Source organism: Mesorhizobium sp. B2-7-2 (assembly GCF_006440775.1).
GTDB lineage: Bacteria > Pseudomonadota > Alphaproteobacteria > Rhizobiales > Rhizobiaceae > Mesorhizobium.
This window is the reverse complement of record NZ_VFTZ01000006.1, coordinates 1-109,690: the sequence shown is the minus strand read 5'-3', so window position 1 is coordinate 109,690 and position 109,690 is coordinate 1. Positions and strand designations below refer to the sequence as shown.

Here is a 109,690-nt window from a genome sequence, read left to right as displayed (position 1 = left end):
ACGGTGCTTTCCGATGTCGATGGTGTGGGCGGGCACCTCACCATCCGCGGCCATTCGCTGATGGAACTGGCCGGCCGCCGGCGCTACGCGCAGGTGGTGCGGCTGCTGTTCGACGGCTTCTTCGACGACCTTCCGAGCGATGCCGAACTGGAGAAGACGATCGGCAAGGCGCGGGTGGAAGCGTTTGATCGCGTGCAGCCAATGCTTGCCCACTTGGCGCCGCTCGATATTTACAGCGGCATGCGGGCCGGCATGGCCATCCTGCCGGACGGCGACGGGCTTGCCGATGCGCTGCGTCTGGTCGCGGCGCCTGCGGTGCTGACGCCGGCCTTGCTGCGCCTTGGCCGGGGCGAGACGCCGGTCGCTCCCGACGAAAAAGCCGATCATGCCGGCGACATGCTGCGCATGCTCTCCGGCTCCGCCTCGCCGGCGCTCGCCAAGGCGCTCGACAGCTATCTGGTGACGGTCTGCGACCACGGGCTCAACGCCTCGACCTTCGCGACCCGCGTGGTGGCCTCGACGCAGGCCGGACTGACCTCGGCGGTCCTGGCCGGGCTCGGTGCGCTGAAAGGCCCGCTGCATGGCGGCGCGCCGGGGCCGGTGATCGAGATGCTGGACGCCATCGAGGCCAGCGGCGACGCCACGGCATGGCTGCGCAACGAGATCGCGCATGGCGAGCGCATCATGGGCTTTGGCCATCGCATCTACCGCGTGCGCGACCCGCGCGCCGACGCGCTGAAGACTGTCGTGCGGCAGCTCGGTTCGCGCAATAAGACGAGCGGCAAGGAGACGGGCAGCAGGTTGGCCTTCGCCGAAACGGTGGAGCAGGCGGCGCTCGAGGTGCTCAGCATCGCCAAGCCGCAGCGCTCGATCCAGACCAATGTCGAATTCTACACCGCGCTTCTGCTCGAAGCCGTCGGCTTCCCGAAAGAGGCCTTCTCCAACGTGTTCGCCGCCGGCCGCGTTGCCGGCTGGATTGCGCACGCGCGCGAGCAGCAGGCGACCGGACGGCTCATCCGGCCGCAGTCGCGCTATGTCGGGCCGGTGCCAGATCTGGTTGCCTAAGAGGTAGTTCCTCGCTCCACCTCGGCTACGGCACCTCCAAGCGGCTGGTCTTGGCGATAGCGTGCATGGCAGCTTGGCGCATGCATGGGCTAATGTAGCGCTGGTCGACCCCCACTCCGTCTCGGCTTCGCCGAGCCACCTCTCCCCCGATCGACGGGGTAGAGGAAGGCGCCAAGCTTTCTTTCCTCAACGCCCGTCCAGCAACGCTCCCTTCCTTTCCCTCCGGAGGGGGAAAGGTGGCGCTGCGAAGCAGCGACGGATTGGGGGAACCACGTGGCAATCAAGCTTCGGTCTGATCAGTCACGCCAGTCACAGCATGCTGTAGTCCACTTCGTGGGCGAGGAAATTCCATGATCACGCTTGTGTGTTCGTGTTCTTGCCTTGGTTCGCCCTTATATGCTGCGCTGCAACATAGGCTGACTGCGCCGTCTCCGTGCAAACAACGCTGCGGTAGGCCGGCGCATCGAGACAAGGAACGCCATGGCGAAGAACGGCAAGGCGGAGGAAAAGAAGAAGATCAACATCGCGCTCCAGGGCGGCGGTTCGCATGGCGCCTTTTCCTGGGGCGTGCTCGACCGGCTGCTGGAGGACGGGCGGCTGGAGATCGCGGCGGTGTCCGGCACCAGCGCCGGCGCCATGAATGCGGTGGCGCTGGCCGACGGCTTTGTCCGGGGCGGCGTGGAAGGCGCGCGCAAGAAGCTCGAGGATTTTTGGCGGGCGGTGGCCTCGAAGGGCCGTTTCAGCCCGGTGCAGCGCATGCCGTGGGACGTGGTCTGGGGCAATTGGTCGATCGAGAACACGCCCGGTTATGTCTTCTTCGACACGATGTCGCGGGTGTTCTCGCCCTATGTCGCCAATCCGCTCGGCCTCAACCCGCTGCGCGATGTGGTGGCGAAGGAGATCGACTTCGACAATGTGCGCGCCTGCAAGTCGATGGAGCTGTTCATCTCGGCGACCAATGTCGAAACCGGACAGCTGCGCGTCTTCTCCGACGGCGAGATCGACCTCGACACGGTGATGGCTTCGGCCTGCCTGCCGCAATTGTTCCGCGCCGTGGAGATCAAGGGCGTGCCCTATTGGGACGGCGGCTATGGCGGCAATCCGGCGCTCTATCCGTTCTTCAAGACGGCGGCGACCGAGGACGTGCTTCTGGTGCAGATCAATCCGGTGGTGCGCGAAGGTACGCCGAAGAGCGCCAATGAGATCCAGAACCGCATCGACGAGATCACTTTCAACGCCGGGCTCCTGCGTGAATTCCGCTCGATCGCCTTCGTCAAGGAGTTGATCGCGGCCGGGCGCCTGCCGCATGGCGAATATCGCGACATCCGCATGCACCGCATCGATGCCGACGAGGCTTTCAAGGACCTCTCCGCGTCGTCCAAGGTCAACGCCGAATGGGCTTTCATCGCCTATCTGCGCGACCTCGGCCGCAGTGCCGCCAGCGACTGGCTGGAAGAGAACTACGACGCCGTCGGCAGCCAAGCGACGCTCGACCTGTCGGGCGAGCTTGACGACGGCTTCAGGCCGATGCGCGGCCCGGCGCCGGGGCGGCGCGTCAAGGAGTTCCTCGCCGCACGCCTCAAGCCGGAATCCGCGCGGCGGCGGGCCTGATTGCAAGGTCTTGAACCTGCGAGGCCGAGACAGGGTGGACAGCTGCCGGTCCGTCCCTTGCGATCGCAGGGGACGGACCGTTGTCAGAAGGCGGCGCTATTTCAGTGGCAGAAAGAGCTCGACGACGATCTCGGGCACCGAGAGCTCCGAAAGGAAGGACAGTCGTCGCTGGCAATAGATCGGAAAATCGCGTGCTTCCTCGCCGCTGGCCGGAAGCCATTCGCGATAAAGGTAGAGTGCTGCCGGCTCCAGATTGTTGGTGTTGCCGGGATAGCGCAGCACGGCGCAGCGTCCGCCGGGGATCACGCCGGCCTTCATCTGCTTGTCGCCAGCGTCGATCGGTTGGTCGGTGCCGACGCAAATATCCATGCTGTAGTCGGCCGCGACAGCGGGACATCTCTCGGAACGGAAGACGTTGAAGGTCGGGCTCGTCTCGGGCGACAAGCCGGCTGCCTTGCGCCAGGCGATAAACCGCTGGATGGTGTCGCCGAGCGTCGCCCGATCCCCGCGATGTTCCATGATCGCCACCGGCGTGGGCGGCACGTCGCGGATCGTCACGTCTTCCGGTGTAAAGATTATCTGCATGAGCTTTCTCCTCGCGTTGTCGAGCGGCCCGAAGGCCATCAGCCACGACCCCCAATCGGGAGATCTCCGGAACGACGAAGGCGATTGCCCGCACCGCTGACGAAAGGCGCGGGCGAAGGCATCCGGTGCGTCGTAACCGGCATCCATCGCTATATCCGTGACGCTTTCGGCGTCCGCGTAGCCCAGCCGGAATGAAGCGCGCTTCATGCGGGCGAGCTGGATGTAGCGATGCACGGACAGCCCGAAGGTCGCCGTGAACTGCCGGTGGAAATGATATTTCGAGTAGGCCGCGACGCTGCTCAGCGCGTCCAGGTCCAGATCGTCGTCCAGATGCCGGTCTATATGATCCAGCACCCGCCGCATCCGGGCATGGTGATTTTGAACTGCCGCCTTCATCGTTTTATTCTCCGTGGCAGCATCAGCTAAGCCGCGCGGACATGACGCGCTCGACCGATCTTGCGGTTTTTGTCGTGAGCCGCGCCGTGGCCGAGGACCGTTAACGCATGCATGAACGGCGAAAAGGGCCGTTTGCGGACCGGTGGGGTTCCTATGTCGATGACGGGGACAAACGGCACTTTTGAGGCGCTTGGATCGGGACAATTGCTGGAGCTTTCCCCAACGGAACCGGGGCAATGCTGGATTCGGTTGTCGGGGCGATGTAATTTACCTGAACGTAAAGGGGAGGTCGCGATGCTGCAGGCCAGACAGAACGATCTCGGGGTCAGGTTCGAGGCGCAGTGCCGGGCTTTCGAGACGGAACCCTTCCCCGGCATCGAGGTGCGCAAGGATCGGCTGAAGCGCCTGCTGGCGCTCACTGAAAAGCACGAGGCCGAGATCTGCGCGGCGATCGGCAGCGATTTTTCCGCCCGCTCGGCTCAGGAGACGCGGCTTGCCGAACTGTTCGTCGTGCGCGCCGGCATCAGGCATGCGCTGTCGCATCTCGGCGCCTGGATGCGCGAGCGCCGCGTCGCCACCAGCTTGCCCTTCCTGCCCGGCCGCAACCGCCTCTTGCCGCAGCCGCTCGGCGTCGTCGGCATCGTCTCGCCCTGGAACTATCCTTTCCAGCTCGCCATCGCGCCGGCGACCGCCGCTCTGGCCGCCGGCAACCGCGTGCTGATCAAGCCTTCGGAGCTGACGCCGAAATTTTCGGACCTGCTCGCCAGCCTGGTCGAAAAATATTTCGCCGCCGACGAGGTCAGCGTGATGGTCGGCGATGCCGAGGTCGGCAAGGCGTTCGTGTCCTTGCCGTTCGACCACCTCCTGTTCACGGGCTCGACCGCCGTCGGCCGCCAGGTTGCGCTGGCCGCCGCGGCCAATCTGACGCCGGTGACGCTCGAGCTCGGCGGCAAGTCGCCGGCGATCTTCGATCCCTCCTGCGATCTCGACGCGGCGGTCGCCAGCGTCGCCTATGGCAAATTGCTCAATGCCGGCCAGACTTGCATCGCGCCCGACTATCTGATGGTCCCGCAAGGCCAGGGCGCGGCGGTCGCGGCCAAGTTCGCGGCGGCGATCGCAAAGCTCTATCCGCGCCTCGGCGACAATCCCGACTATACGGCGATCGTCAGCGAGCGGCATCACCGGCGGCTGAGCGACATGGTCGCCGAGGCGCGCGACAGCGGCGCCGACATCATCGAGGTCAATCCTGCGAACGAGAAGCTCGGCATCAGCGACCGCAAGATGGCGCCGGTGCTGGTGCGCAATGCCAGCGAGACTCTGCGGCTGATTCGCGAGGAGATTTTCGGACCGGTGCTGCCGATCGTCGAATATGGCAGCGTGGACGAGGCCATCGATCATGTGAACCGGGGCGAGCGGCCGCTGGCGCTTTACTGGTTCGGCCGCGACAGCGCCAATCGCCGGAGGGTCATGCGGGAAACCGTGGCCGGCGGCGTCACGGTCAATGACTGCATGATGCATCTGGCGCAGGAGCGGCAACCCTTCGGCGGCGTCGGCGACAGCGGCATGGGCGCCTATCACGGCGAGTGGGGTTTTCGCACCTTCAGCAAGGAAAAGCCGATCTTCATCCAGTCGAAGCTCAGCGCCGGCGGCCTGCTGCGCCCGCCCTATGGCAAGACATTCGAGCGTCTTTTCCGACTGCTGAAGCTCATCACTTGACAGCTTCAGCCCGGGAATGGCGGGGACGGAACAGCGGTCAACCCGGATGATCGGCGCCTCATAGGGGAGCTTTCCGCATCATCCTGACGGCTGCTGCCAGTACCCTTGGGGAAACCCATGGAAAGCCATCGGCGCGCCCGCAAAAGCGGCAGCTGCTGCCAGAAAAGCTTGGATTTGTCGAGGAACCACGTTCCACTTCGCAATGCTTCCGCAACTTTTCCGGCTATATTGCGCCGCAACTTTCAGGTAGAAGCTGCGCTTCGCCGATCACGGCAAATTGAACTAGGCCCCGCGCACACCCATATCGGCCGCGCGCCTGAAGTCGGAAGCGCCGACCTCGCCAGGTCCTGCAACGGAAAAAAATGACGATGCCGAAAATCAGGTTTCACAAGCTTGCAGCCATTGTGGTGCTCATCGGATTCGCGGCCTGGATGGGTACGGGTGAGTTTTCGTCCGTCGGTAGCGCCGCCGACAAGGCGGTCGCCACGGACAAGCACGCCGACGCCGGCAAGCCCGCTCAGCCGGAGGCCACCAAGCCGGACACGGCGCAAGCCGAGCCCCGAGCCGCGTTGCGCACGGTCGCGGTGGTGACGCCGCCGCGCAAGACCTATGCGCGCGCCATCCGCATCTCCGGCCTGACCGAGGCCGACAAGCGCGCCGTGCTGGCGACGCGCGTCGCCGGCGTCATCGAGAAGCTGCCGGTCAAGCAGGGCGACCACGTCAAGACCGGCGACCTCGTGCTGATGCTCGCGGCCGAGGAGAAGATCTCCAATGTCGACAATGCCAAGCAATTGCTGGCACAGCGCAAGGCCGAGCTCGATGCCGCCGAGCGGCTGGCCAAGACCGGCAATCTGCCGAAGCTGCAGCTCGACACCGCCCGCTCCAACCTGACGCTGGCGCAATCGCAGCTGGACACCGCGCAGGCGGAGCTCGACCGCAACGAGGTCAAGGCGCCGTTCGACGGCGTCATCGACCGCATCCCGGTGGAGCTCGGCAGCTCGGTGATGCAGGGCGGCGAGGTGGCGACGGTCCTGAAGCTCGATCCGGTCATCGCCCGCGGCGAAATCAGCGAGCGCGACCTGCGCTACGTCAAGATCGGCGACGAGGCCGATATCCGCCTCGTCAACGACCAGAAGGTCACCGGCACCGTGCGCTACATCAGTCGCGATGCCTCGGCCCAGACCCGCACCTTCCGCGTCGAGGTGGCGATACCCAATCCCGATGGCTCCATCCCCGCCGGCATGACGGCCGAGATCGCGCTCAGCGCCGAGCCGACCAATGCGGTCATGCTGCCACGTTCGGTGGTGACGCTGGGCGACAAGGGCGACCTCGGCATTCGCGCCGTGGGCAAGGACGACAAGGTGGCGTTCTTCCCGATCGACCTCGTCGACGACACGCCGCACGGCCTGGTGCTGGGCGGCATTCCGCAGGATGCGCGCATCATCGTCGCCGGCCAGGAGCTGGTGAAGGAGGGCGACCTGGTGAAGCCCGTCGAGGCCGACCAGGCGACCATCAACAAGCTGATCGGCGAAGCCACCGCCGGCACGCAGTAAGCAGGACGCGTCCGTCGCCGGACCAATCCGGCGATGGCAGTCCGCAGCCCCCGAAGCAATAACAGGCCGAAGTCATGGATATCGTCAGACTCGCCATCAATAACGCCCGCCTCACCATATCGGCGCTGATGTTCCTGATCATCGCGGGCTGGATCGCCTATCAGTCGACGCCGAAGGAAGCGGAGCCCGACGTTCCGATTCCGATGATGTATGTCAGCCTGATCTATCAGGGCATCTCGCCGGAGGATTCCGAGCGCCTGCTGCTGAGACCGATGGAAAGCAAGCTCAAGAGCCTCAAGGGGCTCAAGGAGATGCGCTCGGCCGCTTTCCAGGGGGGCGGCTATGTGCTGGTCGAATTCCAGCCGCAGACGGATCTCGCGACGGCGCTGCAGGATACGCGCAGCAAGGTGCAGGACGCCAAGGCCGACCTGCCGCAGGCGGCGGAGGAGCCGACCGTCAACGAGGTCAACGTCTCGGAATTCCCGGTTCTGGTCGTCACGCTTTCCGGCGATGTGCCGGAGCGCGTGCTGACGTCGGCCGCGCGCGAGTTGCGCGACCGCATCGAGGAGGTGCCCGGCGTGCTCGAAGGCTCGCTGCAGGGCGCTCGCGACGACCTCGTCGAGGTTGTCGTCGATCCGGTGAAGCTTTCCTCCTACGGACTGCAGCTCGACCAGGTGATCCAGGGCGTCGCCTCCTCCAACAGCCTGGTCGCGGCCGGCAATCTCGAAGGCTCGGAAGGCAAATACGCGGTCAAGGTGCCGTCGCTGATCGAGACGCCCGAGGATGTCGCCAACCTGCCGGTCGTCGCCACGCCGAACGCCGTGGTCCAGGCCAAGGACATCGCGACGATACGCTCGACCTTCAAGGACGCCGAGACGGTCACTCGTCTCAACGGCAAGCCTGCGATCGCCATCGAAGTCAAGAAGCGCATAGGCGCCAACCTGATCGACACGTTGAACCACGTCAGGGAAGTGTCCGACACCTTTATCAAGACCATGCCCGAGGGCATGCATGTCACTTACACGCAGGACAAGTCGGTCTTCGTCAACCAGCTGCTGGGCGACCTACAGAACCATGTGATGATCGCCGTCATCCTGGTGTTCATCGTCATCCTCTACGCGCTGTCGGGACGGGCCTCGCTGCTCATCGGGCTTGCCATCCCGTCATCGTTCCTGATGGGCATCCTGCTGCTTGCCATGATGGGCTACACGATCAACATGATCGTGCTGTTCAGCCTGATCCTGGCCGTCGGCATGCTGGTGGACGACGCCATCATCGTCACCGAATTCGCGGAACGACGCATGAGCGAGGGCATGCCGAAGGCGGACGCCTTCGCGCTGGCCGCCAAGCGCATGGCCGGCCCGGTCATCGCGGCGACGATGACGCGCATCGCCGCGTTCTCGCCGCTGCTGTTCTGGCCGGGCATCATCGGCGACTTCATGAAATATATGCCGATCACGCTGATCGTGACGCTGTCGGCCTCGATGCTCTACGCGCTGGTCTTCGCGCCGACTTTGGGCGCGATCTTCGCCAAGGCGCCGCAGCATCACGAGGAAGGCAACCGCGACGGCTGGTACATGGCCGTGGTCAAGCAGGCGGTGCGCTTCCCGATCACGGTGATCCTGCTTACCGTCGGACTTTTGGTCGGCGTCGGCTTCGCCTATTCGAAATATGGCGCCGGCGTCGAGTTCTTCCCCAGCGTCGAGCCGGATTACGGCCTGCTCTATGTGCATGCCCGCGGCAATCTCTCGCTGGCGGAAATGGACGCCGCGACGAAAACGGCGGAAAACCGTCTGCTCGGCTGGCCCGGCGTGAAGTCGGTCTATACCCGCGTCGGCAAGACGCAAGGCGGCGGCCAGGACATCCCGGAAGACGTGGTCGGCGTCATCCAGTACGAGTTCGTCGACTGGCGCGAGCGCAAGTCGGCCAATCAGATCCTCGCCGACCTGCGCGGCGTGATGGCCGGCATTCCCGGCGTCGATGTCGAAGTGCGCGTGCCGGAAGCCGGCCCGCCGACCGGCAAGCCGATCCAGATCCGGCTGTCGGCCGTCGACCCGGCCGGGCTCGACGACAAGGCGCGCGCGGTCGCTGCACGCATCGCCAAGATCCCCAATGTCATCGACATTTCGGACGGCCTGCCGCCGCCCGGCGTCGATTGGGCGATTGAGGTCGACCGCGCCAAGGCGGCGCAATACGGCATCAGCCCAACCTCGGTCGGAACCGTCGTGCAACTGGTGACGAACGGCCTGAAGCTCAGCGAGTACCGGCCGGCCGGCGCCGATAAGGCAGTCGATATCCGGCTGCGCCTGCCCGAGGATCGGCGCACGCTGTCGACTCTCGACGAGTTGAGGGTACAGACCTCGCAAGGGGCTGTGCCGATCTCCAATTTCGTCATCCGCAAGGCAAAGCCCAGCGTCGGCATCCTCAACCGCATCGACGGCGCGCGCACCGTGGTCGTCCAGGCCAATGTCAGCGCCGGCGCGCAGGTGGCGGCCGTGCAGGCGGAAGTCACCAAGGCGGTTGCCGATATGAACCTCGGCAGCGGCATCCGCTGGAAGCTTGCAGGCTCCAACGAGGACAGCGCGGAAGCGAGCGCCTTCCTCGGTAAGGCCTTTGGCGCGGCGATCTTCCTGATCTTCCTGGTGCTGCTTGCGCAATTCAACAAATTCACCAGCGTGTGGCTCGTCCTGTCCTGCGTGGTCATGGCGACGATCGGCGTGTTCCTCGGATTGCTTCTGACGGGCGAGGCCTTCGGCATCGTCATGTCGGGCATCGGCGTCATCGCGCTGGCCGGTGTGGTGGTGAACAACAACATCGTGCTCATCGATACTTACGACCGGTTGCGCGAGGAAGGCTGGGACAAGATGGACGCGGTGCTGCAGACCTGCCGCGAGCGCGCCCGTCCGGTGGTGCTGACGGCGGTGTCGGCCATCCTCGGCGTGCTGCCGATCGCCTTCGGCCTCGGTCTCGAAATCTTCCATCATGAGACGACGATCAACGCGCCGTCGACGCAATGGTGGATTTCGCTGTCCTCGGCGATCGTCTTCGGCCTGTCCTTCGCCACGCTGCTGACGCTCGTGGTGACGCCGTCGATGCTGATGGTGTTCACCCGCGCCAAGGTGAAGCCCGGCCAGCGGCGCAACTGGCTCAGCCGCCTGTTCCGGCGCGGCAAGGGCGAGATCGCGACCGACGAACCAGCCAAGGAGACCGGCGCCGAGCCGGAAGTCGCCTTCCCGAAAGCCGCGGAATAGAGCGCTTCACAACCCCAAGGACAAAAGCCGCCCGGGAACAACCGGGCGGCTTTTTGCATTGTGCCTTCAAGTTCAACCAGACGGCGAGGGTTTCTCATGACGATCGGCACAATTCTCGTAATAATCCTGATCCTGATTTTGATCGGCGCGGTGCCGGCATGGCCGCATTCGCGCTCCTGGGGCTACGGGCCGTCGGGGATCGTTGGCGTCATCCTGGTCGTGCTGTTGATACTCTTGTTGCTGGGCAGGATCTGATCAGGCGGCCTCGCGCGAACTCGCGACTGAAATGCCGATGTCCTGCATGGCCTCCTTCACCGCCTGGTCGAGCGGGGTGTGCGGGATTTCGCCGATGACCAGTTCCAGCCGCGTCGAGACGAGCCGGTGCGCTTCGAAGCGCAGATAGGACATCGAGACGATCTCGCGCCACATGGCCACGAACGGGCTGCCGGCGCGCAGCACCCACCAGGGCATGAAGGAGAGCTTCAGCTTGCGGCCCAGCGCCCTCTCGGCCGCGGCCTTCATGTCGAGATCGGTGATGGCGTGGCCGGGGAAATTGATGGCCTCGTAGAAGCCTGTTTTGTCGAGGTTCTTCGCCAGGCCGACGAAGCCGACGGCGAAGTCCGGCAGATAGGCCCATTCATGCACGAGGTCGGCCGGGCCGGGCGCGGTGTAGACGCCCTTCTCCATCTTGGCGGCGACGACGAGGTCGAACCAGGAGCCTGAGCCGGTGCCGCCGAAGAAATCGCCCGCGCGCAGGACAATGGTGCGCACGCGGCCGGCGTCGGCCTCGCTGCGGAACAGCGCTTCCATGGCGCAGCGGATGCGGCCCTTCTCGGTGGTCGGATGGAACGGCGTTGTTTCGTCGATCACCTGCGGCATAGGCGAGCCGTAATTATAGACCGTGCCCGGGAAGAGGTGCAGCGCGCCGTTTTCGCGGCAGGCGGCCATGACGTTCTCCGCCATCGGCATGCATTTGCCCCAGTCGGTGTAGATCGGGTTCAGGCCGTTGAAGACGATGTCGACGCGTTCCGTTGCACGGATCAGGGAGTCGCGGTCGAGCGCATCGCCGGCAACCGCCGTGGCGCCCGTCAGTTCCGCCGGCACCTTGCCGGTGCGGGTGACGGCGCGAACGTCGAAGCCGGCATCGATGAAAGCCTTGCCGACCACGCGGCCGAGCCGGCCATTGGCGCCGAGGATTGCGATCTTGGTCATTTGTTCTCTCCGTTGTTTTGCGTTTGCCCGACCAATCTGATGCCTTCGCCAGTGAATTGAAATTGACTGTGATTGGCGATCTGTTATTCAAAAATGAATGAAGGAATTCGACTGGAACCTGATCAAGAGTTTTGTCGCGGTCGCCGAGACCGGCAGTCTTTCGGGCGCGGCGCGCAGGCTCGCGGCCAGCCAGCCGACGCTCGGCCGTCACATCGCCGAGCTCGAGCAGGCGCTGGGCGTCACGCTGTTCCGGCGCGGGCGGCGCGGCTACGAGCTGACCGAGGCGGGCAGCACGCTCTGCGAGCGCGGCCGGGCGGTCAGCGAGCAGGCCAACGCGTTCTCGTTGCTGGCGCTGGGTTCGGTCGAAGCGATCGAGGGCACGGTGCGCGTCGCCGCCTCGGAGGTTGTCGCGGCCTTCGTGCTACCCAGCATGATGGCGCGTCTCGGCGAGGAGGAGCCGGGCATCGAGGTCGAGATCGTCGCCTCGAACCAGGTCGAGAACCTGTTGCGCCGCGATGCCGATATCGCCATCCGCATGGTCAGGCCGGCGCAAAACGAGTTGGTGGCGCGCAAAGTCACCGACATTCCACTGTGCCTATGTGCCGCCAGCTGCTATCTCGAGCGGCGCGGCCGCCCGGAAAACGCCGCCGACCTCGTGGATCACGCCTTGGTCGGCTTCGACCGCAGCGACGAGATCATTCGCGGTTTCACTGCGTCCGGCATCCCGGTCGGCCGCAGCCATTTCCGCTTCAGGACCGATAACCAGATCGTGTTGTGGGAAGCGGTGCGGACCGGCAACGGCATCGGCATCGGCCAGGAGCCGCTGGCCGACCGCGATCCGGACCTGGAAAAGCTGTTGCCCGACGTGCCTCTGCCGGTTCTGCCGGTCTGGCTTGCCATGCATCGAGACGTGCGCACCAGCATGCGCATCCGCCGCGTGGCGGACTTCCTGCATGAGGAGTTGAGGCGTTATTCGGCTGGGATCGGTTAGAGCATGATGCCGAAAAGTGTGAAGCGGTTTTCGGACGACATCATGCTCTATTTGTCTGATCTTAGAGCCGGATGACTTCAGGTCGATCCGACCTGAAGTCATCCGGCTCAGGCGCGAATTCGGCCCGGTGAGCGAGGCCGGCCATCAAGAGGACGATGACCAAGAATCCGGAAAGCGCGACGAAGATCGGACCGAAGCTCGAATGCTCGGCGACGAAGCCGATTGCCGACGGCGCCACCAATATGCCGGAATAGCCCATGGTGGTGACGACGCTCATGCCGGTGCCGGACGACATGCCTTCCTGGTTGCCGCCGGCCGAAAAGATGATCGGCACCATGTTGGCGATGCCGAAGCCGCAGAAAGCAAAGGCGGCGATGGCAAGGTAAGGCGAGGGCGAGAGGCCGGCGACCAGCATGCCGGCGGCGGCGACGAGCGCGGAGCCGCGCAAGGTCGCCACCGCGCCGAAGCGGTTGCGCACGCCGTCGCCCAGGAAACGCATCAGCGCCATGACCCCGGAGAAGGCGGCATAGGCCAGCCCGGCGACCGCGAGATCGGCGCCCAGTTCCTGATGCAGGAAGAGCGCCGCCCAGTCGAGCACCGCGCCCTCCGAGATCATGGTGAGCAGCGCCATCAGCCCGACCAGATAGACGGCCATGTGCCGCGGCAGCGTGAATCTCTGGTGCTCGACCGCCTGCGGCCGGTCCTCGGCAATGAGATGGCGAATGGCAAACGTGATGACGGCAAAGGCGATCATCGTCACCGCGACAGCATGGGCAAGATAGCCGCAATTCTGGATCGAGTAGCCGCCGAGCGCGCCGCCGGCGAAGCCGCCGAGGCTCCAGAAGCCGTGCGACGACGACATGATCGCGCGCGAAAGCCGCCTTTCCACCACGACGGCGTTGGAGTTCATGGCGACATCCATGCCGCCGATCGAGCCGCCGAAGACGAGCATGGCAATCGCCGCCAGCGGAACGTTGGGCGCGAGCGCCACGATCAGCAGGCCGAAGCTGCCGCAGACACCGAACCAGCGCGTCACGCTGCGCGAGCCGTGCCGGGAGATCAGATGGCCGCACCAGGTCATGGCGATGACGGCGCCGACGCCGAACAGGAGGATCAGCAGGCCGAGGGTGAATCGGGTGATGTCGAGCCGGGTAAGAAACACCGGGATCTGCGGCGCCCAGCTGCCGGTGAGAAAACCATTGGCGAGGAAAATACCGGCAACGGCCCAGCGGCCGCGCGTCGCGGCCTGCATCGTGGTTTGCACGCTCATGGTCTGAAATCCGCCATGCAAAGAGTTCGCGCGGCAAATTAGATCGATTCAATTCGTAGTCAAGGACCGCAGTGGGGAAGTGCTTGGACCAAGGGCGCGATCGGGGGTCGGCGTCGTTCGCGGCAGGCTGCTGCTTTGACGATTGCTGCGACGCCTCTCCGTTCGTCATCCACGGGCGGAGCAAGGAGCGAAGCGACGCGCGTAGACCCGAGGATCCATTCCGTGCCTTAGGAGCGTTGCAGCGGTGCAGAAGGTCCCCGAGCAGCGCCGTTGCGATGATATTTTGGACCGCAGCATTCTTCGGCAGGCGTCACGGAATGGATTCCAGGGTCTGCGCGCGTCGCTTCGCTCCTTGCTCCGCCCTAGAATGACGAAGCCGCAGGGACGAGCCATACAAGGCTGCTTAGTGATCCTTCGGCCGCCGCGCCTCGAACTCGGCCTTCTTGGCTTCCGATGCCTCAGTCTGGTTGAGCGCCTGCCATTCGGCATAAGGCATGCCGTAGATAATCTCGCGCGACTCGTCCTTCGACAACGCCACACCTTCGGCCTCGGCGGCTTCGCGATACCAGTTGGACAGGCAGTTGCGGCAGAAGCCGGCGAGGTTCATCAGGTCGATGTTCTGGACATCGCCGCGTTCGCGCAGATGCGTCACCAGCCGACGGAAGGCGGCTGCCTCGAAATCGCGTTTCTGGTCGTCGCTGAGTTCGGTCATTGGGGAACTCCCGGCCTATCGGTCTCGTCACACCGGTCCCGTGCGCGAACCGAACATCTTCACCTGATGTATATCGGGGCGCCGGTCGATGGCGTCAACGATCGGCGCCAGGCGTTCGGCCCAGGTCAAGGCGCCGGCGCGGTCGGCGATCAGGTCCTGACGGATCTCGATCAGCGCATGCGCATAGCCGTTGACGATGGCATGGCGGAACATGGTGTCGCCGCGCAGCGCGCCGTCATAGGGTTCGTTGTCGCCGACGACGAGGGACTTGTCCTCGGCCAGCATGTCGATCAGCGGCCGCGCCACGCGGTCGTCTCGGTCCCACAGGACGCCGACATGCCAGGGGCGGACAAAACCCTGCATCGCCGGCGTGAAGGAATGCACGGAGAGGATGAACGGCGCCTTGCCCGAAGCATGGGCGACGGAGGCAATCATCGCCCCGACGGCGTCGTGATAGGGCCGGTAGAAACGATCGAGCCGCCGCTCGCGCTCCTCCCGGGCAATCGGATAGTTTCCCGGCACCACGGTGCCGTCATAGAGCTGGCGGATCATGGTCGGGTCGTCCTCGCCCCGGTTGGGGTCGATCAGCAGCCGCGAGAAGCCGGCAAGCACCGCCGGCACGTCAAGCGCAGCGGCGAGCTCGCGCGTCACCGTCTCGACGCCGATGTCATAGGCGATGTGACGGTCGAATTCGGACGCCGGCAAGCCGAGACTGCCATATTCGTCGGGGAGATCGCGGCGGGCGTGGTCGGCGAGAAGCACGACGCCTTTCTTGCGGTCGCCCTCGACTATGTCGAACGGCATGAAAACTGTGGATCGGGTCATCGGCTGAAAAGGGGATGGCGGCTGCGATGTGTTATCGTCATTCCACGAAGAGGACGCCGGCGCAATGCCGTTGTTTGGCCAAGGTTTCCGCAAAAAATCCCCGACCGAGGGAGAATTTGCGCGACGGGCCCTTCTAAATCGATTGGAATTGAACAAAACGGCGCGTTGACATGCGCCCGGAGTTTGCTGAAAAGGGCTTCGAGAGATGCAAATGTGGTTCGCAAGGGGATCTGCGATGGGTTTTGCCGGCCGGTTGCGCAAGCGCCTGGCCGTGCCGTTGCTGATCGTCGGCGCGGGATTTTTCGCGATAGCCGCGACCTCGCCGGCCCGGGCCGACTTCCGCGTTTGCAACGCGACGCAAAATCTGGTGGGCGTCGGCATCGGCTATCGCGCCAAGGCCGGCTGGATCACCGAGGGCTGGTGGCACATCGAAGGATCGACCTGCAAGACGCTGATCGAGGGTCCGCTGTCATCAAGGTTTTACTATCTTTATGCAGAAGACGCCGAACGTGGCGGGCGCTGGGACGGCCCGATCAACATGTGCGTCGCCGAAAAAGAGTTCAAGATAGCCGGCGTGAATGATTGCGTCGCCCGGGGCTTCCAACGCGCCGGATTTCAGGAATATGACACGGGCGAGCAGGCCAGCTGGATGGTCCAGCTGACCGACGAGCCCGCAACGGGAGGCGCGCCAGCGACCCCCGCTCCGGGAACAAACAGTCAATGAGACGCAGCCGCAAGGTCAAGATCCTCGCCACCATCGGTCCGGCTTCCTCTTCCGAGGAGATGCTGAGAAAGCTCTTCGAAGCGGGCGCCGATGTCTTCCGCATCAATATGAGCCATACCGACCACGAGCTGATGCGCACGCTGGTCGGCCGCATCCGCGCCGTCGAAGCGGCCGTCGGCCGACCGATCGGCATCCTGGCCGACCTGCAGGGCCCGAAGCTCAGGGTCGGCAAGTTCGCCAACGTCAAGGAAGCGCTGGCTGTCGGCCAGACTTTCACGCTCGACGACAATCCCGAAGCCGGCACGTCGAAGCGGGTATATCTGCCGCATCCCGAAATCCTGAGCTCGGTCGAGGCCGGTCACCGTCTTTTGATCGACGACGGCAAGCTGGAGCTGAAGGCGCTGAAGAGCGACGGCAAGTCGATCACCTGCACGGTTGTCGCCGGCTCGGGCATTTCCGACAAGAAGGGCGTCAGCCTGCCCGACACCGACCTGCCGGTCGGCGCGCTGACTGAGAAGGACCGTGCCGATCTCGACGCGGTGCTTGCCACCGGCGTCGACTGGGTGGCGCTGTCCTTCGTGCAGCGGCCGGAGGACCTGGCTGAGGCCCGCAAGATCGCGCGCGGCCGCGCGCTGATCATGGCCAAGATCGAGAAGCCGCAGGCAGTGGCGCGGCTCCCCGAAATCATCGAGCTCTCCGACGCGCTGATGGTCGCCCGCGGCGATCTCGGCGTCGAGATGCCACTGGAAGCAGTGCCTGGCATCCAGAAGCAGATCACGCGAGCGGCGCGCCGCGCCGGCAAGCCGGTGGTGATCGCCACGCAGATGCTGGAATCGATGATCACCGCGCCCGTGCCTACCCGGGCCGAGGTTTCCGACGTGTCGATCGCTGTCTTCGAAGGCGCGGACGCGATCATGCTTTCGGCCGAATCGGCGGCCGGTGCCTATCCGGTCGAGGCGGTCGCCATGATGAACCGCATCGCCACCAAGGTCGAAACCGACCCGACCTATGCCGGCATCATCAATGCGCAGCGCTCGGAGCCGGAAGCCACCGGCGCCGACGCCATCTCGCTGGCCGCGCGCGAGATCGCCGAGACGCTGAAACTGTCGGCGATCATCTCCTACACCGCGTCGGGCACCACCGGCCTGCGCGCCGCGCGCGAGCGCCCGCAGGTGCCGATCGTGGCGCTGTCGCCGATCGTCAACACGGCGCGCCGGCTGTCGCTCTTGTGGGGCACGCATTGCGTCGTCTCGCCGGATGCTACCGACCTGGACGACATGGTCGACCGGGCCTGCCGCATCGCGCTGGAAGAAGGCTTCGGCAAGCCGGGCGACCGTGTCATCATCACGGCCGGCGTGCCGCTGCGGACGCCGGGCTCGACCAATATGCTGCGGATTGCCTATGTGGGGTCGGAGACCCATTAGGGCATAGTCGACTTCTCAGGAATCGCTCTATGAAGACGCGTCAACGCGCGCGGCAATCGCGCGCGCTTTGGCTGCGGCTTTGGGATGGTCCAAGCGCTGAAGAAACCGGAATACGCGTGGAACTGGGTCGTATAGATACTGATCCGGCCCCAGTATCTTCCGCCGGTTCAGTTCGACCGTGTCGAGCAGATCGAAATCGACCTTCGTGATCGTGCAATGCCAGCCGGGACTGTACGACGCCCAGCCTTTTTCGTGATGTTCGAGGAGCCGCCGACGGCAGGAATAGCCGTGATAGTCGAAAGCGATGACGCCGTTCGTCACGTAGATATGGTTGCCCGCAAAATCGTCGGCCGGGACAATGCGCTCGCCATAAAATCCCTCAAAGGGAGGGTTTTTCAGAAAAACCCCGGCCAGAATGGCACACGCGCCGTGACCGAAGAAGATACGGTCCGGCAGTCCCCATCGCTTTTCCGGATTTCTCTTTATGCCGTGTTTCAGGACGTACATGCCAGGTTGATCCCGGTGGCTCTGTGCGCCGGTCCGCTTGGATGACATCTGTCAGGTCGGCGCGAGTTCCGGTTGCGGCTGCTCGAGAGTGGGACATTTGCCCACGCCATGCGCGTCGCCGGCAATCCGCACTTCCACCATCCTGGCCATCGCTTGAAGATCGACATCCTTGCCCGCGACTTTCTGGATCGCGCCGACCACGAGATCGGGCGCGATCCAGTCCGGCTTGTGGCCGAGATTGTGGATCCAGACCAGCTCGGCGCCGGGAATGTCGCGTTCCAGGCCGATGGAATGGATTGTCGCATAGACCACCTTGTCGCGATCGCCCGAGATGACGACGGTCGGCGCCTTGATCTTGCGGTAAGCAGGCGCGGCGGCGCGGACATAGTCGTAGAGCTGGGCGACATCGCGGGCGTTGGCGCCGAAGGCGGACGGCCGCAGCACCAGCGGGATCGAGGCACTGTCGACATAGGAGTCCGGCACATCGTTTGGCGAAAAGACGCAAGACGTCGCGCCGCCGATCTGCAGCATGCCGGCCGGATAGGCGAGCGTTTCGGAAAACAGCCAGCCGATCGCCGGGGTGGCCGTGAGGTTGTAGTACCAGGCGGTCGCGCCGCCCGGCCAGGGATGCGTGGCGGGCGAAAGGAAGACGAGGCCAAGCGTTTTTCCCGGATGCTGACGGGCGAAGGCCGTGGTGATGGCGCCGCCGAAGGAATGGGCGACGATGACTGCGTCGCGGATTCCCAGCCGGTCCATCAGCGCGGCAATGGTATCCGCCTGCTTCGCCAACGTCTCATTGTCTCCGCGCACCGACCAGCCGAGCCCCGGGCGGTCGAGGAACAGCATTTCGGCGCGGCCCTCGAGCAGGGGCCTCAGCGGCAGCATCTGGTCCTTGAGATTGGCGCTGGCGCCATGGATGAAGACGACCGGCGGCAGCTCGGCGCCGGCGGGCGCCGGGATATGGACGTAATGGATGCGCGCGCCATCGATCTCGGCGAACGCGCCGATAGGCGGACTGCGTCGCTCGACCAGCCAGACACCGGCGCGGGTGACGCCAGCGAGGGCAAAGAGGAGAGCGACCAGGAAGAGGAGGGCGGCGCAGATGAGGTTCATGAGGGGAGTAGGGGAGTAGGGGAGTAGGCAATAGGCAGTAGGTTGCTCTCTTTCCTATTGCCTACTGCCTAAATTCCCTCGCCGGCCAGCTCTTCCGAGAGCGTCGAGACCTGGTTCTGGGCGCTGCGCATCATCGGGTAGATCGCCAGCACCTTTTGCCAGGCCTCCAGCGCCGACTGCTTGTGGCCGGTCTCGGCCATGATCTGGGCGAGGCCAGAGAGCGCGCCGAAATGGCGCGGCTCGAGCTCCAGGGTACGGTCGATGTCGGCCATCGACTTCCCGTAATTCTTCATCATGAAATGGACGGTGGCGCGGCGGTTCCAGCCTTCGGCATAGTCGGGCTGCAAGGTCACGACCTGGTCGAGGAAGTCGAGGGCGACGTCGAATTTCTGGTCTTCCGTCGCCTTTTGCGCCCATTGCATCATCAGGTCGATCGAGGCGCTGCCCGACTGGTTCCACTCGTTCCAGATGCGGCCGGCGATGCGCTCGGCAGCCTTTTCATTGCGCTCGCGCTTCAGCTCGGCGAAGAGCTGGTCGAGGCGGCCCTGCCTGGTCGGAGCGGCCGGCGGCGGCGTGGCGGCGGGCGGTGGCGCGGCATCTGGCGGCAGCGCGCCTGGCACCGTTTCCGCCCCTGCAGGCAAAGCCGTGCCGGAGAGCAAAAGGGCGGCGAGAAATACAAAACGAATCCGCATCGCCGGAATCTAGTCCCGGACGGCGGATCGTCAAAGTGATTTTAGCGTGAGAGCGCCGGCGAACCGGCAATCGACATCAGCGCGGCATAGACATCGCGCGCAGCAAGCGACAGCAAGCTGCGCTCAAGCCTCAGCCCTGGCGTGCCTTGTAGCGCGGAGCGGTCTTGTTGATGATGTAGATGCGTCCCTTGCGGCGAACCAGCTGGTTGTCGCGGTGACGCGCCTTGAGCGCCTTGAGCGAATTCTTGATCTTCATGGTCTTGCCTGTTCGGTCAGGGCCCGTCCCGGGCCGAATTTTAAAGGCGCGCCCGGAAAAAGCGCGCCTTTGAACTTGCGTGGCTCATAAACGAGGAGCCTTGCCCGTGTCAACCACGTGCGCGTGCCCCGAATGCCACAAGTGGGCCGGCATATCAAATATTCGCCATCCGGCAGCACGGCATTGCGCGACTCAAGGGCGGCTGGGATGGTGCGGTCTCGCCGAAACGACCGGAGATTGCACATGCGCCGCCTGCTTTTGCCTGCCTGTCTTGCCTTGCTCGCGACAGCCCCGGCAGCCTTTGCCGAGGACTGTGACCGCAATGACGACAGCCAGTCGATGCTGAATATTTGCGCCGATGCCGACTATCAGGCGGCCGATGCCAAGCTCAACGCTGCCTACAAGAACATCGTCGGCAGCAACGATCAGGCCTCGAACAAGCTCCTGCAGACGGCGCAACGCGCCTGGATCGCCTTTCGTGACGCCGAGTGCTCCTATTCGACCGCCGACAGCGAGGGCGGCTCCATCCATCCGATGGAGGTTTCGCAGTGCCTGACGACGCTGACCAATGAACGCATCAAGCAGTTGACATCCGACGCCAGCTGCAAGCTGAGCGATCCGAGCTGCGCCGGCCCAGAGGGGGACGACGACCAGGACATGCAGTAAGCGATGGTTATCCGGGCCTGATGATGCGTGTAAAATGACCCATCTTGCGGCCGGGGCGCGACTCGGCCTTGCCGTAGAGATGCAGCATCAGATCGGGTTCGTTAAGCAGCGCCGACACCTTCAGCATGTCGTCGCCGATCAGGTTTTCCATCACGCAGTCAAAATGCCGGGCGGGCGAACCCAGCGGCAGGCCGGCGACGGCGCGGATGTGCTGCTCGAACTGCGAGACGACGCAGGCGGCCTCGGTCCAGTGGCCGGAATTGTGCACGCGCGGCGCCAGCTCGTTGGCCAGAAGCGCGCCGTCGGCCAGCACGAAGAACTCGACGCCGATGACGCCGACATAGCCGAGCGCGGAAAGGATTTTCGAAGCGGCATCCTTGGCGGCGGCTGCCGTTTCCGGGCGGATGGCGGCCGGCAAAGTGGAGCTGCGCAATATGCCTTCGCGGTGGACATTCTCGGCCGGATCGAAGACGGCGACTGAGCCGTCGAGCCCACGCGCGGCGATCACCGAAATCTCGCGCTCGAAGGCGACCAGCGATTCCAGGATCAGCGGCACATTGCCCATCGCCTCGCAGGTGCCGGCAAAGCCGCCGGTCTGCATGTTGCGGAAGACGCGCTGGCCCTTGCCGTCATAGCCCATGCGGCGGGTTTTCAGCACGCCGCTGCCGTTGAACGTTTTGAGGGCCTCGGTCAGCTGATCGTCATTGTCGACCGGACAGAACTCCGCCGTCGGGATGCCGATGCCGTTGAGAAAGCTCTTTTCGGTGAGGCGGTCCTGCGCGACTTCGAGCGCGCGTGCCGGCGGATAGACCGGGACCTTTGCCGCCAGCGTTTCGGCGGCGACGACCGGGACGTTCTCGAATTCGTAGGTGACGATGGCGCTGGCGCCGGCGAGTTCGGCAAGCGCTGCCGGATCGTCATAGGCGGCGACGATCTGCCGGTTTGCGACTTGCGCGGCTGGGCAGTCGGGCTGGGGCTCCAACACGACGATGCGATAACCGAGGCGCGCCGCGGCCATCGCCAGCATGCGGCCAAGCTGGCCGCCGCCGATGATGCCGATGGTCGATCCCGGCGTCAGGCTCACGGCGTGTCCGTCGGCTCGGCGGCAACCTTGGCGGTCTGCGCCGAGCGCCAGGCGTCGAGCCGGGCGGCGAGCTTGTCGTCGTTGAGCGCCAGCACCGCCGCGGCGAGCAGGGCTGCATTGGCGGCGCCCGCCTTGCCGATCGCCAAAGTGCCGACCGGGATGCCGGCCGGCATCTGCACGATGGAGAGAAGCGAATCCTGGCCCGACAGCGCCTTTGATTCCACCGGAACGCCGAAGACGGGCAGCGGCGTCATCGCCGCCGTCATGCCGGGCAGATGCGCCGCGCCGCCGGCGCCGGCGATAATCACCTTGTAACCGGCCGCCTTGGCGCCCTTGGCGAACTCATAAAGGCGGTCGGGGGTGCGGTGCGCGGAGACGATCAGCCTTCTGTGCGGGATGCCTAGCGCCTCCAGCGTTTCCGCCGCCTGGCGCATGGTCGCCCAGTCGGACTGGCTGCCCATGATGATGGCGACGTCGGCACGCTGATCGGTCAAGGTGTGGCTCCGCGGCGGCAAAGGCGCGCCTTAGCGGAATTCGCCAAGGGCCGCAAGGATTGTCGCAATGGCCCCCGCTTCGCTGCCGGCGCGGTCCTCGTGGCCGCGACCCTGCATTCGGCTCTGGAGCGTTTCACCGTTTCACGGAAACGGCGAACCGCTCAATCGCTTTGTTTTGACGCAGTTCCAAACGAGAAGCTACGCGACGTCGCCGAGCGTAACCGCTCACGCTTTTCGGAATTGCCCTAAGCAATGATGTCGGGAATGATGCGGTCTTCCAGCGCCGACAGCCGGTCTTTCAGCATCAGCTTCTTCTTCTTCATGCGCTGGATCTGAAGCGGGTCGCAGCCGGTGGCGATCATCGCGTTGATGGCGGCGTCGAAATCGGCGTGTTCTTGTTTGAGCCGGGAATATTCGAGGCGTATTTCAGCCTGTTCCTGTTCGGACATTATCTACCGTCTGCGTATGCATCGCCCAATCGGGCTGTTTGGGCGGGGCCGTGACTTGCGGGTTTGTGACCGGCGGGCAGCCCTTACCACATTTCACTTTGTCGTGGAATGCTACCACGTGGCATTCGACATCGAGATCGGTTGGTGGCAAACTGTCATGGTGCCGTCACAGTCGCAACCTGCGGTGGAGGCCCCTGCGACGGCTGCAATCGAGGAAACCATGAAAGGGAGAACCATTCATGTCTCTTGCATCCCATCTTGATGAGTTGCAGCGGAAACACGGTGACATCGAGCGCGAGCTCACCGATGCGATGAACCATCCTTCGGTCGACGACCTGGAAATCGTGAATCTCAAGCGACGCAAGCTGGCAATCAAGGACGAGATTGAAAAGCTGAAGGCTGGCCCAACGACACACTGAAGCTCTTCCAGGCACCATCATCGCAACCCGCCGCGGTGAAACTTCCGGTGGCAAGAAATGCCACCGGCATGGTGTTTTTTAACTGAAATCGCCGGAGAACTCGGCCGCAAATCTTGCTGTCGGCCGGGCTGTTATTTTTCGCATGGCTCCAGCCGATTTGCAGGCTGGCACGCCGCTTGCCATTGACAAGCCATCTTTGCTCCGCCACCTCATGCCGAAACTCCCAGATGAAGGCGGCCGGCATGACCGGATATTTTTCTTCTCCCTTCCCGCGTCGCCGCTCGGTCGGCGTATCGGTCGGCGGCGTGATGGTCGGCGGCGGCGCACCGGTCGTCGTGCAATCGATGACCAACACCGACACCGCCGATGTCGACCAGACCGTCGCACAGGTCGCGGCGCTGCATCGTGCCGGCTCGGAGATCGTGCGCATCACGGTCGACCGCGACGAGAGCGCGGCGGCGGTTCCGCGCATCCATGAGCGGCTGTCGCGGCTCGGCATCGACGTGCCGCTGGTCGGCGACTTCCACTATATTGGGCACAAGCTGCTCGCCGATCATCCGGCCTGCGCCGAAGCGCTGGCCAAATACCGCATCAATCCCGGCAATGTCGGCTTCAAGGACAAGAAGGACCGCCAGTTCGCCGCGATCGTCGAGATGGCGATCAGATATGACAAGCCGGTACGCATCGGCGTCAATTGGGGATCGCTCGACCAGGAGCTTTTGACCCGGCTGATGGACGACAACCAGGCGAAGGGCTCGCCGCTCACCGCGCAGGAAGTCACGCGCGAGGCGATCGTGCAGTCGGCGATCCTGTCGGCCGAGATGGCGGAAGAGATCGGGCTTGGCCGCGAAAAGATCATCCTGTCGGCCAAGGTCAGCGGCGTGCAGGACCTGATCGCCGTCTACACCGAGCTTGCCACCCGCTCCGACCATGCGCTGCATCTGGGGCTGACCGAAGCCGGCATGGGCACCAAGGGCATCGTCGCCTCTTCCGCCGCGATGGGCATCCTCTTGCAGCAGGGCATCGGCGACACGATCCGCATCTCGCTGACGCCGGAGCCGAATGGCGACCGCACCCGCGAGGTGCAGGTATCGCAAGAGCTTCTGCAGACCATGGGCTTCCGGCAGTTCGTGCCGATCGTCGCGGCCTGCCCCGGATGCGGCCGTACCACATCCACCGTGTTCCAGGAACTTGCCCAGAGCATCCAGGCCGATATCCGCAAGAACATGCCGGTGTGGCGCGAGAAGTATCCCGGCGTCGAGAACCTCAAGGTCGCGGTGATGGGCTGCATCGTCAACGGCCCCGGCGAATCCAAGCACGCCGATATCGGCATATCGCTGCCCGGCACCGGCGAGACGCCGACGGCGCCTGTCTTCATCGACGGCAAGAAGGCTGCGACGCTGCGCGGCCCCTCGATCGCGCAGGATTTCGAGAAGATGGTCAGCGACTATATCGAGCAGCGGTACGGACACGGCAAAGCCGCCGCGGAATGAACCGATGCGGCGTTTCCTAAAGGCAACGCTGCTCTTGTTTTTCGTGCTGATCCCGGCGGCTCACGCATTCGCCGATCCGCCGCAGTCGAAGTCGGCCGCCAAGCGCCTGATTTCGCGCGTCTGCGATCTGATCGAGACCCAGGCCCAACAGAACGGCCTACCCAAGGATTTCTTCGCCCGGCTGATCTGGAAGGAGAGCCGCTTCGATCCGGGCGCGGTGAGCCCGGTCGGCGCCGAAGGCATCGCGCAATTCATGCCGGGCACCGCCAAGATGCGCGGGCTCGCCGATCCCTTCGACATCGGGCAGGCCATCCCGGCCTCGGCGAAATATCTTGCCGAGATGAAGGTCAGCTACGGCAATCTCGGGCTGGCGGCCGCGGCCTACAATGCCGGCGAGAACCGCGTGTCGCGCTGGCTGAGCTCGGGCGGCTTCCTGCCAATGGAGACGGAAAGCTATGTCTTCGACGTCATGGGCGAGCCGGTCGACAAGTTCTCGGACAAGTCCTATGCCGGCACCGTCCAGCCGCTCGACCCGAAGATGAGCTTCGCGGTTGCCTGCCGCAGGCTGCCGGTGATCATGTCGCGGACCGTCGCCATGGCTTCGATCAACGTGAAGCCGTGGGGCGTGCAGGTGGCGGGCAATTTCCGCCGCTCGGCGGCGATAGGCCAATGGCTGCGGGTCAGGGGCCGGTTCCCGGCCTTGCTCGCCAGCCGTGATCCGGTGGTGAGCCGGGTTCGCACGCCGATCGGCCGGCGCGGCATCTACGCGGTCAGAATCGGCGCCGACTCGCGCGGCGAGGCCAACGGTATCTGCGACAAGCTGCAAAGCGTCGGCGGCGCCTGCGTGGTGTTGCGCAACCGATGACTGGGTACCACGAAGTTGGACGTGCTGACGGGACAGCGCCCCCCCTCTGTCCTGCCGGACATCTCCCCCACAGGGGGGAGATTGGCAGCTTCGCCGACAGCACTCGTCCTGCAACGTTCGTGATTGGCGAAATCCGGCGCGGCATCCGATCTCCCCCCAAGTGGGGGAGATGCCCGGCAGGGCAGAGGGGGGCGCGAAGGAACTCGGCGGTGGCGGCCAGACGCTACCTGACGCTTAAGCCGTCTTCGCCGCCACCGTCTCGCTGAGCCAGGTGCCGATCTTGGCGCCGAGGCGGTCGGGCGAGACCGGTTTCGGCAGATAATCGTCCATGCCTGCCTCGATGCATTTTTCACGGTCGCCCTTGAGCGCATGCGCGGTGACGCCGATGATCGGCGTGTGATCGCCGTTCTGCACTTCGATGGCGCGGATGGCGCGGGTCGCCTCATAGCCGTTCATCTCCGGCATGGAGACGTCCATCAGCACCAAGCGCGGGCGCAGCGAGCGGTACATCTCAACAGCCGTTCGACCATTGCCGGCAATGCGGTAGCTGAGACCGAAACCGTTGAGGATCTGGCCGAAGACCAGCTGGTTCACGTCATTGTCCTCGGCGATCAGGATATCGATCGGGCCGCTCGGCGCGGCTGTCGATTCCGGCGCTGCCGGGACCGGAACGGCCGGGCCGCGGATGACGGTGAAGGCCGGCGGGGCCGCCTGGGCCGCGACCGGCTCACGCACGAAATGCGACTTGGCGCCTTGCGTGCGCGCCTTCTGGATGGCGGCGATCACGGTGCCCAGCAGCACCGCCGAACGCGCCGGCTTGGTGAGATGCGCGACGATGCCGAAATCGATCACCATTCTGCCGAAATCGACCTGGTCGACCGAGGTGAGCAGCACGACGGGGATGGAGGAGAGGCGGCTGTCGGCGGCGATGGCTCTGGCGACATCGGCGCCGTTCATGCCGGGCATCTGGTAATCAAGGATGATGCAGTCGACCGAGGCGCCGAGCTGGCAGGCGCGGTCGAGGAAAGCGAGGCCGACCGCGCCGCTTTCGGCGGCCGCGCAGTCGAAGCTCCAGCTTCTCAGCTGCTCCAGCAGGATCTCGCGGTTGACCGGATTGTCGTCGATGACCAGCACACGGGCGCCGGTGACGTCGACCGGCACCAGCTCGTCGCGCGCCTGCTGGTCATGCGCCGGCAGCGGCACGGCGAACCAGAACACGGAGCCGCGGCCGATCTCGCTTTCGACCCCGATCTTGCCGCCCATCAGGTCGACAAGCCGGGCGCCGATCGCGAGGCCAAGGCCGGTGCCTTCATGGCGGCGGGTCGAGGAGCCGTCGACCTGGGCGAATTTCTCGAACACGCTTTGCAGTTTTTCGGCCGGGATGCCGATGCCGGTGTCCTCGACGCGGACCTTGAGCTGGACCACACCGTCGACGACATCGCCGCCGACATCGATCAGGACATGGCCCTTCTCGGTGAACTTCACGGCGTTGCCGAGCAGGTTGGTGACGATCTGGCGGAAGCGCCCGGCATCGCCGACGACGAAGGCCGGCAGGCGCGGGTCGACGCGCACGATGAGCTCGAGGTTCTTTTCGGCAACGCGCGCCGACACCAGCGTCGCCACATCCTCGACCGCCTCCGCGAGGCGGAAGGGGGCGGGATCGAGCGTCAGCTGGCCGGCATTGATCTTCGAGAAATCGAGGATGTCGTTGATGATGGTGAGCAGCGCGTTGCCGGATTTGACGATGACGTCGGTGAAGGTCTTCTGGCGCGGCGTCAGCTCCGTCTTGGCAAGCAACTCGGCCATGCCGAGCACGCCGTTCATCGGCGTGCGGATCTCATGGCTCATATTGGCGAGGAATTCGGACTTGGCGCGGTCGGCGGCCTCGGCCTTGAACAAAGATGCGGCGGTCTCGGCGAAGGCGCGGCGGATCGCATTCTCCATCGGCCGGAAGATCAGAAACGCCGCGATTGCGAGCACGGCAAACAGCAGGCCGCTCGCCCACAGGAGGAGCCGGTCGCTGGAAGCATCGGCGAGGCGGCGCTCCTCGTCGAGTGCGGTGCGCACCTTCACCAGCATCGGCTGGGCGAAAAGGTCGTTCTGGTTGCGGATCTCGCGGTAGCTCCACTCGTCGACCTTCTGGGCGACCGCCATCAGGTTGAAGTTGCGCACCATGTCGCGCGCCGACCAGAACAGGTCGTCATTGACCGAAGCGGTGTCCAGCGCGTTGACGGTGTTGTTCGACAGGCGCGGCCTGATCGCGGCGAGTTGGGCGTTCAGGATCCCGATCTCGCCCATCAGGCGTTCGGAATGGCCGCGCGCGGCGGTCGCCAACGCATCGCGCGTCTCGCTGCGCCAGGCGGTGCCGGTGGTCTCGGCGAAATTGGTGGCGTTGCGCAGGTCGCGGGCGAAGATGACGAAATTGCCGCTGAGAGCATCGACCTCGTGGCGATATGAATTCACACGATTGAGCGCGAACATGACGGCGGCCGAAGCCAGCGCGAAGACAAGCAATCCCGAAATGTAGCGGATCCGGATCGACCGGAGGAAGGAAGAATATTCCGGCATGCGCAACCCCAACACATACGCACAATTTTAATGGTCGGGATTACGCTTGATTTACATTAAGATTTCGTTGGAGGGAGGCTGGCCTTGTCGCAGCTTCTGATACAAAGGCGATGTATCGCTGTCCGTGACAGACAGGGTAAGCGCGCTGGACTTCCGGACAGCGTCTCGAAACCGGACGGCAGATCGTCAATCCGATGTATCGGAGAGGATCCCGTTTCCCTTGCGCAGCGTGATCCGGCGTCGAGGATGCTCGTCTCTCGCGGCTTGAAAAATGGCGCGGGCAAGCTGGGCCGTAGCGGCGCGTGCGAGGACCCGTTCGATGATCTCATGGCTGTCGGCCCGCCAGAGTTCGATACGATAGGGCAGCGCTTCAGCCGAACGGGAAGAATTGGCGCTCCGTGTCATAGACAGGCCTCTGCCTAATTCGTCGGGCCGTTCCATCTCGAAACGAAATTGTTCTTGTGCCGCAAGGTGACGTAGCGATCCGGATGCTCACGCGTCGCTGCATAATAGGCAGCGTAGCCGATACTGGCATTTGCCGTGACGGCGAGGACTTGTTCGACACCATTCTTGGCGGCGTTCCACAACTCGACCCTATACGGGAGTTCGTCATGCTCGGCAGAGCCGGGTTCGCGGGAGACGGGATTTTCCTCGTCATCTCCAGGCTCGTTTTCCGGAGCAAAGCTGTACAGATGGCCCGGATTTCTGAGATTGGCTACGAGAGCGGATGAATATGTCGCCATTGGTCCAAGCTCGTTGCTATGCAGGATAGGCACGCTTATGTTGCGGACGTGTCACCGGACGAACTGCTTAATGCGAGCGTAACGCGGGTTCGACAATGCCACCGACCACAGCCGACGAGCAACACCTTTCCGACAGCCGCCGCCTCGAGCTCTTCATCGACGCTGTCGCCGACTACGCGATCTACACCCTCGATGCAGATGGCCTCATCACCAGCTGGAATGCCGGCGCCGAGAAGATAAAGGGCTACGCGGCTTCGGAAGTCCTGGGGCAGCATTTTTCCCGATTTTTCACAGTTGAAGATCAGGCGAATGGGGTCCCGAGCAGGATGCTTGCCGCGGCAAAGGCGGAGGGAAGATACGAGGCCGAAGGGTGGCGGGTGCGCAAGGACGGAACCAGGTTCTGGTCGAGCGGCCTTGTTCAACGGGTACTGGACCGCAACGGCGTTCTTTTGGGTTACGCGAAGATCACGCGAGACATCACGGAGCGCGTCGCCGCGCATGAGTCGCTGCTGCAGAGCGAGCGGCGCTTCCGCATCCTTGTCGACGGCGTGACCGACTATGCCATCTACATGCTCGATCCAAGCGGCATGGTCACCAATTGGAACGCCGGCGCCGAGCGGCTGAAAGGCTACGCTGCCGAGGAAATCGTGGGCCAGCATTTTTCCAAATTCTACACCCCTGAAGAACGCGCAAAAGGCACGCCGCTCCGTGTCCTCGAAGCAGCCGTGCAAAACGGGCGATATGAAGGCGAGGGTTGGCGCGTACGCAAGGATGGCAGCCGTTTCTGGGCATCGGTTGTCGTCACCCCGATCCATAACGACGCAGGCCAGCTCGAAGGATTCGCCAAGGTTACGCGCGACATCACCGAACGCCGTGCGGCGCACGAAGCCTTGCGTCAAAGCGAGCGCCAGTTCCGCCTTCTGGTGGGCGGCGTGACCGACTATGCGCTTTACATGCTTGATCCAAATGGGCTGGTGACCAGTTGGAATGCCGGTGCGGAGCGCATCAAGGGCTATGCGGCCGAGGAAATCATCGGTCAGCACTTCTCTCGGTTTTACACGGAGCACGACCGCGCCGCCGGTTTACCTGGCCGCGCGCTCTATACGGCAACACGGGATGGACGCTTCGAGACCGAGGGCCATCGCGTCCGTAAGGACGGGACGCTGTTCTGGGCGAATGTCGTGATCGATCCGATCCGCGACGAGCGAGGAGAGCTGATTGGTTTCGCCAAGATTACGCGCGACATCACCGATCGACGCGATGCGGAGATCGCACTCCGGCAGGCGCAAGCGCAACGCGTTCATACGCAGAAAATGGATGCGCTCGGCCAACTGACCGGCAGCATCGTACATGATTTCAACAATCTCCTGACGGTGGTCGAAAGCTATGTTCGCCTGGGCAAGAAAGTCGGCGCCGATCCCGAAATGAAGCGGGCGACCGAATCCGTGGAACTTGCGCTCCAGCGCGGCGCCGCATTGACACGCCAGTTGCTGGCCTTCTCGCGCAAGCAGGCTGCCCGCGCCGAGGTCGTCTCGCTGGCAGAGCGAGTGGAAGCCGTCCGCGCAATGATAGCGGGCTCCATGCGCAAATCGGTGAAATTGGTCGCCGCTGTCGGAGCCGAAACCTGGCCAGTCAAGGTCGACCCCGGCGAACTGGAGCTTGGTCTCGTCAACATTGCCTTCAACGCGCGGGACGCCATGCCAGACGGTGGCCTGGTAACGATAACGGCGGAGAACGTGCTGTTGTCGAGCGAGGACAACGCAGCCGGCCTGCAAGGTGAATTCGTCGCGTTGCGGGTGACCGACACAGGCATCGGCATTGCGGCAGACGTGCTTCCGCAGGTTTTCGAACCGTTCTTCACGACCAAAGGGCCCGAGAAGGGTACAGGTCTCGGCCTCGCCCAGGTCTACGGTTTGGCGCAGCAGTCCGGCGGCGCGGTCACGATTGACAGCGAAGTCGGCAAGGGCACGACGGTGACGATCTATCTGCCCCGGGCCGATATGGCAGTCGCCGCGCAGAGCGCCGAGCCGGAACAGCCGGCCAGCGCGAATGTGGTGCCGTTGAGGACAAAGGGCCGTTTTGCCGGGGATCAAGACTGATGACGTCGCCGCAGATGCTATGAGGTGACGACGAGAGAGCGGTATCGGGCGGCCACGACCGCAATGATCGCCAGGTGAAGCAGGATCGCGAGAGCTGCGCCGATCAATTGCGGGACAAGACCTTCCGTCCGGCCGATCATCCAGATCGTGACGACGCTCAGCGGCAAAAACAAAATGACGCTGGTGACGAGGCCGGGATTGTATTTGCCGAGCCGCGCCGATGTGACGAGGTGCGCGAGCGCGTTCACGATCATGACATAGGGGGCAACCAGGCCCCAGGCGGGTCCCCACAGGAATGCCGCATAAAGAGCCAGCAGGTTGATGCCCCAGACAAACGGCAGGTTGATGACGAGAACCGAGGCGACGGTAAGGGCGTCACGGCCGCCGAAGACATTTTCGTTCGCGAATTTGCGGAACCGGTCGCCGGCGTGCTCTTCGACCTGATGGACCATGTAAAACGGGCTGTGCAGGAAGATCAGGAACACCGGCAGCGGAAGCGATAAGACCGGCGCGGCCGCTATGAGCGATGCTGCCATGAACCCCGCACCGATGACCCAATAATCGGCCAGCCAGGCTTGCAGCTTAAGCATTGGTTCCCCGCCTCCTCAGTCAGCGATCCTGCACGAATGGACGCGCATCGCCAGAACTATTCAAGTGCGTGGACGCCGTGGCGCTACGTGACCATGTCGGATATTGACTGCCGCGACCGCTCCTGAGACAGTCAATGGAAGATGCGCGCCTCCAAAACTTGGCACCCCGCTGGCTCGGCCACCCGTTGCGGCGTCTGGCCTTTCGCCATTGATCAGAGGTAGAACGCGAGCATGAGAAGCGGCCGTGAGCGAACCTATACAGCGGATAGTTGAGACCAACGGCATCCGCCTCAACGTCGCGGAGCAGGGCGAAGGGCCGGTGGTGCTTTTGTGCCATGGCTTCCCTGAATCCTGGTATTCCTGGCGGCATCAGCTGGGCGCGCTCGCGGCGGCGGGCTTCCGCGCCATCGCCCCCGACATGCGAGGCTACGGCAAGAGCGATCGGCCGGAAGCGATCGACCAATACACGCTCTTTCATCTGGTCGGCGACATGGTGGGTCTTCTCGACGCCCTCGAGGCCCCCAGCTCCGTCATCGTCGGCCACGACTGGGGTGCGGTGGTGGCCTGGCATGCCGCGCTGCTACGGCCGGACCGCTTCCATGCCGTCGTCGGCCTCAGCGTGCCGTTCCGGTCGCGCGGCAATGCGCGTCCGACCAGCCTCATGCCGCGAACGGCGGAGTCCCAGTTCTACCAGCTCTATTTCCAGCAACCCGGCATTGCCGAGGCGGAGCTGGAACGGGACCCGCGGGCCTCGGTGCGCGCCATGCTTTATGCGGTGTCGGGAGACGCTTCGGACGGCGGCGCCAGAATTGCCATGGTCCCGCACGGCGGAGGCCTCCTGCAAGCCGCCGAGGTTCCTGCAAGTCTGCCGCACTGGCTCAGCGAAAGCGACAGCGATTTCTACGCCGGCGAGTTCCGGCGCACCGGCTTTGCCGGAGGTCTCAACTGGTACCGCAACATCGACCGCAACTGGGAACTGATGGCGCCCTTTGCCGGCGCGCGGATCAAGGTTCCCGCTCTCTACGCAGCGGGCGACCGTGACCTTGTGGTCGCCTTCCCCGGCATGGATCAACTGTTGGCCAATCTCAGGAACTTCGTCCCGCAAATCCGCGATACGCTGATGCTGCCCGGCTGCGGGCATTGGACCCAGCAGGAGCGCCCGGACGAGGTCAACGCCGCGATGATCGATTTCCTGCGGAGCTTGCCGAACCGGGGGCTGATCCAAGGGAAAGCGAGTATCGGCTCCGACACGGAAAGTTGGGCGTGCCGCTCGGCAAGCGACTCGCCCGGTTCAAGTCAGGCACTATCCTCGGCCCGGTAGGCGTCGGGAAGAATGAAGACCTCGTCGGCGCGGCCATAGCCTCCGTCGCGAACTTCCTCGATCAGCACCATGGTGTAGGGGCGTACAGCTTCGCCGAAATAGTCGACGAACATCTGCGTGGTCTTGTGGACGAGGTCTTCCTTCTGCGCTTTTGTGAGGGCGGCCTCGGGCATCTTGAAGTTGGCAAAGGGCATTCCAGGTTCCTTCCGGTGGATTTCACGGCTCTGGATGGAGGGCCGGTGAGGCGTCAGCGACCGGACCGATGATGTCCGTTCGTTGTCCTGGAGCGGATATAGACTGCTGCGGATGCCGGATAATCACCCGGCCATCGACAGCAGTATTCGAATATGGCGAACAATCGGAGCCGTTGTCGGCTTCGGCAATGGCCGCCGGCCTGCGCCACCGTTCAGTTGCTGCGCGTCGCCACGAAGGTCGCCGCTTGCTTGAGCAGCTCAGCCGCTTCGCCGTAGGGCTCGAGCAGCGCATGCGCCTGTTCGATCAGGCCGTGGAGCTGACCGCGCGCCCAGTCTGGTCCGTGCAGTGCTGCGAGCGTCGCCTTGCCGGCGGCCGCATCCTTGTTCGTCGCCTTGCCCATCTGCTTTGCGTCGGCGGTCAGGTCGAGCAGGTCGTCGGCGAGCTGGAAGGCAAGGCCGATCGCCGAGCCGAATTCCGCCAGCCGCTCGCGGTCGGCAGGAGGCGCGCCGGCGACGATCGCGCCGGCCTCGCAGGCGAAGCGGATCAGCGCGCCGGTCTTCATCGCCTGCAGCGTGATGATGCCCGCCTCGTCCGGCCGTTCGCGCTCGGCTTCCAGGTCCAGCATCTGGCCGCCGACCATGCCGCCGGCACCGGCCGCACGAGCAAGGGCGAGAACCAGGGTGGCGCGGCGCTCCGCCGACAGCGCGGTCGCTTCGTCGGCGACGAGGTCGAAGGCCAAGGTCAGCAACGCGTCGCCGGCGAGGATCGCGGTCGCCTCGTCGAAGGCCCTGTGCACCGTCGGCTGGCCGCGCCTCAAATCGTCGTCGTCCATGGAAGGCAGGTCGTCATGGATGAGCGAGTAGCAATGCACGCATTCCAGCGCCGCGGCGACGCGCAGCGCCGCCTCGCTCTCGGCCGAAAACAGCGCGGCACTTTCCATGACCAGAAAAGGCCGCAGCCGCTTGCCGCCATTGAGCACGCCATGGCGCATGGCCGCCATCAGGCGCTCCGGCCGCACGATCTCGCTGGTGAGCGGACGCGCGTCGAGGATCCGCCGCAGCTCGGTCTCGACCGCGGCGGCGCGCATGAAAAGCGCGGATTCGAAGGCGATCTGGTCGTCTTTGCCCATGGCCGGGAGCGGTAGCCGACACTCAGACATTGCGCAAGCAGGCTCGCGCCTTTATGCCGGAGGAGGCGAGGCACGGGTGGGACGGCTTGACGGAACCGATCGTCGAATATGAAAGCGAAGGGCTGGACATGGCGCGACGTCGGCGCCTGAACCGCGCCGGTCTCAAGCGGCTTGGCCGGCGTTGCCTGGTCGTGGCGCTCGTGCTGGCGGTCATACCGGTCGTGCTCACCTTCCTTTATCTGCCACCCTTCGTGCATCCGGTCTCGACGCTGATGCTGAAGGACCTCGTGACTTTTTCCGGCTACGACCGGCGCTGGGTGTCGATCGATGACGTGGCGCCGGTGCTCGCGCATTCGGTGATCATGTCGGAGGACGGGCAGTTCTGCTTTCATCGCGGCGTCGATCTGGGCGAGTTGCGCGGCGTGGTCGACGACGCGCTGGCCGGCGAGGCGACGCGCGGCGCCTCCACCATCACCATGCAGACGGTGAAGAACCTTTTTCTGTGGTCGCGGCCATTGGGCAGCGTGCGCAAGGTGGTCGAGCTGCCCCTGGCCGTCTATTTCGATGCTGTGATGTCGAAGCGGCGGATCATGGAAATCTATCTCAACATCGCCGAATGGGGGCCGGGCATCTACGGCATCGAGGCCGCCGCCCGGCATCATTTCGGCGTCTCTGCCAAGCAATTGTCGCGAAGGCAGGCGGCGCTGCTTGCCGTCAGCCTGCCCAACCCGATCGCGCGCAATCCCGCCAGGCCGGGACCGGGCCTGCGGCGGCTGGCCTCGTTGATCGAGCGGCGCGCCAGTCGGTCAGGTGCCTATGTCGGCTGCCTTGAGTAGGACGAAGCGGCGCCGGCTCAAAAAAATTCGCGCCGGCGCTGGCCAAAACGGCGCAAGGCGTGTATAGGCACCCGACTTTCTCAGATTATGGCCTCGATGCGGCCCTTTCGCGAGGGTTGCCGAGGCATTTTGACCATGTAGTGGAGCATATCCATGGCCGTTCCAAAAAGAAAAACCTCTCCGTCGAAGCGCGGCATGCGCCGCTCGGCCGACGCGCTCAAGGCCCCGACCTATGTCGAGGACAAAAATTCCGGCGAAATGCGCCGCCCGCATCACATCGACCTGAAGACCGGCATGTATCGCGGCCGCCAGGTTCTTGAGCCGAAGGAAAGCTGAGAAGCTTCCGCGGTTCGTGACGTTTCAAAAGACCGGCCTTTGGCCGGTCTTTTTGCGTGCGGCCCTTGGTTGATGGAGGCCTGGGCCTCGCAGGGTGCAGAAAAGCCGGACAACCGGCTGACATTGTTATTTCATTAGGTCTTAGAGCGTGTTCGCCGCCGCCGGCGAAAAGCCTTGACGGCGCGCCTGCCACGGATTTTACAAAAAGGGTGCCCCATTGGAGTCGCCCAGATGTTCGGTGCCATCCCGCTGCTGATCGTGCCTTTCGTCCTCTACAATCTCGGCCTGCTCGGATTGTTCGGCGGCGGCGACGATCCCTGGACGACCGAGATGTTCTCCTTCCGCATGATGTCGGGCGGCGTGTTCTCGATGACGCTCGGTGGCCTGATGGTGCTGATCGGGCTGATCTTCCTGTTCGTCGAGATCTCAAAATCGGTGCGCACCACCAACGCCTCGATCCTCGATCATCTTTTGTCGACGCTGGTCTTCATCGCCTTCCTGGTCGAATTCCTGCTGGTGAAAGGCGCGGCGCACTCCGTCTTCTTCACGCTGATGGTCATCGCGCTGTTCGACGTGCTGGCCGGCTTCTCGGTGTCGATGCGGTCGGCCAGCCGGGATATCAATTTGAATTAGGTCTTCCAATGTCGTCATTCCAGGGCGAAGCAGGAGCGTAGCTCCGTCGCGAAGACCCTGGAATCCATGCCGTTACCTTCGCCAAGGAGTGCAACGGAGCAGAATTCTGCGCGCAGCAACGCTTCGAAGTCACGGAATGGATGCGAGGAACGTTCCGGCTAATCTCCAAATCCCCGGTACGAAAGCGGTCAATCCACAGTAGCCTCAGCTTTTCGTGCGACCACTTCCTCGTAGGCAGCGCGCAGTTGCTGGCGCACGGTCGGCGTGCCCGGCGGGGTCTTGGGTGGCGCGCCCAGATGCTCGTGACGCAGTTCGTCCATGAATTGGTCCCATAGCGGCGGACCGCCCTTTTCGAGCAGCTCGGCTCGGATCGACAATTCTTCCGTAACCGGCAGCCAGACGCGTCCCCAGGCCCCGAGCTGCGCCATGATCGGCACCAGCGTGATCGCCATCTCCGTGAGGCTGTAGATCGCCTTCTGCTTGTGACTGGGGTCGTCGGCCTTGGTCAGCAGGCCGAGCTCCATCAGCCGCTTCAGCCGGTCGGCCAGGATGTTGGAGGCAATGCCTTCCAGCGAGCCGTTGAGCAACTCGCGAAAATGGCGCCTGCCGCCGAAGATCATGTCGCGCAGGATGATCAGGCTCCAGCGGTCGCCAAAGACCTCGAGCGACAGATTGATCGGGCAGCCGGATCGATGCTCGGCGGACATAACGATCTCCAAAAACCAGTTGCATTATGATATCGGTTTTATTATCGTGCAACCAATTGCAAAATGCAAGCGGAATGGAGGAGCAGATGACCACCGCAGCGCAGCGCCCCGACATCGTTTCGGAAAGCTTCGGCAGTCCGAAAGATCCAGCGATCCTTTTGATCATGGGCGCCATGGCTTCGATGCTGTGGTGGCCCGAACCCTTCTGCCGGCAGCTTGCCGGGCGTGGCCGCTTCGTTATCTGCTACGACAACCGCGACACAGGCCTATCGACCAAATATCCGCCGGGCGCGCCGCCCTACACATTCGAGGACATGGTGGGCGACGCCATGCGCGTGCTCGACGACCATGGCGTCGCCAAGGCGCATGTCGCCGGCATGTCGATGGGCGGCATGCTCGCGCAGAGCGTGGCGCTGAAATATCCCGAACGCGTCAGCGCGCTCACCGTGATCTCCTGTTCGCCGCTTGGCGTCGATACATCCGTCCTGCCCGGAACGACCGAAGCCTACAAGCAGCACTCTGCCGAAGGCGGCAATGTCGACTGGTCGAATCGGGAGCAGGTGATCGACTTCATGGTCAAGGACGCCCGTGCGATTGCCAGCACTCACCATCCGTTCGACGAGGGGCGGACGCGCAAGATGATCGAGGAGGATTACGACCGCTCCGGTGGGCTGGCCAGCGCGACCAATCATTTCCTGCTCAAGGGCGGCGGCCCGCAGCGGACGGTGCGGGATCTTCGCGTGCCGTTGCTCGTCATCCACGGCACCGCTGACCCGCTCTTCCCGATCGAGCATGGCCAAGCTCTGGTCGAGGCCGTTCCCGGCGCGAGGCTGGTCAAGGTCGAAGGCGGTGGCCACGAACTGCATCGCAACGACTGGCCACAGATCGTCGAAGCCATCGCCGCACACGGCTAGCGCCGGCAAGACGCCGGCTTAACCGTCATCGCCGACCCCGGCGATGAAGCTTCGCGCGGCCTTCCTGAAGGTGTCGCCGACCGGCAAGATGCCGGCGCTCATGACCCGCTCGGCGCAGCCCTGCAGACGGCGCCTTGAGGCCTCCGGCCAAAGCGCGTCAAAGACTATTCTCCCGGCGCCGTTTCCCAGAACTGATCGAGCCAGATGTTGAGCCTGAGGAAGCCGGCGCTGCTGACGGTATAGACGCGCCTCGTGCCTTCGGGCTTGGCGTTGACCAGGCCGGCGTCCAGCAGGACCTTCAGATGCTGGGAAACCGCTGGGCGTGAGACGGGCAATCCGGCGGCCAATTCGTTCACCGTCTTCGGGCCGCGCCGGAGTTCTTCCAAGAGATGGCGCCGGTTGGGATCGGCTATCGCCATAAAGGCGTCAGAAAACATCATGCCTTTATTTGTGAGGCAAAGTCTCGCGAATCTCAACTATCGGTTTCAACCTTTCTGCGCGGATCGAGCCGCGTGGCCTCGGGCGTGACCGCGCGGTCCGCGGGCTGCGTCTTGAAGGCATCGCGGTCTTCGATCGGCACCGGCGCGCGGGCGCGGATGCGCAGCAGCGTGTAGCCGGCGAGGCTGAGATGCGCGAGCGCGGTTGCCAGGAAAAGCCCCTCCGGACGCACCGAGCCCATCAATGCCGCGGCCAAAAGCGGGCCGATCATCGTGCCAAAGCCGTAGAGCAAGAGCAGACCGCCCGAGACCTTGACGAAGTCCTCGGAGCGGGCGTGGTCGTTGGCATGCGCGACGGCGATCGAATAGAGCGTATAGGCGAAGGCGCCATAGGCGGCGGTCATCACGATGATGAAGACGCCCGAACGCGGTGCGATCAGGAAGATCAGCATCGCGACCAGGGCTGCGCCGAAGGCCGCGCCGGCCAGCACGAAGCGCCGATCGGTTGTATCCGATAGGCGCCCGGCCGGTAGCTGCATGGCGGCACCGGAAATGACCACCAGGCTCATCATCAGCGCGATCTCGGCGGTCGATATGCCGACGCGCGCGCCATAGACGGCGCCCAGCGTGCCCCAGGCACCGTTGGCGATGCCGATCAGGAGGCAGGCCACCGCCGATACCGGCGAGTTGGCGTAAAGGCCTTTGACGTCGAGCTTGACGTCCTGCAGGGGCTTGGGATGCGACTGCGTCGACACGGCCGTCGGAATGAGCGACAGGCAAAACAGGATGCCGGTGATCATGAACAGCGAGGCTGACCGCACATCGCCGCCGGCGACGATCATCTGGCCGCCCATGATCGAGGCATAGGTGACCATCATATAGAGGCCGAAGACGGTGCCGCGGTTCTCGTTGGTGGCCTTCTCGTTAAGCCAGCTCTCGATCACCATGAAGGCGCCGGCCATGGTGAAGCCGGTGAAGGCGCGCAAAAGGATCCAGACATATTCGTCGATGATGAGGCCGGTGAGCAGCGCGACGATCGCGCCCGACGCGGCGAAGGCGCCGAAAGCCCTGACATGGCCGGCGCGGCGCACGAGACGCGGTGCGAAGAAGCAGCCGGCAACGAAGCCGCCGGCCCAGGCCGTGCCCATCAGGCCGAGCGATGCGGTCGAAAAGCCTTCCACCTGGCCGCGCAGCGGCAGGAGCAGACCGTGCAGGCCGGATGCGGCGAGCAGGAACGCGGTGCCGCGCAGCAGCGAGAGGATCGGTCTGTAGGTTGCAAACATCGCTTGATCCGGGTTCGAGACGCAGGGCCTGAAGACAGACGTATTCGGGCTTTTCGGCGGCGAGCGAGCACGCCGAACAATTTATCCGCGGCGGAACAGCGACTCGGCGGCGGATTTGGTGGCGCCCTTGGCGCTGCGCTCGGCTTCCAGCCTGGCGATCTCGTCGCGCAGCAATGCGATGCGCTCGGCCAATTCGTCGACGGACAGCAAAGACAGGTCCTGGCCGATCTCGTGCGGGCGCTGCTTTTTCCTGGGTTCGTCGTCGAAGATCGCCATCCGTCGCTCCTCTCTTGCTCGGCCATTTGCCTGATCTGGCAATCGGCATACATAGAGCAATTCCGGGAAAAGTGCGTAGCGGTTTTCCGTCCGGAATAGCGTAGGAACGAAGAGTTGGAGCAGGTCGGCGCTTCTTCAAGCGCCGAACTGCTCCAGGCAGGGGCGCCGATGCAAACGGGCGGCGATAGACCGGGACACAGGGAGAACACGATATCATGGCAAACGGACAGAAGATTCCGGCGACGATGACGGCCATCGCGATCTCGCAACCGGGTGGGCCAAGGGTGCTCAAGCCGGAAACGCGCGACGTGCCGGTGCCCGGCCCCGGCGAAGTGCTGATCCGGGTGCACGCGGCCGGAGTCAACCGGCCGGACGTCCAGCAGCGCAAGGGCGCCTATCCGCCGCCGCCCGGTGCATCCGACTTGCTCGGCCTCGAAGCGTCAGGCGAAATCGCGGCGCTCGGCGACGAGATATCGCGCTGGCGCATCGGCGACCGGGTCTGCGCGCTGACGCCGGGCGGCGGCTATGCCGAATATGTCAAGGTTCATGCCGGCAGCGTGCTGCCGCTGCCGGCGGGTTTCACGCATTCGGAGGCCGCCGCGGTTCCGGAAAACTACTTCACCGTCTGGCACAATGTATTCGAGCGCGGCGGCCTGAAGAAAGGCGAGACGCTGCTTGTCCATGGCGGTTCGTCCGGCATCGGCACCACCGCCATCCAGCTCGCCTCGGCCTTCGGCGCCACTGTGATCACCACTGCCGGCAGTAAGGAGAAATGCGACGCCTGCCTGAAGCTCGGTGCCGACCGGGCGGTCAACTACCGCGAGGAGGATTTCGTCGCCGCCGTGAAGGATGCGACCGGCGGCAAGGGCGCCGACGTCATCCTCGACATGGTCGGCGGCGATTACGTCGGGCGCAATTACGATGCCGCGGCCGTCGAGGGGCGCATCGTGCAGATCGCGGTGCAGGCCGGCGCCGTTGCCAGCGCGGACTTCTCCAAGGTCATGGTGAAGCGGCTGACCCACACCGGCTCGACGCTCCGCCCGCGTACCGTCGAGTTCAAGGCGGCGATCGCAGCCGCGCTCGAGGCCCAGGTGTGGCCGCTGCTCGGCACGCGCAAGGTGGCTCCCGTGATGGACATGATCTTTCCGCTGACCGAAGCCTGGCGGGCGCATGAGCGGATGGAAGAGGGCGAGCATATCGGCAAGATCGTCCTCGACGTAGAGTAGGATGGGTCGTTATTCAGGTGAGGCCGGCCTGCAAATGCCGGGCTTCTGCGCTTCCGGTGCTCACGTACTAAAGTACGCTCCGCTCCGGTTCTCGAAGTCCACCATTTTCGACTCGGCCTGACCTGAATCTCGACCCATCCTGGCGTCGGCGCGTGTCCCGGTTCCAAGCTGAACGAAACCTTAATGCTGCATTGCACAAAACGCATTGCGGCCATGCAAAAGCGTCCGTTCAATTTGTGGGCAGGAGTGCCTATTTACGCGGCATCAAACGATTTGACCAAACGACTAGAGAACCATCATGAACCCGATCAGTGCTTTCCGTAAGTGGCGCATGTACAACGAGACCGTGCGCGAGTTGAACAAGCTCAATGCCCGCCAGCTTAGCGACCTCGGCATCAACCGGGCCGACATCGAGCGTATCGCCCGCCAGGCGGTGTAATCAGACGCAGACCGGCCTCGCGGTCGGGCTGCGACATGCAAGCCAGAGCCGTCGAGACGCTTGCTTGTTTCCGGTTCCAAACCCGCTGGACCTCGTCCAGCGGGTTTTGTCTTTTTAGGGCCTTGATCAGCCCTTCCCAAAAACATTGCGAAAATTGGAGGGAGCGTTTATACAGGCCGCGAATTTCCCATTTTGGTGGCTCTAAAACCACCGCCCGCGCGGGAACGCGGGCGAACGAGAAGGATTTTTGATATGGCCAATTCGCTGCTGATGCCCAAGGCGACCGCCGTCTGGCTGGTCGACAACACCGCGCTCTCCTTCGAGCAGATCGCGCAGTTCTGCGGGCTGCATCCGCTGGAGGTCAAGGCGATCGCCGACGGCGAGTCGGCCCAAGGCATCAAGGGCATGGACCCGATCATCACCGGTCAGCTGACGCGCGACGAGATCGCGCGCGGCGAGAAGGACATCAACCACCGGCTGAAGCTGTCGGAGCCGAAGGTGCGGGTGCCGGAATCGAAGCGCAAGGGTCCGCGCTACACGCCTTTGTCGAAGCGCCAGGACCGGCCGAACGCCATCTTGTGGCTGGTGCGCAACCATCCCGAGCTCAAGGATGCGCAGATTGCCCGTCTCGTAGGCACCACCAAGTCGACGATCGAGCAGATCCGCGAGCGCAAGCACTGGAATTCGGCCAATCTGCAGCCGATGGATCCGGTGACGCTCGGCCTCACCTCGCAGATCGACCTGGACCTCGAAGTCAACCGCGCCTCGCGCGGCCGCGAGCCGGCGCAGCCCGTCGGCGACACGCTGCTGCCCGCCGCGCTCACCGAACGGCTGGTGCCGGCGCCGGAGAAGCCGAAGGATGAGGACCAGGAGCTCGACGCCAACGCCGTCTTCGCCAAGCTTTCGGCGCTCAAGTCGAAGGACAAGGACGAAGACGAAGAGTAAGGAGGGGTCGGCCTTGGTCGACTTGCCGCTCAATAAAAAAGTCCGCTTCGAGCGGGCTTTTTTATTGGACAATGGCTTGGGAGGAAGTCACGTCCGCGCGGCGCGGTCGGGCGCCATGCCGTAATCCTCTGAGCGCTCGACGGCGCGGTAGAAATCGGCGAGCTGCTTGCCCCGTTCCGGCTTGAAGATGCGGCCGGCAATGACGACCGAGGCGATGCGGTCGATGCGGAAGGCGCGGAAATCGTCGCGCATCTCGCACCAGGCGACCAGGGTCCAGACCTTGCCCCAGAACCACAGCCCCAACGGCCTGATGTCGCGCGCGGTACCGCGGCCGGCTTCGTCGGAATAGTCGATGGTCAGCACCTGGCGCTTCTCGATGGCGCGCTCGATCAGGTCGATCGCTTCCCGCGCGGCGTCGCTCACCACCCACATCGGCGTGTGGATCTCGGTGCGGGCGATGCGGTCCTTCTCGGTGTCGGGCAGCACGGCGCCGATCTTGACCAGCGCCTCGTCGGCGGCCCTCGCCATTGTGGCGCCGCCGAAGGCGCGCACCATGCGGGCGCCGGCAACCAGCGCCACGATCTCGTCACGTGTGAACATCAGCGGGGGAAGGTCGAATCCCTCCCTCATCATGTAGCCGACGCCCGCTTCGCCATCGATCGGCACGCCGGTCGACTGCAGGTCGGCTATGTCGCGGTAAATGGTGCGTTCGGAAACCTCGAGCCATGCGCCGAGCTTCTGCGCGGTGACCAGCCGGCCGCCCCGCAAATGCTGCACGATCTGGAAAAGCCTGTCAGCACGACGCATCGCTAGATCCCCCGAGGATATGACTTAGGCCCTTCGCGCGTGCGCTGCGCGACAACGAATTTCGCACCGAAGGACAATCTGCCCGCGGTCGGCACCAGCATCGACTGGCCCCGGACGACATCACCGACCGTGGGCAGCGACGGCTTGATGCCGTTTATGCCCGGCGTGCTCAGCCTGTCGTTCCAGCTTTTCACCATACGCGGATTACTCCGGATCGTTGGTTCATGTTTGTTGCTGTCAGGATCGAAGCCGCTCCAATTACCGCATGCCTCCTGACAACATACTGTCAGGAGGCTGCGGCGAAACTACCGGCGAACAAGGCTCTTTCCCTGAACTCAACATTACTGGCCGCATTACATCTGGGCGCGGCTGCGCTCCAATCCAAGTCGCGGCGCAAAATTTCAGTTTTCACGCACGCGGCCCTGGTAAAGGTCCGGCCAGCCGATGTCCTTGCGGATGTCCGCCGGCAAGGTGTTCAGGAAACGCTGGGTGCGAATCTCGTTGCGCACGGTGCGGATCCTGCCGACATAGTGCTGCACACTACGCAGAATTGTAAAACCGTTCATGACCTCACTCCTCTCTTTTTGATGAGAAGAGTATCTCACACCCCTCCTGACAGCAGTCTGTCAGGAGGTTGGCAGGGCGCGGAGGAAGACGGTGCGGTGCCGTTCGCAGCGTTCGAATAGGCCCTATTTCTGTCAGGAATGCTCTGCCCGAGGGTGCGCTCGAGAACAGCTTTGACAGGCGCCATCGATGCTGGTCAAAGGCGGCATGACGAAACTGTTTGCCCTTGTCATCTGCGGCATCATGCTGATCCAGGTCATCAAGCCGCTGGGCTGGCCGGGGCTGAGGCGGCGCGGCGATTTTTGGAAGCTGGCGCTGCTTGCGATGGCCGCTATCTCGCTGGCGGCGGTGCTTGGGCACTGGGCATAGGCCTGTCCATATTCGGGAAGGACGGCCCGCGAGTGGCGCGTCCTGCCGTTCATGCGCAGCAGTCCGGCCGGTCCTCGTCTTTGTCCCGATATTCGTCATGCAGGCGCACCCAGTCCATCAGGTTGTGATAGGGACCCGTCTCGCCGCGGCCCTTCGGCGTCATGTCGAGATAATGATAGGCGCCGATCAGCGCGTCGCCGCCGCGGGCGCGCGACATGAAGGTGAGGAAGATGTCGCCGCACTCGTTGCGATAGAAGATACTGGTGCCGGGCAGGTCTTTCGACCGTAACGGGCGCTTCTCGAAATTGTAGGTGGTTTCGCCCGCCGCGATCTGCCTGTCTGTGAACGAGACCTGCAGGTCGAAGTTGAAATCGGACGCATAGGACGACATCCAGTCGAACTTCCAGCCCATGCGTTGCTTGTAAGGCAGGATTTCGCCGAGCGGCGCACGCGAGACGACGACCAGCGAGACGTCATGATGCTTCAGGTGCCGGTTGGCGCCGTCGATATGGTCGGCGAGGAACGAGCAGCCTTCACAACGGTGGTCGGAGCCCGGCGCCATCATGAAATGATAGACGATGAGCTGGCTCTTGCCGGCGAACAGCTCGGCAAGATGCTTCGGCCCCGCTTCGCTCTCGAAAACATAATCCTTGCGCAGCTTGAACCAGGGCAGTTGCCGCCGCTCCGCGGCGATAAGCTCGCGGAATTTCGTCAGCTCCTTCTCGCGCTCGAGATGCTTCCTGTGCGCCTCGAACCAGTCTTCGCGCGAAACCACGGCATTGCGATGCATGACCATCTCCTGTCCTCTCCTGCCAAGGACGTTCGACATCGGCGCGATCCGACATGGTCGATAGCGGTCGGCGCCTGACAAGTGGGAACGCGGCTCGCAAAAAGCAAAAACCCGGGCTGCCAGCCCGGGTTTTATGCACTGCTCGGGGATGGTGTCAGGCGGCCTTTTCCAGCGCCGGTTGCCATTTTCCGAGCGCCGCCAGATGGTTCATATGGGCGCGGTGAGTGAAGGCGGCCTGGCCGGCGGCAACATTCGAGGCCTTGCCGCTCCATGCCTTCTGCGGCGCGGCCTGCAGCGCGCGGCCATAGGAGAAGGTCAGTTTCCAAGGATGCGGGCCGATGGCGTTGAGGGCATTGAGGTTGGCGGTCGCCTCCTCGTCGTCCTGGCCACCGGAGAGGAAGGCAATGCCGGGCACTGCCGACGGCACCACCTCGCGGAACAGCTTGATCGTCTTCTCGGCGATTTCCTCCGGGCTGTCGGTCTTGCCCGACTTCTTGCCGGAGATGACCATGTTCGGCTTCAGGATCGAGCCTTCCAGCACGACGCGGGCCGCGTAAAGCTCGTCGTAGAGCTTGATCAGCGTCGCCTTCGAGACGTCATAGCAGGTGTCGATCGAATGCGCCCCGTCCATCAGCACTTCCGGCTCGACGATCGGCACGATGCCGGCCTCCTGGCAGAGCGCGGCGTAGCGGGCCAAAGCGTGAGTGTTCGAGGCGATCGAGTTGGCGGACGGCACGCCCTTGCCGGTGTCGATGTCGATCACGGCGCGCCATTTGGCGAAGCGGGCGCCGAGCTTGTAATAGTCGGCAAGCCGCTCGCGCAGCCCATCCAGGCCCTCGGTGATGGTGTCGCCGGGAAAGCCGGCCAGCGGCTTGGCGCCGAGATCGACCTTGATGCCGGGAATGGCGCCGGCGGCCTTGATGATGTCGACGAGCGGCGTGCCGTCGGCGGCCTTCTGGCGGATGGTCTCGTCATAGAGGATGACGCCGGAGATGTATTTTGACATCGCGTCCCTGGACCGGAACATCATCTCGCGATAGTCGCGCCGGCTATCGGCGGTGGATTCAACGCCAATGACGTCAAAACGCTTCTTGATGGTGCCGGAGCTCTCATCGGCGGCCAAAAGGCCCTTGCCGCCGCTCACCATAGCGGCGGCGATATCTTCGAGACGTTCGCTCATGGGTGCTCTCCTACGCTGCGTTTATTCCGCGCCGGCAGAACACTACCGCCAAAGGAATGACGCCGGAAAGCTAGAATCGATTGAAAGCCGCGCGGGCTTTGCCTGGGCTCGGACTGTCTACCGCTTCAGCACCTCGACGCCGGGCAGCGGCTTGCCTTCCATCCATTCGAGGAACGCGCCGCCGGCGGTCGAGACATAGGTGAAGTCGTCGGCGACGCCGGCATGATTGAGCGCGGCCACCGTGTCGCCGCCGCCGGCCACCGACACCAGCTTGCCCGCCTTGGTGCGGGCCGCGGCATGCTTTGCCGCCGCCACCGTGGCGCGGTCGAAGGGCTCGATCTCGAAGGCGCCGAGCGGACCATTCCAGACCAGCGTCGCGGCGCGGTCGATCCAGTCGTTGACGCTCTGCACGGTCTTTGCACCGACATCGAGGATCATGCCGTCGGCCGGCACGTCCGAGATGGCGACGGTCTCGCTGGCGGCGCCCGCCTTGAATTCCTTGGCCACGACGCCGTCGGCGGGCAGGATGATGGCGCAGCCGGCTTCCGCCGCCTCGATCATGATCTGCTTGGCGGTGCCGGCGAGGTCATGCTCGCAGAGCGATTTGCCGACATCGGTGCCGCGCGCGGCAAGAAAGGTGTTGGCCATGCCGCCGCCGATCACGAGCGCGTCGACCTTCTTCACCAGGTTCATCAAAAGGTCGATCTTGGTCGAGACCTTGGCGCCGCCGACGACGGCCACCACCGGCCGTACCGGATCGCCGAGGCCCTTTTCCAGCGCGTCGAGCTCGGCCTGCATGGTGCGGCCGGCATAGGCCGGCAGAAGATGCGCGAGGCCTTCGGTCGAGGCATGCGCGCGGTGCGCGGCGGAAAAGGCGTCGTTGACATAGATGTCGCCATTGGCGGCGAGCTGTTCGGTGAAGGCCGGCTCGTTCTTCTCCTCGGCCTTGTGGAAGCGGGTGTTCTCGAGCAGCAGGACGTCGCCGTCTTTCATCGCCGCGACGGCTTCCGCGGCCTTGGCGCCGATGCAGTCGGCGGCGAAACCGACCGGGAGGCCGAGAACGTCAGCCGTGGCCCTGGCAATAGGCTCAAGCGAGAATTCGGCCGATGGGCCGTCCTTGGGGCGGCCGAAATGCGCAAGCAGGATGACCTTGGCGCCCTTTTTCGAGAGCTCGGCGATGGTCGGGGCGATGCGCTCGATGCGGGTGGCGTCGGTCACCTTGCCGCCGGCGACGGGAACGTTGAGGTCGACGCGCACCAGGACGCGCTTGCCGCTGACGGCGCCGATATCATCGAGTGTCTTGAAGCCGGCCATGGTCGTTCCTTCCTAGTGCCTTGACGCAATCCGGACGGAAACCCGCCCACACTTTTCCTGAAATTGCTCTAGCGAAAACGCGGCGACCTTACTCGGCGCGGAAGACGATGCAAGGGCCGCGTCGATGGCGCGCGCGCAAAAATGATGTCGCCGTGAGACATCAGCCTTCGCCGGTTGCCTTCTGCCCGTCCGCTGCGGGCGCCACCGTGTCAACCGGCACGTCGTCGGCTGCCTGCTTCGCCGCCGGTCTGCGCCGGCTGCGGATCAGCGCCGCGATGCGGTCGGCGATCTCGCCAGCGCTCATGAACACCGGCACGCGCGCGACCGGCGCGGTCGGCTCGAAAGACAGGCCAAGGCCGGTGATCCTGCCTTTCTCGTCGACATCGCGCACGATCAGCTCGATCGGGCCGATCATCACACGGTCGGCATATTCGGGATGGCCGCCGAGCCGTTCCGAAATCAGCGCTGCAACGGTGAGCTTCTGTTCCGCCTCGGTCAGGCCCGGTGCATAGGCTGCTTCCAGCTCGGCCGCGGGGCGGGCCGGATCGACGGCAAAGGCGCCGAAGAAGTCGGCATCCTCAGGATCGACCACGGCGCGGCTGGCGAAGAGCTTGTCGAGCAGGCGCGGATAGCGGTCCGGCACGAAGATGTAGACCTGATCGCCGGCCGCCAGCCGGCCCATGTCCTGAAAGCGCATCGAGCGGCCGTCGCGAAGCACCAGCGAGGGTCTCGCCCAGCGCGGGATGCGCTCGCCCCGCGCCACCGGGCTGCCGGGTGCTACGCGATAGGCGAGCAGCTCATGATGCGCCGAGCCCGGCAATTCGAGCTCCACCTTGTCCAGCGGCCCAAGACGGGGCGGCACGATCAGGCCGAGGCGCCGCGCCAGCGGACCGACCGTCCAGCCCTGCACCACCAGCGACACCAGCACGATGATGAAGGCGGCGTTGAAGATCAGCCGGCCGTGCTCGAGGCCGCCGAGCAGCGGCGTGATGGCGAGCAGGATCGAGACCGCGCCGCGCAGGCCGACCCAGGAGACGAAGGCGACCTCTGGCCGCGGCAGCCGGAACGGGATCAGGCAAAGCCAGACGGCGACCGGGCGGGCGACGAAGATCAGAAACAGGCCGAGCAGGATCGCAGGCACAAGAATTTCGGGGAATTGCGAGGGCGTGGCGAACAGGCCGAGGATCAGGAACATGATGATCTGCGCCAGCCACGACATGCCGTCCTGGAAACGCTTCAGGATGGTGACGGCGCGTATGTCGGAATTGCCGGCGACCAGTCCGGCAAGGTAGACGGCGAGGAAGCCCGAGCCGCCGACGGCGCCGGCCGCCGCGAACACCATCAGCGATAGCGTCAGCACGAAGATCGGCAGCAGGCCGTGATCGAGATTCAACCGCTCGACCAGACGCACGATGGCGAAACCGCCGAGCACGCCGATGACGGCGCCGAGCCCCATATTGGCGAGGAAGCCGAGCAAAAGGTTGGTGGCCAGCACATTGGCTTCCGGGTTGGCATGCGCGGCGATGATCTCGACCAAGGTGATGGTGAGGAAGATGGCGATCGGGTCGTTGGTGCCGGATTCCACTTCGAGCGTCGCGCGCACGCGCTCGCGCAAATGGATCTCGCCGGCGCGCAGCAGGAAGAACACTGCGGCCGCGTCGGTGGAGGCGACGGCGGCGCCAAGCAGGGAAGATTCTAGCCAGCTGAGCTTGAGCACGTAGGAAGCGGCGGCGCTGAAGATGGCTGTGGTCAGGATAACGCCGATCGTGGCTAGCGACAGCGCCGGCCCGGCTGCTTGCCTGAGCGCGTTGAGCGGCGTGCCGAAACCGGAATCGAACAGGATGACGGCCAATGCCAGTGAGCCGGCAAAATAAGCCAGCCGCGCATTGTCGAATTCGATGCCGAGGCCGTCGACGCCGGTGGCAAGGCCGATGCAGAGGAAGAGCAGCAGCAACGGAGCGCCGAAGCGGAAGGCGATCAGGCTCGAAAACGCGGCGGCGACAATGAGCGCCGTGCCGACCAGCGTCACGAGATAAATCGCATGCTCCATCCGCTATTGCCCCTCCAAATCCCTCTGTTTGTGGCTTTACGGGAGAGTGGGGCGAAGACATGACCGGTGCAAGGCAACAGCGTGGTTTTTTGGCCTGCGCTTCCAAACTTCGTCATTCCAGGGCGAAGCAGGAGCGAAGCTCCGTCGCAGATTCTGGAATGACGACGCGACTGGTGTTCCGGGTAGTCACCATGGTGCGCGGATCCGCCGAGACTTAAACGAAAACGCCCGGCCGAAGCCGGGCGTTTCAAATTGCCGATGACTTCCGGATCAGGCGATGGTCTTGCCGAAGGCGACGGCGGTGTCGCCCATGCGGTTCGAGAAGCCCCATTCGTTGTCGTACCAGGACAGCACCGAGACGAAGTTGCCGTCCATCACCTTGGTCTGGTCGAGCGCCACGATCGAGGAATGCGGGTCGTGGTTGAAGTCGATCGACACGTTCGGGTGATGAGTGACCGACAAAACGCCCTTCAGCTTGCCATTGGACGCGGCGATGACCGCTTCGTTGATCTCCTGCGCGGAGGTCGAGCGCTTGGCGATGAACTTGAAGTCGACAACCGAGACGTTCGGGGTCGGCACGCGGATCGAAATGCCGTCGAGCTTGCCCTTGAGCTCGGGCAGGACAAGGCCGATCGCCTTGGCCGCACCCGTCGAGGTCGGAATCTGCGACAGCGCCGCGGCGCGGGCGCGGTAAAGATCCTTGTGCATGGTGTCCAGCGTCGGCTGGTCGCCGGTATAGGAATGGATCGTCGTCATCATGCCCTTCTCGATGCCGACGGTCTCGTGCAGCACGGCCGCCAGCGGCGCCAGGCAGTTGGTGGTGCAGGACGCGTTCGAGATGACGATGTGGTCCTTGGTCAGCTTGTCGTGGTTGATGCCGTAGACGACGGTGAGGTCGGCGCCTTCGGCCGGGGCCGAAACGAGCACGCGCTTGGCGCCGGCGGTCAGGTGCGCGGCGGCCTTGTCGCGGGCGGTGAAGATGCCCGTGCATTCGAGCGCGATGTCGATGCCGAGCTCCTTCCAGGGCAGCTGGGTCGGATCCTTGATCGCGGTGACCTTGAACTTCTCCTTGCCGACCGAGATCTGGTCGCCGTCGACGGTCACCTCATGCGGGAAGCGGCCATGCACGCTGTCATAGCGCAACAGGTGCGCGTTGGTCTCGACCGGGCCGAGGTCGTTGACGGCGACCACGTCGATGTCCTTGCGGCCGGATTCATGGATGGCGCGCAGGATGTTGCGGCCGATGCGGCCAAATCCGTTGATGGCAACTCTGACGGTCATTGTTCTCTCCCTTGGGGCGGATGGGTCCGCAGTGTCATAACGGCGGAAGGCGCAAGAATCCAGCCGCAGAACGTCGCATTTAAATCGATTAGGTTGGTCCAGCCCGGCAAAGCGTCAATCGATGTTGCCGGGCTGAGCCAATTCTTAGTTGCCGCGCAGGCGGGCTTCGACCGCCTTGGCCGCGGCCTCGGCGGTGATGCCGAAATGCGGATAGAGCTGCTCGATCGAGCCGGAGGCGCCAAAACCGTGCATGCCGACGAAAATGCCGTCGGTGCCGATCAGGTGATCCCAGCCCTGGCGGATGCCGGCCTCGATCGCGACCTTCACCTTGGCGCTGCCGATGGTCTTCTTGCGGTAATCCTCGCTCTGCTGGTCGAACAGCTCGAAGCAGGGCACAGAGACGACGCGGGTCGGATGGCCGTGCTTTTCCAGCAGGTCGCGCGCGCCGAGCGCGATCTCGACCTCGGAGCCGGTGGCGAAGATCGTCACCACGGCCTCGCCGCCGGCGGCGGCCAGCTCATAGGCGCCCTGGCTGGAGAGGTTCGTTGCCGAGTGCTCCGTGCGCACGGTCGGCAGGTTCTGGCGGGTCAGCGCCAGCGTCGAGGGCGTCTTTTCGGATTCCAGCGCAATCTGCCAGCATTCGGCGGTTTCGACCGCGTCGGCCGGACGGAAGACATTGTGGTTGGGGATGGCGCGAAGTGCGGCCAGATGCTCGACCGGCTGGTGCGTCGGGCCGTCCTCGCCGAGGCCGATCGAGTCATGCGTCATGACGAAGATCGAGCGGATGCCCATCAGCGAGGCAAGGCGCATCGACGGGCGGGCATAATCGGAGAAGCACAGGAAGGTGCCGCCATAGGCGATCAGGCCTCCATGCAGCGTGAGACCATTGATCGCCGCCGCCATGCCGTGCTCGCGAATGCCGTAATGGACATAGCGCTGGCCATAATCTTCGGGCGTGATGTTCTTGGTCTGGCTGGTCTTGGTGTTGTTGGAGCCGGTAAGGTCGGCCGAGCCGCCGATGGTCTCCGGCACCGCGCCGTTGATGACTTCCAGCGCCATCTCCGACGACTTGCGGGTGGCGACCTTCGGCTTGTCAGCCGACAGCTTCTTCTTGTAGTCGGCGATGACGGCGTCGAAATTGGAGGGCAGCTTGCCGGCGACGCGGCGCTCGAACTCGGCCTTGAGCTTCGGCTCGGCCTTGGCCAGGCGGCCTTCCCAGTCGGCGCGGGCCTTGGCGCCACCCGTGCCGACGGCGCGCCAGGCATCGAGGATGTCGGCCGGAATCTCGAAGGGCGGCGAGTCCCAGTTGAAGAATTTGCGTGCGCCGGCGATTTCCTCGGCGCCGAGCGGCGAGCCATGCGCCTTGTTGGTGCCGGCCTTGGTCGGGGCGCCGAAGCCGATGGTGGTCTTGCAGGCGATCATCGTCGGCTTGTCGGAATGGCGCGCCGCCTCGATGGCATAGGCAATCGCTTCCGGATCGGTGCCGTCGATGTGGCTGGCGTTCCAACCGCACGCCTGGAAGCGGGCGACCTGGTCGGTGTTGTCGGCCAGCGAGACCGGACCGTCGATCGAGATGTTGTTGTTGTCCCAGAAGACGATCAGCTTATTGAGCTTCAGGTGCCCGGCCAGTGCGATGGCTTCGTGGGAGACGCCTTCCATCAGGCAGCCGTCGCCGGCCAGCACATAGGTGTAGTGGTTGACGAGGTCGTTGCCGAAGGCAGCGTTCATGATGCGCTCGCCGAGCGCGAAGCCGACCGAATTGGCGAGGCCCTGGCCGAGCGGGCCGGTGGTGGTCTCGATGCCGGCGGCATGGCCGTATTCGGGATGGCCGGCGGTCTTGGAGCCGAGCTGGCGGAAATTCTTGATCTGGTCGATCGTCATGTCCTCATAGCCCGTAAGGTAGAGGAGCGAATAGAGCAGCATCGAGCCGTGGCCGGCCGACAGAATGAAGCGGTCGCGGTCAGCCCAGTGCGGCGCCTTGGCGTCGAATTTCAGGAAACGGCTGAACAGAACCGTGGCGATGTCGGCGCAGCCCATGGGCAGGCCGGGGTGACCGGAATTCGCCTTCTCGACGGCGTCCATGGAAAGGAAACGGATCGCGTTGGCCATCCGATCATGTTGTTCACGCGAGGTCATGCTTCCTCCGGAAGTGAGTTGGAGCCTGGGGAGAACCCTTGGAAAAGGATGCCGCGACACATAGCAGGCGCGGTCTTTTAGTCAACAAATCGGGATGGATTTTGCCGGGCTTGTGATGGCACCCGGCGCCTACATTAGGGATAGCGGGGGACAGTCGCGAGAGCTTTGTTGACGCGCCCTTCACCCGGCGCCTAATCTTTCGCAGGTAACGCATTCTGAACGCGTGCGATTCGGTGATGGGCAGGGCATAGGACGAGGCCATGACCGGGGAAACGACCCTCAAGGAAGTCATCGCCAGGCTGGGCAAGGCCATGGAAGGGCTGGAAAACGCCGTGGCGGCGAAGCTCGAGCATGAGCGCGATTATTCGGAAGCCGAGGCCGAGGTGCAGCGCATGAACGCCGACCGTTCGCGCCTGGCGCAGGAGCTCGACAATTCCGAAGCGCGCGCCGAGCGGCTGGAGGACGCCAACAAGGAAGTGTCGCGGCGGCTGGTGACCGCCATGGAAACCATCCGCGCGGTCCTGGACAGGTAAGGCAATGGCACAGGTCACGGTTTCCATCGACGGCAAACAGTATCGCATGGCCTGCGACGAAGGCCAGGAAGAGCATCTGATCGACCTTGCCGAGCGCTTCGACCGCTATGTTTCGCACCTGAAGGATTCCTTCGGCGAGATCGGCGACCAGCGGCTCACCGTCATGGCCGGCATCATGGTGATGGACGAGCTCTCGGAGCTCACCAAGCGTGTCAAAGGCATGGAGAGCGAAGTGCTGACCTTGCGCAAGACGCGCGACGAGGCGCTGACCAAGGCCGACAAGAGCGACAGCGTGCTCACGACCGCGCTCGGCGCGCTCGCGCAGCGCATGGAAGACCTCACGGCGACGCTCGCGATAAGGAAAGCCTGAGCGGCCCCACCTCTCGCAAAAAGTGGAAGAATCCTGCCGAGGATCGCCGCGCCCGCGAAAAAAATTCGGCTGCAGCGGGCTTGGGTACGGTTCCCGGCGTTTGACCGATGCCGCGATGGTGGTAGCTTAGAATGCGTGCCGGCCGCGCCGGCCACCGTTTCAAAACAGGGTAGGGATAGGTCATGAGTCTTCGTATCAACGATGTCGCGCCGGATTTCACGGCCGAGACCACGCAGGGCACCATCAAGTTCCACGACTGGATCGGCGACGGCTGGGCGGTGCTGTTCAGCCATCCGAAGAATTTTACGCCGGTCTGCACCACCGAGCTCGGCACCATGGCCGGCCTCGAAGGCGACTTCAAAAAGCGCAATGTCAAGATTATCGGCATCTCGGTCGATCCGGTATCGAGCCACGAAAAGTGGCAGGCCGACATCAAGACCGCTACCGGCCAGACGGTGAACTATCCGCTGATCGGCGATAAGGACCTCCATGTCGCAAAGCTTTACGAGATGCTGCCGGCGGGTGCCGGCGAGAGCTCGGAGGGTCGCACGCCGGCCGACAACGCCACCGTGCGTTCGGTCTATGTCATCGGGCCGGACAAGAAGATCAAGCTGGCGCTGACCTACCCGATGACCACGGGCCGCAACTTCGACGAGATCCTGCGCGTCATCGATTCCATCCAGCTGACGGCCAAGCACCAGGTGGCGACGCCGGCCAACTGGAAGCAGGGCGACGACGTCATCATCACCGCCGCCGTCTCCAACGAAGACGCGATCAAGCGTTTTGGGGCGTATGAGACGGTTCTTCCTTACCTCAGGAAGACCAAGCAGCCGACGGCATGAGCCTTTTTTCCTTCTCCCCGTTCAACGGGGAGAAGATGCCCGAAGGGCGGATGAGGGGCGGCGCGGCGTTCGAAGATAAGCGCGCCGGCCCTTTGAAGCGATTGTTGCCCGGACGATGACCTTGCAGCCTCGGCGCTGCCCCTCATTGTCCTGCCGGACATTTCTCCCCGTATAGCGACGGGGAGAAAGGGCTGGTCCGCCGCTTTCGCCAAATAAAACGGCGGCGCCAGAATCTGGCGTCGCCGTTTTGTTGTTGCTCAGTGCGCGGGTGGCTTTACGCCGCCGGCTGCGCCTCGATGGTACGCAGCGCCTGGGTCTGGCGCTTGGCGGCCGCCTTGACCGCGTCCTGCACCTTCTCGAAGGCGCGCACCTCGATCTGGCGCACGCGCTCGCGGCTGATGTCGAACTCGGCCGACAGTTCTTCCAGCGTCAGCGGCTCCTCGGCCAGGCGACGCGCCTCGAAGATGCGCCGCTCGCGGTCGTTGAGGACCGACAGGGCGCCGGACAGCATGGAGCGCCGGTTTTCCAGCTCGTCCTGCTCGATCAGCATCTCTTCCTGGCTTTCGTGATCGTCGACCAGCCAGTCCTGCCATTCGCCGGATTCGCCTTCGCTGGCCCGGATCGGAGCGTTGAGCGAAGCGTCGCCCGACAGGCGGCGGTTCATCGACACCACTTCGGCCTCGGAAACGTTGAGGCGGGTGGCGATCTCGGCGATCTGGTCGGGCTTCAGGTCGCCATCGTCGAGCGCCTGGATCTTGCCCTTCACCTTGCGCAGGTTAAAGAACAGACGCTTCTGATTGGCGGTGGTGCCCATCTTGACTAGGCTCCACGAGCGCAGGATGTATTCCTGGATCGAGGCCTTGATCCACCACATGGCATAGGTGGCGAGCCGGAAACCACGCTCCGGCTCGAATTTCTTCACGGCCTGCATGAGGCCGACATTGCCTTCCGAGATCACCTCGCCGATCGGCAGGCCGTAGCCGCGATAGCCCATGGCGATCTTGGCGACGAGCCGCAAATGGCTGGTGACGAGCTTGTGGGCAGCCGTAGTGTCCTGATGCTCGGCATAACGCTTTGCGAGCATGTACTCTTCCTGCGGCTGAAGCATCGGAAAGCGACGGATTTCTTCCAGGTAACGGGCGAGACCGCCTTCACCGGAAACGATACTGGGTAATGATTGGGCCATGATAGCGCCCCTCTCTCTTTGGAGTGGATGCCCCCGAAACGCGGCGGGCATGCGTCACGGATGCCAAAGGCTCATCCGCGACAACCTGTGTATATAGGAACAAAACCAGAAAAGACAGGCATTTGTTCAACGCTAAACAGTCTGTCACGTTGAAGTGAACAACGCCGGTCAGGTTTTTGGCTGGTTTGCAGCTTGTTCGTGGCGGGTCGGTTCAGAGTTTCCGGAAGTCGCCGACGAGTTCCTCCATGTCTCCCGGTATCGGCGCTTCGAACCTCATCGTTAGATGGGTGGTCGGATGCCGGAATTCAAGGAGCCAGGCATGCAGGGCCTGCCGCGGAAAGGCGTTGACCTTGGCTTTCAAGGGTTCGGGCAGCCGATTGGCCTTGGTACGGAACGCCTGCCCGTAATCCGGGTCGCCGATCACGGGGTGGCCGATATGAGCCATGTGGACGCGGATCTGGTGGGTCCGGCCGGTCTCCAGCCGGCATTCGACCAGGCTTGCCGTGGCGAAAGCCTGCTGTCCTTCGCCAAAACGTTCGACGACGCTGAAATGTGTAACGGCATGGCGGGCGTCGTCGCGGCTTTCAGGCACCACCGCGCGGCGGACGCGGTCGGCGGCGCGGCCCAGGGCAGTCTCGATGGTGCCGGTCGGTCGCTGTGGAATGCCCCAGACCAGCGCCAGATAGGCGCGTTCGAGGTCGCCGGTGCGGCCGTGATCGGCAAAGGCTTCCGACAGCGCCTTGTGGGCGCGATCGGTCTTGGCCACGACCATGACGCCGCTGGTTTCCTTGTCGAGGCGATGGACGATGCCAGGACGCCTAACGCCGCCGATGCCGGACAGGCTGTCGCCGCAGTGATGGATTAGCGCGTTGACCAGCGTGCCGGTCCAGTTGCCGGCGCCGGGATGGACGACCAGTCCCGCCGGCTTGTTGATGACGATCAGCTCGTCGTCCTCGTAAAGAATGTCGAGGGGAATGTCCTCGCCCTGCGGCTCTGCCGGCTCCGGCGCGGGCACCAGGATCTCGATCGTCTCACCGACCGTCAGCTTGCGCTTGGCTTCCAGCACCTTCCTGCCGGCGATGGAGACCGCGCCTTGCTTGATCAGCGCCTGCACCCGGCTGCGCGAGAGCTCCGGACCGAGCTTGGCGGCAAGCCACTGGTCGAGGCGCTGGCCGGCGGCATCGGCGCCGGCTTCCAGCACGGTGGCTTCGCCTGCGGCCAACTCATCGTCCGTCAGTTCCTCCCCTATCAATGTCGAACTCTCTTCGTTATGAGCGCTCATCGAAACCCGTTGCGGATTGTTTAGCCATGGCCCGGCCGATCGCCGAAGAAGATGAGGAAAAGCCGCTCGACCCCGCGGCCGAGAACGTGCGCCGCAAGCTCGTCCGCTTCATGATCGTCAATCTCGGCCTTCTGTTCCTCGCCCTTATGGTGGTGATCGGGGCGCTTGTCTACAAAGCCCGCAACGCGCCGGTGACCGGATCGGCGCCCGCGGGCGATGTCCAGGCTCCGGCCGGTGCGCCGCTCGCGGGCGACATCGTGCTTCCCGTCGGCGCCAAGGTGATCAGCCAGTCGCTCTCCGGCAACCGCCTGTCGATCGACGCCGAGCTTGCCGATGGCGGCCGTTCGATCTTCGTCTACGACATCGCCGAGCACCGCATCATCGGCCAATTCGCGGTTCGCAACAAATGAGCGGCTTTGCCGAGCAGCGCAGCATTGCGACCGTCGCGCTCGTCGTTGCCAATTACGACGAGGCGATCGCCTGGTATGTCGAGCGGCTCGGTTTCCTGCTCATCGAGGATGTCGATCTCGGCGGCGGCAAGCGCTGGGTCACCGTCGCGCCGGCGAAGGGCAAGGGAGCGCGCTTGCTTCTGGCAGAAGCTTCCGGCGAAGAGCAGGCAAGCCGCATCGGCAATCAGACCGGCGGCCGGGTCTTTCTCTTCCTCGAGACCGACGATTTTTCCCGCGATCACCAGGCGATGCTCGCCAAGGGCGTCGAGTTCCGCGAAGCGCCGCGCTTCGAGGTCTATGGCACGGTGGCGGTCTTTGCCGATCTCTACGGCAATCTCTGGGACCTGATCGAGCCGAAACGGCAGGGCTGACCCGTGACGTCCGGCAAAGCGCGCGAAGCGGTCGAAACCCCAAGCGGAGCACTCGTTTGGCAAACCAATGAATGCTCCGCTTAGGCTTCTTGTTTTGTCGGAATTCTTGTCGGAAAACCGTACGACACTTTTCCGGAATCTGCTCGGTTGCTTTTTCGCGGCCGCCAGCCTATGTAGCCGGTTCTTGAGCGCGCCCATCGTCTAGCGGTCAGGACACCGCCCTCTCACGGCGGGAACAGGGGTTCGATTCCCCTTGGGCGTACCAAGCTTTTAAGCGTTTAGCTGTTTAATAACGGTCTAATAAAGACCATTGCCGCCCTCATTTTCGGAGAGCCACAAGGCGCGCACAACCCTGTCTGCACCTGACCGGCCGAATTGCGCAAAGTTCTATAGCGTCGGATGTTGCCCCCTAGTTAAGCGCCCAGACGCTCCTCCGTATAATTATTGTCATCATTCTTTGTCTCGGTGGTGATTTTGGAGCGAACGGGCTTGCCGTGACTAAGGGGAATTTCGGCGTATGTTCCATCAGGGAATTCAGCTACGATTTTCATGTCGCCGCCAAGCCCTCGCACGTAGCGTTCCATAGTCTTGATCTGGACCGATGCGGGAGACTTCTCGATACGCGACACCTCGGCTTGCTTCAGACCTGTTCTAGCAGCTACGGTCATTTGCGTTACGGACATAGCCTTTCGAAGCTCGGAAAGATGTACAGCCCTTAGGATTTCGGCAGCGCCCTTTTCGATCTTGGCCCGACGCTCTGCTGGTAGAGCGTCAATGCGTTCGCGAACGGGGCGAAAATCTGATCGCTTTGCCATTAGTCTACTCCTTTTCTGCCTCAAGCCATTCATCAAACCGTTCGTCTGCGGTCGCGATGAGCTTCTTGTAAAACTTGCGCTGCGCCTTGCCTTCCTTGTTTCCACCACACAGGACAACGGCTTGACGGTCTTCGTCGAACGCGAAAGCAAAGCGCCAAACACCGCTCGCATTGAATCGGATTTCTTTCATTTTCTTGTGCTTGGACCCATTCAGCGTATCAACGAGAGGGCGCCCGAGATTGGGACCAACTTCCTCCAGAGCCAGCATCACTTCATCGAGCTTGTCCGAGACCTCATCATTGAGGTCTTCACGCTCCCGGACAAAGTCCGGATGTTCGAGAACCGTCCAAGCCATTGGCGGAATATAGGTTTAAACTGATATAGCGTCAATCTGATAATTTTTCGCTCCGCTCTTTAGTGGTTGCCCCCTCTATCCCGTGGGTGGCCCCGTGCTATTCATACCGCAACAACAGCGCGTACCCCAGGCGGGGGCTCTTTTGGTTTTTAGCTGACACCGCCAATTCCATTCGCGAAGCGAGCAGCAGAGGAAGATCAGAGCGGATCGGACAGCGGTGGCGGTTCCTACAGAGGGGTTTCCGAATGAGAAGTCACCAATGCTGGACGCGAGGCGGTGCATGTGATCGGAAAAACGCCGTACGGGGAGAACGCACATTTCGCGCTGATCCGGCAATCGCGAAAAAGCCTTTCCGCCTCCTAAAATCTCATCGTGAAAGAGATGGTCTCAGCCAAGGCATGTCGATGAGGTCTATGCCGCTCTTCCGCCGAAAGGATTTGCCACAGCGCAGCCCTCAAATCTTTGGAGGCAACCCGCTCCCTATCACTCTCCAACCCTGGTCGTGCTCGTTGCTTCTGGCGTGCGGCTGTCGAATGAATTAGCTTCGGAGCATGGATCCAAAGCGCGGCCGTGCGCAGGGCACAAGGGCGAGAAACTGCAAATAGTCATAAGCTCTCGGGGAGGAGTCCAATGCGGAAGCTGCAGTCGCAAGGCGTTCATCACATCACGCTGGTCGGCGCCGGGCGCCAGACCTCGATCGACTTCTGGGAGGGCGTGCTCGGCATGCCTTTCATCTTCGAGCAGCCCAATCTCGACAAGGCGAGCGAAAGCCATCTCTACTTCGATCCCGGCGACGGGCGGCTGATCACCGTGTTCACCGACGAGACCCGGGTCCCGGTCAAGCGGCGGACACCGACCGATATCGGCTGCGTCCATCACATCGCGTTCTCTGTGTCGCGGGTTACCTTCCTGCAGGCTGTCGCGCGGCTCGACGAGCGCGGCATCAAGCACAGCGGTGTCAAGGATCGCGGCTTCATGGATTCGATCTATTTTGAAGATCCGATCGGGCTGTTGATCGAGCTCGCGTCCTACCGCTTCGACCCGCCGGCCGGCTTCGCCCATGCCGACGTGCTGATGGAGGCGCACAAGATCCGCGTGGCGCGAGGCGACTACAACATCGCCGAATTGCATCTTGCCGACGCTATCCAGGCGCTGGCCGAGCGGTCGCGCGAAACACTGTCGGAAAACAGGGCGCCGAAGAATCCGTACTGAGCAAGCAAAGGGAGGGACATGAAATGGCAAAAGCTGCAACAAAGAGCGCGAAGAAAGCCGCTACCAAGGCCGCGCCGAAAGCAGCGGTAAAAGCCGCCGCGAAATCGGGCGCCAAGGCATCGGCGAAGGCGGCGGCCAAAGCGGCCGCGAAGGCGACCTCGAAAATGGCGAAGCCAGCTAAGAAGCCTGGCATAAAACTCAGTATGCTGAGGCCGAGCGTCAACAACATGACGGTGAGGGTGTTCGCGCGCGCGGCCGGGCTCGATCCGGCGGAGACCGATGCCTGGGGCCATACGCGCTCGCCCGAATTCCTGGCGCGCAATCCGGCGCATCTGACGCCGATGATCGAGGACAAGGGCCTGCCGCGCGGCGTGCTGTGGGAAAGCTGCGCCATCATGCAGTATCTCGCCAACAAGCACGGGCTGGACAAATTCTATCCGAAGGCGCCGGCCAAGCGGGCGATGATCGACAGCGCCATGTTCTATCTGGTCGGCACGCTCTATCCTTATGTCGCGCGCGCGACCTATCCGGCGCTCGGCTTCCCGCAATATGCCGGCGAAGTCGGCCACAGCGATGCCCATCCCGACAAGAAATCGGACGCGCAGAAGGCGGCGATGGCCGCGATCGCCGAGCCGCTCGAGGTGTTTCACTCCTTCTTTCGCAACGGCAAACCGTTCATCGGCGGCAACAACCCGTCGATCGCCGATATAAGGCTGGCGGCGACGCTGGAATTCCTGGCGGTCATCGACTACCCGCTGCCCAAATGGGCGAAGGAGTACGTGGCGGCGCTGGAGAAGAAGCTCGGCAAGGCCTATGCGGAGCCGGCCGGCGACGTGCGCGGCTACATCGCGCATGTGAAATCGCAGGCCAGGGCGTAACAGCCGGCTCAGGTTAAGGTTTCGTTTACCCAACGCCTGTCTACTGGTCACAGTCCTCGCCGCGACCACGGATGTACTGGCGCGAAGCGGAGGCGAAGGGAAAGGTCGGCCCAGCGCCGACCTTTTGCTTTTCCGGCGGTTGTATCGCCTCCCACGGCAATCACGACATACGACTTATCCGGTGCCAGACCGGTTGAAGTCCTATTGTCATCGGCGTGATTGATCCTACCATTATCTTGGGTTGCCAAGTGCGAGCCGGGCAAAAAGCGATGAGGACGGCGATGACAAGAATGATGAAACTTTCCGCGGTCGCGAGCGCGCTCCTGGCGAGCGCCACCATCACGGCCGAAGTCGCGCCGCTCAACGGTATGAACGAGGTTGGCGCCGCCCTGCTCGCCTGCTGGACACCGCCGGCCAATTCCGACAATTCCTCGGTGACGCTCAGCTTCAGCTTCAAACGCGACGGCACGCTGATCGGGCCGCCGAAGACGACCGCTATTCATGTCGGCGGCGACGACAAGGCGCGCAAGGCCTATGTCGACGCTGCGACCAAGGCCCTGAACGATTGTCTGCCGCTCAGCCTTTCGCCCACACTGGCGCAAGGCATTGCCGGAAACGTCTTTACGCTGCAGTTCAACTCGCCGAAGAAGTAAGCCACGGCGAAGGCGCCGAGCCTAAGGCGCGTCGCGATCTTTTTAGGTTCGCTCCATGCGCTTTAGGTTTTGATTTTAGGCATGTCTTTATCCCGAAACCGGTTCCCACTTTCGGGAGAGTCCCACTTTTCCCGGAATTGCTTTCAGGTTAAACCGCGTGCGCGCCTGATCTGGGCGTGCTTTTCCAACTCCGGCATCTCGAAGACATAATCGTTCCAGGCGGAGTCCGGGATCTGCCCGGCCAGGTAGCAATCCAGCAGAAGGCTTTGTTCGGGGGTAAGGGCTCTCGGCGCATGCTCATGATCCAGCCCAAGCGAATGGATCAGGTTTCTGGTCAGGCCAGAGACGGTGAAGTGAATGGACATCTTCAGTCTCCTCTGCGCTGCGCGCGTCACATCAACGCCAACAACGCCCGTCACCGGGCAAAGGTTTCATCAGCGATCCGTGATCGCACCGCGGTCGAGGCCGGGCTGAATCTGTCGGGTTGTCTTTCTGCATCCGGGCAGTGGATCGAGCCGGCATCGACCGGCAGATTGAGGCAAAGCTACTCGCAGACGACGCGGTAGCGCTTGCCGGTTTCGCCGACATTCCTGCAGGTAAGGGGCCGCTCGCCCGAAGACTGATCAGCCAGATTCTGGTTGTAGGAAGGCCTTGCCGGAGACCTGGAATAGCGCCGGACCGAGGGGCTTTGCGGCGCGCCCGGCGGCGGCAAAGGAAACACGTCCGACGCGATCTGCCGCGACGCGGTCGTTCCCGGCGGCGCCTTGTCCCAGACACGCCTGACGTCCATCCGGCTCGGGACGATCACCGTGCCGTCGTCGCTGCGCGCGCAGCCGCCCGCCGCAAGCAGCGCCGGGCACAGGATGAAAGCCGCGATTCGACCAAACATTAGCAATACCTCAGGCACCTTATAATGCGTTGTTGCCATGATCGCCAACGGGCGGATTACCGCAGTCGGCGCCAGGGTCGGAATCTGGCTCAACGGCACCGGGCGGCAGGCGGTTGCAATCATTATGGTTAGCGGATCGTTAATGCTTGTCGGGCACATTCCGCCGACGGACCGGCACAGTTCGGCCTTGGGGGTAGGAATGGCGGATACGGACGGGACTGTCGAGGCGGACAACAAGGCGGACAGGCGCGGCAACGAGGCCTTTCTCGGCGACGTCCACGATATGGCCGGGACCTCGGAGGCGCTCGCCAATCTCAGGCTTATGGTCGATTCGATGCCGATCGGCGTCATCGTTCTCGATGCCGAATTGCGGGCGGAGGTGGTCAACCGGGCATTTTACGACTTCTGGCAGATCGATCCGCGGCGCGCTCCGGCCGGCAGTCGCTTTCGCGACCTCATGGAAGCCAGTCGTGATGCCGATCCGTTCGGCGCCGAGGAACAGGCGTGGCAAAGCCATGTGGCCGAACGGGAGGCCGAAATCCGGGCTGGAAGCGCAGGGTCCAGGCAGTTGCCGCGCAAGGACGGCCGCACGCTGATCGCCTCGCTGGCGCCTCTTCCAGGCGGCAAGCGGCTGATCTCCTATGTCGACATCACCGACATGAAACAGCGCGAGACCGAGGCGGAGGATGCGCGCAAGAACCTCGTCACCGTGCTGGAGTCGCTGCCGGCGGGGGTCATCATCTACGATCGCGACGACCGCTTCGTCTTCGCCAACCGCAAGCTGCAGGATTCGCTGCCGGCGCTGAAGCCGGCCTGGCAGCCTGGCCGCACGTTCCGCGAGGCGTTGGCGCTTGGTCACTCCGTCGGCTACTTCCGCTCGAGCGGCGACCCCGGAATCGACGGCCTGTATGGCGTCGACATAGAGCGCTGGCTTGACGCCATGCTCAAGCGGTACCGTTTGCCGAGTTCGGCCTACGAACGCCTCAACGCCGACGGCCGCTGGTACCAGGTCTATGACATGCGCACCGATGACGGCACATTCATCGGCGTGCGTGTCGATATCACCGACATCAAGGCGCGCGAGAAGGCGTTGCGCGATTCCATGCGCCAGATCGACCTTTACCGGCATGTGATGGACGAACTGCCCGTGGCAGCCTTCATCAAGGCCGACGATCTCAGCATAGAATTCGTCAACAAGGCCTGGTGCGCGCTGACTGGACTGCCCAAAGACGAGGTGCTCGGCAAGACCGATCGCGAGCTTTTCGCGGCGCAAGAGGCGGACGGTTTCAGCAATGACGACAACGAAGTCGTGGCGACCGGCGCGGGACGCGAGATCGAGGAGGCCGTTACCCACCGCGACGGCACGGTGCGCCAGCTGATGACGCGAAAGAGCCGGCTGGTGGCGATCGACGGGTCGGTGCATCTGGTCGGCTCCAGCACCGACATCACCGACGTCAAGGCGCGCGAGCAGGCGCTGCGGCAGAGCATGAGCGAGAACGAGGTGTTCCGCAGCCTCATCGACAATGTGCCGGTGTCGATCTATGCCAAGCGTTCGGACCTCAGGCAATTCTACGTCAACAAGGGCTGGTGCGATCTCACCGGCTTCAGCAAGGAAGAAGCCGTCGGCAGGACCGATGTCGAGATTTTCGGCGCGGACGGCGAAGCCTTCGTCGCCGGCGACCTTGCCGTGCTGCGCACCGGCGAGACGCAGGAGATCGAAGAAACGGTGACGATGCCGGACGGCAGCGTCAGGCACCAGTTCGCGCGCAAGGGCGCGATGATCGCCTCGGACGGCTCGCTCTATCTCATCGGCTCCACCACCGACATCACCGAGCTCAAGCAGCGCGAGGCCGAGCTCAGCGAGGCGCGCCGGCGCGCCGTGCTCGCCGACCGGGCCAAGTCGGAATTCCTCGCCAATATGAGCCATGAGATCCGCACGCCGATGAACGGGGTTCTTGGTATGGCAGAGCTGCTGGCAAAGTCGGACCTCGATCCGAAGCAGAAGACGTTCACCGACATCATCGTCAAATCCGGCAATGCGCTGCTCACCATCATCAACGACATCCTCGATTTCTCGAAGATCGATGCCGGCCAGCTGGTGCTCGACCCTGCACCCTTCAATCTGGCCGAGGCGATCGAGGATGTGGCGACGCTGGTGTCGACGCGCGCCAAGGAGAAGGACCTCGAGCTCATCGTTCGCGTCCAGCCGGGCCTCGACGGCCGGTTCGTCGGCGATGTCGGCCGTGTCAGGCAGATCGTCACCAACCTGCTCGGCAACGCGGTGAAATTCACCGACAAGGGTCATGTCCTGGTCGACGTGACGGGTGAGCGGGTTCCCGCGGGAACGAGGCTCACCATTTCCGTGACCGATACCGGCATCGGCATTCCGGAAGACAAGCTGAAGCAGGTTTTCGAAAAATTCAGCCAGGTCGACACCTCCTCGACCAGGCGGCATGAGGGCACCGGGCTTGGCCTTGCCATCACCTCGCGGCTGGTCGAGATGATGGCCGGCGAGATCGGTGTCGACAGCGCCGAAGGCAAGGGTTCGACCTTCTGGTTCACGATCACGCTGCCCAAGGCCGAGCAGGGCGGTCAGCGCATCATGCCGGTCGACGTCACCGGCGCGCGCGTGCTCATCGTCGACGACAATGCCGTCAACCGCTCGATCCTCAGCGAGCAGATGGCGTCATGGACGTTCGATTCCTGCGCGGCCGAAAGCGGCGCCGAAGGGTTGAAGGTGCTGATTGCCGCCGCCGCCTACGGCGTGCCGGTCGACTGCGTCGTGCTTGACTACCAGATGCCGGGCATGACCGGCGCCGAGATGGCGCGCATCGTGCGCAATACGGCGGGCCTGGCGCATACGCCCATCATCATGCTGACCTCGGTCGACCAGTCGCTTGCCGGCACGGCCTATCGCGACCTCGGCATCGATGCGCAGCTGATCAAGCCGGCGCGCTCCTCCATTCTCCTGGAAACGCTGGTCTCGACCATCCAGCGCCACCGCCACAGCAGCGCGGCGGCGCAACCCGCCATTGGCGCCGGCAGCCCCCCGCAAGCCGCTCCGGCGCAGACGGCGGCATCGGAGCGCGCCATGCTGCAACCGCCGCCGGCGCGGGCGCGTCCGCGCCCCGCCGATGCCGAGCGCGAGCTCGACATCCTCGTCGCCGAGGACAATGAGGTGAACCAGATGGTGTTCACCCAGATCCTTGGCGAGACCGGTTACCGCTTCGAGATCGTCGGCAACGGCCGCAAGGCGCTCGACGCCTTCGGCAGGCTCAATCCGCGCATGATCCTGATGGATGTATCGATGCCGGAAATGAACGGACTGGAGGCGACGGGCGCGATCCGCCGGCTCGAGGAGGACATGGGCACGCATGTGCCGATCGTCGGCGTCACCGCGCATGCCCTGAAGGGCGACCGCGAACGCTGCCTGGAAGCCGGCATGGACGATTACCTGCCGAAACCGATCAGTCCGCGGGCGCTGCTCGAAAAGCTCGAACGCTGGCTGGGTTCGGACGTCGAGACCCGGCGCAACGCCGGTTAAAACGAGTTTGGCGGGCAGAACGGCGGCAAGAGGCTGACGCATGCGTATGGTGCGATCGCACCATACCAAAGCAAGCGCCAAGCTCGGACAATCGCGACATTGATTCCGCTCTTCGGTTACGGGCGGGAGCAGCGACCGCCAACAAGAAACAGCGTCGACTCTACCCCAACGGACCCTGTTTTCGGCGATGGCCAGGCCATGATCCGCTCTGGCTTACAGGCAACGCACTCTCGTCCGGCTTTTATTTCCCGGCGGCCGTCATCCGGCCGCCGGGATAAATTTTGTTTCAAAAGTCAGACAAGTTGCTGATTTCCGCGGCAAACTCCGGCCCGCCCTTCGAGGCTGACGCGGACCCCTTCCGTGCATCCCCCTTCAGGCGTTACCGGGCTGACACGAAACTGTCATGCGACTGTAATAATCGAGGGCTATTGCGCTGACCGGGCGCCGATACACGGGTGCCGAAAGACCATCTTCCGAACAGGAGCAGGCCACATGAGACATTTCATCCGCTCGGCGGCCGTTGCAATTGCAATGGCTGCGGCATCAACCCTTAGCATGGCCGCCGCGATGGCAGCCGACATTTCCGGCGCAGGCGCCACCTTCCCCTATCCGATCTATGCGAAGTGGGCCGACACCTACAAGAAGGAGACCGGCATCGGTCTCAACTACCAGTCGATCGGCTCCGGCGGCGGCATCAAGCAGATCAAGGCCAAGACCGTGACCTTCGGCGCTTCCGACGCGCCGCTGAAGGGCGAGGATCTCACCTCCACCGGCCTCGCGCAGTTCCCGATGGTGATGGGCGGCATCGTGCCGGTCGTCAACCTCGAAGGCGTCAAGCCGGGCGAGCTGGTTCTGGACGGCCCGACGCTGGCCGACATCTTCGCCGGCAAGATCACCAACTGGAACGATGCGGCAATCAAGAAGCTCAACCCCAAGATCAAGCTGCCCGACCAGGCGATCGCGGTCGTGCATCGTTCGGACGGCTCGGGCACCACCTTCAACTTCAGCTACTACCTGGCCGACGTCAGCGCCGACTGGAAGTCGAAGGTCGGTGTCAACACCGCGCTCGAATGGCCGGTGGGCATCGGCGCCAAGGGCAATGAAGGCGTCGCCAACAACGTCTCGCAGACCGGCGGCGCGATCGGCTATGTCGAATATGCCTATGCCAAGCAGAACAAGCTCACCTATACCGACATGGTGAACAAGGACGGCAAGAAGGTCGAGCCGACCGCGAAGGCGTTCTCGGCCGCCGCGGCCAATGCCGACTGGAGCTCGCAGCCGGGCTACGGCGTCATCCTGGCCAACCAGGCGGGCGCCGAATCCTGGCCGATGACTTCCGCCACCTGGATCCTCGTCTACCAGAAGCCCGATGATGCGGCGGCCACGGCCGAAGCGCTCAAGTTCTTCGCCTGGTCCTATGCCAAGGGCGACAAGATGGCTGCTGAGCTTGACTACGTTCCGATGCCCGACAAGGTCGTGAAGAGCGTCGAGGAAATGTGGGGCAAGGACATCGTCGACAAGGACGGCAAGCCGGTCTACTCCGGCATGTAATTCCCGCTGAATGAGGAGGGCGCCTCCAGCGCCCTCCTGTCTCTTTCGAAATGCGAGGGGCTAAATGACAGCCGTTTCCGAAGCCGCGACATCGTCCGCCATGCGGACCAGAGAAGCGACAGTGCGCCGCTTCGCCGTCACCGACATGGTCTTCCGGACGGCGACGCGCCTTTCCGCCATGCTCGTGCTCGTTCTGCTCGGCGGGGTCGCGATATCGCTGGTCGCCGGATCGTGGGAGGCGCTGTCGAAGTTCGGCTTCTCCTTCCTGACCACCGAATCCTGGAATCCGGTCACCGAGAATTTCGGCGCGCTCGCGCCCATCTACGGCACCATCGTCACCTCGGCCATCGCCATTCTCATCGCCGTGCCGATCGGCATCGGCATCGCCGTCTTCCTGACCGAGCTTTGCCCGCGCCCGCTCAGGCGTCCGATCGGCATCGCGGTCGAACTGCTCGCCGGCATTCCCTCGATCATCTACGGCATCTGGGGCCTGTTCGTCTTCGCGCCGTTCCTGCAGACGACGGTCCAGCCCTTCATCATCTGGCTGTTCAAAGGCATCCCCGGTCTCGACAGCCTGTTTGCCGGTCCGCCCTACGGCATCGGCCTGCTGACCTCGTCGCTGATCCTCGCCATCATGGTGCTGCCCTTCATCACCTCGATCACCAAGGACGTGTTCGACACGGTGCCGGCGGTCCTGAAGGAATCGGCCTACGGTATCGGCTGCACGACGTGGGAAGTGACCCGGCGCGTGACCATCCCCTACACCCGCGTCGGCATCATGGGCGGCGTCATGCTGGGCCTCGGCCGCGCGCTCGGCGAGACGATGGCCGTCACCTTCGTCATCGGCAACGCGCACCGCATCAGCGCCTCGCTGTTTGCGCCGGGCACGACGATCTCGGCGACTATCGCCAACGAATTCACCGAAGCCGACGGCAACCTCTATACATCCTCGCTGGTATCGCTCGGCCTGATCCTGTTCATCATCACCTTCATCATCCTCGCGCTCGCACGCTACATGCTCTTGCGCATCGATAGCCGCACGGGAGCCTGACCGATGTCGACTGCCCAATCGCTTCACCAAAGCCGCAAGCGCAAGAATGGCGTGATGATGACGCTGTGCGTCGTCGCGGCGGGCATCGGGCTGGCCTGGCTGGCGCTGATCCTCGGTGCCCTGCTCTACAAGGGACTTTCCGGGGTGTCGCTTTCGGTGTTCACGGAAATGACGCCGCCGCCCGGCGATGCCGGCGGCCTGCTCAACGCCATCTACGGCAGCATCGTCATGACGATCATCGGTATCTTCGTCGGCACGCCGATCGGTGTGCTGGCCGGCACCTACATGGCCGAATACGGACGCTTCTCGAAGCTCACGACGGTGGTGCGCTTCATCAACGACATCCTCTTGTCGGCGCCGTCGATCATCATCGGCCTGTTCGTCTACGAGCTGATGGTGCGGCCGATGGGGCACTTCTCGGCAATCGCCGGCGCGGTCGCGCTGTCGATCCTGGTGATCCCCGTCGTGGTGCGCACCACCGAGGACATGCTGAACCTTGTGCCCAACGCGCTGCGCGAAGCAGGCACCGCCATCGGAGCGCCGCGCTGGGTGGTGATCCGCTCGGTAGCCTATCGCGCGGCGCTCTCCGGCATCGTCACCGGCATCCTTTTGGCGATCGCCCGCATCTCCGGCGAGACGGCGCCGCTTCTCTTCACCGCGCTCAATAACCAGTTCTGGTCGAGCAATCTCAATGCGCCGATGGCCAGCCTGCCGGTAACCATCTTCCAGTTCGCTCTCAGCCCCTACGAGGAATGGCAGCAACTGGCCTGGACGGGCGCACTCATAATCACCCTGACGGTTCTCGGGCTGAGCATCATCGCCCGCAGCCTAACCGGACGCAGAGAGGACAGATGAAACCGATGTTGTCCACCGACCTGAACGCAGCCGATACGACCGTCGAGAAGGCCAAGATCGAGGTCAAGAACCTCAATTTCTACTATGGCCAGTCGAAGGCACTGAAGGACATCAACCTGTCCCTGCCCGAGCGCAGCGTGACCGCCTTCATCGGCCCGTCGGGCTGCGGGAAGTCGACGCTGCTGCGCGTGCTCAACCGCATCTACGAGCTCTATCCGAAGCAGAGCGCCGAGGGCCAGGTGCTGCTCGACGGCAAGAACATCCTCGACCGCTCGCAGGACCTCAACCTGCTGCGCACCAAGATCGGCATGGTGTTCCAGAAGCCGACGCCGTTCCCGATGTCGATCTACGAGAACATCGCTTTCGGCGTCAGGCTCTATGAGAAGATCAGCAAGGCCGAGATGGACGGCCGCGTCGAGCAGGCGCTGAAGCGCGCCGCGCTCTGGAACGAGGTCAAGGACAAGCTCAACGCCAGCGGCCTCAGCCTCTCGGGCGGCCAGCAGCAGCGCCTGTGCATCGCCCGTACCGTGGCGGTGAAGCCCGAGGTCATCCTGCTCGACGAGCCGGCCTCGGCGCTCGATCCGCTGTCGACCGCCAAGATCGAGGAACTGATCGACGAGCTGCAGGCCGACTACACGATCGTCATCGTCACCCACAACATGCAGCAGGCGGCGCGCGTGTCGCGGCAGACGGCGTTCATGTATCTGGGCGAGCTGGTGGAGTTCGACCGAACCGAGAAGATATTCACCTCGCCCCGCGAAAAGCGCACGCAGGACTACATCACCGGCCGCTTCGGCTGAGCTCATACGAGGACATCATCATGGCCGAACATACCGTCGCTTCCTTCGACGAGGATCTGAGACAGATCAGCCGGCTCATAAACGACATGGGCGATCTCGCCAGCTCGATGGTCGGCGCTTCGACCAGAGCCCTGCTCGAGACCGACAATGCCATGGCGCAGCGCGTCGTTTCCGACGATGCCATCATGGACGCGCGCCAGCGCGAGCTCGACGACCGCGCCATCACGCTGATCGCTAAGCGCCAGCCGATGGCCGATGATCTGCGCAACGTGGTCGGCTCGATCCGCATGGCGGGCGATCTCGAACGCATCGGCGATCTCGCCAAGAACATCGCCAAGCGCGTCGGTTCGGTCGGCGTCAGCGCCGCGCCGCGCGATCTCACGCATTCGATCGATTCCATGGCGCAGCTGGTACTGATCCAGGTCCAGGCCGTGATCCAGGAATATACGGTGGGCGACGCCACGGCGCTGGCCAAGCTTCGCAACGACGACGAGCGCATCGACGTCAAATACACATCCGTCTTCCGCGAGCTCCTGACCTACATGATGGAAGACCCGCGCAACATCACCGCTTGCACGCATCTTCTGTTCTGCGCCAAGAATCTCGAGCGCATCGGCGACCATGTGACCAACATCGCCGAGAACGCCTATTATGTGCTGACCGGCACGCAATTGCCCGCGAATCGTCCCAAGCAGGACGAGACGACAATGTCGGCGCCGGCGGCCTGACGAAGGGTATCTGCCAATGATCGCGCCACGCATCATGGTGGTGGAGGACGAGGAGCCGCTTGGGGTGCTGCTCCGCTACAATCTCGAATCCGAAGGTTACCAGGTCGAAGTGGTGACCCGCGGCGACGAGGCCGAAATCCGCCTTCAGGAAAACGTTCCCGATCTGCTCGTGCTCGACTGGATGGTGCCGGCGGTTTCCGGCATCGAGCTCTGCCGGCGCCTCAGGATGCGGCCCGAGACCGAGCGGCTGCCGATCATCATGCTGACCGCGCGGGGCGAAGAAAGCGACCGTGTGCGCGGCCTCTCGACCGGCGCCGACGACTATCTGGTCAAGCCGTTCTCGACGCCGGAGTTCATGGCGCGCGTCAAGGCGCTGCTGCGCCGCGCCAAGCCGGAGGTGCTGTCCAGCGTGCTCAAGGTCGGCGACATCGTGCTCGACCGCGAGTCGCACCGCGTCTACCGCAAGAAGAGCGAGATCAGGCTCGGCCCGACCGAGTTCCGCCTGCTCGAATTCATGATGCGCCACCCCGGCCGCGTGTTCTCGCGCAGCCAACTGCTCGACAATGTCTGGGGCGAGACGATCTATATCGACGAGCGCACCGTCGACGTCCATGTCGGCCGCCTGCGCAAGGCCGTCAACAACGGCCGCATGCCGGACGTCATCCGCACAATCCGCGGCGCGGGTTACGCGATCAGGGAAGATTAGGGGACACGCCGATATTCAGGTGAGGCCGGCCTGCGAACGGCGACTTCCTGCGCTTCCGGTACTCACGTGCCTAAGGTACGCTCCGTTCCGGTTCTCGGAACCCCCCATTCTCGACTCGGCCTGACCTGAATTTCAGCGTATCCCGGCACCTGGCTCGCCGCTATGCGACGTGCTTGCCCGCTCTCGCCAGGCCTCCCGGCGCGAAAATCTCCTGGTCGACGAAGGTCAGCGCGCGCATGGCGCAGCCTTCGCGGATCAGCGGCAACTCGTTCGGCTCGGTGTCGAAGGAGATCGATTCCGAGTGCTGGCCGCCGGCGGTCTGGGCGATCGCCTCGCGCAGCGCCGGCTCGATCAGGTCGAAGGCGGCCGCGCTGACGCCGACCATGGCGACGGGCGCCGGATCGATGAGGGCGAACAGGCTGCCGAGACCGAAACCAAGCGCTTCGCCGGCCCGGCGATAAGCCTCCCGTTCGGGGCCGTCCCTCTCGCGCGCCTTCGCGGCAAGGGCCCGCATGTCGGCGTCGCCGACGTCGACCGGCTCGGCGTCCTCGCTCATTCTCATGGCGCTGCGCCAGATCGCATAATTGCCGGCATAGGCCTCGACGCAGCCGCGGCGGCCGCAGCGGCAAAGCGCCCCGCCCGGGCGGTGGATCATGTGGCCGAACTCGCCGCCGGAGGAATGCGTGCCGGTGAACAGCGCACCCTTGAGCACGAGACCCATGCCGATGCCGTGCGACAACAGGATGGCAATGAAGTCGTCGCGATAGCGCTCCGGGTCGCGCCATTGCAGCGCCACCGCCATCATGTTGCAGTCGTTCTCCATGGTGGCGGAGATGCCGAACTCCTTCTCGAGGATGTCGGCGAAAGGAATGTCGGTCAGCGGCGTTATCGGCGACCAGAGCATGGCGCGTGCATTAGAATCGGTGATGCCCTGAATGCCCATGGCGATACGGGCGACGCTGCCAATGTCGAGGTCGGGATCCTGCAGCCGGCGCCGCACGATCGCCACGCATTCGCCGATCAGCTCGTCGCGGGGCATGACAAGCGTGTCCAGGCGCTGCTGCTCCTCGGCAACAACCTGACCGGCATAATCGATCACGGCGACCGACAGGAAGTTCAGCGACAACACCACGGTCAGCACCGCGGCGGCTTCAGGGTTCAGCGCCAGGCCGATCTGCGGCCGGCCGCGTTTCAACGCCGTCGGCTCGCTGGCCTTGCTTTCGGTGAGAATGCCCTCCTGGATCAGGTCGGCGGAGATCGCCGAAATGGTCGAGTGGCTGAGCCCGGTGGTCGCGGCAATTTCGGTCCGTGATGGCTGACCGGCGCGGCGTACCGCCGAAATCACCATGGCGCGATTGCGCCGGCGCAAATCGTCGTGGCGGATTCCGACCGACATCGTCTCGCACGTCCTCCCCGGTCATCGCGGCCTTGTGATAATGCCATGGCCTGTCGCTGACACGCTAGGGATTGTGGCAGAAGCCAGGGGCCATGTCATTATTTATTGCGGATGCCGAAAAAAATGCCTGAGCCCATCAAAACCCATCAGAATCTCGGTTGACAGCGTCGTTATGCTGGACCACTATTTTTTTGAGGCTCGAAAAAAAGCCTCTGTGCCGGCCTTCGGGCCAGTCTGGGTCGCGCCGCAGGGCGCAGGGAGGATATCATGAAGAAATTTGCAGCCGCCATTCTGGCGGGCGTTGCCATGTCGCTGACGCTGGCGTCCGTGGCCGAGGCGAAGGACAAGGTGATCGGCGTGTCGTGGTCGAATTTCCAGGAAGAGCGCTGGAAGACCGACGAAGCAGCGATGAAGGCCGCCATCGCGGCCGCCGGAGACAAGTATATTTCGGCCGACGCGCAGTCCAATCCGGGCAAGCAGCTGACCGACGTCGAAAGCCTGATCTCGCAGGGCGCCAACGCGCTGATCATCCTGGCGCAGGATGCCTCGGCAATCGGCCCGGCGGTGCAGAAGGCGCTCGATGAAGGAATCCCGGTCGTCGGCTACGACCGCCTGATCGAGAACAAGGACGTGTTCTACCTGACCTTCGACAACAAGGAAGTCGGGCGCATGCAGGCCCGCGGGGTGTTCCAGGCCAAGCCGGAAGGCAACTACGTCTTCATCAAGGGCTCGGGCTCCGATCCGAACGCCGACTTCCTGTTCGCGGGCTCCATGGAAGTCCTGAAGGACGCCATCGACAGCGGCAAGATCAAGAATGTCGGCGAGGCCTATACGGACGGCTGGCTGCCGGCCAACGCGCAGAAGAACATGGAGCAGTTCCTGACCGCCAACGACAACAAGGTCGACGCGGTCGTGGCTGCCAATGACGGCACCGCCGGCGGCGTTGTCGCGGCGCTGACGGCGCAGGGCCTGGCCGGCACCGTGCCGGTCTCGGGCCAGGACGGCGACCACGCGGCGCTCAACCGCATCGCGCTCGGCACGCAGACCGTGTCGGTGTGGAAAGACGCGCGCGAGCTCGGCAAGAACGCCGCCGAAATCGCCTCGCAGCTCGCCGACGGCAAGAAGATGGGCGATATCGCCGGCGCCAAGGACTTCACGACACCCGGCGGCAACACCGTCAAGTCGCTGTTCCTGACGCCGATCGCGATCACCAAGGACAATCTCAACGTCGTCATCGACGCCGGCTGGATCAAGAAGGACGAGGTCTGCGCGGGCGTACCCGCCGGCAGCGTCAAGGTCTGCAACTGAGCCTTGCCGACGTTCGATCAAAATACCTGCGCCGCGGCCTGAAAGCCGCGGCGTTTTCTCAAAAAGATTTGTGTTTCCGCCTTCGGCGGATAGCTTCTAGGCTTGGCTAGGTATTCGCGCCAGACGGGCAGGCCGGCGGGAGGAAATCATGACCGACACGACGTCTACCCAACCGGCGGACACCCCGCGCGCGTCGGAACTCGGCACTGTGGCCCGGTTCCTGAAGGCGACCGAGCTCGACACCCGCATGCTGGGCATGATCGGCGCGCTGCTCCTGATCTGGATCGGACTGCATGTGATTTCCAGCTTGCGGCTTGGCGTCAACCCGCTCGACTTCGACAGCCGCACGTTCCTGACGCCGCGCAATCTCTGGAACCTGTCGGTTCAGTCTTCGGCCGTGGCGATCATGGCCTCCGGCATGGTGCTGGTCATCGTCATGCGCAACATCGACCTGTCGGTCGGGTCGGCCGAAGGGCTGATCGGCATGGTCATGGGCTTTGCCCAGGTGCATTTCCTGGTTCGCTTCGTGGGGCTTGAGCTGGGAAATCCCTGGATCTGGGTTCTGGCGTTGCTGATCGGCCTGGCGCTCGGCCTCATCGTCGGCGCCTTCCAGGGGTTCGTCATCGCTTATCTTGAAGTGCCGGCCTTCATCGTCACCCTGGGCGGATTGCTGGTATGGCGGGGCGCTGCCTGGTGGGTCACCAGCGGCCAGACCGTTGCGCCGCTCGACGCCACATTCCAGTTGATGGGCGGCGGCCCGGCGGGCTCGATCGGCGCCAAATGGAGCTGGGCCGTCGGCATCGTCGCCTGCCTGGCGGTCATCTTCATGCATTTCAACGGCCGCGTGCAGCGCAAGCGCTTCCGCTTCCCCCTGCGTCCGGTCTGGGCCGAGACGTTGCTTGCCACGGTCACCTGCGCGGTCATCCTGGGCGCGGTGTGGCTCGCCAACTCCTATCCGTGGCCAGTCGGCATCGTGAACCGCTACGCCGCCGCCAACAACATCACCGTGCCCGAAGGCGGGCTGTTCATCGCGCATGGCATCGCCATTCCGGTCCTGATGGCGGTCGCCGTCGGTCTGATCATGACCTTCGTCACCAAGCGCACTAGATTCGGCCGCTACGTCTTTGCCATCGGCGGCAATCCGGAAGCCGCCAATCTTGCCGGCATCAACACGCGCTGGATCACCATGAAGGTGTTCATGATCATGGGCGTGCTGGCGACGATCGCGGCGGCGATCTCTTCGGCCAGGCAGAACTCCTCGACAAACGCGCTGGGGACGCTGGATGAACTGCTGGTCATCGCCGCGGCGGTCATCGGCGGCACGTCGCTCGCGGGCGGTTCCGGAACCGTGCTCGGTGCTATGCTGGGCGCATTGCTGATGCAGTCGCTGCAATCCGGGATGGTGCTGCTCGGCGTCGATTCACCGCTGCAGAGCATCGTCGTTGGCGCCGTGCTGGTCGTCGCGGTGTGGCTCGACACCCTCTACCGCAAGCGCGTCTGAGCAAGGATCATAGGGAGGAAAAGGATCATGGCTGACAAGACCGCTCCCGCCGGCGTTCCGCTGGTCGACATGCGCAATGTTTCGATCGCCTTCGGCGGCATTCGCGCCGTCGACGACGCATCCGTCGACCTTTTCCCCGGCGAAGTGATGGCGCTGCTCGGCCACAATGGCGCCGGTAAATCGACGCTGATCAAGATCCTGTCCGGCGCTTATAAGCGCGACAGCGGACAGATATTCATCAATGGCGAGGAGGTTTCGATCTCCAATCCGCGCGACGCCAAGAAATACGGCGTCGAGACGATCTACCAGACGCTGGCGCTGGCCGACAATGTCGATGCCGCGGCCAATCTCTTCCTCGGCCGCGAGCTGATGACGGGTTGGGGCACGCTCGACGACGTCGCCATGGAAGCCGAGGCGCGCAAGGTGATGGGCCGGCTCAATCCGCGTTTCCAGCGCTTCAAGGAGCCGGTGATCAAGCTGTCGGGCGGACAGCGGCAGTCGGTGGCGATCGCGCGCGCGATCCTGTTCAACGCCCGTATCCTGATCATGGACGAGCCGACGGCGGCGCTCGGCCCGCAAGAGACGGCGCAGGTCGGCGAACTGGTCAAGCAGCTCAAGGCCGACGGCATCGGCATCTTCCTGATCAGCCACGACATCCACGACGTGTTCGAACTCGCCGACCGGGTCTGCGTGATGAAGAACGGCCAGGTGGTCGGCACCGCGCGCACGACCGATGTCACCCAGGACGAGGTGCTCGGCATGATCATCCTCGGCAGATGCCCGCCAGGCGCCATTCCGGGCCCGGGGGCGCTGAAGATCGCGGCATGAAGTCGAACTTGTAGCCGGCTAATTAACGGCTGCGTGATGTGCCAGCCGCGGTGATGGTTTGACCGCGCCATTGTGTTGGCGCCGAGACTTGCCCATAAAGATCGTCGACCGTCCACGGGCCGCATCCTTGATTTGAAGAAGCTCTTTCCGATCGTTGCCTTTGTCGCCGTCGCGCTGATCAGCCTGACCATGGCAGGGTTCGCCTATTTCGCGACGCAGGAAGCGGCGCGGATCAAGTTCGAGGGCACGGCAGACGACGCGCTCAACCGCATCGAGAGCCGCGTCGACCTGCATCTGTCGCTGCTGCGTTCGACGCAGGCGCTGTTCGATGCCCGCAACGGCGACATCTCGCGGGGCGAATTCAAGGCCTTCTTCAGCGCGCTCGACATCGACGACAATTTCGCCGGACTGCGCGGCATCGGCTTCCTGAGGCTCGCCAAGACCGGCGACGAGGCGGCGGTGGAACGCGACATCCTGCACGATCATGGGTCGGCGCATCCGATCTATCCGGCCACCAGCGAGCAGCAATGGCGAACGCCGATCGTGCTTTTCGAGCCGCTCGATACGTCCAACCAGTCGTTCATCGGCTTCGATATGTTCAGCGAGCCGGCACGGCGGACGGCTATCGAGAAAGCCATGGCCGACGACCAGCAACATGCCAGCGGTCTTATCCAACTCGGCCAGGCCATGGGCGCGAAGCAGACCTTTCCGGGGTTCCTGGTCTTCGTGCGGCTGAACGTGGAAACGGCGCCGGACGTCATCAATGCCAGCCGCTCCTCGACCGCGGGCTTTCTCTACGCCGCTTTCCGCGCGCACGACTTGTTCCAGGTCGCGCTCAGCCACGCGCCGCTGCTGCCGGTCAATGTCGAGGTCTATGACGGCAAGCCCGAGGCCGGCAATTTGTTGTTCCGGTCGGAAGCTCCTCCGGCGGAACGCATCGGCGCGAGGTTTCTGGCGCGCCGCGATATCGTCGTGGCGGGCCAACCGTGGACCTTGCTGTTCAGGCCGACGAGCGCCTTCGAACCGCCGTCCTCGCGCGCCATTCCGGTGATGCTCGGACTGTTCGGCCTGCTGCTTGCCGGTGCCATCGCGTTGGTGGCGCGCTACCAGGAGCGCACCTATGAGGCGAAATCGGCGCTGCACGAGGCGACCGAAAAGAGCCTGCTGGAAAAGGATCTGATCCTGCAGGAGATGAAGCACCGCATCAAGAATTCGATCACCCGCGTGCTGGCGATCGCGCGGCAGACGGCCTCGCAAGCCACCGACGTGAAGGAGTTTTCGGCATCGTTCTCGGCGCGCCTGCAGGCCATGGCCGCATCGCAGGACATGCTGACGCGTTCGCGCTGGCAGAAAGCCGATCTCGGCGACCTGCTGCGCATCGAGCTCGGGCAGGTGTTCGGCAAGGACCTTCCCGACGGCGTGTTGTCAGGGCCGGAGGTGCTGCTGGACGAGACGACGACGCAGGCGCTCGGGCTGACCTTCCACGAACTTGCCACCAACGCGCTGAAATATGGCGAGGCCGGCAGTTCGATCAATTCGGCCAAGGGAAATTGGGCTCTCAAGGTCGACTGGAGAGTCGAGGGCCGCGGCCGCGAGCGGACGCTGGTTCTGAACTGGCGCGAGGCGGGTCAGAAGGAACTGGAAGCGCCAGTCAAGACCGGCTTCGGCACCAAGTTGATAGATCTCAACGTCACGCGCGAATTGCGCGGCACGATCGCGCGCGACTACCACGCCGACGGATTGAAGGTGGAGATCAGGATTCCGCTGGCCGCGTAAGGTAAATCAGCGAGTTTGAATTTGAATTCAAAACAAACCGGAGGCCGGCTGCCGGCCCCCGGTCTTTCCCGTGCTGAACTAGTTGCAGCGAGCCGTGTAGATCCGGCCGCGATGATCGCGATACTGGCAATAGCCGTTGCGCAGGTTGCGAACCAGAAGGCCCGACCCGGCGCCGACGGCCGCGCCGATCAGCGCACCCTTGCTGCCGCCGACCAAGCCGCCCACGCCGGCGCCGATCAGGCCGCCGCCGACGACGTCCTGCTCGGTCGTTGTGCAGCCGCTGACAGCGACCACGGCAACCATGGCAATCATCATCTTCCGCATAGAATTGCTCCTCACTTTTGTCCTCACTTTCGGCAGTGCCAGCAACCATTTAGCATGAAAAAAGGTGGTTTGCCTGCCCGATTTTACTGTTGCCTAACGTAGTCTTTTCGGGGCGCTCGCCGTTCGACACGACAAGTATGCCAGGCACCTCCAGCATTGCGAACTCAGTGCCGTCGGGCCGCATGTTCCCGACGATCCGGTCACAGTCGTCCAGCGCGGGATCCGCAGTGGCTGAGGGTCAAAGCCGCATGCGGGGTCAGAACAATTGCCAGGCCGCGGTCAGCGCCACGGCGGCCAGAAGCGCGATCGCGCCCAGGCGGAGCGAAAGATGCGACGACCGCGGCGCCGGCGGCAGCTCGGCATCCTGGAAGCCGCTCATCGAGACGCGGGCGGCCTGCTCCAGCCTGTTCATGTCGGCAACCATCATTTCGGTCTCCCCAGGTCGCGCCGGGGCGCGGATGGGTTTCCGGCGCATCGTCAGCCGGGAGCACAGGATCGGACTTTATGGTGAACAGCCGGTTAAGGGCCTCCGCCGGCAAAGCGCTCCCGTCTCCGTTTTTACGCAATACGGACGGAAGGCTACGGCGAAGCCGCCTGACCGTTGCGCACTTTGCCTGGAATGCTCTTACGCCATCGGCGGCGCTCTCAATCCGTCTCGAAATTCCCGTGCGGGACGGTGAGACGGTATTCCATCCGGTCTCTGCCGATTTCTAGCGTTGCGGAGCCATTCAGCGACATCGGCACGACGCGTTCCAGCGCCACGCTGCCGAAACGCTTCTCATTGCGCGTCGCGTCGCCGACCGCCTCCGTCCAGGTCAGCAAGAGGTTGGGCGAGGTTCCGTCTTCGGCCTCGAGCCTGGCGCGGACCTCGACATGGCCGTCCGGCCGCGACAGTGCGCCATAGCTCACGGAGTTGACGGCCAGCTCATGCATGGCGAGACCGATATGCAGGGCGGCGTTAGGGTTGAGGTAAGGATTTTCGCCCGCGAACCGCAGGCTTTGAGCCAGATCGCTGCTGTAGCGGCCGACCTGGCCGGATACGAGCTCGTGCAGCGCGGCTCCTCGCCAGTTGGAGGATGTGACGAGATCCTGCGAAGACGCGAGCGATTGCAGCCGGCCGCGAAACCGCGCCAGGAACTCGCCGAGCGTCTCCGTGTAGCGCCCGGTCTGCGTGGCGATGCTCTGGATGATGGCGAGGAGATTTTTCGATCGATGGCTGACTTCGCGCAGCAATGTCTTCAGGGTCTGCTCGCGGCGTTTCTGCTCCGTCGTCTCCACCATCGTCGTGACGACGCCGAGGACATCGCCGGCTTCCCCGCGGTCTGCATCGATCCAAAGCTGGAACCAGCGTACGCCCTGGTGCCCCGGAATGCTGAGCTCGAGCTGGTCCGGGTTGCCGGATTCGATCACCTTGAGTTTGGCGGCCCTTATGCGTTCGGCCTGCGCCGGCGAGAGCAAGTCCTTGCCGTCGGCTGTATCGGACGCCCAGGGCGCGTTCATGTTGCGCGCCCAGACCGTTTCCATCTGCCGATCCTGGTAGAGAACCGAAATCCCGGCATTGTGCAGGGCATGAAGCAAGGCACGCCCGACCTGCATCCCGCTTTCCGAAGGATGCATCGCGATCACTTCGCCGTCTTGCTTTTCAAGCCTATCTTGCGTGGGACCTTGGGAAGGCATCGGAGAAATCCCCCACTCGGCCCTTGAACGGCCCAATCCGCAACTTGTTCCGCACGAGTCAACACCCTGAAATTAGGGCTTTTCAAAAACGGTCCGCCGGACGGTGCTCTTTCGAGGCGCCGTCCGGCGGTGGCTGGAAACCGTTTGAGGGGTGCGGCTTCCAGTGTCGCGGTCAGGCTCTCCTGAAGAGGCCTGCGATGAGCGAAATCACCAGGAAGGCGAGAAAGATAAAGAACAGGATTTGCGCGATACCTGCCGATGTGCCGGCGATGCCGCCGAACCCAAGCGCGCCGGCGATGATCGCAACTACGAGAAATACGAGCGCCCAGTACAGCATGATGCGTCTCCTTCTTATGTCGGGAAAAGAACGTGGCCAGATGTCGTTTGTTCCACCATTTGCTGAAAAAGACGATCCCCTTGAGCGGGCTTTTCCGACCGCACACAGCCAGGCGTCACGCACGGCGCGAAGCCCTCGCATGACGTTCGAGGTCGAGCTTCGGAAGGGATCAGGCGGCGGCCTTGGCCTGACGGTCGAAGAACAGGGCCTGGCTGATCAAAGCCTTGACCATGTCGGGATTGAACGGCTTGGTGACCAGGAAGGCCGGCTCGGGCCGTTCGCCGGTCAGCAGGCGTTCAGGGAAGGCGGTGATGAAGATCACCGGCACAGGCGTCGAGGACAAAATCTCGTTGACGGCTTCGATGCCCGAGCTCCCATCGGCGAGCTGGATGTCGGCCAGAACCATTTTCGGCCGCGTCCTGCCGAACAAGGCCACAGCCTCGGCATGCGTGCGCGCCGTGCCGACGACGCGGTGGCCGAGGCTCTCGACCATCTCCTCGATGTCCATGGCGATCAGCGGCTCGTCCTCGATGATCAGCACGTCGGTCGCAACTTGCCGGGAAATCTCGTTGCTCGCCTGGGCAAGCAGCTCCGAGAACTCATCCTCGTCGACGTCGAGGATCTCCGCCGCCTCGTCCTCGCTGAAGCCCTCGACGGCAACCAGAAGGAAAGCCTGCCTCGGCAGGGGCGCGATCGCATTCAGATTGGCCGCGGCCCGCTGCTCCCAGGCGGTCTGCGCCTGTTCCTGCGGCACGCGGATGGCCACGGAGGTGAACAGCCTGGCGAAAACCTTATACAGCGCAATACGGTCGCTCGAGGCTTCGGGGAAGATATTGGTATCGGCGATAATGGCTTCCAGCATCGCGGCGACCAGCGCGTCACCGCTCTCCTGCGATCCCGACACCGCGCGCGAGAAGCGGCGAAGGAACGGGAGATGAGGAGCGATGGTTGCGGACAGACTCATTATTGACGTCTCCCTCAGATGACGTTTCATGTTCAAGGCCGCATTGGTTGCAAGCCCCTCTGCATCAAACGCCGGCTTTCGGAAAAAGTTCCGCCGGCCGCGGAACTAAATTAGCAGGCGAGCGTTTCGGGTCTAGGGATGGGCAACCAGACGAGGGTTCCGCTTGCGTTGTGGTTTGAAGTCGAAGAGCGGCTCGGGTGCTGGAAATTAGGGCTATTATGAAGGAAATGTCAAAAAAACAGATGGCTGATGCCGCAAGCCGGCATCGGAACGGGGATGGCAATCCACTTGGTGCAAACTCCGAAATCGCTCGCAAGCTCAAGCAGTATTATGACGAACTGGTCTCGGATCATGTGCCGGACCGTTTCGCTCAGCTGCTCAGCCAGCTGGAACAGACCGAACCTGCCCAGAAAAAGGACTGAGGCATGGCGGCGGTATCCCAGAGCTTCAAGACCGAGCTGCTCGGCGCGATTCCGAGCCTGCGGGCTTTCGCCGTGTCGCTCACACAGAATGCCGACCGGGCCGACGACCTCGTCCAGGAAACGCTGGTCAAGGCATGGGACAAGCATGAGAGCTTCCAGCCGGGCACCAATTTGAAGGCCTGGCTGTTCACCATCCTGCGCAACGAATTCTATTCGCAGATGCGCAAGCGCGGCCGCGAAGTGCAGGACAGCGACGGCATCATGACGGCCAGGCTTGCCGTTCATCCGGCCCAGCATGGCCAGCTCGATCTCAAGGATTTCCGCGGCGCGCTCGAGCAACTGCCCGAGGACCAGCGCGAAGCCATCATCCTGATCGGCGCTTCAGGCTTCTCCTATGAAGAAGCCGCCGAGATCTGCGGCTGCGCGGTCGGCACGATCAAAAGCCGCGTCAGCCGGGCGCGCGCCAGGCTGCAAGAGATCCTCAAGATTTCCGGAGAGGACGAGTTCGGGCCCGACGCGATCTCGGCGCAGGTCACAGGTTCGAACGCGGCTTAACTTTCGGGACGCGAAGGCGACAAGTTCCTGCTCGCGCTATTGGGCGTCGTCATTCGGCGCGCTTGACGTATCCGGCATTTCCTTGAGGAACCCGGATTCGCACCGGCCATGATGTGAGCGCGCAAGGCGGCCTGAGATCGCCTCGGCGGCGGCCGTCAGGCCGCCGGAGCGGCCCGTCCGCAGGCGATCGCCACGGCTTCGACGAGATCGTCGCCCGAGTAAGGCTTGGTCACCAGTCGAATGTCGGGGAACGAGTTCTTGACTTCGTCCGAATCCGCATAGCCGGAGGCGAATACGAACGGCACGCCCTCTGCGCGCAACCGCGCGGCGAAATCCAGGGTCGACACCCCGCCAAGCATCAGATCGACAACTGCCGCGTCGAAGCTCGAGGGCAGCGCCCGTCCGTCGATGTCGGCGATCTCTCGCGCGATCGTCACATCCGCGGCGCCGTGGTCACGGCAAAGCTGCTCGACATCCATCGCTATCAGGAACTCGTCTTCGAGGACGAGAATGCGCAATCCGTCAAGCAATGCTGTCACTTATGGGGTGTCTCCTTGGCAGTCGCACTCATGCGCGCAATCCGTCACGATGTCATTTAAAAAAGACATGGGCGTGACGCCCGGCGGAACCGCTGCCCCCCTCAAACGTTTCCTTGCGCCCCTTAGGGCAGGGATTTCGAAGAGGGGTCGAAATGTCCGCACGTTTGGTTGCCACTCGCCAATATCCTTGCGAAAAATGCCCGCTGCGGCCGCTGCCGGCCTTCCGCGAATTCGACGAGCAGGAATTGTCATTTATCGACACCTTCAAGCGTGGCGAATTGGCTGTCGACAAAGGTGCGACCGTGCTGGTCGAAGGCAGCCACAGCGCGCATCTTTACACGGTGCTGTCGGGTTGGGCGTTCCGCTACAAGCTTTTGCCCGACGGGCGCCGGCAGATCCTCAATTTTTCCATGCCTGGCGACCTCATCGGCCTGCAGGGAAGTCTGATGGGCGAAATGCAGCATTCCGTCGAAGCCCTGTCGCCGATGCTGCTTTGCGTTTTCGAACGCGATCAGCTGCAGGAACTCTATCGCAACCATCCCGGCCTTGCCTATGACATCACCTGGATCGCGTCGCGCGAGGAGCGCATGCTGGATGAGAACCTGCTCAGCATCGGCCGCCGCACCGCGCTTGAACGCGCCGCCTATCTTATCGCCTTCATCGCCCGCCGGGCTCGCGGCGCCGGGCTCAATGGCAAGACACCGGTGCAGATCCCGATCACGCAACAGCACATCGCCGACACGCTCGGCCTCTCGCTGGTCCATACCAACAAGACGATTCGCAAGCTGATGGACCGCAAGCTCATCATGTGGCGAGACGGCGGTTGCGAAGTGATCGACTATGACGGGCTGAAGAAGCTTGCCCGCTGGGAGGGGCTAGGCGAGGAATGCAGGCCGCTGATCTAGGTTTGGCTTGCGACGACCGGAACCATGGCGCCGAACGGGCGTTGAAACCAACGCAAACACAAGGAGTTAGAGAATGGCAACCGCCGCAGGCAAATCCGCCACAGACGAAGCAACCGCCGCCGATCTGGAGGCCGATATCGAGCAACTGAAAGCGGACATCCAGCGACTCACCGAGCAACTCGCCACGACCGGTCAACACGGCTATGGCGCGGCCCGTCGCGCCGCCGCGGACGGCGTCGAGCAATTGCGCGCGCAGGGCGAAGCCGCGTTCGAGAGCATGCGCGGAAGCGCCGAGGATATCGAAGCGCAGCTGATCGCCAAGGTGCGCGAGAAGCCGGTGACCTCGCTGGCCATCGCGGCGGGCGTCGGTTACCTGTTCGCCCTGCTTTCCCGCCGCTAACCGCAGATGGGGGCGCTTGTCTCGCTGATCTCGGCCCTCGCCTCGGGCGAGGCGATGGCCGCGTTGCATAGGGCGCGGACCGCGGCAATCCTCTACGGGCTTGCCGCCATTTTCGCCTTGTGCGGTGTCGGCTTCCTCATCGGCGCCGCCTACATCTGGCTGGCGGTCCGCTACGGGCCGATGGCGACCAGTCTCGGCTTCGGCATCGGCTTCCTGGTGGTTGCCGGGCTCATCCTCGTCATTCACAAGCTGATGGCCGGCATGCGCAGCAAGCGCCGCGCGCGGCGGCGCCAGGCCGATATGACGGCGGCGGGCGTTACCGCCGCACTTGCCTTGCTTCCGGTCCTCGCCAAAAGCAAAGGCGGGCTTGGAGCCATTGTCGCGCCTGCCCTGGCGGTCGTCGCGTATGCTATCTATCGCGAGAACACCAAGTCCGGGCCGTCGAAGCCGGACCCGGAAGACTTGCCTTGAGCAGTGCCGGAGCGCTCATTTCAAGGACGATTCGAGCGGCATCGATATTTCGGCGAAGACGCCGTCCGGGCGAAATTCGTGGGTCACCTCGCTGTCGATGACCTTGGCAAGGCTGCGGCGGATCAGGATCGAGCCAAAACCTTGGCGATCCGGAGGCTCGACGCGCGGCCCACCGCTTTCGCGCCAGGTCAGCACCAGGCGGCGCGCGCCTTTGCGGCCTTGCGTCTTCCAGTCGAGATCGACTTTTCCCGACGACGCGGAGAGCGAGCCGTATTTCAGCGCGTTGCTGGCGAGCTCATGCAGGATCAGGCCGAGCCCGACCGCTTGATCGGGCGAGAGCAGAAGCTCGGGACCCGAAATCGCGATACGCGACTGGCGGCCCGTGTCGAAAGGCCTGACCTCGATGCGTGCCAATTCGCCGATGCCAATGCCGCGCCATTCGCGGTCGGACAGCAGGCTATGGGCGGCGCCGAGCGCCTGCAGCCTGGCACCGAAGGCCTCCAGGAACGCACTCGGCTGGCGAGCGTGGCGGACGGTCTGCGTCGCCAGCGCCTGCACGGTCGCCAATGTGTTCTTGACGCGGTGGTTGAGCTCACGCAGCAAGAGGCGCTGCCGCTCGTCGCCGAGCTTGCGCTCGGTTATGTCGTAGTTGACGCCGAAGATCAGCGTCGGCTTGCCCTCGCCATCGCGTTCGATCACGCGTCCGCGCGTGGCGATCCAGCGGGGTGGATGGGACCCCTTGACCCGGTACTCGCCAAAATAGTCGTCGCTGCCGCTCAGCGCGTCGCGGAAACGTGTCTCGGTCTGATAGACGTCGCGCGGGTCGATGGCGCGCAGGATGTCGCGCGCCTTCAGCCGGTTCGAAGGCGGCAGGTTGAAAAGCTCGGCCAGAAGTGTGTCGCATTCGATCATGTCGGTGCGTATGTCCCACGCCCAGCTCGCCAGCGAGGCGGCGTCGAGCGCGATGGCGCGGCGCTTTTCCTCGCGCGCCAGTTCCGCCTTGGCGATGGCGCCGTCGCGGGTGGCGTCCTTCAGCGTGAACAGGCTGGCCGCGAGGTCGGCCAGCGTCCTCAGCTTCGCCAGCTTGTCCTCGGCCGGAAACGGTCTCGGCTGGCGATCGAGCACGCAGAGCGTCCCGATCCTGGCACCGGCCACCACCATCGGCACGCCGACAAAAAAACGGATGTGCTGCTTGCCCGTGACCAGCGGATTGTCGGCGAAACGCGGATCGAGCGTGGCGTCGGTCACCACCATGGGATCGTCGCCGGCGGCGATGGCGTGGGCGCAGAAGGAAGTGCTGGTCGGCGTCTCCTTCTCGTCGAGACCGATGCGCGCCTTTAACCGCCGGCGACTGCTGCCGATCAGGTTCACCAGCGCGACGGGCGCTTCGGCGATTGCCGCAGCGAGACCGGTGATACGGTCGAAGTCCGGATCGGTTGCCGTATCCATGGCGCCCAGGCCCTGAAGCAAGGCGAGCCGCTCCGCATCGATCACGACGCGGCTGACGTCTGCCGGCAAACTATCCACCTTGCTGCTCACCATTCCCTCAAAACGCCACGCAATCGACCATCATATACACGCAATCGGTTGCCGCATGCTTGCTGGGCGTCTTTCCCGACACGGAACCTTCCCGAACAGGATCCGTTACCGACCATGTCGTGCCTGAAGCGCCCGCCGCCGCGCAGCATGGAGGCCAATCGTGACCAAGATCGTACCTGAAGACAAAGCTCGCCAGGGGCATTGGGGCTGGCATGCCCTCAGAATCCTCATCGCCGGGCTGCTGCTCGCCTTCATCGCGTGGGGCGCGGTCGAGATCTACGGCGAGCTGATCAAGTCGCCGACGACCCAGCAGAACGTGCCGACGGCGCCGCCCGCCGAGCAGAAATCCACTCAAGGCAGCTGATCTTTCCATCACGCCGCCTTTGCCTGCGCATTGCGGGAGGGGACAAGCACGTTCAGCGCGCCGGGGTGACTCTCGACCGTGGTTTCCCTCTCCAGCCGGATCAATTCGCCGTCCAGCACCGCGCTGAACTTCCTGGTGGGCGAACGGATTTTCAGCACGACCTTGCCAGCCTGATGCACTTCGACATGCGCGCTCTGGCGCAACCTGCCGCGCAGCATGTCCAGCAGCAGCTTCGCCAGATGATGACGCCGGCGCGCGACGCTGACATAGATGCCGAGCACGCCGCCAGCCGGGTTGTCGGCATAGGGCAGGTGGCCTTCGCCGAACAGATTGTTGGAGATGCCGATGCCGGTCGTGCGGGCGACGATCTCGGCCTTGCCGATGCTCAGGCTCACCTTGAGCGCCGGCGGGTTCTTGATAGCCGCCCACGCCGCGCGCACGGACGCCTGCATCTTTCCAAGGCGCGAGCCGAAATCCATTTTCTCGCGCAGCTGGACCATCTTGGCGTGCATGCCGACGGAGAACTGATGCACGAAAGGCTGGCCGTTGGCGCTCGCCATATCGACGGCGATCACCTCGCCGTCGGCAAAAGACTGCAACGCCGCTTCCAGTGTCTGCGGGATGCCCAGGCCGCGCGCAAACAGGTTCATCGTGCCGGCCGGCAAGATGGCCAGGGCCTTCTTCTTGTTCATGAGGAGGGATGCCGCGGTGGAAATCGTGCCGTCGCCGCCGCCGGCGAGAACAACGTCGATATTTCGCCTGGCGATTGCCTTTTCCAGCGCTGTGGCGACGTCGCGACCGGCAACGATGTCGATCTCGACCGAATGCCCCGCCGCTTCGAGGGTCTGATGCAGCTTTTCGGAAAACACTTCGATGTCGATGGTACGGAGGGTGCCGCCGTCCTGGTTCAGCACCGCAGCAAACCGCATATCCTGCTCCGTGTCGGGTCACTTTGAGCCGGCAGACCCTCAGCCGCAGGCTGAAACGAGGACGCCGCCGCAAAGGTTCCACCCGGAGGTCGGCGATCCACGGACGCGTGAACGCGTTGCGGTTGGAACAACCCTCCGGTCACAACGTTGTGAACCTGTAGACATTGCCGCTTCCGACCTGCCGTCAAGAGGCTGGCCAAGGAAGCGTCATGCACAGATCAGGCACGAGGAGAGACCACCATGATGATCCGCACTCTTTTTGCGACGACCGCGATCGCAACACTGCTAGCAACCGGCGCGTTCGCGCAGACGACGCCCGCCCCGGCTCCACAGCCCCCAGCAGCCGAGAATCCGGCGCCGGTCCCGCGCGCCGATGGCGCCCTGATGAGCAATATTATCGGCGAGTCCGTTTATAACGGCACGGGAGACGATGCACAGAATATCGGCAAGGTTGACGATGTCGTCTTCGATGCCAGCGGCAATGCCAAGTCGGCCATCATCGGGGTCGGCGGGTTCCTTGGCGTCGGCAAGAAGGACGTCGCTTTCGACTACGGCAAGCTGGAATGGGCAGAGAAGAATGGCGACCGCTGGCTGGTCGCCAAGTCGACCAAAGAGGAGCTGAGCGCTTTGCCGGCATTCGACCGCAAGCCTTATGATCCGGCGCCGGCGCAGTCGACCGGCGCTACGCAGCCCGCCAATAACACGACGACAGCCCAGGCTCCCGCGGCCGCACCGGCCGAGCCGGTGAAGAAGGCGGAGGGCAACCTCGCCACCAACATCATGGGCGAGTCGGTTTATAACGGCACTGCGGACGACGCCCAGAAGATCGGTGACGTGAAGGACATCGTGCTTGCCAAGGACGGCAAGGCCGAGTCGCTGGTGATCGGCGTCGGCGGCTTCCTCGGCATCGGCACGAAGAACGTCACTTTCGACTTCGACAAGGCGAAATGGGCGGAGAAGAACGGCGACCGCTGGCTGGTGGCCGAGACGACGAAGGAGCAGCTGCAGGCCCAGCCGGAGTTCGACCGCAAGCCCTATGATCCGGCGCCCGGCACGACGACGGCCGCGAACAACGCGCCGGCAACGACCACGCCTGCGGTGGTCGCTTCGGGCACGACGTCCGATAAGGGAGCGAAGCCGGCAGAGCCCGCCAAATCGACGGCCGAGAACAAGCCTGCGACGCCGCCGGCCCAGAGCACGGCTGAGAACAAGCCCGCCGATAATAGCGGCGCTGCCACCGACCAGACCAAGACCGCTTCCATCGACAAGTCGACACTGACCGAGATGCCGATGGGCAATATGCGCGTCGACGACCTCAAGGGCACGACGGTCTATGGCGCAAACGACGACAAGATCGGTTCGATCGGCGATGTCGTGCTGACGCCCGACAACAAGCCTGACGCGGTCATTGTCGACGTCGGCGGCTTCCTCGGCATCGGCGCCAAGGAAGTGGCGATCGGCATGGATAAGCTCAAATTCATGACCGACAAGAACGGCAAGAAATATCTCTACACCAACTTCACCAAGGAACAGCTGCAGGCGCAAACGGCCTATGACAAGAGCAGTTATGCCGCCAACCGCGACCAGCAGCGGATGATTCTGAAATGAGGGAATAGGCAGTAGGAAATAGGCAGTAGGCGAAAGAAGGGCTGGCATACCACGCAGCGACACGAATGTTCTACTGCCTACTGCCTACTGCCTACTGCCTACTGCCTACTGCCTACTGCCTACTCACGTACCCCACCACTCCATCTTCCGTCAGTTCCGCCAAAGCCAGAGACTGATCGAGGTGAGCGGCACGCCAGGCGAGCATCTTTTCCGCGAACTCCAGCCGTACCGAGAGATAGGCCGGGTCGTTCGCCACATTGTTCAGCTCGCCGGGATCTTTCGTCAAGTCGAACAGAAGCGCCGGCAGACCGCCGCCGAAATGGACATATTTGAAGTCCATGGTACGGATGACGGCGAGGTTGCAGGCGTTCGACGCGATACCGAAATGGCGTTCGGCTTCGCCTTGGGCGACCGTGCGGAAATCAAACTCCCAATGCGCGGCGTCGCGCCAGGCTTCCGGTTCCGTTCCGTCCAGCCAAGGCGCGAGCGAACGGCCGTCGAGGTGGCGCTGCGGGGCGGCGCCGATCAGGTCGAGCACGGTCGGGAAGATATCGACGGCTTCAGTGAAGCGATCCACGGACGAACCGGCCATGGCTTCCCGGCGCGGATCGCGGATGATCAACGGAATGTGGTAGCTGGCGTCGAAGAAGCCGCCTTTGCCGAGCATGAAATGATCGCCCATCATCTCGGCATGGTCGGAGGTGAGCACGATCACGGTGTCGTCCCAGGCGCCCGCTGATTTGATTGCCTGCCAGATGCGGCCGAGCTGCGCGTCGACCTCGGAGATCATGCCGTAATAGATCGCGCGGATGCGGCGGAAGTTCTCCTCGCTCCAGTCCGGGACGTTGCCCTCGATGCCGGGGATGAATTTTGTCCGCTTCTGCTCGGCGAGGTCGTAGGCGAGATAGGGATGGCTCCCGGCTTCGGCCTGCCAACTTGCAGCGCGTCTGAACGCAGGATCTTCAGCCGGATCGTACATGCTGTTGTAGGGCTCCGGCACGATGAAGGGTGGGTGCGGGCTGATGAAGGAGATATGCGCGAACCACGGCGCGCGTTTCTCCTGCTCGCCAAGCCAGCGGATGAATTCGCCGGCCAGGAACGCGGTCGGCGTCTGGTCTTTCGAATAGACCGGTGGCGCGTTGGTCACGTCGCGTTCCGCCTGGCCGCAGGCCGGACGGTGGATGTCGGGGCTGCCTGCGCCGGTGTCGATGCCTTGGGTCCGCAGCCATGACAGCCATTGCTTCTGATGCTCGGGCAGGGCCTGGCGCACGGTGAAGCCCGGCAGCACGCCTTCATAGCTGCGCAGGCGCGGATCCCCGGCCGCCAGCCGGCGCGGATCGAGCGCGACATCGGTGTAGCCGAACAGGGTGGGATCATAGCCCGCCGCGCGCGCCGAAAGCGCGATGTTGCCATGGCGAGCGTCCAGCGGCGTGCCGTTGCGGCAGACGCGATTGTTCATCTGGTAGAGCCCGGTGTAGAGGCACGCGCGGGCAGGCGAGCAGGGTGCTGCCCCGCCATAGTGGCGGCGGAAAAGCACGCCTTCCGCGGCGAGCGCATCCACATTCGGCGTCTTCACCACCGGATGGCCGGCCGCCGACAGGCAATCGCCACGCCACTGGTCGCAGGTGATGAGCAGGACGTTCGGGCGGTGCGTGCGATTGTCCAAGATCGTCTCCTTGTGGAAGCGCTCAGATGGAACGGAAATCACCAGTGTTGCAAGCCAAGCTTGGCGACGGATTGGTGAACATATTTCGAACGGTCGTTCACTTTTATGATACAGTCCATTCTGTGTTTGCCCGCTTTGCGGCCGGACCGCCTATCCTCATATTGGCGTGGACAGCGGCAAGGGCCGCACAAGGACAACGGAAGGAGCACGACTATGCTCAATCAGATACAGGGGCTGCATCACGTCACCTCGATGGCGAGCGATGCACGCCGCAACAATGAGTTCTTTACGAAAAAGCTTGGTCTGCGCCGGGTGAAGAAGACCGTCAATTTCGACGCGCCGGACGTCTACCATCTCTACTATGCCGACGAGGTCGGCACGCCGGGTTCGGTTATGACCTATTTCCCGTTCCCCGATATCGCCAAGGGCCGGCACGGCGTCGGCGAGGTGGGCTCGACGGTGTTCTCGGTGCCGGAAGGCACGCTGGCCTATTGGGAAAAGCGCTTCGCCGATGAAGGCGTGGGCAACGTCGCCCGCACGGAAGCTTTTGGCGAGAAGCGGCTTACTTTCACCGGTCCCGACGGCGACAGTTTCGCGCTCGTCGAGGACAAGGCCGACAACAGAGCGCCGTGGATCAAAGGCGGCGTTCCCGCAGACGAGGCGATCCGCGGCTTTCACTCGGTCTCGCTCCGGCTGAAGGACGGCGGCGCCACCGAGGAGCTTTTGAAATTCATGGGCTATGAGGAGGTCGACAAGTCCGGCAATATCCGCCGGCTGGCGATCAAGAACGGCAACGGCGCCGATGTCGTCGACATCGAATCGCTGCCGGGCGCCGGCTTTGCCAATCTCGGCGCCGGCTCGGTGCACCATGTCGCTTTCGCGGTCGAGGATCGCGCAAAACAGCTGGAAGTGCGCAAGGCGCTGGTCGACACGGGCTATGGCGTGACGCCGGTCATCGATCGCGACTATTTCTGGGCGATCTATTTCCGCACGCCGGGCGGCGTGCTGTTCGAGGTGTCGACCAACGAGCCGGGCTTCGACCGCGACGAGGACACCGCGCATCTCGGCGAGGCGCTGAGGCTGCCGGCGCAGCACCAGCATCTGCGGCCCTATCTCGAACAGCATCTGCAGAAGCTGGAAGACTGAAGCCATGAGCAAGGACACTTACATCCACAAGGTGCTGCCCGGTGCGCCGGGCAGCCCGCTGCTCTTCGTCCTCCACGGCACCGGCGCCGACGAGAACCAGCTTCTCGGCTTCGGCCGCGAGCTTATGCCTTCGGCGACGATCGTCTCGCCGCGCGGCGATGTGTCGGAGCACGGTGCTCCTCGTTTCTTTCGCCGCACCGGCGAGGGCATCTACGACATGGACGACCTGGCGCGCGCGACCTCGAAGATGGCGGGCTTCGTCAAGGCGCACGTCGAGACCGCAAAACCCTCGGCGGTGTTCGGCCTCGGCTACTCCAACGGCGCCAACATCCTGGCCTCGATGGTGTTCGCCGAGCCGGGCCTGTTCGATGGCGCGACGCTGATGCATCCGCTGATCCCGTTTGAACCCCGCGTCCAGGGCAGCCTTGCTGGCCGCCGCATCCTGATCACGGCCGGCAGGCGCGACCCGATCTGTCCGCCCAATTTGACGTCGCGGCTCGAGGCCTATTTGCGCGCCGACGGCGCCAATGTCACAGTGGAATGGCACGACGGCGGGCATGAGGTTCGGCCGAATGAAATCGAAGCGGCGCGGCGGTTTTTCGCGCCGGCGCCCGTTGCCGAAGGAGGCAAGTAAAAATGGCCGACCAACTGCCCGAGGTCGAACTGGAAGACCGCGGCTCAAAGGGTCGCTACGTGCTGCGCGGCCCGGGCGGCGCCGAGGCCGAGATGACGTTCACCAAGATCGGCGAGCACCAGCTGATCATCGACCACACCGAGGTGCCGGACGTCTTTCGCGGCCAGGGCGCCGGGCTTCGGCTCGTCACCCGCGCGGTCGAGGATGCGCGCGCCGCCGGCAAGAAGATCATCCCGCTCTGCCCCTTCGCCAACGCCCAATTCCGTCGCCATCCGGAATGGGCGGATGTCCTGAAACAGTAGCACCGTCTTTCCCTTGTCCCCCTGTGGGAGAAGGTGGCCGCGCAGCGGCCGGATGAGGGGTGTTCCAGCGGAGTGAGACGTTGGCATTCCCTGGAACACCCCTCATCCGTCTCGGCGCTATCGCGCCGATCCACCTTCTCCCACAAGGGGAGAAGGGGAAGCTCTTGGCATTTGCACCGCCCGGTCATCTTGCCTAAGTTGACGGTTCGCCCGGACGAAATCTGTCGTCCCGCCCGTCCCCGATTTGAATGGCTCCCTGATGACCGATACCGACCTGATCCCCGTTTTCGACGGACATAACGACACGCTGCTTCGGCTCTACCAGTCGAAGGAAGCCGACGTCGAAAAGCTGTTCATCGAGGGGACGCCGGGCGGGCATATCGACCTGCCGCGCGCCAGGAAAGGCGGCTTTGCCGGTGGCATGTTCGCGATCTTTCCGCCGCCGGTCGAAAAGTCGAAACGCAGCGCCGTGCCGCCGGCGCCGAGCGACAATGAACCGCTGCCGCCGGAACTGCCCCAGGCCGAGGCGATCACATCGACCATCGGCATGGCTTCGATCCTGTTCCGGCTGGAGCGCGCCGGCGCTCTGACCGTCTGCCGCAGCGCCGGCGATGTGCGTGACGCGATGGCGAAAGGCTCGATCGCGGCGGTGTTCCACATCGAGGGCGTCGAGGCGATCGATCCCGGGCTTGCCATGCTCGACGTGCTTCACGCCGCAGGGCTGCGCTCGCTGGGCATCGTCTGGAGCCGCCCCAACGCCTTCGGCAACGGCGTGCCGTTCCGCTTTCCGTCCTCGCCCGACACCGGGCCTGGTCTCACCGATGCCGGCAAGGCGCTGGTCAAGGCGTGCAACCAGCTAAGGATCATGATTGACCTCTCGCATCTCAACGAGAAGGGTTTTCGCGACGTGGCCGAGCTTAGCGATGCGCCGCTGGTCGCGACCCATTCCAACGTGCATGCGATCTGCGGCCATTCGCGCAACCTGACCGACTGGCAGCTCGGCGCGATCCGCGAATCCGGCGGCATGGTGGGCCTGAACTTCGCCACCGGCTTCCTGCGCGAGGACGGCCGCATGAACGCCGACACCAGCATTGATATCATGGTGCGCCACATCGACTCGCTGTTGCAGGCGCTGGGTGAGGACGGGGTCGGGCTAGGCTCGGATTTCGACGGCGCCATGATCCCAGCCCCCATCGGCGACGTCGCCGGTCTGCCGAAGCTCATCGACGCGCTCGCCGCGCGCGGTTTCGGGCGCACGCTGATCGAGAAGATCGCTTGTCGCAATTGGTTGAGCGTGCTTGAAAGGACCATCGGATAAGTGTCCGTGAAGGGACGATCATCGACGCTCAGAGATTGGAGGCAGAACGCTCTCAACTTCGTCATTCTAGGGCGAAGCAGGAGAGAAGCTCCGTCGCGCAGACCCCTAGAATCCATTCCGTTACCTTCGCCAAGGCGTGCAACGGAGCAAAATTCTGCACTGTAGCGGCGCCTCTAAGTCACGGAATGGATTTCTAGGGTCTGCGCGTCGCTTCGCTCCTTGCTCCGCCCTAGAATGACGAAGTGAGGCGTACCCTAAGCACCCAGGCGCTTCAGCCATTCCTTGCCGACGCTGCGGTCGCGGATGATTGGCAGGGGATCCTCATGGTCGAGCCGGGCGCAAATGCGGTAGACCTCGAGCGTCTCGGCGTTCATTTCGCCGCGCTTGAAGAAATACATCGCCGCCGCGTAGCGGGTCCGGCCGGACCACATCTCGCCGAGCGGCGTGTTGACCAGTTGCCACTGCTCGGCGGCTTCGGCCTCCAGGTCCTCCGCTTCGCTTGCCATGGTCAAAAGTCCGCGGGCGGGTTGGCGGTGCGGCGGTCGAGCTTGATGAAGGGCCGTGGCACCACCTTCGCCTTCTTCATCAGCTTCTGGTACTGCAGCTCGCGCATGGCGTAAATCTCGACCCAGAGGTCGTCGACGATCGTGTCGCCACAGGGCCGCTGCAGCGAGGCGAGCGCGATGTTGCGCTTGGCCATGGGCGACCACATCGCCGCGCTGACCAGCCCGACCTCCCGGCTCTTCTTGTAGTAGACGATCGCATGCTCGGCCGGGATGTTGCCTTCGATCTCCAGGCCGACCAGCACATGGCGCAGCTTCTTCTTCGTCCGGGCTTCGAGGATGGCGCGGCGGCCGTTGAAATGGCCTTTGTCTGGATCGATCATGAAGCCGAGGCCGATCTCGTCCGGCATGCGCAGGCGGTCGGCGCGGATGGCATGCTCGGCAGCTATGAAATCGGCATTGGCGACGATCAGCCCCGCCTCCAGCCGGGCGCGGTTCAGCGCGGTATAGCCGATGGCGCGGATGCCGCGCAGCTCGCCCGCCGCCATCAGCCGGTCCCACAGGCTCAGCGCCTTGTCGGCCGGCACGAACAATTCGTAGCCGAGATCGCCGGTGAAGCCGGTGCGCGAGATGGTCACCGCAGCGTCGTCATGCGCGAACTCGGCGACGTCGAAGATTTTCAGCCGCTCGACGCCTGCAAAGCCCGCTTCGCGCAGGATGGCGAAGGAGGTCGGGCCCTGGAGCGCCAGTCCGGCGACCGCTTCGGTCTCTTCCTCGACACTGACCTGATAGCCGATCGCGCTGTCGAGCAGCCAGGGCAGATGGCGCTCCTGCGAGCAGAGACGGAAGCGTGTCGGCGAGAGCCGGAACAAAGTGCCATCGTCGAGAACGAAGCCTTCGTCATCGCACCAGGCGGTGTAGTGGACGCGGCCGGGTTTCAGCTTGGTCACGTCGCGCAGCGTGACGCGGTCGAGATAGGCTTCGGCGTCCGGACCCTCGATCCGGTATTTGGTCATCGGCGAGATGTCGAACAGCGCCGCCTGGCTGCGGATGGCGAAATATTCGAGCTCCTCGTCCCACAGAGAATGCGGCGCGCGGTAGCCGGCCCAGTTGTACCAGTCGTTCGTCAGCGCCAGCGCGTCGATGCGCGGCTGGAAGGGCGTGCCCATGCGCAAAGTGCGGAAGTGGGATTGGGCGAGGGTGCGGGTGTCGGCCGAGGGCTTGATCGTGGGATGATGGTTCATGACGGCGTTCCTTCGCGCCCCCCTCTGTCCTGCCGGACATCTCCCCCACAAGGGGGGAGATTGGCTGTCGCTGGCGACTTCGCCGATCTTCGACGTTGCAGGAGGTGAGCCGGGCGTGAGGACAGCCGATCTCCCCCCAAGAGGGGGAGATGCCCGGCAGGGCAGAGGGGGGCGCCGTAGAGCGCTGCGTTTGTGAACTGCGAAATCATCCTCACCCCCTCATCGCGATGATACGGCGCGCGGCGTTGAGGCCGGGCGCGCCGGAAATGCCGCCGCCCGGATGCGAGCCGGCGCCGGCAAGGAACAGCCCTTCGAGCGGCGTGTCGTAGCCCGACCAGCCGGAGACCGGCCGTGACATCAGCATCTGGTCGGCCTGCAACTCGCCATGGTGCCAGTGGCCGCCAGGCATGCGGTAGCGCGCCTCGATGTCGGCGGGCGTAAGGAGCTCGGCGTGGCGGACCGCGGCGCCGATGCCGGGCGCATAGGTCTCGAGCTGCGCCATGATCGCCTTGAGGAAGCGCGCCTTGCCGGCGGCCCAGCCCTCTCTCAACGCATAGGGCGCGTATTGCACCACGGCCGAAAGCACGCAGGCGCCTGATGGGGCGAGCGATGGGTCGGCCAGGCTGGGCAGCGTGACCTCCATCACCGGCTCGGGCGAGAACTCGCCGTATTTCGACGGATTGAAGGCGCGCTCGACATGGTCGGGCGAAGGCGCGACGACGAGGCGGCCCTTGTGGCCGGCGGCGTCGACGCCCGAAAATTGCGGCGGCCGGTCCAGCGCCAGATGCAGCTTGGCCGCATCGCCCTTCATGCGGATGTTCTTCACCTTGCGCACGAAGCCGGTATCGACCTCGCGCGGCCCGACAAGGTCGAGGATCGTGGTCGCCGGGTTGATGGCGGAAACCACGCTCTTGGCCCGCAGCGTTTCGCCGCCCTGCGTGACGACGCCGACGGCGCGGCCCTTCTCGACGATCACCTTGGCGACCGGCGAAGCCGGGCGGATCGAAACGCCCGCCCTATCCGCCGCCGCGCGGATGGCGGCGACGACAGCGCCCATGCCGCCTTTCGGCTGGATCTGCGCGCCGGCAAGGCCGCCTATCTCGCCGGCAAGCCTGTAGTAGAGGCCGAGCAGCGAAGTCGGCGAGCGCGGCCCAAGATGCGAGCCGAGCGTCGCGTCGAAAGCAAGCAGGCCCTTCAGCCGGTCGTCCGACAGCTGCTCGTCGAGCATGTCGTAGACATTCATCAGAAGCACGCGCAGGAAGTCGCGCACGTCTTCCTTGCCGAGCCGCTTCAGCGCCAGCGCGGTCTGGCCGAGCCCGGTCATCTCGGCCAGCGACATGCCGCCAAGATCAGGCGGTCGGCGCGACAGGAAAGGCTTCAGCACGCCGGCATAGCGCAGCAATTGCGCGCGCAAATCTTTCCAGGCGGACTGTTCCGAAGGGCTGGCGCCCGTCAGCACCTCGCCATAGGCGCCGTGCAGCGCCAGCGGACCGTCTCTCGACAGCGCAACCGACGGCACGAAGTCGCCGCGCTCTACCGTCAATCCGTGGCGTTCCAGCTCCAGCGTCTTCACCACATCGGGATGCAGTCGATTGAGCAGATGCGCGACCGTGGAGACGCGAAAGCCCGGCGCGAACTCCTCGGTGCGCGCGGCGCCGCCGACCTCGTTGCCGGCCTCGAGCAGCAGCACCTTGCGGCCGGATTTGGCCAGCGTTGCGGCGGCGACGAGGCCATTATGGCCGCCGCCGATGACGATGGCGTCCCAGTTCAAATCAGATGACGTCATGGGCAGGGCTCATATGCAGGGTTGGCTTGGCAAGATCGCGCAGGATCTCTGCGGCGGCATTGCGCCCGGGCGCGCCCATGACGCCGCCGCCCGGATGGGTGGAAGAGCCGCACATATAGAGCCCACTGAGCGGCGAACGGTATTGCGCGTAGCCCGGCACCGGGCGGTTGAAGACCAGCTGGTCGAAGGTGAGCTCGCCCTGAAAAATGTTGCCTTCGGTGAGGCCGACCTCGGCCTCGATCTCGCGCGGCGTTCGCACTTCCATATGGACGATGCGGTCGCGGAAGCCGGGCGAATAGTCGGCGATCTGCGCAATCACGCTTTCGGCGAAGCCGTCGCGGTCGGCCTCGGTCCAGTCGCGGCCGCCGATCTTGGGCGGCGCGTATTGGACGAAGCAGCTCATGAAATGCTTGCCCGGCGGTGCCATGGTCGGGTCGAGCGTGGTCGGGATCATCATGTCGAGGAAGGGATCGGCCGACCAGCGTCCGGCCTTCCAGTCGTCATAGGCGCGCTCCATGCGCTCGATGGAATCGGTGAAATGCATGTCGGCGCGGTAGACCGGCGAATCCTTCGGCAAAGCCGGGAATTCGGGCAGGGAATCGAGCGCGATGTTGACCTTGCCGGATGAGCCGCGGATCTTGAAGTTCCTGACGTGGCGCAGGAAGATGTCGGGCAGCTCCTTTTCCTCGACCAGCTTCAGGAAGGTGCGCTTGACGTCGGCATTGGAGATGACGAGCTTGCCATGGATCTCCTCGCCGCCGGCAAGTACGACGCCCTTGGCCTTGCCTTTCCTGATCAGCACGTGGTCGACCTCGGCGCCGGTGCGGATGGTGCCGCCGCTGGCCTTGAAGGAGGCAGCCAGCGCCTTGGTGACGGCACCCATGCCGCCGCGCGCATAGCCCCAGGCGCCGACCGAGCCGTCGACCTCGCCCATATAGTGGTGGAGGAGCACATAGGCCGTGCCCGGCGACATCGGGCCGAGCGCCGTGCCGATGATACCTGAAAGCGCGAAGTTCGCCTTGATGACGTCGGTCTCGAAATATTCGTCGAGGAAGTCCGAGATCGACATCGTCCAGAAGCGCAAGGTCAACGCCATCTCCTCGGCCGAGAGGCCGGCGAATTTCTTGCCGAGATAAAGCAGCTCGCCAACGTCGCGCGGCCTGAAGCTCGTCGGGTCGGGCGCGGTGCGCATCAAGAGCGGCTGGATGAAGCGGCACTGTCTCGTGACGTCGCGCGAATAGCGGTCATAGGCCTCGGCGTCGCGCTTCGAAAAGCGGGCGAACTCACGGCGATGCGCGTCATGATCGCGGTAGTTGGCGAGGTAGTCGCCGTCGCGCGTGAACACCGCGCCGCCCTCATAGGAGATCACCTGCAGGCCGAAGCGGGGCAGCTCCAGGTCGCGCATGATCTCGGGCCGAAACAGCGAGCAGACATAGGAACAGTTGGAATAGAGGAAGCCCGGCGTCAGCTCGCGGCTGGTGGCCGCGCCGCCGACCCAATCGTTCTTCTCGACCACCAGTACGTCCAGCCCGGCACGCTGCAGATAGCAGGCGTTGACCAGCCCGTTATGGCCGCCGCCGATGACGATCGCGTCCCATGCCTTCATGCGCGCCGAACCTCCAGCCGGTTGCCCTATCTGCTTGTTTCTCCGCAATTCCGGAAAACCGCGTCACGCTTTTCCTGGAATTGCTCGGTGCGTCTTGTTCCCGATTGCCCGAATTTGGCACGGATCACAGTTTTTTGTCCAGCCATATTGAATGAATGTTCAACAAATGGTGTTGCGTTTTCCCATTGATGCGCTAGGCTTTGCCTTGATTTCTGGATTGATCCGCATCGGCATTTGAGGTTGAGGATCCGATGATCGAAACGGCTGACGCCGAGCCGGAATATGACGACACTGCCATCCGCTTCCTCGAAGCGCTGTGGGGCGAAGGCTACCTTTCGCCGGGTGGCCCGGAGGAGGTCGACCGCGTGGTCGAAGGCCTCTCCCTCAAGGGCAAGACGATCCTCGATATCGGCTGCGGCGCCGGCGGCATCACGCTGCATCTGGTGGCAACGCACGGCGCGGCTCGGGCCACCGGCTTCGATGTCGAGAAGCCGGTGATCGAGACTGCGAGGCGAGGGGCGATCAGACAGGGCCTCGATGACCGTGTCGACTTCGTCCAGGCGCCGCCGGGGCCGCTGCCTTTCACGGACGCCTCCTTCGACGTCGTCTTCTCCAAGGACGCGCTTTTGCATGTGCCGGGCAAGGACGCGCTGTTCGCCGAGATCTTTCGCGTGCTGAAGCCCGGCGGGGTGTTTGCGGCGTCGAACTGGATGATTTCGCATGACGGCGAGCCGTCGCCTCGGATGAAGGCCTATATCGCGGCCGAAGGGCTCTCCTTCGCCATGGCCTCGCCGGCGCGCTATGCCGAGGCGATGCGGCGCGCCGGCTTTACCGAGATCACCATCCGCGACCGCAATCCGTGGTACCGCGAGGTCGCGCGCGAAGAGCTTTCGCGGCTCAAGGGGCCGCTCTACGCGCAGGCCGCGGCAGCGGTCGGCGCGGCCTATGTCGACAAGAACATCAAGACCTGGGAGGCGATGCAGAAGGTGCTTGACAGTGGCGAGCACCGCCCCACTCATCTGCGCGGTTGGAAGCCGGTCGGATAGCCGGCGATGCTGGAGACCGTCACACCCATGAAGACTGCAGAGGCGAGCGATGCTCTCCCCGAAACGGCACGGAAAGGCGACGCCGAAAAGCGCGGCCGCAAGGCCTCGAAAGAGGTCCGGCGGCTGCAGCTGATCGAGGCGACGATCGATTCCCTGGCCAAGCGCGGCTATGCCGAAACGACGATGGCCGACGTAGCCGACGGCGCCGGCCTGTCGCGCGGCATCGTCAACTTCCATTTCGAGAGCAAGGAAAAGCTGCTGATCGCCACGCTGCAGCACATGTATGACGAATATTCGGCGCATTGGCGCACTTCCCTGCAGAAGGCGGGCGACGATCCGGCGAGACAGCTGCAGCATCTGGTATGGGCCGATTTCGACCGCTCGATCTGCAACAAGCGCAAGCTTGCCGCGTGGCTTGCCTTCTGGGGCGAGGCCAAGTCGCGGCCGACCTACCAGGCGCTGAGCAGCTCGCGCGACGCCTATTACCAGCAGGTCTTCATCGATCTCTGCGCGACGCTCAAACAGAGCGGCAACTACACCTATGACCCGCAGGTCATCGCGCTCGCGCTCAGCGCCATGCTCGAGGGCTTGTGGCTGCGGCTGATGATGGGGACCGAGGACACCACGCGAGAGACCGCATTGCAGGCGGCGAATGCGTTCTTGGCCGCCGCCTTCCCGAAACACTTTGGCTAAGCAAAAGATGGGGCTAGCAAAAACCGGGGACAGCAACAGCCGGCCAACAAGACCGGCAAACCAAAAGAGGATGGAACAGCATGAAGAAACTCAGCCGACGCCTGACATTGACCCTGGCGCTTGGGAGCGCGCTCGCCGCTTCGGCGGCGGCGTTCGCGGTCGCCGCCGACAAGGATCTGATCGTCTTCGACTGGTCCGGCTATGAGGATCCGAGCTTCCACGGCAAGTATGTCGAGAAGAACGGCGATTCGCCGACCTTCGCCTTCTTCGGCGACGAGGACGAGGCCTTCGAAAAAATCCGCTCCGGCTTCAAGTCCGATCTCGGCCACCCATGCTCGCAGAGCGTGGTGAAGTGGCGCGAGGCGGGGCTGCTGCAGCCGCTCGACACGTCCAAGATCGCAGGCTGGAAGGATCTCAACCCCGGCATCATGGCGATGAAGGACCTTGCCACGACGTCCGACGGCAAGGCCTGGTTCATGCCGTGGGACTGGGGCAATACCCAACTCACCTACAATTCCGACAAGATCGCCGAAAAGGACGTGCAGTCGCTGAAGGCGTTCGCCGATCCGAAATACAAGGGCAGGGTTTCGATCGGCGACAATGTCGACGACGCCTACGCGCTGGCCAGCCTCGCCATCGGGCTGAAGGACTGGACCAAGATGACGGACGACCAGTTCCGCCAAGCATCCGACTTCCTGCGCCAGGTGCACAAGAATGTCCGCTCCTACTGGACCGACACCACCGACATCGTGCAGCTGCTTTCCGGCGGCGAGGTCGACCTCGCCTGGGCCTGGAACGATGCGACCGTGCAGTCGGTCAAGGCCGGCGTGCCGATCAAATCCAAGAAGGACACCGACGAGGGCATCTCGACCTGGGTCTGCGGCTATGTGCTGTTCAAGGACGCGCCCGGCAACATCGACAAGGCCTATGACTATCTCAGCGCCGTCAACGATCCCGAAGTCGCCAAGACGCTGGTCAAGGACTGGGGCTACGGCCAGGCCAATGCCAAGGGCATGGCCGGCGTCGATCCTGCGGTCCTGAAGGAAAAAGGCTATGACGACGTTGAAAAGTGGGCGAACAAGACGCTGTTCCAGCAGCCGCTGCCTTCGGAGCTCAAGCTCAAGATGATCGCCGAATTCGAGAAGATCAAAGCCGGCTATTGAGTGCTGCGGAAACGACCGGTCGCTCCAGAATTGAAACGGCGTAGCGCAGGCGGCTGGAGCCCGACCAGGCGGGCTCGCCAAAGCCGGGGAATTCTCTTAACCTGCCGCACTATTCGCGATGGGGGAGTTCTCGCGCCATGACATCCGTGCTTCGCCGCCTCGCCTTGGCCGCTATCGTCACCATCGGCACGGGCTCCGCCTATGCGCTTGCCGAAGGCGGCGGCGATCTCGTGGTCTTCGACTGGTCCGGTTACGAGGACCCGCTGCTGCATCCGGCCTATACCGCCAAACACGGCGCCGAGCCGACCTTCTCCTTCTTCGGCGACGAGGACGAGGCCTTCGAGAAGATGCGCGCGGGCTTCAAGGCCGATATCGCGCATCCCTGCTCGCAAAGCGTGGTGAAATGGCGCGAGGCCGGTCTGCTGCAACCGCTCGACACCTCGAAGATCGCCGGCTGGAAGGATCTCAATCCGGGCATCATGGCGATGAAGGATCTCGCCACCACCGCCGACGGCAAGGCCTGGTTCATGCCTTTCGACTGGGGCAATACCTCGCTGCTCTATCGCACCGACAAGGTGACGGCGGACGAGGCGCAGTCGCTGACGATCTTCGCCGATCCGAAATTCAAGGGCCGCGTCACCATCGGCGACAATGTCGATGACGCCTATGCGCTGGCGAGCCTGGTCATCGGGCTCAAGGACTGGACCAAGATGACCGACGAGCAGTTCAAACAGGCTTCCGCCTTTCTGCGCGACGTGCACAAGAATGTCCGCTTCTACTGGACGGACGACACCGACCTCAACCAGGCCTTCACCGGCAACGAAGTCGATCTGGTCTGGGGCTGGAACGAGACCTATGTGACATTGAAAGGTCAGGGCCTGCCGATCGCCATGAACCGCGACACCAAGGAAGGCATCTCGACCTGGGTGTGCGGCTATGTCCTGCTCAAGGATGCGCCGGGCAAGCTCGACCAGGCCTATGATTTTCTGAGCGCCGTCAACGCGCCGGACGTTTCGGAGTATATGGTGAAGACCTTCGGCTACGGTCACGGCAACAGCGTGGGCATGGCGGCGATGGACCAGAAGCTGCTCACCGAACGCGGCTTCGACAACCTCGACAAGTTCCTCGACAAGACGCTGTTCCAGCAGCCGGTGGCGCCGGATCTGAAGCAGCGCATGGTGGCCGAGTTCGAGAAGATCAAGGCCGGCTATTGAGCAGCGTCATCGAAAGGACCGACATCGTCATCGTCGGCGCCGGCTTCACCGGCCTGTCCGCCGCGCTCGAATTGAAGCGCGCCGGCATCGATTTCCTTGTGCTCGAGGCGCGCGACCGCGTCGGCGGCAGGGTAGAGGCCGTGCGCAATGGGCTCGGCGAACTGGTCGACAGCGGCGGCCAGTTCTTGTGCGTGGACATGCCCGAAGTGATGGCGCTGGCGAGGGCCCACGGCAAGACCTTCGTCGAGACCTATGTCGAGGGCGAATTCATCACCTATCCGTCGATGACGCCGGCGGGGGCGGAGCGGAGCTATCATGTCGCGAGGGCAATCCGCGAGCGCATGAACGGGATCGAGCCGGACGATCCGTCGATCGCCGGGTTGACAGTGGCGACATGGCTCGAGCGCCAGGCGGACACGGCCGACGCCAAGGCAGCTTTTCGTTCGATGATCGAGGGCCTGTGGTGCCTGCCGCTGGACAAGGTGCCGTTGTGGTACCTGATCGACAATGATCGCCGCATCACCAACGAAGTGTTCGAGCTGCAGTATTTCCTGCGCGAGACGATGCAGTCGCTGGCCGATGATCTGGCGGCAGATCTCGGCGACCGCCTGCGGCTGGGCGAAGCCGCGACGCGGATCGAGCGCCGGCGGCAAGGCATTCGCGTCGTCTCGATCGGCGGCGTTGTCGAGGCGGGCGCGGCGCTGGTCGCCTTGCCGCCGGCGACGGCCGCGAAGCTCGATTTCGCGCCGTCTTTGCCGACTGAGCTGGCGAGCGCGCTCGGCGTCTGGGAAAGCGGCGCGGTGATCAAGATCTTGGTGCGTTACGCAAAACCTTTTTGGCGCGAGCGCACCTTGAGCGGCATGGTCATGTGGCGCGACCAGCCGGGGCTGTTTGCCTGCGACGCCAGCACGGATGCCGACCATGCCGCGCTTGCCGTCTTCGTCGGCGGGCCGCTGGCGCTGCGCTGGCATGCGCTCGGCGAGGCGGCATTGCGTGCGGAAATCACCGCGAGGCTTGTCCAGGCGCTCGGCCCGCGGGCCGCCGACATCGTCGATTTCAGCTCGCGCGACTGGACGCATGACCGCTGGAGCGGCGGCGCCTATAGCGACCTCATCACCAATGTGACCGCACGCGATGCCGAGCGCGTGATCCTTGCCGGCGCGCCGCCGGTCTATTTCGCCGCTTCGGAAGTGTCGCCGTCTTTCCCGGGCTATGTCGAAGGCGCGATCGTGGCGGGGCGCATCGCTGCTGCAAAGATTCAGTCCGCCATCGCCACCAGCGCCTCGGGGTCGTAGGCGAGGCGGATCGGCGCGCCGACCGGAATGTCGTCGGCGCCGAAATCGTTGGTCTCGGTCACCGAAAGCGGCTTTTCCAGTCCGGGGATCTCGACGATCAGATGCGTGATCTCGCCGAAATAGTGACGCTCGACGACCTTGCCTGAGACCTCGAACTTCGCCGTCGCGTTGTCCCATAAAACACGCAGCCGCTCGGGCCGGATGCCAAGCGTGGCCGCGCCGCCATTGCGCACGAAAGCCCTTGGCTTGTCGGCCCTGACACGGCCGAAACCCAGTGTGTCGAGCACCAGCGAAGCGCCGTTTTCCTCGACGATCTCGGCCTTGACGAAATTCATGCCGCCGAGGAAATCGGCGACCTGGCGGTTGACCGGGCGCTGGTAGATTTCCTTCGGCGAAGCGACCTGCGCGATCTTGCCGCCGAACATCACGGCGATGCGGTCCGACATCGCCAGGGCCTCGTACTGGTCGTGCGTCACCAGCACGAAGGTGATGCCGACCGCCTGCTGCAGACGGCGCAGTTCGACCTGCATCTGCTCGCGCAGCTTCTTGTCCAGCGCCGAAAGCGGCTCATCAAGCAGCAGCACCTTGGGCCGCATGACCAGCGCGCGGGCCAAAGCCACGCGCTGGCGCTGGCCGCCGGAGAGCTCGGTGGCACGGCGCTTGCCGAGCCCGGTGAGCGAGACCTGCGCCAGCGCTTCCCCGACGCGGTGCTTCTCCGCGCCGGCGTCGAGCTTCAGCCGCTTCAGGCCGTAGGCGACATTCTGCTCGACATTGAGATGCGGGAAGATCGCATAGCTCTGGAAGACCATATTGGTCGGCCGGCGGTTGGCGGGAATGCCGTCCATCGGCTGGCCGTCGACGGCGATCGAGCCGCTGGTCGGCTTGTCGAAGCCGGCGATCATGCGCAAAAGCGTGGTCTTGCCGCAGCCGGAAGGCCCGAGCAGCGAGAAGAACTCGCCCTCCCTGATCGCCAGCGAGGCATTGTCCAGCGCCTTGAACGATCCGTAGCTGCGGGTAACGTCGCGGATCTCGATCATGGTGCGATCGGTTTGGGTGCGCTCGGACTGGACCCGCTCAAGCATAGAGGCCTCCCTCGTTCTGGGTGCGTCTCGCCGCGCGGCGGCGCAGGATTTCGGCAGTCGTCATCAGCAGGAACGACGCGAAGAGCAGTAAGGTGCCGAGCGCCAGCACGCCGGGAAGCTTGGCCGCGAACCGCAACTGGCCCCAGATGTAGATCGGCAGCGTCGCCTCGGTGCCGGTGAGGAAGAAGGCGATGATGAATTCGTCCAGCGAGATGGTGAAGCAGACGAGCAGGCTGGAGATGATCGCCGGCGCGACCATCGGCAACGTCACGCGCCGGAAGGTGCCGAACGCGCTCTCGCCGAGATCGGCCGAGGCCTCCTCGAGGCTGCGATCGAAACCCTCGAAACCGGAGGTCAGCACGGTCATCGAATAGGGAATGCAGACCAGCACATGGCCAAGCACCACGGTGAACAGCGACAGGCTCAAGCCCAGCTGCAGCATGACCAGCAGCATCGAGATGGCGACGATCACCTCCGGCAGCACCAGCGGCGCCATGATCAGGCCGTTGATGGCGCGGCGGCCCGGGTAACGGTAGCGGGTGATCGAGCGGGCCGCGAGGATGCCGAGCACGGTGGACAGGATCGAGGCGGAGACGCCGACGATCAGGCTGTTCCAGGTAGCGTCGATCAGCGCCGGCGTGCGCGGCAGGTCCTCGTACCAGTGCAGCGTCACGCCCGAGAGCGGGAATTTCGGCGTTGCCGCGGTGTTGATCGAGAAGATCGGCAAGAAGATCACCGGCAGGTAAAGAAACAGCAGATAGAGGACGGCATAGCTCGACAGCCAGCCGGGCAGGAAACGTCTTATCGCCGTCATCGTGCCAGCCTCTGCAGGCCGCGGAAGACCAGCACAGTGGCGCCGGCCATCAACGAGACGATGATCATCGTGGTGACGGAGAGCGCTGCACCCAGCGGCCAGTTCGACGCCTTGCCGAATTGCGCCTGGATTGCGTTGGCGATCATGACGCCGTCCTTGCCGCCGACGAGCTTCGGCGTGACATAGTCGCCGACGGTCGGGATCATGACGATCAGCGCCGCCGAGATGGCGCCGGGCGCCGACAGCGGCAGGGTGACGCGCAGGAAGGAGCGCAGCGGCCCGTCGCCGAGGTCGGTCGCCGCTTCGACCAGAGTCCGGTCGACCTTCTCCAGCGAAACGAAGATCGGCAGGATCGCGAAGGTCGCCCAGGCATGGGTCAGCGTGATGATGACGGCGGTGGAATTGTAGAGCAGCGCCGTCGACGGCTCGTCGATGATGCCGAGGCCCATCAGGCCGGAGTTGAGCACGCCGTTATAGCCGAGGATCACCTTCCACGACATCACGCGCAGCAGGTAGCTGGTCCAGAACGGGATGGTGATGAGGAACAGCCACAGGCTCTTGTGGCGGCCGCCATGGAAGGAAATAAAATAAGCGACCGGATAGGCCAGAGCCACGGTGAGCAGGCTGACTGTCAGCGAGATGTAGAGCGAGCGCCAGAGCAGGTCGCGGTAGATCGGCTCGGTCAGCGCGATCCGGTAATTCTCCAGCGTGAACGTGTGGTCGATGGTGAGGTAGTTCTGGGTCCAGAAAGAATGGGCGATGACGACCAGGATCGGCAGGACGAGGAGAATGAGGGCGTAGACGAAGGTGGGACTGATCAGGGCAAAGCCCTGGACGGCTTCCGACTGCAGAAGGGGACTTCGTCTCGATCCCGCCATGCGCAACGGGGGCGACCCTTCCGCGGCAACCGTCATTGCAACGCTCCGGGCGTGATTTCGGTAGCTGGCTCGGACTGTCCCGCCATGCGCCTTCCCATTCGTGGCACCGGCTGCCTGTTCCCGAATTATGCTTGGAGCGCGATCGCTCCCTAGCTTGCCGGCTTTCTTTCATCATGAGCGCATCCGCCGATTGAAATCAAGCGCTATTTCTGCGATATTGATTGAACGGATATTCAAAATGAAGTGATGAAAAGCCGAATTTCCATGCTTTTCCATATCGTTGATATCCGACGAAAATCTGACAACTCGGGCGATGCGAGGCGAAAATGGCGGCTCAAAGCAAGATCAAGGCAAGCGAACTCATCGATGCCGGCGATGACGACGCGGTCGAGCTCGCCAAGCGCCATCTCTTGCAGCCCTGGCCCTATGCCGGCTCGGTCGGCAACGAGGCGCGCGCGCTGATCGGCGAGGGCCACGGCATCTATATCACCGACGCTTCCGGCAAGCGCCTCATCGACGGCCCGGCCGGCATGTGGTGCATCAATGTCGGCCATCGCCGCGAGGAGCTGGCCAAGGTCATGTACGACCAGGCGATGGCGCTCTCCTACAACACGCCTTGGTATACGATGAACGCGCCCTCGGCCGAGCTTGCCCGGCGCATCGCCGATGCGGCACCCGGCGACCTCAGTCACACCTTCTTCACCACCGGCGGCTCTTCGGCGGTGGAGACGGCGCTGCGCTTCATGCAGTTCTACAACAATGTGCGCGGACGGCCGGAGAAGAAGCTGATCCTCAGCCGTGGCGGCGCCTATCACGGCTCGACCTATCTGTCGGCCTCGCTCAACGGCCGGCCGCGTGACCGCGACTGGATGGACGGCGCCGACGATCTGGTGGTCAAATTGTCCTCGCCCGACCCGTTCCGGCGGCCGAAGGAGATGAGCATCGCCGCCTTCACCGATTTCCTGGTCGACCAGTTCCGCGACACCGTCGCGCGCGTCGGCGCGGAGCGCATCGGCGCCTTTGTCGGCGAACCGGTGCAGGCTTCCGGAGGCGTCATCGTGCCGCCGGACGGGTACCTGAAGCGCATCCGCGAGATCTGCCGCGAGAACGACATCCTCTATGTCTCGGACGAGGTGGTGACCGGCTTCGGACGGCTCGGCCATGTCTTTGCCTCAGGCGACGTGTTCGGGATCGACCCGGACATGATGACCTTCGCCAAGGGCGTCACGTCGGGCTATTTCCCGCTCGGCGGCGTCATCATCTCCGAGCGCCTGCTCGAAGAGTTGCGCCGCTCCAACCATCCGGATGCGCTGTTCGGCCATGGGCTCACCTACACCAGCCATCCTATCGGCTGCGCGGTCGCGCTGAAGAATCTCGACCTGCTGGAAGAGGGCGTGCTCGCCCACACGCGCGAGATCGCCCCCTATTTCCAGGCGCGACTGAAGACGCTGGAAGAGCTGCCGCTGGTCGGCGAGGTGCGTGGCGTCGGGCTGATGGCTTGCGTCGAATGCGTCGCCGACCGCGAGAGCAAGGATCCGCTGCAGCTCGACAAGAATGTGGGCAAACGCATCGATGCGCATTGCCACGAACTCGGCCTTCTGGTGCGGCCGCTGATCAACATGTGCGTGATGTCGCCGCCGCTGATCATCAGCCGCGAGCAGGTCGATGACATGGTGGCGATCCTGCGCGAAGGCATTTCACGCACCATGGATGACCTCAGGAAAGAGGGTGTTTGGCGGGGGTGACGGCCCTTTTCCTTCTCCCCGTTTCACGGGGAGAAGGTGCCCAAAGGGCGGATGAGGGGCGGCGCCAGCGCCTCGCGATTGGCTTGCCCTCGACCTCAAAA

Annotated in this window: 111 protein-coding genes and 1 tRNA gene (1 of these 112 cut by a window edge); 60 read left to right on the top strand and 52 right to left on the bottom strand. The window is 63.9% G+C overall.

The window, feature by feature from the left end; all coding sequences use genetic code 11:
* Positions 1-1,065, top strand: the 3' portion of a protein-coding gene (locus FJ425_RS10515; RefSeq protein WP_140723226.1) for a citrate synthase/methylcitrate synthase. It extends 36 nt beyond the left edge of the window; only the last 1,065 of its 1,101 coding nucleotides appear in the window; its start codon lies beyond the left edge, outside the window; its stop codon occupies positions 1,063-1,065.
* 480 nt (positions 1,066-1,545) lie between these two features.
* Positions 1,546-2,676 (top strand): patatin-like phospholipase family protein, encoded by a 1,131-nt coding sequence (locus FJ425_RS10510; RefSeq protein ID WP_140634472.1) that lies wholly within the window; start codon positions 1,546-1,548, stop codon positions 2,674-2,676.
* A 96-nt stretch (positions 2,677-2,772) separates the two neighbouring features.
* Here FJ425_RS10510 and FJ425_RS10505 read toward each other — a convergent pair whose 3' ends face one another.
* Entirely contained in the window at positions 2,773-3,657 is an 885-nt protein-coding gene (locus FJ425_RS10505) for an AraC family transcriptional regulator (protein ID WP_140634510.1), read from the bottom strand.
* Between the two features lie 294 nt (positions 3,658-3,951).
* On the opposite strand from FJ425_RS10505, the gene FJ425_RS10500 reads away from it, so the two are divergent.
* The 4 genes from FJ425_RS10500 (at position 3,952) to FJ425_RS10485 (ending at position 10,432) form a co-directional block, all read left to right on the top strand.
* Positions 3,952-5,373 (top strand): coniferyl aldehyde dehydrogenase, encoded by a 1,422-nt coding sequence (locus tag FJ425_RS10500; RefSeq protein WP_140634474.1) that lies wholly within the window; start codon positions 3,952-3,954, stop codon positions 5,371-5,373.
* Positions 5,374-5,741: 368 nt separating this feature from the next.
* A complete protein-coding gene (locus FJ425_RS10495; RefSeq protein ID WP_140634512.1) occupies positions 5,742-6,926 on the top strand; it encodes an efflux RND transporter periplasmic adaptor subunit in 1,185 nt (394 codons plus the stop codon).
* A 74-nt stretch (positions 6,927-7,000) separates the two neighbouring features.
* The gene (locus FJ425_RS10490) at positions 7,001-10,177 is read left to right on the top strand and encodes an efflux RND transporter permease subunit (protein WP_140634476.1); all 3,177 of its coding nucleotides are present in this window, start codon (positions 7,001-7,003) and stop codon (positions 10,175-10,177) included.
* A 96-nt stretch (positions 10,178-10,273) separates the two neighbouring features.
* The gene (locus tag FJ425_RS10485; protein WP_140544656.1) at positions 10,274-10,432 is read left to right on the top strand and encodes a DUF3309 family protein; all 159 of its coding nucleotides are present in this window, start codon (positions 10,274-10,276) and stop codon (positions 10,430-10,432) included.
* Here FJ425_RS10485 and FJ425_RS10480 read toward each other — a convergent pair whose 3' ends face one another.
* A complete protein-coding gene (locus tag FJ425_RS10480; RefSeq protein ID WP_140634478.1) occupies positions 10,433-11,389 on the bottom strand; it encodes an SDR family oxidoreductase in 957 nt (318 codons plus the stop codon).
* A gap of 97 nt (positions 11,390-11,486) precedes the next feature.
* Between FJ425_RS10480 and FJ425_RS10475 the strand changes: the two genes are divergently transcribed.
* Positions 11,487-12,380, top strand: a complete 894-nt coding sequence (locus FJ425_RS10475) for a LysR family transcriptional regulator (RefSeq protein WP_140634480.1) — start codon at positions 11,487-11,489, stop codon at positions 12,378-12,380.
* A 61-nt stretch (positions 12,381-12,441) separates the two neighbouring features.
* Here FJ425_RS10475 and FJ425_RS10470 read toward each other — a convergent pair whose 3' ends face one another.
* From FJ425_RS10470 to FJ425_RS10460, 3 genes are all read right to left on the bottom strand, one after another.
* Positions 12,442-13,650: an MFS transporter gene (locus FJ425_RS10470; protein WP_140634482.1), complete on the bottom strand. Its 1,209-nt coding sequence runs from the start codon at positions 13,648-13,650 to the stop codon at positions 12,442-12,444.
* Between the two features lie 403 nt (positions 13,651-14,053).
* The gene (locus tag FJ425_RS10465; protein ID WP_140634484.1) at positions 14,054-14,362 is read right to left on the bottom strand and encodes a DUF1244 domain-containing protein; all 309 of its coding nucleotides are present in this window, start codon (positions 14,360-14,362) and stop codon (positions 14,054-14,056) included.
* Positions 14,363-14,389: 27 nt separating this feature from the next.
* The gene (locus FJ425_RS10460) at positions 14,390-15,187 is read right to left on the bottom strand and encodes an N-formylglutamate amidohydrolase (RefSeq protein WP_140634486.1); all 798 of its coding nucleotides are present in this window, start codon (positions 15,185-15,187) and stop codon (positions 14,390-14,392) included.
* A gap of 235 nt (positions 15,188-15,422) precedes the next feature.
* On the opposite strand from FJ425_RS10460, the gene FJ425_RS10455 reads away from it, so the two are divergent.
* Positions 15,423-15,911, top strand: coding sequence for a DUF1036 domain-containing protein (locus tag FJ425_RS10455; RefSeq protein WP_095767317.1), 489 nt, complete (start codon positions 15,423-15,425; stop codon positions 15,909-15,911).
* The gene (gene pyk / locus FJ425_RS10450; protein ID WP_095767318.1) at positions 15,908-17,335 is read left to right on the top strand and encodes a pyruvate kinase; all 1,428 of its coding nucleotides are present in this window, start codon (positions 15,908-15,910) and stop codon (positions 17,333-17,335) included. The genes FJ425_RS10455 and pyk overlap by 4 nt, the downstream gene beginning before the upstream one ends.
* Positions 17,336-17,362: 27 nt before the next feature.
* Here the strand turns inward: pyk and FJ425_RS10445 are convergent, their stop codons facing one another.
* The 4 genes from FJ425_RS10445 to ykgO all read right to left on the bottom strand — a co-directional run bounded on the left by FJ425_RS10445 (position 17,363) and on the right by ykgO (position 19,903).
* Positions 17,363-17,842: a hypothetical protein gene (locus FJ425_RS10445; RefSeq protein ID WP_140723223.1), complete on the bottom strand. Its 480-nt coding sequence runs from the start codon at positions 17,840-17,842 to the stop codon at positions 17,363-17,365.
* A gap of 51 nt (positions 17,843-17,893) precedes the next feature.
* The gene (locus FJ425_RS10440) at positions 17,894-18,955 is read right to left on the bottom strand and encodes an alpha/beta hydrolase (protein ID WP_140723220.1); all 1,062 of its coding nucleotides are present in this window, start codon (positions 18,953-18,955) and stop codon (positions 17,894-17,896) included.
* 68 nt (positions 18,956-19,023) lie between these two features.
* Positions 19,024-19,647, bottom strand: a complete 624-nt coding sequence (locus FJ425_RS10435) for a hypothetical protein (RefSeq protein WP_140723217.1) — start codon at positions 19,645-19,647, stop codon at positions 19,024-19,026.
* Positions 19,648-19,777: 130 nt separating this feature from the next.
* Positions 19,778-19,903 carry a type B 50S ribosomal protein L36 gene (gene ykgO, locus FJ425_RS10430; RefSeq protein ID WP_006203764.1) on the bottom strand — a complete coding sequence of 42 codons (126 nt, stop codon included), beginning with the start codon at positions 19,901-19,903 and terminating at the stop codon, positions 19,778-19,780.
* 243 nt (positions 19,904-20,146) lie between these two features.
* Here ykgO and FJ425_RS10425 point away from each other — a divergent pair, with 243 nt between their 5' ends.
* Positions 20,147-20,569 carry a lysozyme inhibitor LprI family protein gene (locus FJ425_RS10425; RefSeq protein WP_140723214.1) on the top strand — a complete coding sequence of 141 codons (423 nt, stop codon included), beginning with the start codon at positions 20,147-20,149 and terminating at the stop codon, positions 20,567-20,569.
* A 7-nt stretch (positions 20,570-20,576) separates the two neighbouring features.
* On the opposite strand, the gene FJ425_RS10420 is transcribed toward FJ425_RS10425, so the two are convergent.
* From FJ425_RS10420 to FJ425_RS10410, 3 genes are all read right to left on the bottom strand, one after another.
* A complete protein-coding gene (locus FJ425_RS10420) occupies positions 20,577-21,653 on the bottom strand; it encodes a 5-(carboxyamino)imidazole ribonucleotide synthase (RefSeq protein ID WP_140723211.1) in 1,077 nt (358 codons plus the stop codon).
* Positions 21,650-22,147: a 5-(carboxyamino)imidazole ribonucleotide mutase gene (purE, locus tag FJ425_RS10415; protein WP_140723208.1), complete on the bottom strand. Its 498-nt coding sequence runs from the start codon at positions 22,145-22,147 to the stop codon at positions 21,650-21,652. The genes FJ425_RS10420 and purE overlap by 4 nt, the downstream gene beginning before the upstream one ends.
* Before the next feature lie 245 nt (positions 22,148-22,392).
* Positions 22,393-22,596 carry a DUF465 domain-containing protein gene (locus tag FJ425_RS10410; protein ID WP_040985243.1) on the bottom strand — a complete coding sequence of 68 codons (204 nt, stop codon included), beginning with the start codon at positions 22,594-22,596 and terminating at the stop codon, positions 22,393-22,395.
* Positions 22,597-22,835: 239 nt separating this feature from the next.
* Between FJ425_RS10410 and FJ425_RS10405 the strand changes: the two genes are divergently transcribed.
* The 3 genes from FJ425_RS10405 (at position 22,836) to FJ425_RS10395 (ending at position 25,373) form a co-directional block, all read left to right on the top strand.
* Positions 22,836-23,015, top strand: coding sequence for a YdcH family protein (locus FJ425_RS10405; RefSeq protein ID WP_140546366.1), 180 nt, complete (start codon positions 22,836-22,838; stop codon positions 23,013-23,015).
* A gap of 242 nt (positions 23,016-23,257) precedes the next feature.
* Positions 23,258-24,508: a flavodoxin-dependent (E)-4-hydroxy-3-methylbut-2-enyl-diphosphate synthase gene (gene ispG, locus FJ425_RS10400; protein WP_140723205.1), complete on the top strand. Its 1,251-nt coding sequence runs from the start codon at positions 23,258-23,260 to the stop codon at positions 24,506-24,508.
* 4 nt (positions 24,509-24,512) lie between these two features.
* Positions 24,513-25,373, top strand: coding sequence for a lytic transglycosylase domain-containing protein (locus FJ425_RS10395; protein ID WP_140546364.1), 861 nt, complete (start codon positions 24,513-24,515; stop codon positions 25,371-25,373).
* A 234-nt stretch (positions 25,374-25,607) separates the two neighbouring features.
* On the opposite strand, the gene FJ425_RS10385 is transcribed toward FJ425_RS10395, so the two are convergent.
* Both FJ425_RS10385 and FJ425_RS10380 read right to left on the bottom strand, forming a co-directional pair.
* Positions 25,608-27,941 (bottom strand): response regulator, encoded by a 2,334-nt coding sequence (locus FJ425_RS10385; protein WP_140723202.1) that lies wholly within the window; start codon positions 27,939-27,941, stop codon positions 25,608-25,610.
* Between the two features lie 419 nt (positions 27,942-28,360).
* Positions 28,361-28,684: a hypothetical protein gene (locus FJ425_RS10380; protein ID WP_140723199.1), complete on the bottom strand. Its 324-nt coding sequence runs from the start codon at positions 28,682-28,684 to the stop codon at positions 28,361-28,363.
* Positions 28,685-28,779: 95 nt separating this feature from the next.
* Between FJ425_RS10380 and FJ425_RS10375 the strand changes: the two genes are divergently transcribed.
* Complete coding sequence (locus FJ425_RS10375; protein ID WP_140723197.1) at positions 28,780-30,783, top strand: PAS domain-containing sensor histidine kinase; 2,004 nt, start codon at positions 28,780-28,782, stop codon at positions 30,781-30,783.
* Between the two features lie 17 nt (positions 30,784-30,800).
* Here FJ425_RS10375 and FJ425_RS10370 read toward each other — a convergent pair whose 3' ends face one another.
* Entirely contained in the window at positions 30,801-31,373 is a 573-nt protein-coding gene (locus tag FJ425_RS10370; RefSeq protein WP_140723194.1) for an HXXEE domain-containing protein, read from the bottom strand.
* Between the two features lie 244 nt (positions 31,374-31,617).
* Here FJ425_RS10370 and FJ425_RS10365 point away from each other — a divergent pair, with 244 nt between their 5' ends.
* Positions 31,618-32,694: an alpha/beta hydrolase gene (locus tag FJ425_RS10365; protein WP_140723191.1), complete on the top strand. Its 1,077-nt coding sequence runs from the start codon at positions 31,618-31,620 to the stop codon at positions 32,692-32,694.
* Here FJ425_RS10365 and FJ425_RS10360 read toward each other — a convergent pair.
* Entirely contained in the window at positions 32,670-32,888 is a 219-nt protein-coding gene (locus tag FJ425_RS10360) for a 4-oxalocrotonate tautomerase family protein (RefSeq protein ID WP_140633219.1), read from the bottom strand. The two genes, FJ425_RS10365 and FJ425_RS10360, sit on opposite strands and share 25 nt — an antisense overlap.
* 212 nt (positions 32,889-33,100) lie before the next feature.
* Entirely contained in the window at positions 33,101-33,976 is an 876-nt protein-coding gene (locus tag FJ425_RS10355) for a polyprenyl synthetase family protein (protein WP_246677919.1), read from the bottom strand.
* Between the two features lie 170 nt (positions 33,977-34,146).
* On the opposite strand from FJ425_RS10355, the gene FJ425_RS10350 reads away from it, so the two are divergent.
* From FJ425_RS10350 to FJ425_RS10340, 3 genes are all read left to right on the top strand, one after another.
* Entirely contained in the window at positions 34,147-34,854 is a 708-nt protein-coding gene (locus tag FJ425_RS10350; protein ID WP_181164953.1) for a transglycosylase domain-containing protein, read from the top strand.
* Between the two features lie 153 nt (positions 34,855-35,007).
* On the top strand, positions 35,008-35,190 hold the full coding sequence (gene rpmF, locus FJ425_RS10345) for a 50S ribosomal protein L32 (protein ID WP_006203806.1): 183 nt from the start codon (positions 35,008-35,010) through the stop codon (positions 35,188-35,190).
* 231 nt (positions 35,191-35,421) lie between these two features.
* Positions 35,422-35,823, top strand: a complete 402-nt coding sequence (locus FJ425_RS10340) for a hypothetical protein (RefSeq protein WP_140545089.1) — start codon at positions 35,422-35,424, stop codon at positions 35,821-35,823.
* 188 nt (positions 35,824-36,011) lie between these two features.
* On the opposite strand, the gene FJ425_RS10335 is transcribed toward FJ425_RS10340, so the two are convergent.
* A complete protein-coding gene (locus FJ425_RS10335) occupies positions 36,012-36,530 on the bottom strand; it encodes a helix-turn-helix domain-containing protein (RefSeq protein ID WP_140723185.1) in 519 nt (172 codons plus the stop codon).
* An 86-nt stretch (positions 36,531-36,616) separates the two neighbouring features.
* Between FJ425_RS10335 and FJ425_RS10330 the strand changes: the two genes are divergently transcribed.
* Entirely contained in the window at positions 36,617-37,444 is an 828-nt protein-coding gene (locus FJ425_RS10330; protein ID WP_140723182.1) for an alpha/beta hydrolase, read from the top strand.
* 164 nt (positions 37,445-37,608) lie between these two features.
* Here FJ425_RS10330 and FJ425_RS10325 read toward each other — a convergent pair whose 3' ends face one another.
* The 3 genes from FJ425_RS10325 to FJ425_RS10315 all read right to left on the bottom strand — a co-directional run bounded on the left by FJ425_RS10325 (position 37,609) and on the right by FJ425_RS10315 (position 39,440).
* Positions 37,609-37,884 carry a metalloregulator ArsR/SmtB family transcription factor gene (locus FJ425_RS10325; protein WP_140545095.1) on the bottom strand — a complete coding sequence of 92 codons (276 nt, stop codon included), beginning with the start codon at positions 37,882-37,884 and terminating at the stop codon, positions 37,609-37,611.
* Positions 37,885-37,916: 32 nt separating this feature from the next.
* Entirely contained in the window at positions 37,917-39,164 is a 1,248-nt protein-coding gene (locus FJ425_RS10320; protein ID WP_140545097.1) for an MFS transporter, read from the bottom strand.
* 81 nt (positions 39,165-39,245) lie between these two features.
* Positions 39,246-39,440 (bottom strand): DUF1192 domain-containing protein, encoded by a 195-nt coding sequence (locus FJ425_RS10315; RefSeq protein WP_140723179.1) that lies wholly within the window; start codon positions 39,438-39,440, stop codon positions 39,246-39,248.
* Positions 39,441-39,652: 212 nt separating this feature from the next.
* Between FJ425_RS10315 and FJ425_RS10310 the strand changes: the two genes are divergently transcribed.
* The 3 genes from FJ425_RS10310 to FJ425_RS10300 all read left to right on the top strand — a co-directional run bounded on the left by FJ425_RS10310 (position 39,653) and on the right by FJ425_RS10300 (position 42,050).
* On the top strand, positions 39,653-40,666 hold the full coding sequence (locus FJ425_RS10310) for an NAD(P)H-quinone oxidoreductase (protein ID WP_181175877.1): 1,014 nt from the start codon (positions 39,653-39,655) through the stop codon (positions 40,664-40,666).
* A 298-nt stretch (positions 40,667-40,964) separates the two neighbouring features.
* Complete coding sequence (locus tag FJ425_RS10305) at positions 40,965-41,105, top strand: DUF1127 domain-containing protein (RefSeq protein WP_095767350.1); 141 nt, start codon at positions 40,965-40,967, stop codon at positions 41,103-41,105.
* 252 nt (positions 41,106-41,357) lie between these two features.
* Entirely contained in the window at positions 41,358-42,050 is a 693-nt protein-coding gene (locus FJ425_RS10300) for a DUF1013 domain-containing protein (RefSeq protein WP_140545101.1), read from the top strand.
* Between the two features lie 87 nt (positions 42,051-42,137).
* Here FJ425_RS10300 and FJ425_RS10295 read toward each other — a convergent pair whose 3' ends face one another.
* The gene (locus FJ425_RS10295) at positions 42,138-42,857 is read right to left on the bottom strand and encodes a YafY family protein (protein ID WP_095767352.1); all 720 of its coding nucleotides are present in this window, start codon (positions 42,855-42,857) and stop codon (positions 42,138-42,140) included.
* 401 nt (positions 42,858-43,258) lie between these two features.
* Positions 43,259-43,423 (bottom strand): hypothetical protein, encoded by a 165-nt coding sequence (locus tag FJ425_RS10285; RefSeq protein ID WP_095767353.1) that lies wholly within the window; start codon positions 43,421-43,423, stop codon positions 43,259-43,261.
* A gap of 187 nt (positions 43,424-43,610) precedes the next feature.
* Here FJ425_RS10285 and FJ425_RS10280 point away from each other — a divergent pair, with 187 nt between their 5' ends.
* Entirely contained in the window at positions 43,611-43,790 is a 180-nt protein-coding gene (locus FJ425_RS10280) for a hypothetical protein (RefSeq protein ID WP_181175881.1), read from the top strand.
* 49 nt (positions 43,791-43,839) lie between these two features.
* Here FJ425_RS10280 and FJ425_RS10275 read toward each other — a convergent pair whose 3' ends face one another.
* The 6 genes from FJ425_RS10275 to tkt form a co-directional block, all read right to left on the bottom strand.
* Complete coding sequence (locus FJ425_RS10275; protein ID WP_140723170.1) at positions 43,840-44,580, bottom strand: thioredoxin family protein; 741 nt, start codon at positions 44,578-44,580, stop codon at positions 43,840-43,842.
* Positions 44,581-44,734: 154 nt separating this feature from the next.
* On the bottom strand, positions 44,735-45,760 hold the full coding sequence (locus FJ425_RS10270; protein ID WP_140723167.1) for a class I fructose-bisphosphate aldolase: 1,026 nt from the start codon (positions 45,758-45,760) through the stop codon (positions 44,735-44,737).
* Between the two features lie 117 nt (positions 45,761-45,877).
* Entirely contained in the window at positions 45,878-47,074 is a 1,197-nt protein-coding gene (locus FJ425_RS10265) for a phosphoglycerate kinase (RefSeq protein ID WP_140723164.1), read from the bottom strand.
* A 160-nt stretch (positions 47,075-47,234) separates the two neighbouring features.
* Positions 47,235-49,124 carry a potassium/proton antiporter gene (locus FJ425_RS10260; protein ID WP_246677913.1) on the bottom strand — a complete coding sequence of 630 codons (1,890 nt, stop codon included), beginning with the start codon at positions 49,122-49,124 and terminating at the stop codon, positions 47,235-47,237.
* Positions 49,125-49,394: 270 nt separating this feature from the next.
* Positions 49,395-50,405 carry a type I glyceraldehyde-3-phosphate dehydrogenase gene (gene gap, locus FJ425_RS10255; RefSeq protein WP_140545115.1) on the bottom strand — a complete coding sequence of 337 codons (1,011 nt, stop codon included), beginning with the start codon at positions 50,403-50,405 and terminating at the stop codon, positions 49,395-49,397.
* Positions 50,406-50,549: 144 nt separating this feature from the next.
* Complete coding sequence (gene tkt / locus FJ425_RS10250) at positions 50,550-52,541, bottom strand: transketolase (protein WP_140723161.1); 1,992 nt, start codon at positions 52,539-52,541, stop codon at positions 50,550-50,552.
* 260 nt (positions 52,542-52,801) lie between these two features.
* Here tkt and FJ425_RS10245 point away from each other — a divergent pair, with 260 nt between their 5' ends.
* From FJ425_RS10245 to FJ425_RS10235, 3 genes are all read left to right on the top strand, one after another.
* Positions 52,802-53,074: a DUF4164 domain-containing protein gene (locus FJ425_RS10245; protein WP_023763725.1), complete on the top strand. Its 273-nt coding sequence runs from the start codon at positions 52,802-52,804 to the stop codon at positions 53,072-53,074.
* 4 nt (positions 53,075-53,078) lie between these two features.
* On the top strand, positions 53,079-53,444 hold the full coding sequence (locus tag FJ425_RS10240; protein ID WP_095767358.1) for a cell division protein ZapA: 366 nt from the start codon (positions 53,079-53,081) through the stop codon (positions 53,442-53,444).
* Between the two features lie 182 nt (positions 53,445-53,626).
* Positions 53,627-54,286, top strand: a complete 660-nt coding sequence (locus FJ425_RS10235; protein WP_140633184.1) for a peroxiredoxin — start codon at positions 53,627-53,629, stop codon at positions 54,284-54,286.
* Between the two features lie 274 nt (positions 54,287-54,560).
* On the opposite strand, the gene rpoH is transcribed toward FJ425_RS10235, so the two are convergent.
* Together rpoH and FJ425_RS10225 are read right to left on the bottom strand one after the other, a co-directional pair.
* Positions 54,561-55,472: an RNA polymerase sigma factor RpoH gene (gene rpoH / locus FJ425_RS10230; RefSeq protein WP_140545121.1), complete on the bottom strand. Its 912-nt coding sequence runs from the start codon at positions 55,470-55,472 to the stop codon at positions 54,561-54,563.
* Between the two features lie 211 nt (positions 55,473-55,683).
* A complete protein-coding gene (locus FJ425_RS10225) occupies positions 55,684-56,754 on the bottom strand; it encodes an RluA family pseudouridine synthase (protein WP_140633181.1) in 1,071 nt (356 codons plus the stop codon).
* 26 nt (positions 56,755-56,780) lie between these two features.
* Here FJ425_RS10225 and FJ425_RS10220 point away from each other — a divergent pair, with 26 nt between their 5' ends.
* The 3 genes from FJ425_RS10220 to FJ425_RS10210 all read left to right on the top strand — a co-directional run bounded on the left by FJ425_RS10220 (position 56,781) and on the right by FJ425_RS10210 (position 57,839).
* A complete protein-coding gene (locus FJ425_RS10220; protein WP_140633178.1) occupies positions 56,781-57,164 on the top strand; it encodes a fimbrial protein in 384 nt (127 codons plus the stop codon).
* Positions 57,161-57,574, top strand: a complete 414-nt coding sequence (locus FJ425_RS10215) for a VOC family protein (protein ID WP_140633175.1) — start codon at positions 57,161-57,163, stop codon at positions 57,572-57,574. The genes FJ425_RS10220 and FJ425_RS10215 overlap by 4 nt, the downstream gene beginning before the upstream one ends.
* A gap of 190 nt (positions 57,575-57,764) precedes the next feature.
* Positions 57,765-57,839: transfer RNA gene (locus FJ425_RS10210), tRNA-Glu, on the top strand.
* 148 nt (positions 57,840-57,987) lie between these two features.
* Here the strand turns inward: FJ425_RS10210 and FJ425_RS10205 are convergent.
* Both FJ425_RS10205 and FJ425_RS10200 read right to left on the bottom strand, forming a co-directional pair.
* Positions 57,988-58,389 (bottom strand): helix-turn-helix transcriptional regulator, encoded by a 402-nt coding sequence (locus FJ425_RS10205; RefSeq protein WP_181164948.1) that lies wholly within the window; start codon positions 58,387-58,389, stop codon positions 57,988-57,990.
* 4 nt (positions 58,390-58,393) lie between these two features.
* Positions 58,394-58,744: a type II toxin-antitoxin system RelE/ParE family toxin gene (locus tag FJ425_RS10200; RefSeq protein ID WP_140545131.1), complete on the bottom strand. Its 351-nt coding sequence runs from the start codon at positions 58,742-58,744 to the stop codon at positions 58,394-58,396.
* A 630-nt stretch (positions 58,745-59,374) separates the two neighbouring features.
* Between FJ425_RS10200 and FJ425_RS10195 the strand changes: the two genes are divergently transcribed.
* The 3 genes from FJ425_RS10195 (at position 59,375) to FJ425_RS10185 (ending at position 61,487) form a co-directional block, all read left to right on the top strand.
* On the top strand, positions 59,375-59,956 hold the full coding sequence (locus FJ425_RS10195; protein ID WP_140633172.1) for a VOC family protein: 582 nt from the start codon (positions 59,375-59,377) through the stop codon (positions 59,954-59,956).
* A gap of 23 nt (positions 59,957-59,979) precedes the next feature.
* Entirely contained in the window at positions 59,980-60,834 is an 855-nt protein-coding gene (locus tag FJ425_RS10190) for a glutathione S-transferase family protein (protein WP_140633170.1), read from the top strand.
* A 293-nt stretch (positions 60,835-61,127) separates the two neighbouring features.
* Positions 61,128-61,487, top strand: coding sequence for a hypothetical protein (locus FJ425_RS10185; RefSeq protein WP_181164952.1), 360 nt, complete (start codon positions 61,128-61,130; stop codon positions 61,485-61,487).
* A 143-nt stretch (positions 61,488-61,630) separates the two neighbouring features.
* Here the strand turns inward: FJ425_RS10185 and FJ425_RS10180 are convergent, their stop codons facing one another.
* Positions 61,631-61,852: a hypothetical protein gene (locus FJ425_RS10180; RefSeq protein WP_140545139.1), complete on the bottom strand. Its 222-nt coding sequence runs from the start codon at positions 61,850-61,852 to the stop codon at positions 61,631-61,633.
* 179 nt (positions 61,853-62,031) lie between these two features.
* Positions 62,032-62,376, bottom strand: coding sequence for a hypothetical protein (locus FJ425_RS10175; protein WP_246677912.1), 345 nt, complete (start codon positions 62,374-62,376; stop codon positions 62,032-62,034).
* Between the two features lie 199 nt (positions 62,377-62,575).
* Here FJ425_RS10175 and FJ425_RS10170 point away from each other — a divergent pair, with 199 nt between their 5' ends.
* The 7 genes from FJ425_RS10170 to phoB all read left to right on the top strand — a co-directional run bounded on the left by FJ425_RS10170 (position 62,576) and on the right by phoB (position 71,611).
* The gene (locus FJ425_RS10170) at positions 62,576-65,920 is read left to right on the top strand and encodes a response regulator (protein WP_246677911.1); all 3,345 of its coding nucleotides are present in this window, start codon (positions 62,576-62,578) and stop codon (positions 65,918-65,920) included.
* Positions 65,921-66,412: 492 nt separating this feature from the next.
* Positions 66,413-67,471, top strand: a complete 1,059-nt coding sequence (pstS, locus tag FJ425_RS10165) for a phosphate ABC transporter substrate-binding protein PstS (RefSeq protein ID WP_140723158.1) — start codon at positions 66,413-66,415, stop codon at positions 67,469-67,471.
* Between the two features lie 64 nt (positions 67,472-67,535).
* On the top strand, positions 67,536-68,522 hold the full coding sequence (pstC, locus tag FJ425_RS10160) for a phosphate ABC transporter permease subunit PstC (protein WP_140633161.1): 987 nt from the start codon (positions 67,536-67,538) through the stop codon (positions 68,520-68,522).
* 3 nt (positions 68,523-68,525) lie between these two features.
* On the top strand, positions 68,526-69,377 hold the full coding sequence (gene pstA / locus FJ425_RS10155; RefSeq protein ID WP_140545896.1) for a phosphate ABC transporter permease PstA: 852 nt from the start codon (positions 68,526-68,528) through the stop codon (positions 69,375-69,377).
* Positions 69,374-70,177 (top strand): phosphate ABC transporter ATP-binding protein PstB, encoded by an 804-nt coding sequence (gene pstB, locus FJ425_RS10150; RefSeq protein WP_140545897.1) that lies wholly within the window; start codon positions 69,374-69,376, stop codon positions 70,175-70,177. The genes pstA and pstB overlap by 4 nt, the downstream gene beginning before the upstream one ends.
* Positions 70,178-70,197: 20 nt before the next feature.
* Positions 70,198-70,905: a phosphate signaling complex protein PhoU gene (gene phoU / locus FJ425_RS10145; protein ID WP_140545898.1), complete on the top strand. Its 708-nt coding sequence runs from the start codon at positions 70,198-70,200 to the stop codon at positions 70,903-70,905.
* Positions 70,906-70,921: 16 nt separating this feature from the next.
* Positions 70,922-71,611: a phosphate regulon transcriptional regulator PhoB gene (gene phoB / locus FJ425_RS10140; RefSeq protein WP_010911896.1), complete on the top strand. Its 690-nt coding sequence runs from the start codon at positions 70,922-70,924 to the stop codon at positions 71,609-71,611.
* A 160-nt stretch (positions 71,612-71,771) separates the two neighbouring features.
* Here the strand turns inward: phoB and FJ425_RS10135 are convergent, their stop codons facing one another.
* Positions 71,772-73,007 (bottom strand): ROK family protein, encoded by a 1,236-nt coding sequence (locus FJ425_RS10135; protein ID WP_140723155.1) that lies wholly within the window; start codon positions 73,005-73,007, stop codon positions 71,772-71,774.
* A 267-nt stretch (positions 73,008-73,274) separates the two neighbouring features.
* Between FJ425_RS10135 and xylF the strand changes: the two genes are divergently transcribed.
* The 4 genes from xylF (at position 73,275) to FJ425_RS10115 (ending at position 78,420) form a co-directional block, all read left to right on the top strand.
* The gene (xylF, locus tag FJ425_RS10130; protein WP_140723153.1) at positions 73,275-74,315 is read left to right on the top strand and encodes a D-xylose ABC transporter substrate-binding protein; all 1,041 of its coding nucleotides are present in this window, start codon (positions 73,275-73,277) and stop codon (positions 74,313-74,315) included.
* 148 nt (positions 74,316-74,463) lie between these two features.
* Entirely contained in the window at positions 74,464-75,816 is a 1,353-nt protein-coding gene (locus tag FJ425_RS10125; protein WP_140723150.1) for a sugar ABC transporter permease, read from the top strand.
* Between the two features lie 27 nt (positions 75,817-75,843).
* Positions 75,844-76,644, top strand: coding sequence for an ATP-binding cassette domain-containing protein (locus FJ425_RS10120; RefSeq protein WP_140723147.1), 801 nt, complete (start codon positions 75,844-75,846; stop codon positions 76,642-76,644).
* Positions 76,645-76,776: 132 nt separating this feature from the next.
* A complete protein-coding gene (locus FJ425_RS10115; RefSeq protein ID WP_140723144.1) occupies positions 76,777-78,420 on the top strand; it encodes a CHASE domain-containing protein in 1,644 nt (547 codons plus the stop codon).
* 78 nt (positions 78,421-78,498) lie between these two features.
* Here FJ425_RS10115 and FJ425_RS10110 read toward each other — a convergent pair whose 3' ends face one another.
* The 5 genes from FJ425_RS10110 to FJ425_RS10095 form a co-directional block, all read right to left on the bottom strand.
* The gene (locus FJ425_RS10110; RefSeq protein ID WP_095767375.1) at positions 78,499-78,744 is read right to left on the bottom strand and encodes a YMGG-like glycine zipper-containing protein; all 246 of its coding nucleotides are present in this window, start codon (positions 78,742-78,744) and stop codon (positions 78,499-78,501) included.
* Between the two features lie 256 nt (positions 78,745-79,000).
* Complete coding sequence (locus tag FJ425_RS31525) at positions 79,001-79,171, bottom strand: hypothetical protein (protein ID WP_181164947.1); 171 nt, start codon at positions 79,169-79,171, stop codon at positions 79,001-79,003.
* 218 nt (positions 79,172-79,389) lie between these two features.
* The gene (locus tag FJ425_RS10105) at positions 79,390-80,340 is read right to left on the bottom strand and encodes a sensor histidine kinase (protein ID WP_246676508.1); all 951 of its coding nucleotides are present in this window, start codon (positions 80,338-80,340) and stop codon (positions 79,390-79,392) included.
* A 253-nt stretch (positions 80,341-80,593) separates the two neighbouring features.
* The gene (locus FJ425_RS10100) at positions 80,594-80,758 is read right to left on the bottom strand and encodes a DUF1328 domain-containing protein (RefSeq protein ID WP_018429836.1); all 165 of its coding nucleotides are present in this window, start codon (positions 80,756-80,758) and stop codon (positions 80,594-80,596) included.
* A 169-nt stretch (positions 80,759-80,927) separates the two neighbouring features.
* Positions 80,928-81,722, bottom strand: a complete 795-nt coding sequence (locus FJ425_RS10095; protein WP_095767378.1) for a response regulator — start codon at positions 81,720-81,722, stop codon at positions 80,928-80,930.
* Between the two features lie 218 nt (positions 81,723-81,940).
* Here FJ425_RS10095 and FJ425_RS10090 point away from each other — a divergent pair, with 218 nt between their 5' ends.
* Both FJ425_RS10090 and FJ425_RS10085 read left to right on the top strand, forming a co-directional pair.
* Positions 81,941-82,144: a NepR family anti-sigma factor gene (locus FJ425_RS10090; protein WP_095767379.1), complete on the top strand. Its 204-nt coding sequence runs from the start codon at positions 81,941-81,943 to the stop codon at positions 82,142-82,144.
* A gap of 3 nt (positions 82,145-82,147) precedes the next feature.
* Positions 82,148-82,699: an RNA polymerase sigma factor gene (locus FJ425_RS10085; RefSeq protein ID WP_040985057.1), complete on the top strand. Its 552-nt coding sequence runs from the start codon at positions 82,148-82,150 to the stop codon at positions 82,697-82,699.
* Between the two features lie 155 nt (positions 82,700-82,854).
* Here FJ425_RS10085 and FJ425_RS10080 read toward each other — a convergent pair whose 3' ends face one another.
* The gene (locus FJ425_RS10080; RefSeq protein WP_140545905.1) at positions 82,855-83,238 is read right to left on the bottom strand and encodes a response regulator; all 384 of its coding nucleotides are present in this window, start codon (positions 83,236-83,238) and stop codon (positions 82,855-82,857) included.
* 152 nt (positions 83,239-83,390) lie between these two features.
* Here FJ425_RS10080 and FJ425_RS10075 point away from each other — a divergent pair, with 152 nt between their 5' ends.
* The 3 genes from FJ425_RS10075 (at position 83,391) to FJ425_RS10065 (ending at position 85,014) form a co-directional block, all read left to right on the top strand.
* Positions 83,391-84,143 (top strand): Crp/Fnr family transcriptional regulator, encoded by a 753-nt coding sequence (locus tag FJ425_RS10075; RefSeq protein WP_095767381.1) that lies wholly within the window; start codon positions 83,391-83,393, stop codon positions 84,141-84,143.
* Between the two features lie 73 nt (positions 84,144-84,216).
* Positions 84,217-84,543 carry a DUF883 family protein gene (locus tag FJ425_RS10070; RefSeq protein WP_140545906.1) on the top strand — a complete coding sequence of 109 codons (327 nt, stop codon included), beginning with the start codon at positions 84,217-84,219 and terminating at the stop codon, positions 84,541-84,543.
* Positions 84,544-84,549: 6 nt separating this feature from the next.
* The gene (locus tag FJ425_RS10065) at positions 84,550-85,014 is read left to right on the top strand and encodes a phage holin family protein (RefSeq protein WP_140545907.1); all 465 of its coding nucleotides are present in this window, start codon (positions 84,550-84,552) and stop codon (positions 85,012-85,014) included.
* 15 nt (positions 85,015-85,029) lie between these two features.
* Here FJ425_RS10065 and FJ425_RS10060 read toward each other — a convergent pair whose 3' ends face one another.
* Positions 85,030-86,556, bottom strand: a complete 1,527-nt coding sequence (locus FJ425_RS10060; RefSeq protein ID WP_140723141.1) for an HWE histidine kinase domain-containing protein — start codon at positions 86,554-86,556, stop codon at positions 85,030-85,032.
* A 157-nt stretch (positions 86,557-86,713) separates the two neighbouring features.
* Between FJ425_RS10060 and FJ425_RS10055 the strand changes: the two genes are divergently transcribed.
* Positions 86,714-86,917, top strand: coding sequence for a hypothetical protein (locus FJ425_RS10055; protein ID WP_095767385.1), 204 nt, complete (start codon positions 86,714-86,716; stop codon positions 86,915-86,917).
* An 8-nt stretch (positions 86,918-86,925) separates the two neighbouring features.
* Here the strand turns inward: FJ425_RS10055 and FJ425_RS10050 are convergent, their stop codons facing one another.
* Positions 86,926-87,846 (bottom strand): diacylglycerol kinase family protein, encoded by a 921-nt coding sequence (locus FJ425_RS10050; protein WP_140633133.1) that lies wholly within the window; start codon positions 87,844-87,846, stop codon positions 86,926-86,928.
* 243 nt (positions 87,847-88,089) lie between these two features.
* Here FJ425_RS10050 and FJ425_RS10045 point away from each other — a divergent pair, with 243 nt between their 5' ends.
* On the top strand, positions 88,090-89,454 hold the full coding sequence (locus FJ425_RS10045; protein WP_140723454.1) for a PRC-barrel domain-containing protein: 1,365 nt from the start codon (positions 88,090-88,092) through the stop codon (positions 89,452-89,454).
* 112 nt (positions 89,455-89,566) lie between these two features.
* On the opposite strand, the gene FJ425_RS10040 is transcribed toward FJ425_RS10045, so the two are convergent.
* Positions 89,567-91,120 carry an alkaline phosphatase family protein gene (locus FJ425_RS10040; RefSeq protein WP_140723138.1) on the bottom strand — a complete coding sequence of 518 codons (1,554 nt, stop codon included), beginning with the start codon at positions 91,118-91,120 and terminating at the stop codon, positions 89,567-89,569.
* Positions 91,121-91,333: 213 nt separating this feature from the next.
* On the opposite strand from FJ425_RS10040, the gene FJ425_RS10035 reads away from it, so the two are divergent.
* The 4 genes from FJ425_RS10035 (at position 91,334) to FJ425_RS10020 (ending at position 94,520) form a co-directional block, all read left to right on the top strand.
* Complete coding sequence (locus FJ425_RS10035; protein WP_140723135.1) at positions 91,334-92,266, top strand: VOC family protein; 933 nt, start codon at positions 91,334-91,336, stop codon at positions 92,264-92,266.
* Between the two features lie 4 nt (positions 92,267-92,270).
* Entirely contained in the window at positions 92,271-92,900 is a 630-nt protein-coding gene (locus tag FJ425_RS10030) for an alpha/beta hydrolase (protein ID WP_140723133.1), read from the top strand.
* Positions 92,901-92,902: 2 nt separating this feature from the next.
* Positions 92,903-93,202: a GNAT family N-acetyltransferase gene (locus FJ425_RS10025; protein WP_140723130.1), complete on the top strand. Its 300-nt coding sequence runs from the start codon at positions 92,903-92,905 to the stop codon at positions 93,200-93,202.
* A 259-nt stretch (positions 93,203-93,461) separates the two neighbouring features.
* Positions 93,462-94,520 carry a dipeptidase gene (locus tag FJ425_RS10020; RefSeq protein WP_140723127.1) on the top strand — a complete coding sequence of 353 codons (1,059 nt, stop codon included), beginning with the start codon at positions 93,462-93,464 and terminating at the stop codon, positions 94,518-94,520.
* Positions 94,521-94,774: 254 nt separating this feature from the next.
* On the opposite strand, the gene FJ425_RS10015 is transcribed toward FJ425_RS10020, so the two are convergent.
* From FJ425_RS10015 to FJ425_RS09995, 4 genes are all read right to left on the bottom strand, one after another.
* A complete protein-coding gene (locus FJ425_RS10015) occupies positions 94,775-95,026 on the bottom strand; it encodes a hypothetical protein (RefSeq protein ID WP_140723124.1) in 252 nt (83 codons plus the stop codon).
* A 2-nt stretch (positions 95,027-95,028) separates the two neighbouring features.
* Positions 95,029-96,267 carry an aminomethyltransferase family protein gene (locus FJ425_RS10010; protein WP_140723121.1) on the bottom strand — a complete coding sequence of 413 codons (1,239 nt, stop codon included), beginning with the start codon at positions 96,265-96,267 and terminating at the stop codon, positions 95,029-95,031.
* Between the two features lie 211 nt (positions 96,268-96,478).
* Positions 96,479-98,053, bottom strand: coding sequence for an NAD(P)/FAD-dependent oxidoreductase (locus FJ425_RS10000; RefSeq protein WP_140723118.1), 1,575 nt, complete (start codon positions 98,051-98,053; stop codon positions 96,479-96,481).
* A complete protein-coding gene (locus FJ425_RS09995) occupies positions 98,040-99,659 on the bottom strand; it encodes an NAD(P)/FAD-dependent oxidoreductase (RefSeq protein WP_140723115.1) in 1,620 nt (539 codons plus the stop codon). Before FJ425_RS09995 ends, FJ425_RS10000 begins: the two co-directional genes overlap by 14 nt.
* A gap of 251 nt (positions 99,660-99,910) precedes the next feature.
* Between FJ425_RS09995 and FJ425_RS09990 the strand changes: the two genes are divergently transcribed.
* The 5 genes from FJ425_RS09990 to FJ425_RS09970 all read left to right on the top strand — a co-directional run bounded on the left by FJ425_RS09990 (position 99,911) and on the right by FJ425_RS09970 (position 105,070).
* Positions 99,911-100,705, top strand: coding sequence for a methyltransferase domain-containing protein (locus FJ425_RS09990; RefSeq protein ID WP_140723112.1), 795 nt, complete (start codon positions 99,911-99,913; stop codon positions 100,703-100,705).
* A 6-nt stretch (positions 100,706-100,711) separates the two neighbouring features.
* Positions 100,712-101,398 carry a transcriptional regulator BetI gene (gene betI, locus FJ425_RS09985; RefSeq protein ID WP_140692921.1) on the top strand — a complete coding sequence of 229 codons (687 nt, stop codon included), beginning with the start codon at positions 100,712-100,714 and terminating at the stop codon, positions 101,396-101,398.
* A gap of 80 nt (positions 101,399-101,478) precedes the next feature.
* On the top strand, positions 101,479-102,561 hold the full coding sequence (locus FJ425_RS09980) for an ABC transporter substrate-binding protein (RefSeq protein WP_140723109.1): 1,083 nt from the start codon (positions 101,479-101,481) through the stop codon (positions 102,559-102,561).
* A gap of 137 nt (positions 102,562-102,698) precedes the next feature.
* On the top strand, positions 102,699-103,775 hold the full coding sequence (locus FJ425_RS09975; protein ID WP_140723106.1) for an extracellular solute-binding protein: 1,077 nt from the start codon (positions 102,699-102,701) through the stop codon (positions 103,773-103,775).
* On the top strand, positions 103,772-105,070 hold the full coding sequence (locus FJ425_RS09970) for a flavin monoamine oxidase family protein (RefSeq protein ID WP_140633095.1): 1,299 nt from the start codon (positions 103,772-103,774) through the stop codon (positions 105,068-105,070). The genes FJ425_RS09975 and FJ425_RS09970 overlap by 4 nt, the downstream gene beginning before the upstream one ends.
* Here FJ425_RS09970 and FJ425_RS09965 read toward each other — a convergent pair.
* The 3 genes from FJ425_RS09965 to FJ425_RS09955 are packed head-to-tail and all read right to left on the bottom strand — an operon-like array spanning position 105,034 to position 107,880.
* Complete coding sequence (locus FJ425_RS09965; RefSeq protein ID WP_140633261.1) at positions 105,034-106,107, bottom strand: ABC transporter ATP-binding protein; 1,074 nt, start codon at positions 106,105-106,107, stop codon at positions 105,034-105,036. The two genes, FJ425_RS09970 and FJ425_RS09965, sit on opposite strands and share 37 nt — an antisense overlap.
* Positions 106,108-106,144: 37 nt before the next feature.
* Entirely contained in the window at positions 106,145-106,966 is an 822-nt protein-coding gene (locus FJ425_RS09960) for an ABC transporter permease (protein WP_140723103.1), read from the bottom strand.
* Positions 106,963-107,880 carry an ABC transporter permease gene (locus tag FJ425_RS09955; RefSeq protein ID WP_140723100.1) on the bottom strand — a complete coding sequence of 306 codons (918 nt, stop codon included), beginning with the start codon at positions 107,878-107,880 and terminating at the stop codon, positions 106,963-106,965. Before FJ425_RS09955 ends, FJ425_RS09960 begins: the two co-directional genes overlap by 4 nt.
* Before the next feature lie 290 nt (positions 107,881-108,170).
* On the opposite strand from FJ425_RS09955, the gene FJ425_RS09950 reads away from it, so the two are divergent.
* Positions 108,171-109,589, top strand: a complete 1,419-nt coding sequence (locus FJ425_RS09950; RefSeq protein WP_140723097.1) for an aminotransferase — start codon at positions 108,171-108,173, stop codon at positions 109,587-109,589.
* Positions 109,590-109,690: the final 101 nt, after the last annotated feature.

Bases quoted from the DNA above. Each gene is read 5' to 3' on its own strand.
- FJ425_RS10100 (WP_018429836.1), bottom strand. From the start codon at position 80,758: ATGCTGTACTGGGCGCTCGTATTTCTCGTAGTTGCGATCATCGCCGGC.
- xylF (WP_140723153.1), top strand. From the start codon at position 73,275: ATGAAGAAATTTGCAGCCGCCATTCTGGCGGGCGTTGCCATGTCGCTG.
- FJ425_RS10045 (WP_140723454.1), top strand. From the start codon at position 88,090: ATGATCCGCACTCTTTTTGCGACGACCGCGATCGCAACACTGCTAGCA.
- FJ425_RS09975 (WP_140723106.1), top strand. From the start codon at position 102,699: ATGACATCCGTGCTTCGCCGCCTCGCCTTGGCCGCTATCGTCACCATC.
- FJ425_RS10190 (WP_140633170.1), top strand. From the start codon at position 59,980: ATGGCAAAAGCTGCAACAAAGAGCGCGAAGAAAGCCGCTACCAAGGCC.
- FJ425_RS09950 (WP_140723097.1), top strand. From the start codon at position 108,171: ATGGCGGCTCAAAGCAAGATCAAGGCAAGCGAACTCATCGATGCCGGC.
- FJ425_RS10060 (WP_140723141.1), bottom strand. From the start codon at position 86,556: ATGGTGAGCAGCAAGGTGGATAGTTTGCCGGCAGACGTCAGCCGCGTC.
- FJ425_RS10435 (WP_140723217.1), bottom strand. From the start codon at position 19,647: ATGCGGATTCGTTTTGTATTTCTCGCCGCCCTTTTGCTCTCCGGCACG.
- FJ425_RS10105 (WP_246676508.1), bottom strand. From the start codon at position 80,340: ATGCAGGTCGGGCGTGCCTTGCTTCATGCCCTGCACAATGCCGGGATT.
- FJ425_RS10510 (WP_140634472.1), top strand. From the start codon at position 1,546: ATGGCGAAGAACGGCAAGGCGGAGGAAAAGAAGAAGATCAACATCGCG.
- FJ425_RS10200 (WP_140545131.1), bottom strand. From the start codon at position 58,744: ATGGCTTGGACGGTTCTCGAACATCCGGACTTTGTCCGGGAGCGTGAA.
- FJ425_RS10490 (WP_140634476.1), top strand. From the start codon at position 7,001: ATGGATATCGTCAGACTCGCCATCAATAACGCCCGCCTCACCATATCG.
- FJ425_RS10445 (WP_140723223.1), bottom strand. From the start codon at position 17,842: ATGTACGTCCTGAAACACGGCATAAAGAGAAATCCGGAAAAGCGATGG.
- FJ425_RS10285 (WP_095767353.1), bottom strand. From the start codon at position 43,423: ATGAACGGTTTTACAATTCTGCGTAGTGTGCAGCACTATGTCGGCAGG.
- FJ425_RS10500 (WP_140634474.1), top strand. From the start codon at position 3,952: ATGCTGCAGGCCAGACAGAACGATCTCGGGGTCAGGTTCGAGGCGCAG.
- FJ425_RS10280 (WP_181175881.1), top strand. From the start codon at position 43,611: ATGCTGGTCAAAGGCGGCATGACGAAACTGTTTGCCCTTGTCATCTGC.
- FJ425_RS09965 (WP_140633261.1), bottom strand. From the start codon at position 106,107: ATGATCGAGATCCGCGACGTTACCCGCAGCTACGGATCGTTCAAGGCG.
- FJ425_RS10335 (WP_140723185.1), bottom strand. From the start codon at position 36,530: ATGTCCGCCGAGCATCGATCCGGCTGCCCGATCAATCTGTCGCTCGAG.
- FJ425_RS10120 (WP_140723147.1), top strand. From the start codon at position 75,844: ATGGCTGACAAGACCGCTCCCGCCGGCGTTCCGCTGGTCGACATGCGC.
- ykgO (WP_006203764.1), bottom strand. From the start codon at position 19,903: ATGAAGATCAAGAATTCGCTCAAGGCGCTCAAGGCGCGTCACCGCGAC.
- FJ425_RS10035 (WP_140723135.1), top strand. From the start codon at position 91,334: ATGCTCAATCAGATACAGGGGCTGCATCACGTCACCTCGATGGCGAGC.
- FJ425_RS10485 (WP_140544656.1), top strand. From the start codon at position 10,274: ATGACGATCGGCACAATTCTCGTAATAATCCTGATCCTGATTTTGATC.
- FJ425_RS09955 (WP_140723100.1), bottom strand. From the start codon at position 107,880: ATGACGGTTGCCGCGGAAGGGTCGCCCCCGTTGCGCATGGCGGGATCG.
- FJ425_RS10125 (WP_140723150.1), top strand. From the start codon at position 74,464: ATGACCGACACGACGTCTACCCAACCGGCGGACACCCCGCGCGCGTCG.
- FJ425_RS31525 (WP_181164947.1), bottom strand. From the start codon at position 79,171: ATGATGGTTGCCGACATGAACAGGCTGGAGCAGGCCGCCCGCGTCTCG.
- FJ425_RS10095 (WP_095767378.1), bottom strand. From the start codon at position 81,722: ATGAGTCTGTCCGCAACCATCGCTCCTCATCTCCCGTTCCTTCGCCGC.
- FJ425_RS10185 (WP_181164952.1), top strand. From the start codon at position 61,128: ATGAAACTTTCCGCGGTCGCGAGCGCGCTCCTGGCGAGCGCCACCATC.
- pstB (WP_140545897.1), top strand. From the start codon at position 69,374: ATGAAACCGATGTTGTCCACCGACCTGAACGCAGCCGATACGACCGTC.
- FJ425_RS10275 (WP_140723170.1), bottom strand. From the start codon at position 44,580: ATGCATCGCAATGCCGTGGTTTCGCGCGAAGACTGGTTCGAGGCGCAC.
- FJ425_RS10370 (WP_140723194.1), bottom strand. From the start codon at position 31,373: ATGCTTAAGCTGCAAGCCTGGCTGGCCGATTATTGGGTCATCGGTGCG.
- FJ425_RS10465 (WP_140634484.1), bottom strand. From the start codon at position 14,362: ATGACCGAACTCAGCGACGACCAGAAACGCGATTTCGAGGCAGCCGCC.
- FJ425_RS10505 (WP_140634510.1), bottom strand. From the start codon at position 3,657: ATGAAGGCGGCAGTTCAAAATCACCATGCCCGGATGCGGCGGGTGCTG.
- FJ425_RS10030 (WP_140723133.1), top strand. From the start codon at position 92,271: ATGAGCAAGGACACTTACATCCACAAGGTGCTGCCCGGTGCGCCGGGC.
- FJ425_RS10000 (WP_140723118.1), bottom strand. From the start codon at position 98,053: ATGACGTCATCTGATTTGAACTGGGACGCCATCGTCATCGGCGGCGGC.
- FJ425_RS10425 (WP_140723214.1), top strand. From the start codon at position 20,147: ATGCGCCGCCTGCTTTTGCCTGCCTGTCTTGCCTTGCTCGCGACAGCC.
- FJ425_RS10305 (WP_095767350.1), top strand. From the start codon at position 40,965: ATGAACCCGATCAGTGCTTTCCGTAAGTGGCGCATGTACAACGAGACC.
- FJ425_RS10260 (WP_246677913.1), bottom strand. From the start codon at position 49,124: ATGGAGCATGCGATTTATCTCGTGACGCTGGTCGGCACGGCGCTCATT.
- FJ425_RS10050 (WP_140633133.1), bottom strand. From the start codon at position 87,846: ATGCGGTTTGCTGCGGTGCTGAACCAGGACGGCGGCACCCTCCGTACC.
- FJ425_RS10330 (WP_140723182.1), top strand. From the start codon at position 36,617: ATGACCACCGCAGCGCAGCGCCCCGACATCGTTTCGGAAAGCTTCGGC.
- FJ425_RS10295 (WP_095767352.1), bottom strand. From the start codon at position 42,857: ATGCGTCGTGCTGACAGGCTTTTCCAGATCGTGCAGCATTTGCGGGGC.
- ispG (WP_140723205.1), top strand. From the start codon at position 23,258: ATGACCGGATATTTTTCTTCTCCCTTCCCGCGTCGCCGCTCGGTCGGC.
- FJ425_RS10355 (WP_246677919.1), bottom strand. From the start codon at position 33,976: ATGCGCGCCGCCGCGGTCGAGACCGAGCTGCGGCGGATCCTCGACGCG.
- FJ425_RS10375 (WP_140723197.1), top strand. From the start codon at position 28,780: ATGCCACCGACCACAGCCGACGAGCAACACCTTTCCGACAGCCGCCGC.
- FJ425_RS10395 (WP_140546364.1), top strand. From the start codon at position 24,513: ATGCGGCGTTTCCTAAAGGCAACGCTGCTCTTGTTTTTCGTGCTGATC.
- FJ425_RS10015 (WP_140723124.1), bottom strand. From the start codon at position 95,026: ATGGCAAGCGAAGCGGAGGACCTGGAGGCCGAAGCCGCCGAGCAGTGG.
- FJ425_RS10220 (WP_140633178.1), top strand. From the start codon at position 56,781: ATGGCCCGGCCGATCGCCGAAGAAGATGAGGAAAAGCCGCTCGACCCC.
- FJ425_RS10405 (WP_140546366.1), top strand. From the start codon at position 22,836: ATGTCTCTTGCATCCCATCTTGATGAGTTGCAGCGGAAACACGGTGAC.
- betI (WP_140692921.1), top strand. From the start codon at position 100,712: ATGCTGGAGACCGTCACACCCATGAAGACTGCAGAGGCGAGCGATGCT.
- FJ425_RS10360 (WP_140633219.1), bottom strand. From the start codon at position 32,888: ATGCCCTTTGCCAACTTCAAGATGCCCGAGGCCGCCCTCACAAAAGCG.
- FJ425_RS09980 (WP_140723109.1), top strand. From the start codon at position 101,479: ATGAAGAAACTCAGCCGACGCCTGACATTGACCCTGGCGCTTGGGAGC.
- FJ425_RS10270 (WP_140723167.1), bottom strand. From the start codon at position 45,760: ATGAGCGAACGTCTCGAAGATATCGCCGCCGCTATGGTGAGCGGCGGC.
- FJ425_RS10240 (WP_095767358.1), top strand. From the start codon at position 53,079: ATGGCACAGGTCACGGTTTCCATCGACGGCAAACAGTATCGCATGGCC.
- FJ425_RS10020 (WP_140723127.1), top strand. From the start codon at position 93,462: ATGACCGATACCGACCTGATCCCCGTTTTCGACGGACATAACGACACG.
- gap (WP_140545115.1), bottom strand. From the start codon at position 50,405: ATGACCGTCAGAGTTGCCATCAACGGATTTGGCCGCATCGGCCGCAAC.
- FJ425_RS10235 (WP_140633184.1), top strand. From the start codon at position 53,627: ATGAGTCTTCGTATCAACGATGTCGCGCCGGATTTCACGGCCGAGACC.
- tkt (WP_140723161.1), bottom strand. From the start codon at position 52,541: ATGACCTCGCGTGAACAACATGATCGGATGGCCAACGCGATCCGTTTC.
- FJ425_RS10350 (WP_181164953.1), top strand. From the start codon at position 34,147: ATGGCGCGACGTCGGCGCCTGAACCGCGCCGGTCTCAAGCGGCTTGGC.
- FJ425_RS10025 (WP_140723130.1), top strand. From the start codon at position 92,903: ATGGCCGACCAACTGCCCGAGGTCGAACTGGAAGACCGCGGCTCAAAG.
- FJ425_RS10470 (WP_140634482.1), bottom strand. From the start codon at position 13,650: ATGAGCGTGCAAACCACGATGCAGGCCGCGACGCGCGGCCGCTGGGCC.
- FJ425_RS10065 (WP_140545907.1), top strand. From the start codon at position 84,550: ATGGGGGCGCTTGTCTCGCTGATCTCGGCCCTCGCCTCGGGCGAGGCG.
- FJ425_RS10340 (WP_140545089.1), top strand. From the start codon at position 35,422: ATGTTCGGTGCCATCCCGCTGCTGATCGTGCCTTTCGTCCTCTACAAT.
- FJ425_RS10245 (WP_023763725.1), top strand. From the start codon at position 52,802: ATGACCGGGGAAACGACCCTCAAGGAAGTCATCGCCAGGCTGGGCAAG.
- FJ425_RS10090 (WP_095767379.1), top strand. From the start codon at position 81,941: ATGAAGGAAATGTCAAAAAAACAGATGGCTGATGCCGCAAGCCGGCAT.
- FJ425_RS10320 (WP_140545097.1), bottom strand. From the start codon at position 39,164: ATGTTTGCAACCTACAGACCGATCCTCTCGCTGCTGCGCGGCACCGCG.
- phoU (WP_140545898.1), top strand. From the start codon at position 70,198: ATGGCCGAACATACCGTCGCTTCCTTCGACGAGGATCTGAGACAGATC.
- FJ425_RS10480 (WP_140634478.1), bottom strand. From the start codon at position 11,389: ATGACCAAGATCGCAATCCTCGGCGCCAATGGCCGGCTCGGCCGCGTG.
- FJ425_RS10070 (WP_140545906.1), top strand. From the start codon at position 84,217: ATGGCAACCGCCGCAGGCAAATCCGCCACAGACGAAGCAACCGCCGCC.
- phoB (WP_010911896.1), top strand. From the start codon at position 70,922: ATGATCGCGCCACGCATCATGGTGGTGGAGGACGAGGAGCCGCTTGGG.
- FJ425_RS10110 (WP_095767375.1), bottom strand. From the start codon at position 78,744: ATGCGGAAGATGATGATTGCCATGGTTGCCGTGGTCGCTGTCAGCGGC.
- FJ425_RS10225 (WP_140633181.1), bottom strand. From the start codon at position 56,754: ATGAGCGCTCATAACGAAGAGAGTTCGACATTGATAGGGGAGGAACTG.
- FJ425_RS10180 (WP_140545139.1), bottom strand. From the start codon at position 61,852: ATGTCCATTCACTTCACCGTCTCTGGCCTGACCAGAAACCTGATCCAT.
- pyk (WP_095767318.1), top strand. From the start codon at position 15,908: ATGAGACGCAGCCGCAAGGTCAAGATCCTCGCCACCATCGGTCCGGCT.
- FJ425_RS10455 (WP_095767317.1), top strand. From the start codon at position 15,423: ATGGGTTTTGCCGGCCGGTTGCGCAAGCGCCTGGCCGTGCCGTTGCTG.
- rpoH (WP_140545121.1), bottom strand. From the start codon at position 55,472: ATGGCCCAATCATTACCCAGTATCGTTTCCGGTGAAGGCGGTCTCGCC.
- rpmF (WP_006203806.1), top strand. From the start codon at position 35,008: ATGGCCGTTCCAAAAAGAAAAACCTCTCCGTCGAAGCGCGGCATGCGC.
- FJ425_RS10085 (WP_040985057.1), top strand. From the start codon at position 82,148: ATGGCGGCGGTATCCCAGAGCTTCAAGACCGAGCTGCTCGGCGCGATT.
- FJ425_RS10460 (WP_140634486.1), bottom strand. From the start codon at position 15,187: ATGACCCGATCCACAGTTTTCATGCCGTTCGACATAGTCGAGGGCGAC.
- FJ425_RS10215 (WP_140633175.1), top strand. From the start codon at position 57,161: ATGAGCGGCTTTGCCGAGCAGCGCAGCATTGCGACCGTCGCGCTCGTC.
- pstA (WP_140545896.1), top strand. From the start codon at position 68,526: ATGTCGACTGCCCAATCGCTTCACCAAAGCCGCAAGCGCAAGAATGGC.
- FJ425_RS10315 (WP_140723179.1), bottom strand. From the start codon at position 39,440: ATGGCGATCTTCGACGACGAACCCAGGAAAAAGCAGCGCCCGCACGAG.
- FJ425_RS09990 (WP_140723112.1), top strand. From the start codon at position 99,911: ATGATCGAAACGGCTGACGCCGAGCCGGAATATGACGACACTGCCATC.
- FJ425_RS10010 (WP_140723121.1), bottom strand. From the start codon at position 96,267: ATGAACCATCATCCCACGATCAAGCCCTCGGCCGACACCCGCACCCTC.
- FJ425_RS10410 (WP_040985243.1), bottom strand. From the start codon at position 22,596: ATGTCCGAACAGGAACAGGCTGAAATACGCCTCGAATATTCCCGGCTC.
- FJ425_RS10495 (WP_140634512.1), top strand. From the start codon at position 5,742: ATGCCGAAAATCAGGTTTCACAAGCTTGCAGCCATTGTGGTGCTCATC.
- pstS (WP_140723158.1), top strand. From the start codon at position 66,413: ATGAGACATTTCATCCGCTCGGCGGCCGTTGCAATTGCAATGGCTGCG.
- FJ425_RS10265 (WP_140723164.1), bottom strand. From the start codon at position 47,074: ATGGCCGGCTTCAAGACACTCGATGATATCGGCGCCGTCAGCGGCAAG.
- FJ425_RS10170 (WP_246677911.1), top strand. From the start codon at position 62,576: ATGGCGGATACGGACGGGACTGTCGAGGCGGACAACAAGGCGGACAGG.
- FJ425_RS09960 (WP_140723103.1), bottom strand. From the start codon at position 106,966: ATGACGGCGATAAGACGTTTCCTGCCCGGCTGGCTGTCGAGCTATGCC.
- pstC (WP_140633161.1), top strand. From the start codon at position 67,536: ATGACAGCCGTTTCCGAAGCCGCGACATCGTCCGCCATGCGGACCAGA.
- FJ425_RS09995 (WP_140723115.1), bottom strand. From the start codon at position 99,659: ATGAAGGCATGGGACGCGATCGTCATCGGCGGCGGCCATAACGGGCTG.
- FJ425_RS10135 (WP_140723155.1), bottom strand. From the start codon at position 73,007: ATGTCGGTCGGAATCCGCCACGACGATTTGCGCCGGCGCAATCGCGCC.
- FJ425_RS10205 (WP_181164948.1), bottom strand. From the start codon at position 58,389: ATGGCAAAGCGATCAGATTTTCGCCCCGTTCGCGAACGCATTGACGCT.
- FJ425_RS10195 (WP_140633172.1), top strand. From the start codon at position 59,375: ATGCGGAAGCTGCAGTCGCAAGGCGTTCATCACATCACGCTGGTCGGC.
- FJ425_RS10385 (WP_140723202.1), bottom strand. From the start codon at position 27,941: ATGCCGGAATATTCTTCCTTCCTCCGGTCGATCCGGATCCGCTACATT.
- FJ425_RS10075 (WP_095767381.1), top strand. From the start codon at position 83,391: ATGTCCGCACGTTTGGTTGCCACTCGCCAATATCCTTGCGAAAAATGC.
- FJ425_RS10325 (WP_140545095.1), bottom strand. From the start codon at position 37,884: ATGATGTTTTCTGACGCCTTTATGGCGATAGCCGATCCCAACCGGCGC.
- FJ425_RS10175 (WP_246677912.1), bottom strand. From the start codon at position 62,376: ATGTTTGGTCGAATCGCGGCTTTCATCCTGTGCCCGGCGCTGCTTGCG.
- FJ425_RS10380 (WP_140723199.1), bottom strand. From the start codon at position 28,684: ATGGCGACATATTCATCCGCTCTCGTAGCCAATCTCAGAAATCCGGGC.
- FJ425_RS10440 (WP_140723220.1), bottom strand. From the start codon at position 18,955: ATGAACCTCATCTGCGCCGCCCTCCTCTTCCTGGTCGCTCTCCTCTTT.
- FJ425_RS10300 (WP_140545101.1), top strand. From the start codon at position 41,358: ATGGCCAATTCGCTGCTGATGCCCAAGGCGACCGCCGTCTGGCTGGTC.
- FJ425_RS10475 (WP_140634480.1), top strand. From the start codon at position 11,487: ATGAAGGAATTCGACTGGAACCTGATCAAGAGTTTTGTCGCGGTCGCC.